The organism is Ancylobacter sp. GW821-FHT10E12, assembly GCF_058809335.1.
This window is the reverse complement of the sequence record NZ_JBXASN010000024.1, coordinates 1-82,754: the sequence shown is the minus strand read 5'-3', so window position 1 is coordinate 82,754 and position 82,754 is coordinate 1. Positions and strand designations below refer to the sequence as shown.

At 68.3% G+C, this 82,754-nt stretch carries 69 protein-coding genes and 1 tRNA gene; 32 read left to right on the top strand and 38 right to left on the bottom strand.

Going from position 1 to position 82,754, the window contains the following annotated elements; translation table 11 throughout:
- Window positions 1-128 precede the first annotated feature (128 nt).
- From AC1RU4_RS24460 to AC1RU4_RS24435, 6 genes are all read left to right on the top strand, one after another.
- Window positions 129-932: a transporter substrate-binding domain-containing protein gene (locus tag AC1RU4_RS24460; protein WP_492894160.1), complete on the top strand. Its 804-nt coding sequence runs from the start codon at window positions 129-131 to the stop codon at window positions 930-932.
- Between the two features lie 139 nt (window positions 933-1,071).
- On the top strand, window positions 1,072-2,082 hold the full coding sequence (locus AC1RU4_RS24455) for a zinc-binding alcohol dehydrogenase family protein (RefSeq protein ID WP_492894158.1): 1,011 nt from the start codon (window positions 1,072-1,074) through the stop codon (window positions 2,080-2,082).
- 4 nt (window positions 2,083-2,086) lie between these two features.
- Window positions 2,087-3,610: a UxaA family hydrolase gene (locus AC1RU4_RS24450; RefSeq protein WP_492894156.1), complete on the top strand. Its 1,524-nt coding sequence runs from the start codon at window positions 2,087-2,089 to the stop codon at window positions 3,608-3,610.
- A gap of 83 nt (window positions 3,611-3,693) precedes the next feature.
- On the top strand, window positions 3,694-3,915 hold the full coding sequence (locus tag AC1RU4_RS24445; RefSeq protein ID WP_492894154.1) for an alkylphosphonate utilization protein: 222 nt from the start codon (window positions 3,694-3,696) through the stop codon (window positions 3,913-3,915).
- A 92-nt stretch (window positions 3,916-4,007) separates the two neighbouring features.
- Window positions 4,008-4,709: a hypothetical protein gene (locus AC1RU4_RS24440; protein WP_492894152.1), complete on the top strand. Its 702-nt coding sequence runs from the start codon at window positions 4,008-4,010 to the stop codon at window positions 4,707-4,709.
- Window positions 4,710-4,944: 235 nt separating this feature from the next.
- Entirely contained in the window at window positions 4,945-6,603 is a 1,659-nt protein-coding gene (locus tag AC1RU4_RS24435; protein ID WP_492894150.1) for a Na/Pi cotransporter family protein, read from the top strand.
- On the opposite strand, the gene AC1RU4_RS24430 is transcribed toward AC1RU4_RS24435, so the two are convergent.
- The 4 genes from AC1RU4_RS24430 to AC1RU4_RS24415 all read right to left on the bottom strand — a co-directional run bounded on the left by AC1RU4_RS24430 (window position 6,587) and on the right by AC1RU4_RS24415 (window position 9,560).
- The gene (locus AC1RU4_RS24430; RefSeq protein ID WP_492894148.1) at window positions 6,587-6,736 is read right to left on the bottom strand and encodes a hypothetical protein; all 150 of its coding nucleotides are present in this window, start codon (window positions 6,734-6,736) and stop codon (window positions 6,587-6,589) included. The two genes, AC1RU4_RS24435 and AC1RU4_RS24430, sit on opposite strands and share 17 nt — an antisense overlap.
- An 89-nt stretch (window positions 6,737-6,825) precedes the next feature.
- Complete coding sequence (gene hydA, locus AC1RU4_RS24425; RefSeq protein ID WP_492894146.1) at window positions 6,826-8,247, bottom strand: dihydropyrimidinase; 1,422 nt, start codon at window positions 8,245-8,247, stop codon at window positions 6,826-6,828.
- 25 nt (window positions 8,248-8,272) lie between these two features.
- Window positions 8,273-8,689: a DUF3830 family protein gene (locus AC1RU4_RS24420; RefSeq protein ID WP_492894144.1), complete on the bottom strand. Its 417-nt coding sequence runs from the start codon at window positions 8,687-8,689 to the stop codon at window positions 8,273-8,275.
- A gap of 259 nt (window positions 8,690-8,948) precedes the next feature.
- The gene (locus tag AC1RU4_RS24415; RefSeq protein ID WP_492894142.1) at window positions 8,949-9,560 is read right to left on the bottom strand and encodes a phosphatase domain-containing protein; all 612 of its coding nucleotides are present in this window, start codon (window positions 9,558-9,560) and stop codon (window positions 8,949-8,951) included.
- 404 nt (window positions 9,561-9,964) lie between these two features.
- On the opposite strand from AC1RU4_RS24415, the gene AC1RU4_RS24410 reads away from it, so the two are divergent.
- Window positions 9,965-11,944 carry a hypothetical protein gene (locus AC1RU4_RS24410; RefSeq protein ID WP_492894140.1) on the top strand — a complete coding sequence of 660 codons (1,980 nt, stop codon included), beginning with the start codon at window positions 9,965-9,967 and terminating at the stop codon, window positions 11,942-11,944.
- Complete coding sequence (locus tag AC1RU4_RS24405; protein WP_492894138.1) at window positions 11,941-13,008, top strand: hypothetical protein; 1,068 nt, start codon at window positions 11,941-11,943, stop codon at window positions 13,006-13,008. Before AC1RU4_RS24410 ends, AC1RU4_RS24405 begins: the two co-directional genes overlap by 4 nt.
- A 71-nt stretch (window positions 13,009-13,079) precedes the next feature.
- On the opposite strand, the gene ilvD is transcribed toward AC1RU4_RS24405, so the two are convergent.
- Complete coding sequence (gene ilvD / locus AC1RU4_RS24400) at window positions 13,080-14,912, bottom strand: dihydroxy-acid dehydratase (protein ID WP_492894136.1); 1,833 nt, start codon at window positions 14,910-14,912, stop codon at window positions 13,080-13,082.
- A gap of 276 nt (window positions 14,913-15,188) precedes the next feature.
- On the opposite strand from ilvD, the gene AC1RU4_RS24395 reads away from it, so the two are divergent.
- The 5 genes from AC1RU4_RS24395 to AC1RU4_RS24375 all read left to right on the top strand — a co-directional run bounded on the left by AC1RU4_RS24395 (window position 15,189) and on the right by AC1RU4_RS24375 (window position 22,131).
- Window positions 15,189-16,592 carry an L-serine ammonia-lyase gene (locus AC1RU4_RS24395; protein WP_492894134.1) on the top strand — a complete coding sequence of 468 codons (1,404 nt, stop codon included), beginning with the start codon at window positions 15,189-15,191 and terminating at the stop codon, window positions 16,590-16,592.
- A gap of 730 nt (window positions 16,593-17,322) precedes the next feature.
- Window positions 17,323-18,063 carry a GntR family transcriptional regulator gene (locus tag AC1RU4_RS24390; protein ID WP_492894132.1) on the top strand — a complete coding sequence of 247 codons (741 nt, stop codon included), beginning with the start codon at window positions 17,323-17,325 and terminating at the stop codon, window positions 18,061-18,063.
- Between the two features lie 67 nt (window positions 18,064-18,130).
- Window positions 18,131-19,000, top strand: a complete 870-nt coding sequence (locus AC1RU4_RS24385) for an ABC transporter substrate-binding protein (protein WP_492894130.1) — start codon at window positions 18,131-18,133, stop codon at window positions 18,998-19,000.
- Between the two features lie 2 nt (window positions 19,001-19,002).
- Window positions 19,003-20,730, top strand: coding sequence for an amino acid ABC transporter permease/ATP-binding protein (locus AC1RU4_RS24380; RefSeq protein ID WP_492894128.1), 1,728 nt, complete (start codon window positions 19,003-19,005; stop codon window positions 20,728-20,730).
- 36 nt (window positions 20,731-20,766) lie between these two features.
- A complete protein-coding gene (locus AC1RU4_RS24375) occupies window positions 20,767-22,131 on the top strand; it encodes an aspartate aminotransferase family protein (RefSeq protein WP_492894126.1) in 1,365 nt (454 codons plus the stop codon).
- A gap of 182 nt (window positions 22,132-22,313) precedes the next feature.
- On the opposite strand, the gene AC1RU4_RS24370 is transcribed toward AC1RU4_RS24375, so the two are convergent.
- The 8 genes from AC1RU4_RS24370 to AC1RU4_RS24335 are packed head-to-tail and all read right to left on the bottom strand — an operon-like array spanning window position 22,314 to window position 33,106.
- Window positions 22,314-23,078: an SDR family NAD(P)-dependent oxidoreductase gene (locus AC1RU4_RS24370; RefSeq protein WP_492894124.1), complete on the bottom strand. Its 765-nt coding sequence runs from the start codon at window positions 23,076-23,078 to the stop codon at window positions 22,314-22,316.
- 21 nt (window positions 23,079-23,099) lie between these two features.
- Complete coding sequence (locus AC1RU4_RS24365) at window positions 23,100-24,695, bottom strand: rhodanese-like domain-containing protein (protein WP_492894122.1); 1,596 nt, start codon at window positions 24,693-24,695, stop codon at window positions 23,100-23,102.
- A 51-nt stretch (window positions 24,696-24,746) separates the two neighbouring features.
- Window positions 24,747-25,817: an ABC transporter substrate-binding protein gene (locus tag AC1RU4_RS24360; RefSeq protein ID WP_492894120.1), complete on the bottom strand. Its 1,071-nt coding sequence runs from the start codon at window positions 25,815-25,817 to the stop codon at window positions 24,747-24,749.
- Window positions 25,818-25,846: 29 nt separating this feature from the next.
- A complete protein-coding gene (locus tag AC1RU4_RS24355; protein ID WP_492894118.1) occupies window positions 25,847-27,235 on the bottom strand; it encodes an LLM class flavin-dependent oxidoreductase in 1,389 nt (462 codons plus the stop codon).
- A gap of 22 nt (window positions 27,236-27,257) precedes the next feature.
- Window positions 27,258-28,820: an FAD-dependent oxidoreductase gene (locus tag AC1RU4_RS24350; protein ID WP_492894116.1), complete on the bottom strand. Its 1,563-nt coding sequence runs from the start codon at window positions 28,818-28,820 to the stop codon at window positions 27,258-27,260.
- A gap of 13 nt (window positions 28,821-28,833) precedes the next feature.
- Entirely contained in the window at window positions 28,834-30,570 is a 1,737-nt protein-coding gene (locus AC1RU4_RS24345) for an ABC transporter permease (RefSeq protein WP_492894114.1), read from the bottom strand.
- The gene (locus AC1RU4_RS24340) at window positions 30,567-31,712 is read right to left on the bottom strand and encodes an ABC transporter ATP-binding protein (RefSeq protein WP_492894112.1); all 1,146 of its coding nucleotides are present in this window, start codon (window positions 31,710-31,712) and stop codon (window positions 30,567-30,569) included. The genes AC1RU4_RS24345 and AC1RU4_RS24340 overlap by 4 nt, the downstream gene beginning before the upstream one ends.
- A 56-nt stretch (window positions 31,713-31,768) precedes the next feature.
- A complete protein-coding gene (locus tag AC1RU4_RS24335; RefSeq protein ID WP_492894110.1) occupies window positions 31,769-33,106 on the bottom strand; it encodes an LLM class flavin-dependent oxidoreductase in 1,338 nt (445 codons plus the stop codon).
- A 262-nt stretch (window positions 33,107-33,368) separates the two neighbouring features.
- Between AC1RU4_RS24335 and AC1RU4_RS24330 the strand changes: the two genes are divergently transcribed.
- The gene (locus AC1RU4_RS24330) at window positions 33,369-33,527 is read left to right on the top strand and encodes a hypothetical protein (RefSeq protein WP_492894108.1); all 159 of its coding nucleotides are present in this window, start codon (window positions 33,369-33,371) and stop codon (window positions 33,525-33,527) included.
- 86 nt (window positions 33,528-33,613) lie between these two features.
- Here AC1RU4_RS24330 and AC1RU4_RS24325 read toward each other — a convergent pair.
- A tRNA-Lys gene (locus tag AC1RU4_RS24325) sits at window positions 33,614-33,689 on the bottom strand.
- Between the two features lie 224 nt (window positions 33,690-33,913).
- On the opposite strand from AC1RU4_RS24325, the gene wrbA reads away from it, so the two are divergent.
- Entirely contained in the window at window positions 33,914-34,513 is a 600-nt protein-coding gene (gene wrbA / locus AC1RU4_RS24320; protein ID WP_492894106.1) for an NAD(P)H:quinone oxidoreductase type IV, read from the top strand.
- 70 nt (window positions 34,514-34,583) lie between these two features.
- On the opposite strand, the gene tgt is transcribed toward wrbA, so the two are convergent.
- The 6 genes from tgt to gyrA form a co-directional block, all read right to left on the bottom strand.
- Complete coding sequence (gene tgt / locus AC1RU4_RS24315; RefSeq protein ID WP_492894104.1) at window positions 34,584-35,720, bottom strand: tRNA guanosine(34) transglycosylase Tgt; 1,137 nt, start codon at window positions 35,718-35,720, stop codon at window positions 34,584-34,586.
- On the bottom strand, window positions 35,717-36,793 hold the full coding sequence (gene queA / locus AC1RU4_RS24310) for a tRNA preQ1(34) S-adenosylmethionine ribosyltransferase-isomerase QueA (protein ID WP_492894102.1): 1,077 nt from the start codon (window positions 36,791-36,793) through the stop codon (window positions 35,717-35,719). Before queA ends, tgt begins: the two co-directional genes overlap by 4 nt.
- Before the next feature lie 122 nt (window positions 36,794-36,915).
- A complete protein-coding gene (locus AC1RU4_RS24305; RefSeq protein WP_492894100.1) occupies window positions 36,916-37,377 on the bottom strand; it encodes a peptidylprolyl isomerase in 462 nt (153 codons plus the stop codon).
- Between the two features lie 37 nt (window positions 37,378-37,414).
- Window positions 37,415-37,966: a peptidylprolyl isomerase gene (locus tag AC1RU4_RS24300; RefSeq protein ID WP_492894098.1), complete on the bottom strand. Its 552-nt coding sequence runs from the start codon at window positions 37,964-37,966 to the stop codon at window positions 37,415-37,417.
- Window positions 37,967-38,008: 42 nt separating this feature from the next.
- Window positions 38,009-38,518: a pantetheine-phosphate adenylyltransferase gene (gene coaD, locus AC1RU4_RS24295; protein WP_492894096.1), complete on the bottom strand. Its 510-nt coding sequence runs from the start codon at window positions 38,516-38,518 to the stop codon at window positions 38,009-38,011.
- 116 nt (window positions 38,519-38,634) lie between these two features.
- On the bottom strand, window positions 38,635-41,397 hold the full coding sequence (gene gyrA, locus AC1RU4_RS24290; RefSeq protein WP_492894094.1) for a DNA gyrase subunit A: 2,763 nt from the start codon (window positions 41,395-41,397) through the stop codon (window positions 38,635-38,637).
- A 267-nt stretch (window positions 41,398-41,664) separates the two neighbouring features.
- On the opposite strand from gyrA, the gene AC1RU4_RS24285 reads away from it, so the two are divergent.
- The gene (locus AC1RU4_RS24285; protein ID WP_492894092.1) at window positions 41,665-42,291 is read left to right on the top strand and encodes a MarC family protein; all 627 of its coding nucleotides are present in this window, start codon (window positions 41,665-41,667) and stop codon (window positions 42,289-42,291) included.
- Window positions 42,292-42,309: 18 nt separating this feature from the next.
- Here the strand turns inward: AC1RU4_RS24285 and ssb are convergent, their stop codons facing one another.
- Entirely contained in the window at window positions 42,310-42,882 is a 573-nt protein-coding gene (gene ssb, locus AC1RU4_RS24280) for a single-stranded DNA-binding protein (protein WP_492894090.1), read from the bottom strand.
- A gap of 321 nt (window positions 42,883-43,203) precedes the next feature.
- Here ssb and uvrA point away from each other — a divergent pair, with 321 nt between their 5' ends.
- A complete protein-coding gene (gene uvrA / locus AC1RU4_RS24275) occupies window positions 43,204-46,110 on the top strand; it encodes an excinuclease ABC subunit UvrA (protein WP_492894088.1) in 2,907 nt (968 codons plus the stop codon).
- A 74-nt stretch (window positions 46,111-46,184) separates the two neighbouring features.
- Window positions 46,185-46,883, top strand: coding sequence for a hypothetical protein (locus tag AC1RU4_RS24270; protein WP_492894086.1), 699 nt, complete (start codon window positions 46,185-46,187; stop codon window positions 46,881-46,883).
- 29 nt (window positions 46,884-46,912) lie between these two features.
- On the opposite strand, the gene AC1RU4_RS24265 is transcribed toward AC1RU4_RS24270, so the two are convergent.
- Window positions 46,913-48,004: a COX15/CtaA family protein gene (locus tag AC1RU4_RS24265; protein ID WP_492894084.1), complete on the bottom strand. Its 1,092-nt coding sequence runs from the start codon at window positions 48,002-48,004 to the stop codon at window positions 46,913-46,915.
- Between the two features lie 200 nt (window positions 48,005-48,204).
- Here AC1RU4_RS24265 and AC1RU4_RS24260 point away from each other — a divergent pair, with 200 nt between their 5' ends.
- Both AC1RU4_RS24260 and AC1RU4_RS24255 read left to right on the top strand, forming a co-directional pair.
- The gene (locus AC1RU4_RS24260) at window positions 48,205-48,504 is read left to right on the top strand and encodes a DUF2842 domain-containing protein (RefSeq protein ID WP_492894082.1); all 300 of its coding nucleotides are present in this window, start codon (window positions 48,205-48,207) and stop codon (window positions 48,502-48,504) included.
- 138 nt (window positions 48,505-48,642) lie between these two features.
- Window positions 48,643-49,719, top strand: coding sequence for a serine hydrolase domain-containing protein (locus tag AC1RU4_RS24255; RefSeq protein WP_492894080.1), 1,077 nt, complete (start codon window positions 48,643-48,645; stop codon window positions 49,717-49,719).
- Here AC1RU4_RS24255 and AC1RU4_RS24250 read toward each other — a convergent pair.
- The 5 genes from AC1RU4_RS24250 to tpiA form a co-directional block, all read right to left on the bottom strand.
- On the bottom strand, window positions 49,716-51,128 hold the full coding sequence (locus AC1RU4_RS24250) for a tyrosine-protein kinase family protein (protein ID WP_492894078.1): 1,413 nt from the start codon (window positions 51,126-51,128) through the stop codon (window positions 49,716-49,718). The two genes, AC1RU4_RS24255 and AC1RU4_RS24250, sit on opposite strands and share 4 nt — an antisense overlap.
- Before the next feature lie 89 nt (window positions 51,129-51,217).
- A complete protein-coding gene (locus tag AC1RU4_RS24245; protein ID WP_492894076.1) occupies window positions 51,218-52,087 on the bottom strand; it encodes a VOC family protein in 870 nt (289 codons plus the stop codon).
- Window positions 52,088-52,129: 42 nt separating this feature from the next.
- The gene (gene pyrG / locus AC1RU4_RS24240; protein ID WP_492894074.1) at window positions 52,130-53,758 is read right to left on the bottom strand and encodes a CTP synthase; all 1,629 of its coding nucleotides are present in this window, start codon (window positions 53,756-53,758) and stop codon (window positions 52,130-52,132) included.
- A gap of 121 nt (window positions 53,759-53,879) precedes the next feature.
- Complete coding sequence (gene secG, locus AC1RU4_RS24235; RefSeq protein ID WP_492894072.1) at window positions 53,880-54,281, bottom strand: preprotein translocase subunit SecG; 402 nt, start codon at window positions 54,279-54,281, stop codon at window positions 53,880-53,882.
- Window positions 54,282-54,482: 201 nt separating this feature from the next.
- Complete coding sequence (gene tpiA / locus AC1RU4_RS24230; RefSeq protein WP_492894070.1) at window positions 54,483-55,238, bottom strand: triose-phosphate isomerase; 756 nt, start codon at window positions 55,236-55,238, stop codon at window positions 54,483-54,485.
- A gap of 173 nt (window positions 55,239-55,411) precedes the next feature.
- Here tpiA and AC1RU4_RS24225 point away from each other — a divergent pair, with 173 nt between their 5' ends.
- Both AC1RU4_RS24225 and trpE read left to right on the top strand, forming a co-directional pair.
- The gene (locus tag AC1RU4_RS24225; protein ID WP_492894068.1) at window positions 55,412-57,307 is read left to right on the top strand and encodes a peptidylprolyl isomerase; all 1,896 of its coding nucleotides are present in this window, start codon (window positions 55,412-55,414) and stop codon (window positions 57,305-57,307) included.
- 11 nt (window positions 57,308-57,318) lie between these two features.
- Window positions 57,319-58,836 carry an anthranilate synthase component I gene (gene trpE / locus AC1RU4_RS24220; RefSeq protein WP_492894066.1) on the top strand — a complete coding sequence of 506 codons (1,518 nt, stop codon included), beginning with the start codon at window positions 57,319-57,321 and terminating at the stop codon, window positions 58,834-58,836.
- Window positions 58,837-59,061: 225 nt separating this feature from the next.
- On the opposite strand, the gene csgH is transcribed toward trpE, so the two are convergent.
- The 3 genes from csgH to AC1RU4_RS24205 form a co-directional block, all read right to left on the bottom strand.
- Window positions 59,062-59,361 carry a curli-like amyloid fiber formation chaperone CsgH gene (gene csgH, locus AC1RU4_RS24215; RefSeq protein ID WP_492894064.1) on the bottom strand — a complete coding sequence of 100 codons (300 nt, stop codon included), beginning with the start codon at window positions 59,359-59,361 and terminating at the stop codon, window positions 59,062-59,064.
- 73 nt (window positions 59,362-59,434) lie between these two features.
- Window positions 59,435-60,391, bottom strand: coding sequence for a hypothetical protein (locus AC1RU4_RS24210; protein WP_492894062.1), 957 nt, complete (start codon window positions 60,389-60,391; stop codon window positions 59,435-59,437).
- A gap of 188 nt (window positions 60,392-60,579) precedes the next feature.
- Window positions 60,580-61,701: a helix-turn-helix transcriptional regulator gene (locus AC1RU4_RS24205; protein WP_492894060.1), complete on the bottom strand. Its 1,122-nt coding sequence runs from the start codon at window positions 61,699-61,701 to the stop codon at window positions 60,580-60,582.
- 748 nt (window positions 61,702-62,449) lie between these two features.
- Between AC1RU4_RS24205 and AC1RU4_RS24200 the strand changes: the two genes are divergently transcribed.
- The 7 genes from AC1RU4_RS24200 to AC1RU4_RS24170 all read left to right on the top strand — a co-directional run bounded on the left by AC1RU4_RS24200 (window position 62,450) and on the right by AC1RU4_RS24170 (window position 67,940).
- A complete protein-coding gene (locus AC1RU4_RS24200) occupies window positions 62,450-63,058 on the top strand; it encodes an anthranilate synthase component II (protein ID WP_492894058.1) in 609 nt (202 codons plus the stop codon).
- 19 nt (window positions 63,059-63,077) lie between these two features.
- Window positions 63,078-64,100: an anthranilate phosphoribosyltransferase gene (trpD, locus tag AC1RU4_RS24195; RefSeq protein WP_492894056.1), complete on the top strand. Its 1,023-nt coding sequence runs from the start codon at window positions 63,078-63,080 to the stop codon at window positions 64,098-64,100.
- An 8-nt stretch (window positions 64,101-64,108) separates the two neighbouring features.
- Window positions 64,109-64,924, top strand: coding sequence for an indole-3-glycerol phosphate synthase TrpC (gene trpC / locus AC1RU4_RS24190; RefSeq protein ID WP_492894054.1), 816 nt, complete (start codon window positions 64,109-64,111; stop codon window positions 64,922-64,924).
- Window positions 64,925-64,929: 5 nt separating this feature from the next.
- Window positions 64,930-65,430 carry a cyclic pyranopterin monophosphate synthase MoaC gene (gene moaC, locus AC1RU4_RS24185; RefSeq protein WP_492894052.1) on the top strand — a complete coding sequence of 167 codons (501 nt, stop codon included), beginning with the start codon at window positions 64,930-64,932 and terminating at the stop codon, window positions 65,428-65,430.
- Window positions 65,427-66,665 carry a molybdopterin molybdotransferase MoeA gene (locus AC1RU4_RS24180; RefSeq protein WP_492894050.1) on the top strand — a complete coding sequence of 413 codons (1,239 nt, stop codon included), beginning with the start codon at window positions 65,427-65,429 and terminating at the stop codon, window positions 66,663-66,665. The genes moaC and AC1RU4_RS24180 overlap by 4 nt, the downstream gene beginning before the upstream one ends.
- 59 nt (window positions 66,666-66,724) lie before the next feature.
- Window positions 66,725-67,123: an oxalurate catabolism protein HpxZ gene (gene hpxZ, locus AC1RU4_RS24175; protein WP_492894048.1), complete on the top strand. Its 399-nt coding sequence runs from the start codon at window positions 66,725-66,727 to the stop codon at window positions 67,121-67,123.
- A 118-nt stretch (window positions 67,124-67,241) separates the two neighbouring features.
- The gene (locus AC1RU4_RS24170) at window positions 67,242-67,940 is read left to right on the top strand and encodes a GntR family transcriptional regulator (protein WP_492894046.1); all 699 of its coding nucleotides are present in this window, start codon (window positions 67,242-67,244) and stop codon (window positions 67,938-67,940) included.
- 280 nt (window positions 67,941-68,220) lie between these two features.
- Here AC1RU4_RS24170 and atzF read toward each other — a convergent pair whose 3' ends face one another.
- Window positions 68,221-70,050: an allophanate hydrolase gene (gene atzF / locus AC1RU4_RS24165; RefSeq protein ID WP_492894162.1), complete on the bottom strand. Its 1,830-nt coding sequence runs from the start codon at window positions 70,048-70,050 to the stop codon at window positions 68,221-68,223.
- Between the two features lie 203 nt (window positions 70,051-70,253).
- Here atzF and lexA point away from each other — a divergent pair, with 203 nt between their 5' ends.
- Window positions 70,254-70,973 carry a transcriptional repressor LexA gene (gene lexA, locus AC1RU4_RS24160; protein ID WP_492894044.1) on the top strand — a complete coding sequence of 240 codons (720 nt, stop codon included), beginning with the start codon at window positions 70,254-70,256 and terminating at the stop codon, window positions 70,971-70,973.
- 268 nt (window positions 70,974-71,241) lie between these two features.
- On the opposite strand, the gene AC1RU4_RS24155 is transcribed toward lexA, so the two are convergent.
- Complete coding sequence (locus AC1RU4_RS24155) at window positions 71,242-73,878, bottom strand: ComEC/Rec2 family competence protein (RefSeq protein ID WP_492894042.1); 2,637 nt, start codon at window positions 73,876-73,878, stop codon at window positions 71,242-71,244.
- 183 nt (window positions 73,879-74,061) lie between these two features.
- Between AC1RU4_RS24155 and gltX the strand changes: the two genes are divergently transcribed.
- Window positions 74,062-75,498, top strand: coding sequence for a glutamate--tRNA ligase (gltX, locus tag AC1RU4_RS24150; protein WP_492894040.1), 1,437 nt, complete (start codon window positions 74,062-74,064; stop codon window positions 75,496-75,498).
- 246 nt (window positions 75,499-75,744) lie between these two features.
- Entirely contained in the window at window positions 75,745-77,055 is a 1,311-nt protein-coding gene (gltA, locus tag AC1RU4_RS24145) for a citrate synthase (RefSeq protein WP_492894038.1), read from the top strand.
- Between the two features lie 332 nt (window positions 77,056-77,387).
- Here gltA and lpxB read toward each other — a convergent pair whose 3' ends face one another.
- From lpxB to AC1RU4_RS24115, 6 genes are all read right to left on the bottom strand, one after another.
- A complete protein-coding gene (gene lpxB, locus AC1RU4_RS24140; RefSeq protein WP_492894036.1) occupies window positions 77,388-78,566 on the bottom strand; it encodes a lipid-A-disaccharide synthase in 1,179 nt (392 codons plus the stop codon).
- On the bottom strand, window positions 78,563-79,447 hold the full coding sequence (locus tag AC1RU4_RS24135) for an LpxI family protein (RefSeq protein WP_492894034.1): 885 nt from the start codon (window positions 79,445-79,447) through the stop codon (window positions 78,563-78,565). The genes lpxB and AC1RU4_RS24135 overlap by 4 nt, the downstream gene beginning before the upstream one ends.
- On the bottom strand, window positions 79,422-80,249 hold the full coding sequence (gene lpxA / locus AC1RU4_RS24130; protein ID WP_492894032.1) for an acyl-ACP--UDP-N-acetylglucosamine O-acyltransferase: 828 nt from the start codon (window positions 80,247-80,249) through the stop codon (window positions 79,422-79,424). The genes AC1RU4_RS24135 and lpxA overlap by 26 nt, the downstream gene beginning before the upstream one ends.
- On the bottom strand, window positions 80,249-80,722 hold the full coding sequence (gene fabZ / locus AC1RU4_RS24125) for a 3-hydroxyacyl-ACP dehydratase FabZ (RefSeq protein ID WP_492894030.1): 474 nt from the start codon (window positions 80,720-80,722) through the stop codon (window positions 80,249-80,251). Before fabZ ends, lpxA begins: the two co-directional genes overlap by 1 nt.
- Entirely contained in the window at window positions 80,719-81,816 is a 1,098-nt protein-coding gene (lpxD, locus tag AC1RU4_RS24120) for a UDP-3-O-(3-hydroxymyristoyl)glucosamine N-acyltransferase (RefSeq protein ID WP_492894028.1), read from the bottom strand. The genes fabZ and lpxD overlap by 4 nt, the downstream gene beginning before the upstream one ends.
- Window positions 81,817-81,888: 72 nt before the next feature.
- The coding region (locus tag AC1RU4_RS24115; protein ID WP_492894026.1) for a BamA/TamA family outer membrane protein at window positions 81,889-82,754 on the bottom strand (866 nt) is incomplete at its 5' end.

Sequence of the window (82,754 nt, the reverse complement as noted above, 5' to 3'; positions counted from 1 at the left end):
CTGGGAGACCGGACCCGGCGCCATGCTCGACGCCCCCAACACCCGCGAGCTCGCCGAATTCGTCGGTAGCGGGCTGTGACCCACCACCAAAGCTTACGCCAAAGCCGAACAATCACAGGGAGAACACCATGGATCGCCGGACATTCCTGACCGCCACCGCCCTTGCCGGCCTCGCCGGCTCCTTCGCCGGGCTGGTGCGCCCCGCGAGCGCCGACACGCTCGACGAGATCAAGAAGCGCGGCAAGATCCTCGTGGCCATCGATCTCGGCTCGCCACCCTTCGGCATGGCCGACGCGCAGATGCAGCCGACCGGCTCCGACGTCGAGAGCGCCAGGCTGCTCGCCGCCGATCTCGGCGTGCCACTGGAGATCGTGCAGGTCACCAGCCCGAACCGCGTGCCCTTCCTGCTCACCGGCAAGGCCGACATCGTCATGGCCTCCTTCTCCGTCAACGAGGAGCGCAAGAAGGTCATCGACTTCTCCGACGCCTATGGCGTGATCCAGATCGTCGTCGCCGCCCCCAAGGGCGCCGCGATCAAGACCATCGACGACCTCACCGGCAAGCGCATCGGCACCACGCGCGGCTCGACCAATGACAAGGAAGCCACCAACCAGATCAAGAACGCCGAGATCGTCCGCTATGACGACGACGCGACGCTGATCACCGCGCTGGTCTCCGGTCAGGTCGACGTGATGGCCTCCTCGCCGCAGGTGATGGCCGCGGTCAATGCCCGCCGCCCGAACGACCCGTTCGAGACCAAGATCGTGCTGAAGACCAACCCCTACGCCATCGGCCTGCGCAAGGGCGACGACGCGCTGCGCGCCGCGCTCAATGCGTGGATCGCCAAGGACCTCGCCAGCGGCAAGCTGCGGGAGATCTACGCCAAATATAACGGCGTGCCGCTGCCGGTCGAACTGCCCAAGACCATGTGACGAACCGCCATGTGACGAACCGCCATGTGACGAACCACCGTGTGAACGAGCCTCCCGACTGCGGCCCGGCGACCCGGGCGACGAGCCCCCGAGCCGGGCCGCATCTTCTTCTCCAAACCTGCCCTGGAAAGCCCGCGCGATGAAAGCCCTGATCTGTGATGAACCCGGCCGCCTGTCGGTCATCAGCCGTCCCGAGCCGGTGCCGGGTCCGGGCGAGGCGTTGATCCGCATCCGCCGCGTCGGCATCTGCGGCACGGATTTCCACATCTACAAGGGCCAGCACCCGTTTCTCGAATATCCGCGCGTCATGGGCCACGAGCTCTCCGGCACGGTGGAAAGCGCCCCGGAAGGCAGCGGCCTCGCCAAGGGACAGAACGTCTATATCGTGCCGTACCTGTCCTGCGGCACCTGCCTCGCCTGCCGCAAGGGCGTGAACAATGCCTGCCAGAACATCGCCGTGCTCGGCGTGCACCGCGACGGCGGCATGGCCGAGTTCCTCTGCGTGCCGGTCGGCAATGTGGTGCCTGCCGGCTCGGCCTCGCTCGACGAGGCGGCTATGATCGAATTCCTCGCCATCGGCGCCCATGGCGTGAAGCGTGGCGGCATCACCGCGCAGGACCGCGTACTGGTGGTCGGCTCCGGACCCATCGGCATGTCGGCGATCATCTTCGCCAAGGCACGCGGCGCCCATGTCACGGTTATGGACCTGCGCGAGGACCGCATCGCCTTCACTATCAACGAGCTCGGCGCCGACCAGATGCTGATCGCCGACGCGCAGGCGGAAGAGACCGCCAGGCGCCTCACCGGCGGCGACTTCTTCGACGTCGTCATCGACGCCACCGGCAATGCGGCGGCGATGCAGCGCGGCTTCGGCTTCCTCGCCCATGCCGGCCGCTATGTGCTGGTGAGCGTGGTGCGCACCGACATCACCTTCTCCGACCCGGAATTCCACAAGCGCGAGGCGACGCTGTTCGCCAGCCGCAACGCCCAGGCCGACGATTTCGCCGAGGTGGTACGGCAGATGGAGGCCGGCAAGGTGCCGACCCGCGCGCTCAACACTCATCGCGGCCCGCTATCCGACGGCCCGGCGCTGTTCGATGCCTGGCTGAAGCCGGAAGCCGGCGTCATCAAGGCAATCCTGGAAGTCTGAGCCGATGGCCGCTGCGCGAATCCTGCGTCTGCACGACGCCGACAACGTCATCATCGCGGTCGACAGGCTCGTCGCGGGCGCCGAACTGCCCGACGGCGTGACGGCCGGCCGGCAGGTCCCCAAAGGGCACAAGGTGGCGGCGCGAGCGATCTCCAAGGGAGAGGCGATCCGCAAGTTCGGGCAGATCATCGGCTTTGCCGGCACCGACATCCCCGCCGGCGAATGGGTGCACGAACATAACGTCGTGCTGCACGACTTCGCCCGCGACTACGCCTTTGCTACCGAAGCGACGCCCGATTCCGGCCTGCTGCCCGGCGAGGCGCCCGCAACCTTCGAGGGCTTCCGCCGCGCCGACGGGCGGGTCGGCACCCGCAACTATATCGGCATACTCTCCTCGGTGAATTGCTCGGCGACGGTGGCGGACTTCATCGCCGACGCCGTGACCCGCTCCGGCATCCTTGCCGACTATCCCAATATCGACGGCGTGGTCGCCTTCACCCACGGTACCGGCTGCGGCATGGCGTCGAAGGGCGAGGAGTTCGACATTCTCGCCCGCACCCAGTGGGGCTATGCCAGCCACCCGAACTTCGCTTCGGTGCTGGTGGTCGGGCTGGGTTGCGAGGTGTTCCAGATCCCACGGATGATGAAGGAATACGGCATCGTCGAGGGACCGCATTTCCAGAGCTTGACCATCCAGGAGAGCGGCGGCACCCGCAAGTCGATCGAGGCCGGCGTCGCCAAGGTCAGGGACATGCTCGACCATGCCAACGCGGCCAGCCGAGAGACGGTGCCGGCGTCCGAGCTGACGCTGGCGCTGCAATGCGGTGGCTCGGACGGTTATTCCGGCCTCACCGCCAATCCGGCGCTGGGGGCGGCGGTGGACCTTCTGGTGCGCCATGGCGGCACGGCCATCCTCTCCGAGACGCCGGAGATCTTCGGCGCCGAGCACCTGCTCACCCGCCGCGCCGAAAGCGAGGAGGTCGGGCGCAAGATCGTCGACCTCATCGACTGGTGGACGGAATATGCCGCCCGCACCGGCGGCGAGCTCAACAACAACCCCTCCCCCGGCAACAAGGCCGGCGGGTTGACCACCATCCTGGAGAAGTCGCTCGGCGCCGTCGCCAAGGGCGGCACCTCGACGCTGCGCGGCGTCTACCGCTATGCCGAGCGGATCGACCGCAAGGGCTTCGTCTATATGGACACGCCCGGCTACGACCCGGTGGCGGCGACCGGTCAGGTAGCCGGTGGAGCCAACATGCTGTGCTTCACCACCGGGCGCGGCTCGGCCTATGGCTGCAAGCCCACCCCCTCGGTGAAGCTCGCCACCAATTCCGACCTCTTCGCCCGGATGGAAGAGGACATGGACATCAATTGCGGCGACATCATCGACGGCGTCTCCATCGAGGAGAAGGGCCGCGAGATCTTCCAGGTGGTGCTCGACATCGCCTCCGGCCGACGTTCCAAGTCCGAGCTGCTCGGCTATGGCCGCAACGAATTCGTCCCCTGGCAGCTCGGCGCGGTGATGTAGCGTCCTGCCGCCGGCCTCATCATACAGTCACACCATTCGCCGCTGGGACATCCCGGCGGTTTTTGCATCGAAGGGAGAGCGTCGTGAGCGACGGCGTCGTGAAGGACAGCAACGGCACCGTGTTGAGCGACGGCGATTCGGTGACGCGGATCAAGGACCTGAAGGTCAAGGGCACCTCCGAGACCATCAAGCGCGGCACGCTGGTGAAGAATATCCGGCTCACCGGCAAGGCCGACGAGATCAAATGCAACACCAGGCAGGTAAAGGGTCTGGTGCTGAGGACCGAGTTCCTCAAGAAGGCCTGACCGGACCCTCTGGAAACGCCCACGCCGACAGCGTTTACCGGACCGTGCGGCACCGTTAGGCTTGACTGCCGACCCCACCGAGCCCGTTCCATATGCGCCGCCTCCCGTCGATGACCCGCCTCGCCCTCGCCTGTTGCCTTGCCGTGTCGACCCTAGGCAGCGCGTGGGCGTTGGAAGCTGACCGCACCGTCTGGCCGGACAGCTATGTTTCGCGGCTGCAGGCACTGGCGCTGATCCAGTCGCTCAATGCCGAATTGCTGGCCAATCCGAGCGCCACGCTGACGCTCGACCGCTGGTGCGCCGCCCATGATTTGGCCCCGGCCGGCAGCAAGATCGTCGCCGACCGGGTGCGCGGCGCCGACAAGCCGGCGGATGCGGACATACGCACCCTGCTCGGCGTCGGACTGGACGAACCGGTCGCCTATCGCCGGGTGCGGCTGCGCTGCGGGGAACGCGTGCTGTCGGAGGCGGACAACTGGTATGTCCCGGCGCTGCTCACCGCTGAGATGAACCGCGAGTTGGAAACCGCCGACACCTCCTTCGGCCGCGTGGTGCGTCCGCTCGGCTTCACGCGCACCACCCTTGCCGCGCGCACCCTCTGGCAGCCTCTGCCGGAGGGCTGGGAGATGCAGAACCCGCCGGCCACCTCGCCAGCGGCCGCACCGCTGGCTATCCCGCCCTTCGTGCTGGAGCATCGGGCGGTACTGAAGCGGGCGGACGGCAAGCCGTTCAGCGCCCTCGTCGAAACCTATGCCGGCGACGTGCTGGCTTTCCCGCCGCCACCCGCCCCCTGAGGAACTGGCCTTTCGTTCCCGGACCACAGGCGGAGCCTGGCCGCGCCGCGCGAAGGATCATTGAACGGCGCCCCGTCGCGATTGGCAGGCTGGTTGCAGGCGATCAGGAAGGTGGGCCGCCGCACGTCGCCTCGCAGCTTGCGAAGGTCGGCAAACGGGTATCACCTCGTGGCCTATCTCTCGTGCCGCGCCTTCCTCCGTGCTGCCGTCGTCATGTGCCGAAAGTCGCCCGCTCATGAGCTTTCCCGTCACCCTCGTCGACCTTGCCGGCTTCATTGCGCTGCTGCTCTGGGGCACGCATATGGTGCAGACCGGCGTGCAGCGCGCCTTCGGCTCGCGGCTGAAGTCGATCCTCAATCGTGCGCTCAGCGACCGGTTCCGTGCCTTCATCGCCGGGCTCGGCGTCACCACCCTGCTGCAGAGCAGCACCGCGACCGGCCTGATGGTGACCGGCTTCGCGGCCGGGGGCCTCGTTGACCTCGTGCCGGCGCTGGCGGTGATGCTCGGCGCCAATGTCGGCACCACCCTCATCGTCCAGCTTCTGTCGTTCGACATCGCCGTGGTCGCGCCGGCGTTCATCCTTGTCGGCGTGCTGATGTTCCGACGCGAAACCAGCTCGCCCGGGCATGATTTCGGTCGGGTGCTCATCGGCCTCGGCCTGATGCTGCTGGCCCTGCACGAATTGCTCGACCTCCTGACCGATTTCGAGGACGCGCCGAGCCTGCGCATCCTGCTCGGCGCCATCGCCACCACGCCGATCCTGGACGTCATTGTCGCGGCCGGCCTGACCTGGGCGGTGCATTCCAGCGTCGCGGTGGTGCTGCTCATCATGTCGCTCGCCGCCCACGGCATCGTACCGCCGGTCGCCGCCTTCGCGCTGGTCCTCGGCGCCAATCTCGGCACCGCGATCAACCCGCTGCTGGAAGGCCCGGTCGGCAACAACCCCGCCGCCAAGCGAGTTCCGTTCGGCAATCTCCTCACCCGCATCGCCGGCATCGCGCTTGTGCTCGCCGCCCTTCAGCCGATCAGCCGATTCATGGTGACCCTGCAGCCGGACGAAACCCGTCTGGTCGCGGATTTCCACACCCTGTTCAACATCGTGCTCGCCGTGCTTTTCCTGCCGCTGCTCAGCCCGATGTCGCGCCTGCTTACCTGGTTGTTCCCGGACAAGCAGGCCGCCGCCGATCCCTCCCAACCGATCTATCTCGACCCCTCGGCCAGGGAGACGCCCATCGTGGCGCTGGGCGGGGCCGCGCGTGAGACGCTCCGTCTCGCCGACGTGCTGGAAGCGATGCTGGCGGGTGCCCGCGACGGGTTGGCGAAGCAGGACCGCCGCCTGATCGTCGAGACCCGCCGCCGCGACGACGTGCTCGACCGGCTGAACATCGCCATCAAGTCCTATCTCACCTCGATCGACCCGGACGAACTCGGCGAGCACGACCATCGCCGGCTGAGCGAAATCCTTGCCTTCTCGATGAACCTCGAACAGGCCGGCGACGTGGTCGATCGCTATCTCCTGCCGCATGTCTCCAAGGGCCTGAAGCGCGGCCTCGTCTTTGCCGAGGGCGGCGGCGAGGAGCTGACCACGCTGATGAACCGCCTGATCGTCAATCTGCGCACCGCCGCCTCCCTGTTCATGACCGACGACCCGCGCGCCGCCCGTCTGCTGGCGGACGAGAAGGTGGCGTTCCGCGAAGCGGAGGCCGAGGCGACCAAGCGGCATTTCGAGCGGCTGCGCAGCGGCGTGCTCGCCACCGCACAGGCGAGTGCGCTGCATCTCGACCTTCTGCGCGACATGAAGCTGATCAACAGCCACATCGTCGCCGCAGCCGCCTATCCTGTGCTGGAGCGCAGCGGCGAATTGCTGCCGAGCCGCCTTACCGCCGCCGATTGATGCGCACGATCTCAGCTCGCCGGCGCTCCGGCAGCGCCAACGAGTCCCGAACCGATCCGCTGGGCACGGCGCGGGCGAGAACGGCATCGATCACCTTCGCCGCCGTCTCGTCGAGCGCCCAGCCGTCGATCATAGGCGCCGCCCGTAGCCCGCCAGACGGCCGCAAGCAGCCGGCCGGGGATCGTCACTTTCCTGGCCCCGCTCGATTTGGGGCGCCGCTCATCAGGCTCCGGCGGGTCGGGCATAGGGCGATCGCTCGCGCGGCAGGAAGGTGCCATCACCCATGGCACCGAGCACGACACCCTCCTTCATCGCGACGCGGCCGCGCAGCAGCGTCATCACCGGCCAGCCGGCGACCTCCAGCCCTTCATAGGGCGTATAGTCGGCACCGTGATGCAGGATTTCCTGTCGGATCGTCTCGCGGCGCGACGGGTCCCACAGCACGATATCGGCGTCGAAACCGGGCGCGATCGACCCCTTCTTCGGATAGAGCCCATACATCTTCGCATGGTTGGTCGACGTGAGCGCCACGAACTCGTTGAGGCTGATGCGTCCCTCCACCACGCCCTTCTGGAACAGGATCGGCAGCCGGGTCTCGATGCCGGGAATGCCGTTCGGCACCCAGCGGAACGAGGTGCGCCCCTTGGGCGACAGCTTGCCGCGCGGGTCGTCATAGCGGAACGGGCAATGGTCGGAGGAGAAGGTCTGGAACACCCCGGTGCGGATGCCCTCCCAGATCGCCTCCCAGTTCGCTTCGTCACGGGGCGGCGGCGAGCAGACATATTTGCCGCCGGTCTCGTCCATGTTGAGGCCCTTCATGTCCTCGGCGGTCAGCGCGACATATTGCGGGCAGGTCTCGGCATAGACCTTGAGCCCCTTCTGCTGCGCCCAGCGGATCTGCTCCATCGGCTCGCGGCCGGAGACATGCACGATCATGATCGGCACGTCGGTCAGCTCGGCATGGCTGATCGCGCGGTGCGTCGCCTCGCGCTCCACGACCTGCGGGCGCGAGACGGCGTGATAATAGGGCGCCGTCCGTCCGGCCCGCTCCAGCCGCTCGGTCATGAAGCGGATGGCATCGTAGCCCTCGCAATGCACCATCACCAAGGCGCCGCAGCCGCGCGCGCAGTCGAACACGTCCAGCAGCTGGCGATCGTTCAGCACCAGATCGTCATAGGTCATGAACACCTTGAACGACGTGTAGCCGTCATCCACCAGCGCCGGCAGTTCCTGCCCCAGCACCGATGGCGACGGGTCGGAGACGATGAGGTGGAACCCATAGTCGCAATAGGCACGACCTTCGGCGAGCGTGTGGTAGTCCTGCACGCTCTGCCGCAGGCTGGCTCCGCGCGGCTGCAATGCGAAGGGCAGTACCGTGGTGTTGCCGCCGGCGATCGCCGAGCGCGTGCCGGTCTCGAAATCGTCGGCCATCACCGCCTCGCCGGAGGGCTGGGCGAGATGGACATGGCTGTCGATGCCGCCCGGCATCACCAGGAGGCCCGCGGCGTCGATGCTCGCGGCACCGCCCGTCAGGGCTTCGGCCACCGCGACGATCCGGCCGCCCCGTATCCCGACATCGGCGCGCACGGTGTCGGATGCCGTGACGACAATGCCGCCGCGAATGACGAGGTCGAAAGGATCCATTGTGCTGCTTTCCGGGCGGATGCGATCAGGCGAGGGCGAATTCGATCGGCTGGGCCCCGTCCCACAGCGTGCGCTTGCCGAGCCGCTCGAGCTCGTCGAGCCCCGAGGTGATGGTGATGAAATGATTGCCGGCGAGTTGCCCGACCTTGGAGGCGAAGCGCACGCCGCCATAGGCGACGAGGATCTCGGTTTCGCTGATGCCGCCGGGATAGAGGATGATTTGGCCCGGCGCCGGATAGCTGGTGTGATTCTCGTAGCCGAGGCCGAAATCGAAATCGCCGAGCGGGATCCACATGCCCTCTCCGCTCCAGCGCACATGCACGACCCGCTCGCGATAAGGCAGCAACGAACGGAACGCCGCCACGGTCTTCGGGGCCTTCTCCGTCTCGAAGATCGCGTCGAAGACGACGCCGCCGGCGGTGATCTTAAGGCGTTCAGTCATGGCAACTCCAATGGCGTATCAACGCCGCGCACCGGGCGCGCGGCGACGCGCGAACATGGCCTCCAACATCGGCAAGGCGCAATGCATTCCCTCGAGAATGGGTAAATTCAATTGTGGTTGCAGACAGGGAGGCGCTCCCGGACCTCGTAGAGCGAGGGCGATGACGGCCCCGACGGCGGCGGGGGGCGGGATCGGGCACGCGCACCGCGAGAATGGTCGGCGTCAGCGACCGACTGAACCACAACGCTTCAGCCCTGCCTCACGAATCGGGGAAACCGAGCCAGGGCTCAATGCGCTCCCACGTCTCGTCCATCGCCCATGCCGGCATGAAGGGGAATGGCAAGTGTCCGTAATAGGGTGAAAGCTGCCACTCCGCCGCGTATTCATCCGCCTTGGCGATCGCGCCGAGGTAAAGCGCCGAAGCGATTCCCGAGCGATCGGCGCCGCCGCGGCAATGAACCAGGATCGGCTTGGGAGCATCGCGCATGATGGCAATAAGATCCTCGACCTGCTGCTGCGTCAGCTCCTGTGTCGCCGACAGTCGAAAATCGATATGGCGGATTCCGTGCGCTTCGCTTTGTGCGACTTCCTGCTTGTGCCATTCGGCTTCGCTGCTGCCCATCAGATTGATGATCGTGCGGATGCCGTATGCCTTCTGGTATCCCGCAATCTCGGACGCATCGAACTTTGCCGCGCGATAAAGTTCCCCTGCCACGACGGTGTGGAAATTCCCGATGAGCTGCTGGACGCCCATCCAGATTCCGCACAGCAGCAGCAGCACCGCGAAGACGCCGAGGCCCCGCTTGAGCAGCCAACGAAATCCACGCGCCTTTGGGCGCCGATCGGCTTCGTGGGCCGTCACATTTTTCACGTCGTCTCCAGACACCGGAAGACCTTCCATCAGCAAGATGCTTCCAGCTCCGAACTAAATCGAGGCGTCAGCGCTATTGAAATCGCTCCCCATCATATCGCCCGTGATCACGCCAAAGCAAACGTGGTCGCATCTCCAAGAACTTGGATGCTGCGGACTTGGATGCTGCGGATCCTCGGCGGTGCCGACAGCAGCGACCGAACGACCGCCCACCCCTCGCCCGGCGGATCGCTCGGACAGGGCTTAGCCCGGCAACCGCAAGCCGATAGCGCGCCCGAATTGCCGCGTCGTCATCGCGTCGCTTGAACCCGTGCTGCCGAGCAGGCGGGCTTGCGACTACGTATTGCTGAACTTGACGGAAGGAGACAATATGTCGCATCGTCATGTGATTTATGGAGGTCAGGGTGCCCGGCACGGCCTTCCATCTGCAAGCTCTCGATCTTGTTGTTGACGCCTTGGCCGTCGGCTCGCCGGACGACATGGCGCTGGCCAACCTGATGAAGACCCATGCCGCCCATGCGCGTCTCGGTGCGCTCGGGCCGGACCTCCTCCGCTACCGGCCGGTGCCGGCGGCGGCGCTCGACACGATCATAAATACCGACGACATCACCACGCTGCCGCCGGATGAGCAGGCGGCGCTTGCGCAGCAGGTCGTGCCGAATCCGGAAATGGCCGTGTACGGCCTCCTCTATCGGTTGCTCGTGCCGAAGCTGGACGACATCCGGGACATCTTCGATCTTTTCGAACGGCTTCAAGCGATCGTGGACGTGCAGGACCTCGACGCGTTGAAGGCGGCCAAGAACGAGCTCGACCAGCTGGAGCCAAAGATCGCGGCGCTGAAGGAACTGGTCGAACTGGCAAAGCCGCTGCAGACGGGTGGCGCATTGGCCATCATAGGCGGCATGCCCTCCATCCAGGGCGACAATCCCGGCGTCGCGCGTCTTTGGCGCGGGTTCGAATATCTCCGCTGGACCGAGACCGGAGCCTTCGCCCGCGCGCTCCTGGCCGAGGCGAATGCGCGGAACGACGATGCGCTGCGCGCCTATGCCTATGGCTGGATGATCCATATTGCCAGCGCGGTCATTGGCGAGCCCTTCGTCAATTCCATCGTCTTCGGCCCATACCGGACGCATTGGTGGCGCAACAAATTCGTGCGCAACTATGTCGATGCCTGGGTCTTTGGACGATACCGCACGCCGGCGGCGATGAACGGTGACACTCCGACCCCAGACTATGACGCCTGGGCCAATCTCTGCGGCGCGAATTTGCAGAATACCGTCCGGCTCGACCCGATCGAGGGGCCGGACGCGGCGAGCGCAGCCGCGAGCGGCGCGATGCCCGCCACGCCCGGTTTCGACACGATCGCCGCGGTGATCGCCGCTGCCGCTACCGCGACCTATGGCGGTCGGGCCGCACCGCTGCAGCCGGCGGCCTCGGTTACCGACCCGGTCGCGTTGAGGGAGGCCTATGTCGGCGCGCTGTCGGTGCTTTGGTTCATGACGGGTGACAGCCCGCTATGCCCAAAGCATCCCGGACCGCCGCCCGCCGGCCACGAAACGCCGCCCACCTGGTATACGGACGCCGGCACGACGCCGCCGCCCGCGCCGTCGCCCGGCGGTGGCGGCGGCGGCTCGGCCACGGACGCAACCGTCTCGGGTGTGCTCGCCATCATTCTCGCCGTCATCGCCATTCTGACGGGCAACATCATTGTCGGAGTCGGCGCCTTGGTCGCGGGGATCGCCGCGCTGATCAACGCTGCCGAGGCCGGCGATCCGGTCGACTGGTCGGAGCTCGCCGGCCATATCTACTGGCTGCGGATGCTGCTTTTCGACACCGTCACCGCCCTGCGCAAGAGCCTCGTGACTTCCGGCGTCTTCTATCCGCTTGGTGGCGAACTGGGCAGCCCTCCGGTCGACGACAACCAACCCTGGATGCCCGCGACAGATCAGACGATGCCCACCGGCGTTCCGCTCACCCGCAACGGTCGCAACGAGAGCTACCCGCTTCGTGTCGACGCGCAAGTCGATGCGCAGACCGGCACGCCAATCCGGCCCGATCTCGGCTACCTGCGGCACCCACAGGCCATGACCGAGATGCCGTCGACGCTCGTGGCCTTCGACTTCGGCATCTATGCCGACCGCATCGTTGACGGGCTCGGTCTCCTCGGTGGCGGCATGCTGAATCCGGGCGTCTTTCCCACGAGAGGCGCAAATTTCGGCGGTGTCGTCGCCAATGCGTTGGAGATCCTGCGTACCGGAGCGGCGGGGCTACCCGAATTCAATCTCGACGGCGATCGCGGCTATGGCTGGAAATGCTGGCGCCCGCGGCGCGGTACCAAGCTCAACGACCCGGCGCAGCCGGTCGACGTGGTGGAGGATCCATGATGAAGGGGGGCCAGGAAGACGAGGCCGCCGTCGACTTTGTGCTGCCTCTTCGCAATCATCCCCGACGCTATGACCCGCGGTTGCAGAACCGCGACGGCAAACCCGTATATACGCCGTACATCCTGCTCAACCATGACGATCCGATCGCGCCGACCGGGGTGTTCTGGCTGTCGCCGGATATCTGGGTGATGAGTTCGCTGGGCAAGAACCTGCCGGTCGAGGGCGAGGCCAACCAGATCTTTGCGCGGGTGCACAATCGCGGGCTGATGGACGCAGCGAATGTCAACGTCACCTTCTACTGGGCCGATCCGAGCGCGGCGATTACCGACAACACGGTCTATCCGGTCGGCGGGTCGAAGGCCGCGGCGACGGCGCAGGGCGTCTTCATCCGCGGCGCGCTGCAGCCGGGGGGCGACAGCGTGACGACCGTGGCCTGTCCGTCGCCCTGGTTCCCCGCGCACCTCGCTCATGAATGCCTGGTGGTGAAGGCCTGGTGCCCGGGACGCGATCCCAATGCGCCGCCCTGGGAGCCGGTGCTCGATCCAGCCTATGACCGGCATTCGGCGCAGCACAATGTCACCGTGAAGCTGCTGCCGCCCGGGCAGAGCTTCATGATTCCGGTTTCCGTCGCCAATGTCAGCGGCTTCACCCAGCTCGTGCGCGTGGAGGTGACGCTTTGGTCCTTCGAGCAGGTCGCGGAACGGTTGAAGCGGCTGGGGGTGCCGCTGAAGGACGGACTGATCAAGAGCGAACGACGGCTGCCGATGGAGGCCGCCTTCAGCGAGAAGCGTAGCCTCGTGCACGAGGGTGATGCGGGCTTCGCGCGGAGGCTGTTGGCGGAAGACGCCGCGCCGCGGGCCGCATCTCGCAAGGCCGGTCGCGCGGTGCTGCTGATCGAGCTGCGCCGCGAGTTCGGGCCGTGGGAGCGGCGGGTCGTGGATCTCAGCGGCCTGATTCCCCGCGACGCCCGTCCAGGCGAAGCCTACGGCTTCTCGCTCACCCAGTTTCTTGGCGAGATCGAAACCGGAGGCTATTCCGGCCTGATCGTTGTCACGAACCGGTAAAGGTCCGGTCCGCCTCCTGCTGTCGGGCCCGCCCCCGCCGGGAACACCAAGCGGGAATACGTGCCCTTCCATCACGGCAACTGTCGAACCGCGCCCTTGGCGGCGCTGGTGGCCAGTGCGGCATAGGCCTTGAGAGCGGTCGAGACATTGCGTTTGCGCGGCGCGGCGGGTTTCCATCCCTTCGCATCCTGTTCCTCGCGGCGGGCCGCGAGCTCGGCGTCATGGACGGCGAGGTGGATTCGCCGGTTCGGAATGTCGATCTCGATGGTGTCGCCCTCCCGCACCAGCCCGATCGTGCCACCCTCGGCCGCCTCCGGCGAGACATGTCCGATGGACAGGCCCGAAGAACCTCCCGAAAAGCGACCGTCGGTGACAAGGGCGCATAGCTTTCCGAGCCCCTTCGACTTGAGGTAGCTGGTTGGGTAGAGCATCTCCTGCATGCCCGGTCCACCACGCGGACCCTCGTAGCGAATGAGCACGATCTGTCCCGCCGTCACCCGATTGCCAAGGATGGCGGAGACGGCATCGTCCTGGCTTTCAAACACGGCGGCGGTGCCGGTGAATTTAAGGATGCTGTCGTCAACGCCAGCCGTCTTCACGATGCAGCCGTCCTCGGCAAGGTTGCCATAGAGCACGGCGAGGCCGCCATCCCTGGAGAAGGCATGCGCGGCTGCGCGGATCACCCCGTTCTCACGATCTGTATCGACGTCATCGTAGCGCGCCGACTGGCTGAAGGCGACCTGAGTGGGAATGCCACCAGGCCCGGCGCGGAAAAACGCGTGCACCGCCTCGCTGGAGGTGCGCTTTACGTCCCAATGATCGAGCGCGGCCTTGAGGCTCGGCGCATGTACCGAGCCGACGGAGGTATCGAGGAGCCCGGCGCGATCGAGCTCGCCGAGGATGCCCATGATGCCGCCAGCGCGGTGGACGTCTTCCATGTGCACGTCCGAGATGGCTGGAGCAACCTTGCACAGGACTGGCACGCGGCGCGAGAGACGGTCGATATCGGCCATGGTAAAGGGCACGTCGCCCTCATGCGCGGCGGCCAACAGATGCAGCACCGTGTTGGTCGAGCCGCCCATGGCGATGTCGAGCGTCATCGCGTTCTCGAAAGCCGAGAAGGTGGCGATGGAGCGCGGCAGCACGCCGGCATCCTCTTCCTCGTAATAGCGGCGGGCGAGATCGACAATGAGATGTCCTGCCTCGACGAAGAGTCGCTTGCGATCGGCATGGGTCGCCAGCGTCGAGCCGTTGCCGGGCAAGGAAAGGCCGAGTGCCTCGGTGAGACAGTTCATCGAGTTGGCGGTGAACATGCCCGAGCACGAGCCGCAGGTCGGACAGGCCGAGCGCTCTATCGCCCTGACGTCCTCGTCCGCCACGCGATCGTCGGCCGCGGCAACCATCGCGTCGACGAGGTCGAGAGCCTTGGTCTTGCCGCCGAGCACCACCTTGCCGGCCTCCATCGGGCCGCCCGAAACGAACACGGTCGGGATGTTGAGGCGGAGCGACGCCATCAACATGCCGGGCGTGATCTTGTCGCAGTTGGAGATGCACACCATGGCGTCGGCGCAATGTGCGTTGACCATGTACTCCACGCTGTCGGCGATGAGCTCGCGCGAGGGCAGCGAATAGAGCATGCCGTCATGACCCATGGCGATGCCGTCATCCACCGCGATGGTGTTGAATTCCTTGGCTACACCGCCTGCCGCCTCGATCTCGCGCGCCACCAGCTGACCGAGGTCCTTCAGGTGCACATGGCCTGGGACGAACTGGGTGAAGGAGTTCACCACCGCGATGATCGGCTTGCCGAAATCATCGTCCTTCATTCCGGTGGCGCGCCAAAGGCCGCGCGCACCAGCCATGTTGCGGCCATGGGTCGTGGTCCGAGAGCGATAAGCCGGCATGGAACTCCTCCATAAATGCGTGCCGCGCTTATGCGCTTCGCGCCAATTCGGTGCAACAATTTCGCTCCTGAGAGACCAAGGTCAGCCGCATCGGGAAAGGTTGGGGGAGCGGCTGCCGGCCGACTTGCGCAGATCGTGCGGGCAGGCCAGTTCCTGCCTCAGGACAAGGCCTGTCGGTGACATGCTGGAGCTCACCAAGCTGTTCGTTCAATTCTGTGTATGAAGTACTCTCCCATGGCCGCCGCAGCTGGCCGCCAGGTAGTGGCGAGAAACATCATGTTCCTGTCCGTCTTCGAGCTCTTCAAGATCGGCATCGGACCGTCCAGCTCCCATACGATGGGGCCGATGACCGCCGCGGCGCGCTTTCTGGAAGATGTGAAGGGGGGAGCATGGCGACGGACGGCGGACGACAGCGTCACCCGCATCGGCGCCCGCCTGTACGGGTCGCTGGCCCATACCGGCATCGGGCATGGATCCGATCGCGCGGTGATCCTCGGCTTCGCCGGAGAGACGCCAGAGACCGTGAACCCCGATGAAGTCGACGCCATCGTCCGTGCCGTCTCGACGTTGCACACCGTGCGGCCACCCGGCCATCCGGCGTATTCTTTCGACCCGGTGACGGATCTCGTCCTGGACAAGACGACGCCGCTGCCCGGCCATGCGAACGGCATGAGCTTCCAAGGCTATGACGACGCGGGACGCCTGCTGGTCGAGCGCGTTTATTATTCGGTCGGTGGCGGGTTTGTTGTCTCCGCGGAGGAGTTGCAATTCGCCAGGTCGAACCGGGCTCCCGCCGTGGACCAGCGAACGGTGCCTTATCCCTTCCGGACGGCCGTCGAAATGCTGTCCATGGCGTCGGAAAGCGGGCTGTCGATTGCCCAGCTCAAACGGGCAAATGAAGAGGCGTGGATGTCACGCGCCGAGCTCGACGAAGGGCTGGATGCCATCTGGAATGCCATGAGAGGCTGCATCGAGCGTGGCCTCGCGCAGGACGGCATCATGCCGGGCGGCCTGAAGGTCAAGCGCCGCGCTCGTACCTTGCATGACAGACTGGTCGATGACTGGCGGAACAACCGATCCAATCCGTTGCTGGCCAACGACTGGCTGTCGATCTACGCCATGGCGGTGAACGAGGAGAATGCCGCCGGTGGCCGCGTCGTCACGGCCCCGACGAACGGCGCGGCCGGCGTGGTGCCCGCCGTCCTACGGTACTGGCTGCATTTCCATGCCGAAGCCGATCAAAGAAGCATCCGGGATTTTCTCATGACGGCAGCCGCGATCGGCGGAATCATCAAAGCCAACGCTTCGATCTCGGGCGCGGAAGTCGGATGCCAGGGCGAGGTGGGGGCCGCATCCGCGATGGCCGCTGCGGGGCTGGCGGCCGTATTGGGGGGCTCTCCCGAGCAGGTTGAGAACGCAGCCGAGATCGCGCTCGAGCATCATCTTGGAATGACCTGCGACCCGATCGGCGGCCTCGTGCAGGTACCTTGCATCGAGCGCAACGCGCTCGGCGCGGTGAAGGCCGTCACGGCCGCCTCGCTGGCGATCAAGGGCGACGGCACGCATTTCGTTCCGCTCGACGTCGCCATCGAGACGATGCGGCAAACCGGCATGGACATGAGCGAGAAGTACAAGGAGACCAGTCTCGGCGGCCTCGCCGTCAACGTCGTCGAATGTTGATACGGCCGCGATTTACGGCCCGACGCGGATCGAGGGTTGCTTCTGCTTCCAGGCTCGAAGGTCGGAAAACGATCTGTCGCCCTGAATGCCCCTGCCCTCACCTGTCTCGGCGAGCTTCCCCGACTCGGCCGGTTCGTGATTGCTGGCGCATCCGCAGGTACAGTCGGCGAGAAAACACGGCCGGATCTCAAGAAGGCGTGGGCGAGCGTATCGAAGCACGCAGGTCTCGAAGGCGTCCGGCTTCAGGACCTCCGACACACTCACGCAAGCGTTGGGGCTGGCGCGGGTAGCAGCCCGTCCGGGAGCGCGAGCATCTCGTCGCGGCCGCGGATCACATGCCAGCCAACCACCGCAGCGCGAATCGTGGCGCACAGCGCGGACACCTCCCGGGTGTCGGCGTCAGCGATGCCATGCCGCGCGGTCCCTCGATGCGGTCGAAAAGGGGCGTGCAGGCCCGCGGACATAGGAGCGAGGCGCGCTTCTGTTGCTTTCACCGGGGCCGCGCCCCTCCGAGACCTCCAACTGGGACCGGACAATTCCCAGCCATCGCCTCATTTTTGTTCAACGAAAATACCTGCCGACATTCACTCATCATCAAAAGCTAAAGCTCGTCACGATTTTTTCACCACAAATCGAACACCACCCGCGCATTTTCCTGGTGAAGATTTGAGCTTTCCAATCAGGATTGTTCAACAATAATGTCGAACCGTTGATAACGACGGACGCCAGCGTGACATTCGACCCCAGCGAAACCGAGCCGAAACTGGATATCCGGGACCTCGACGGTGCCGAGGCCGCCGCCCTGCGGGTGGCCGATGCACTTCGCGAGCGCATCCTCACCGGGCAGATGCCCTCGGGAACAGCGTTGCGAGAAGCCGCCCTGTCCGGCGCCCTCGAGGTTTCGCGCAACACACTGAGGGAGGCGCTCCGGCAGCTCGCGTCCGAAGGCCTCATCGAGCAGCAGCTCTACAAGGGCGCCCGGGTCCGGGCGATGACCGCCGACGATGTCCGCGACATCTTCGTGGTGCGCCGCGCGCTGCAGTTCCGCGCGGTCGAGCAGAGCGCCTACGCCCCCCAGGAGCGGCTCGACGCCCTGGTCGAACTGCTGGACACCGCCAACAGGGCGGCGGACGCCAACAACTGGCTGCTCGTCGGCACCGCCAGCCTGCGCTTTCATCACGGCATCGTCGCCCTGATCGGCAGCCGGCGGCTGGATCGCTTCTTCGAAGTGATCATGGCCCAGCTCAGCCTTGCGCTGGCCGATGCGCGAAGCGACCGGAACTTCCAGTCGCACTGGATCCCGGCCAATCGCGAGATCGCCGAGCACCTACTCGCCGGCCGCCGAAAAGAGGCGGCGCTGGTCCTCAGCGACTTCATCGACGAATCCGAGCGCCTCGTCCTCGACATTGTCCGCAACAGCTGGGCGCGCCGCTCTATCGATCCGCGCAACTGGCGCATCGCACGCCAATGAACAACGGCCGACGACAACGGCCGGCAGGGACAACGACACCAAACCAGATTGGGAACGGAGCTATAGAATGAAGCGCATTCATATTCCGGTGGCCGCTGCACTTTTGTCCACCATCGGCCTGTTTTGCCTGACCGGCCTCGCCGAAGCGGCCCCCGCCTGCGAGCCCGCCAAGCTGGCGGAGAAATATCCGGGGCTGGTCGGCCGCACCGTCAAGATCGGCGCCGATCCGCAGACCCCGCCCTATGTCATGCGGGCGCCCGACAATTTCGACAAGCTGGTCGGCATCGACGCGGATGTCGCACGCGCGGTGTTCGACTGCGCCGGCGTCAAATACGAGTTCGTCGCCGGCGCCTGGTCGGGCCTGCTGCCCGCCGTGCAGGCCGGGCAGCTCGATGTCCTGTGGGACAACCTCTATTACAAGCCCGAGCGCGGCAAGATCCTCGACTTCGTGATCTACATGGAGGCCGGCACCGGGGCGATGACCCAGGCCGGCAACCCGAAGAAGATCGCCAGCAAGGACCAGATGTGCGGTGCGGTCGCCGGCGTTACCCTCGGCGGCTTCGAGGAAAGCATCGTCAAGGAGGCCGACGCGGCCTGCAAGGCGGCGGGCAAGCCCGGCGTCGAGATGATGTCCTTCCAGGACGTCGCGGCCGGCATCCGGCTGATCGACAGCCAGCGCGCCGACATCATGATGTGGGACGCCGGCCTCATCGACACGCTGGTCGCTGAAAACCCGACCAAGTATTCGCGCGCCTTCATGACGCTCAGCGGCATCAAGATCGGCCCGGCGGTGCGCAAGGACGACCCGGACCTTCTCAAGGCCATCTATGACGGCATGACCATGCTGCAGGCCACCGGCCAGCAGGCGGCCATCTTCAAGAAATACAACGTCGATCCCGCCTCCCAGATCACCGCCGTCGTCAAGAACGAGAAGTGACCGTGTCGCAGCTTCTGCAGCGGAGATTCCTCGGGCTCTCTGTCACCCTGCCGGCGGCGTTGCTGCCGGCAGGATCCGCTCTCGCTCAAAGCCCGGAAACCACCGGCGGCCCACTCGCGGGCTTCGTCGAACTATGGGGCTATGCGACGTCGGGCTTCCTGTGGACCGGTGCGCTGATCGCCATCGAGATCACCGCCCTCGCCATGATACTGGGCCTGGCGTTCGGCCTCGGGCTCGCCCTGATGCGACTGTCCAACATCGCGGCCTTCCGCGGCGCGTCGGCCTTCTACATCTGGGTGATGCGAGGAACACCGCTGCTGCTGCAGCTTGTCTTCATCTATGATGCCCTGCCGCTGGTCGGCATCCGCTTCAACAGCTTCACCACTGCTGTCATCGGCTTTGCGCTGAACGAGGCGGCCTTCTGCGCCGAGATCATTCGCGGCGGCATCCTCTCGGTGAACCGGAACCAGACGGTGGCTGCGAGCTCGCTGGGCATGGGGAATTTCCTCACCCTGCGGCGCATCGTGCTGCCGCAGGCGATGCGCGCCATCCTGCCCGGTGTCGGCAATGACGTCATCAACATGCTCAAGATGACGTCGCTGGCTTCCGTCATCTTCGTCTCCGAGCTCACCTATCGCTCGCAGCAGATCGTCGGCCAGAATTTCAAGTTCTTTACGGTCTTTGGCGCCACCGGCCTGATCTATCTGCTGATCACCACGCTCATCGCCCTTGTGCAGGAGCGGATGGAGCGCCGGTTCAATTATGAACTGCCGAAGGACGCGGGGGGCGGCGTGGTTGCCCGCATGCTCGGCTTCACGCGGCGGACCTCGGCGCCCATGCAGGAGGAACCGTCCCGGCCGGCGGCGCCGGAGGCCGAGGGCCGGGAGGAGAGACGCGACTGGCTGCGTACCCTCGTCGACGCAGCCCCGGACGCAACCGACGAACCCTTCGTCACCTGCGCCAATGTGCAGAAGGCGTATGACGAGCGCACGGTGCTGGCCGGCATCGACCTGACGGTTAAGTCGGGCGAGGTGGTCGCCATCCTCGGCCCCAGCGGCTCGGGAAAGTCGACGCTGCTGCGCACCATCAACCATCTGGAGGCGATCGACTGGGGCGAGATTCTGGTCGGCGGCGATCTCGTGGGCTATCGCCGCCTGCCGGGCGGCGGCCTCGCTCCCCAGCGCAACCTCGCCCAGGCGCGGGCAAAAGCGCGCATTGCCATGGTTTTCCAGCATTTCAACCTGTTCAACCACATGACCGCGCTTCAGAACGTCATGGAAGCGCCGATCCGTGTGCTTGGCGTCGACCCGGCCGCGGCAGAGGAAACCGGCCTTCGGTTGCTCGCTGCGGTCGGGCTCGCCGGCCACGCCGACCACTTGCCGCATCGGCTATCCGGTGGCCAGCAGCAACGGGTGGCCATCGCCCGTGCGCTCGCCATGAAGCCGAAGCTGATGCTGTTCGACGAGCCGACCTCGGCGCTCGACCCCGAACTGGTCGGCGAGGTGCTGCTGGTCATGCGCAAGCTGGCCGAAACCGGCATGACGATGATGGTGGTCACCCATGAGATCCGTTTCGCCCGCGAGGTCGCCGACCGCGTCATCTTCATGGATGAAGGCCGCGTCATCGAGGACGGCACGCCGGCACAGGTGATCGACAATCCAAGCCATGAACGGACAAGGCGCTTCCTGCGTCTCGTCGAGAATGCACCGTCCGGGACGACGTCCCATTGAGACGCACGCCGGTGACGCGATAGGAAAGGAAGTCAGATGCAGCCGCTCACCTCTTCATCCACCCAGGCAGCAACCCGCACGCTCGGGCGGCACGGCCATTTGTCGGCAAAGGAGCAGCAGGAATTCACCGACGCCACCCGCCTCATTCCCGGCGGCGTACTCGGCGGCAACAGCTTCCCGGCGGGCACGGAATTCGTGTTCAGCCACGGTGCCGGGCCTCGCTTCTGGGACACCTCGGGCAACGAGTACATCGACTATGTACTCGGCTCCGGCGCCATCTTCACCGGTCACGCCCATCCCGTGCTCCAGAAGGCGATCACCGAGCAGATCACCCGCGGCGCCCACTTCTTTTCCTATCTCAACGAGGGTGCGGTCGAACTGACCCGCCGGCTGAACGCGATCGTCCCCTGCGCCGAACGCATTCGCCTTACCACTTCGGGTTCGGAATCCACCTTCCACGCCATGCGGCTCGCCCGCGCCTTCACCGGGCGCGACAAGATCCTGAAATTCGAGGGCGCCTATCACGGCAACCACGACTACACGCAGCTCTCGACCACGCCGAAGAAGCTGGCCAATTTTCCCACCCCGGTGCCGGACACCGACGGAATTCCGGAAGTGGTGCGCGACCTGATGCTGGTCGCTCCCTATAATGATCCCGATATGCTGGCCTCGATCCTTGCGGAGCATGGCAAGGACATCGCCGCCGTGATCGTTGAGCCGATCCAGCGGATACTCTCGCCCAAGCCCGGCTTCCTGCAGGCGATACGCGAACTGACCGCCAAGCACGGCATCGTCATGATCATGGACGAGGTCGTCACCGGGTTCCGCTACGGGCTTACCGGCGCCCAGGGCTATTTCGGCGTGACGCCGGACATGGCCACCTTCGGCAAGATCATCGGTGGCGGACTGCCGGTCGGTGCGGTGATGGGGCGTGCCGAGATCATGGACCAGGCAGACCCGACCCGTAAGGGCCACGCGACCTATGTTTACCAGAACGGCACGCTACAGGGTCATCCGCTCGGCTGCGCTGCGGCACTGGCGACGCTGGACATCCTTGAGGAGCCGGGCGTCTATGAGCGCACCTTTGCCATGGCCGACAAGCTGCGCGCCGGCCTGCAGGAGGTGATGGACCGCCACCAGATGGGGCTGCTGGTCTTCGGCGACGGGCCCATGTGGCACATGCTGCTCACCGACAAGGCCCTCACCAACTGGCGCGAGGTGATCGCCACCGATCTCGGCAAGCTTGCCACCCTCGAGATCGAGCTGATCAACGAGGGCATCTTCATCCTGCCGGGCAATCGCCGCTTCATCTCGATCACCCACACCGACATCGATCTGGAAGCAACCTTCGAAGCCGCCGATCGTGCCTGCGTCGCCTGGACAAAGAAGTACCGCGCCTGACAATGGCGGCCGACGATCCATCGGGCTTGGGTGCAGGACCGGCCAAAGCCGTCGTCGGCCACGGCACGGCTGCTCTCTCGCCCCCAGCAGCGGCGATTGAGCAGCCGGCCCGACATCCCGCTCATCCCAAACGGCAAAGCAGGATGCCGATTTGCGCGGCGAGCCGCTCTCTCCGATGATCCTTACGGCAGATACATGCCGCCATTCACATGAATGGTCTGGCCAGTGATGAAATCACCGCTGGGGACCGCGAGCGTTCGTACGATCTCGGCGACATTGCGCGGGGCGCCTTCATGGCCGACCGGCAGGTATCCGCCACCGGGAAAAGCTCCCCCGGCGCCGGAGGTCTTCGACCGCGCGCCACCGATTCGGCCCGGCACCACAATATTGGCGGTGATGCCCTGCTCGCCGAACTCGATCGCCAGTGCTTTGGTAAAGCCGACCAGGGCCGCCTTCGCCGTCGCGACATGCACGCGATGGGCGACGCCCGAATGGGCGCTCACCCCGCCGATGGAGATGATGCGGCCGAAGCCGTTGCGCAGCATCGCCGGTACCGCGGCGCGGGTGACGAGGAAGGCGCCTTCGACGATCACGGAATAGACGGAGCGGAACGTCGCAAGGTCCAGCTCGGTGAAGGGCTTCTCGCCGCGCACTGCCGCGTTGTTCACCAGGATGTCGAGCCGGCCGGTCTCGCCGAGAATGGTGTCGACGAGATGCTGCGCCTCGGCCTCGAGGGTGATGTCGGCGAGCAGCGCCGTGGCGCGGCCGCCCTCGGCGTGGATCTCGGCGGCGACCGCCTCGATCTCCTCGCGCGAGGATTTCGCATGCACCACCACATGCGCGCCTTCGCGCGCCAACAGCAGAGCGCTCTCGCGGCCGATGCGGCGGGCGGAGCCGGTGACGAGGGCGGTCTTGCCCGCGAGCGGGCGGGCGTCGGGGGAGCTCATGATGTGATCCTTGCAGGGGCGTCAGAGGCGGAAGGTGATGGTGCCGTCGCGGCGCACCTGCTCGACGAGATCGAGCTCCCATTGCAGATAGTCGCGCATGGCATCCTCCCGCTTGTCGCGACGCTCGAAGGCCTTCAGCAGCACGTCCTCCGGCGCGGAAGCGAGGCGCTCGGGCTGGGTTTCCAGCGCCAGCCCCGCCGCCCGCCATGCCTGCGTGCCGCCGGCCAGCACCTTCACCGACGCGCCGGTCGCCGCGGCGAGCTCGGCGGCGGCGAGACGGGCGACGATGCCGTCGGGCGACGTCAGCACATAGAGCGGTGCGGCGGGAAGCTTCGCCGCGTCCTCGGCGAGCCGGCTGCGGATGGCGAACCACGCGCCGGGGATATGGCCGGCCCGGTAGTGCCGCGTCGAGCCGAGGTCGACCACCAGGGCGTCGTCCTTTTCGAGCCGTCCGGCGAGGGCGGCCGGATCGATCTCCTCGGCGGCGACCGCGTCGAGGCCGATCACCGCCTCCGGCGCTTCGCCGACCTCCGGCGTGCCGGTGTCCGCTGTCTCGTCGAGGACGAAGACGTGATCGAATCCCATGCGGGCGAGCCACGCCGCCGTGGTGCGGGCGCGCACGCCGTCATCGTCGGCGAGCACGATGCGGGCGCGGCGCACGGCGATGAAGGTATCGGTCGCCTGCACCAGCTGGCCGCCGGGCACCGAGAGGAAGCCGGGACGATGGCCGGCGCGATATTCGCCGGGATCGCGCATATCGAAACGATAGAGCGTCGCCTCCGCCTGCGCGGCCTCGAACTGCGCGAGGGTGGCGGCATCGATGGTCGGCACGCCGTAGCGCCCGGCAAGGCGCGCCGCCGCCTCGCGCGCCCACGCATGCGCCGGAGCCGAGGGCAGCGGCGCGACGTTCGAGGCGCCGCGCTCGACGTCGAGGCCGGAGAGGTGCCAGCCCTGGGTGCCGTTCTTCAGCGACACCACCCGGTTCGGCAGCCCGGCATCGATGAGCACCTGCGCGCCGATGATGGAACGGGTGCGGCCGCCGCAATTCACCACCACCAGCGTGTCGTCCTTGGGCACGCTCTCGCGCACGCGCAGGACGAGCTCGCCGCCGGGGCAGTCGATGGCGCCGGGAATGGTGATCCAGCTATATTCGTCGAAGGGGCGGCTATCGAGCAGCACGATGTCCTCGCCGGCCTTGCGGCGGGCCTCGAACTCGTCCGCGTCGATATGCGGCGTGCCGTAGGTCACCTCGACGAACTCGCCGAACGCCTTGCTCGGCACATAGACGCCGGCGAACAGCTCGAAGCCGGCCGCCGCCCAGGCCGGCACGCCGCCGGCGAGAATGGAGACGTCATCGTAGCCCGCCTGCGCGAGCACCTGCGCGGCGCGCTCGGCGAGCGTCTCGTCCTCGTCGACCAGCACGATCGGCGTGGCGCGCCGCGGCACCAGCGGCGGCACGATGCGCTCCAGCCGGGATAGCGGTGCGTTGGAGGCGGCCAGGATGTGCCGTTCGCCGAAGACGCCTTCTTCGCGCAGATCAAGGAGGGCGATTTCCCCCTGCCCCCTCAGGCGGGCATGGAGGGTCGTGGCGTCGAGGCGCAGGAAGGTGATCGTCATGTCGGGAACCTCGGGTGAGGACCGGCCCCCTTGCCGGGGGCCGGACGTCGGTTACTGGCGGTTGAAGGCCGCGTCGAACTGGTCGAGGAACTTCTGCGAGGCGTCGCCACCGATGTCCTGGTCCGCGACGATCACCTTGATGTCGGAGAGCTTGGGCAGGCCGGTCGGCGTCTTGGCGTCGGGATGGGTCGGGATGTAGGAGCCGGCTTGCGCCACGATCTCCTGGCCCTCGGCACTGGTCAGCACCTCGATCAGCAGCTTGGCGGCGTTGGGGTTCGGCCCGCCCTTGAAGATCGAGAGGTAGTTCTCGTTGGTGACCACGCCTTCGTCGAGGATATAGGCCTCGATGCTCTGGCCGCGCTCCTTGGCGGTGATGACGTTCTGCGAGGAGATCAGCGGCGAGAGGTCGCGCTCGCCGGCCACCAGCAGGCGCACGGATTCGGCGTTGCCGCGGGTGAACAGGAAGTCCTGCGCAGCGAAGCCCTTGATGGTGTCCCAGGTGATGATGTTGTGGGCGAGCAGCGTCTGGAACCAGGTCAGCTGCGAGGCGGCCGAGCGCGGATCGGAGAACACGATCTTGCCCTTCCATTTCGGGTCGAGGAAGTCGGTGATCTTCCTCGGCAGCACCGACGGATCGGGGAAGACCTTCGGGTTGTAGGCGGCGGAGAGCAGCGTCGAGGCGGTGGCGAGATAGGCGCCGTCGGCATCCTTGTAGTTGCCGCCGATCTTGTCGAAGTCGCGCACCTTGTAGTCGGTCAGATAGCCGCGCTTCTTCCAGTCGTCGAGAATGAAGCGCTGGCTGATGAACACCACGTCCGGGTTGGTGCGGCCGGCCGCCTTCTCCGCCTCGATGGTCGGGATGAGGTCGAGCGTCTGCTTCTGGACGATGTTGAGCTTCACATCCGGGAAGGTCTTGCGCCAGAACTCCAGCACCGCCGTGCTCGTTTCCTGGCGGTAGGAGGTGTAGAAGACGACCTGGCCGTCCTTCTTGGCCGCCTCGTAAAGCGCGGCGAAGCGCTCGGGCAGGGTGTCGGCGCGGGCGGGCGCGAAGGGCGCGGCGAGACCGGCGGCGAGGGCGAGGGCGGCGGCGCCCTTGATGAGGCTGCGCTTGTCGATGAGCATCTGAGGGTCTCCGAAACGAGGAATGGCGGTCAGGCGGCGGCCGAGGCGGTGGCGTCGTGCGCCGCGCCCTCGATCGCCTTGTGGTGCTTGTGGCGGCGCCCGGGGCGCTTGAGGCCGAGATGCTCGCGCAGGGTGCGGCCTTCATATTCGGTGCGGAACAGGTCGCGCCGGCGTAGCTCCGGGATGACCAGCTCAATGAAATCGGTGAGCCCGCCCGGCAGGTAGGGCGGCATCACGTTGAAGCCATCGGCGCCCTCGTTGAGGAAGCGCTCCTCCATCACGTCGACGATCTGTTCCGGCGTGCCGACCACCTGCCAGTGGCCGCGCGCACCGGCGACCCGCAGCCCGAGCTGGAGGATCGACAGGCCCTCGCGCTCGGCGAGCTCGACCAGCAGCGCCTGCCGGCTCTGGGCGGCGTTGGTGAGCGGGATGTCCTTCGGCAGCGGCCCGTCGAGCGGCAGGTGCCGCAGCGGGATGCCGAGCCGGTGCTCGAGGATCGATAGCGCCACATCCGGGTGGATGAGGTTCTGCAGCTCCTCGAACTTCGTCTTGGCTTCCGCCTCGGTGCGCCCGACCACCGGGAAGATGCCGGGCATGATCTTCACATCGTCCGGCGCGCGGCCATGGGCGACGGCGCGCGCCTTCACGTCGCGATAGAAGGCCTGCGCGCTGGCGAGCGTCTGCTGGGCGGTGAACACCACCTCCGCCGAGGCGCCGGCGAGCTCCTTGCCGGCCTCCGACGAGCCGGCCTGCACCAGCACCGGCCAGCCCTGCGGCGAACGCGGGATGTTGAGCGGGCCGCGCACGGCGAAGAACTCGCCGCGATGGTCGAGGCTGTAGACCTTGTCCGGATCGAAGAAGACGCCGCTCGCCTTGTCGCGGAGGAAGGCGTCGTCCTCCCACGAATCCCACAACCCCTCGGCGACGGCGAGGAACTCGGTGGCGCGGCGGTAGCGCTCGTCATGGTCGAGCAGGCGATCGCGGCCGAAATTCATCGCCTCGGCCTCGTTGGCGGAGGTGACGAGGTTCCAGGCGGCGCGCCCGCCGCTGATATGGTCGATGGAGGCGAATTTGCGCGCCAGGATGTAGGGCTCGTTATAGGTGGTCGAGGCGGTGGCGACGAGGCCGATGCGCTCGGTCACCGCCGCCAGCGCGCCGAGCAGCGTCAGCGGCTCGAACTGCGCGACATAATGGGTGGAGAAGCGCGCCAGCGCCCCCCAGTCCTCGCCACGGGCGCCGGCGCTGTCGGCGAGGAACAGCATGTCGAACTTCGCCGCCTCCGCCGCCTGGGCGATCGCGGCATAATGCTTGAAGTTGATGCCGGCATCGGCCTGCGCCTGCGGATGGCGCCAGGCGGCGGCATGGTGGCCGGTGGGATAGAGAAAGGCGCCGAGCGCCATATGCTTGCGGGCGGTCATTGGCAAAGTCCTTGAATTCGTGTCAGGCGGTGGCCAGCTCGGGAGAGCTGGCCCAGGGGCGCTCGCTTGCCGCCTCGCGGCCGGCGATCTGGCCGGTGACGAAACACTCGGCGAGGTTGCCGGCGCCGAGATAGAGGAAGCCCCAGATCGAGCCGATCTCGCCGGCCTCGTAGAGGCGCGGGATCGGCGCACCGTGCGGGGTGACGATGCGCTGGCGGGCGTCGTGCGCAGGGCCCCCTTGCGTGTTGTTCACCACCGGCCACAGCGTGCCGACATAGAAGGGCGGGGTCTCGACCTTGAAGAGCGAGCCGGCCGGGCGGCCCTGCTCGTCGTCCCTGCCGGCTTCCACGGCGGCGTTCCAGCGGTCGAGGCTCTGCGCGACCACCGTTGGATCGGCGCCGATGATGCGCGCCAGCTCCTCGATGCTGTCGGCGCGCTGGAGCAGGCCGTTGCCGACCTCCTTGAGGTTGTCGCCGCTCCATTCATAGGGCTCGACCGAGCGGTCGTTCACCACCGCCTGGCCGAGCGGGTAGAGCTGGCGGCCTTCCTCGTCGATGACGATATGGGCCGGGATTTTGGGGAAACGCTGCGTCGCCGGGTCGAACTGGTCGAGCGGACGATGGCCGGTGTCCTGCAGATAGGGGTGGTACTCGTTCATGAAGCGCCGCCCCTCGCCGTCGAGGATGATCCAGGACATGCGTATGTCCGGCTCCTTCACGGTCGGGTTCCAGTCCGGCAGACGCTTGACGCGCAGCGCATAGGGATAGGCCGGGTCCGGATGGCGGAAGCCGTAGGAGCCGTGGAAGTGCCACATGTGCCAGAGGTCGGCGCCGGCCGCTTGCGCCATGCGCAGGCCGTCGCCGGTGTTGCCGCGGGTGGCGACCGGCAGAACCGGGCGGATCTGCCAGTATTTGCGCTGGATCTCGGGGGCGGATTCGAAGCCGCCGGAGGCGAGGATGACGCCGCGCCGGGCGGCGACGCGCGTGACCTTGTCGCCCGAGCGGATCTCGGCGCCGAGCACCGCGCCGTCCGGCCCGAGGATGAGCTTTTCAGCCGCCGTGTTCAGCCGCACCTCGATGCCGCGCGAGCGGACATTGTCATGCACCAGCTTGAACACGTTCGGGCCGAGCAGGCGGCCGCGTGCGTGCGGATATTCGGCGCGGGCGTCGAAGCCGGGAATGGAGGCCACCTCGACGATGCCGAGCGCGTCATGGCCGGGGAAAGGATAGTTGCCGCCGCGGTCGCGCAGCACGATCTCGGCGCCGTCCACCTTGGCGAGGTTGCGGAAATAACCTTCGAGATTGGCCATGCCGAAGGCGATGGCATCGAGCACGTCGTCCGGCACGTCCGGGCCGACGGCGTGGCGCAGGTACTCCCGGCCGCGCGGCAGGTCGGTGATCGAGCGGATGCCGCCGCCGGCGCAGATCGAGATACCGCCCGGATCGGGCATCTTCTCGATCAGCAGCACGCGGGCACCGGCGTCATGCGCGGCGATGGCGGAGGCGCCGCCGGCGAAGCCGAAGCCGACGACCAGGACGTCGAACGCTTCATCGAAGCGTTCCGGCGCAGGGTTGTGCAGGGTCATGGAGGTTCCTCCGCTAGTGGACGGCGGCCGTCTTCTTGCGGGTGAAGAGGCGGATGAGGCCGAGCATGGACAGGCTGACGACGACGATGATGACGGCGAGCGCGGCAGCCAGTTCGACCGCCCCGTCCTCGATGAATTGCAGCACCACGGTCGGCATCACCTGGGTGTCCGACTGGGCCAGGATCGCCGACATGGAGAGCTCGCGCAGGCTGAGCGAGAAGACGAGCACCCAGGCGATGCCCACCGCGCCGCGCACCAGCGGGAAGGTCACGTCCTTGATGGAGCGCAGCCAGCCGGCGCCGGAAATGCGCGCCGCCTCCTCGAGGTCGGTGGAGAGCTGCTGGATGCCGTTCCGCACCAGCACGAAGGCGATGGGCAACAGCTTGCCGGCATAGGCGATAAGGATCAGCGTCAGCGTGCCGTAGAACAGGTCGACATAGCCCATCAGGATTCCCACCGCATAGGCGATGGAGGGAAAACCGTAGGCGATCATCACCAGGAAGCTGATCAGCTCGCGGCCGAAGAAGCGGAACCGCTCCACCACCCAGCCGAGCACCAGGCCGAGCATGGCGCAGACGGTGGCGGTGGCGAGCGCCAGCAGCATCGAATGGATGATCGAGGCGCGGGCGACGAAATCCTGGTCGAAGATCAGCGCGTAGTGCTTGGTGACGAGGTTGTCGAGGGTGATCGGCGCGCCGAAGGAGGACAGCAGCGAGAGCAGCAGCAGCGCGCCGACCGGCAGGACGGCGGTGCCGAAGGCGACGACGAGGCAGTAGCCACCCGCCACCCAGCGCCAGCGGCCGAGCTGGGTGATCTGGTCTGCGCTCGCCTTGCCGGTCAGTGTGCGGAAATTCTCGCTGCGGATGGCGTATTTCTGGATCAGCAGGCTCAACGCGGTGACGATCAGGATCGGCATCGCCACCGCCGCCGCATAGTTGAACTGCGGCGGAAACTTCAGCAAATCGTAGATCTTGGTGGTGATGACCGAGAAATTCGCCATGGTGCCGATGGCCGCCGGCGCGCCGAAGGAGGACAGTGCGTCGAGCATGACCAGGATCACCGCCGACAGGATCGCCGGGCGCACCAGCGGCAGGGTGATGGTGAGCGTGGTGCGCAGCCGGCCGGCGCCGAGGACGCGCGCCGCCTGCTCGTGGCTGGCGTCGATATTGTTCAGGGCGGCGCTGACCGCGAAGAACACCAGCGGATAGACGCCGATGATCTCGATGAAGACCAGGCCGCCGAAGCTCATGATGTTGAACGGTGCCTGGGCGAAGCCGAGATATTCCACCGCCAACCTGTTGAGATAGCCGGAATTCGGCGCGGCGAGAAAGATCCAGGAGATCACCGAGATAAAGGTCGGGATCACGAAGGAGATGCCGGCCGACAGCGTCACCAGCGCCTTGCCGGGTGCATCGGTTCGGGCGACGATCCAGGCCAGCGGCACGCCCAGCAGGCAGGCGCCGACGGTCACGAAGGCGACCAGCCATGCGGAATTGACCGTCGCCTGCCACATGCCGCGGCGGGCGAAGGCCTTCTCGAACGTGTCGAAGGTCAAGTGGCCATGGGCGTCGACGAAGCTGTAGCCGGCGAGCAGCACCAGCGGATAAGCGATCAGCGCCAACAGGATAGCAATCGAGCCGCCGATGACGAGGAAGCGGACCGGCTGCAAGGTGGAGAGCCGCCGCAGCGCCGGCACGGCGGCCGCAGGCTCGCCCTCGGCGAGATGATGGGAGGCGGCGATCTCGCTCATGCCACCACCCATGCGCTGCCCGGCCGCACCCAGAGCCGCGTGCGCCCGTCGACGAAGGTGCCGCGGCGGCGCGACTGCACGCGCAGATGCGTCGCGCCGGCCTGGAGCTTCAGCTCGTAATGGCTGCCGAGGAAGGATTCGGAGCGGAAGGCCACCTCGATTCCGGCTTCCTGATCAGCCACTTGCGGCTGTTCGAGGCGAAAATCCTCCGGCCTCAGCAGCACAGTGGCGCGGCTGCCCGGCGCGGCGTCGGCGAGCCAGCGCGCCGGGGCGCGGCTCCACAGCCGGTCGCCGGCATCGAGGGCGATCTGCACCTTGCCGGCGCTGCGGTCGACGGCTTCGACCTCGCCTTCGAGCAGGTTGGCGATGCCGACGAAGCTGCCGACGAAACGGCTCGCCGGGGTGCGGTAGACCTCTTCCGGCGTGCCGAGCTGCTCGATGCGGCCCTTGTTCATCACCACGATCCGGTCGGCCAGCACGAGGGCCTCGTCCTGGTCGTGGGTGACGTAAAGCGTTGTCAGGCCGATGTTTTTCTGGAGAGCGCGCAGTTCGAAGCGCATCTCCTCGCGCAGGGAGGCGTCGAGATTGGAGAGCGGCTCGTCGAGCAGCAGCAGCGAGGGCTGGGTCGCCAGCGCGCGGGCCAGCGCCACGCGCTGCTGCTGGCCGCCGGACAGCTCCGCCGGATAGCGCTTCGCTAGCGGGCCGAGCTGCACGAGGTCCAGCACCGCGGCGACGCCGGCCTCGATCTCGGTGCGATTTTTTCCTGCAACTTCAAGACCGTAGCCGACATTCTCGGCCACGGTCCTGTGCGGCCACACCGCATAGGACTGGAACACCATGCCCAGCTGGCGCTTCTCCGGCGGAAAGGCGAAGCCGGCATTCGAGGCGAGCACGCCGTCGAGATGGATCTCGCCGCCATCCGGCTGGAGGAAGCCGGCGACCATGCGCAGGGTCGTGGTCTTGCCGCAGCCGCTAGGCCCTAGAAGAACCACGCTTTCTCCCGGCGCGATCCTGAGATCGATGCCGTTGACGGCGGCGGTGTCGCCGAGCCGCTTGCGGAGGGCCCGCAGCTCCAGCCGGGGCCGGTCGGCCGCCTGCGGCGGCGGGGGTGCGAAGCGGAGGGCGGGGGACGACAAGCTCACGTGAGGCTCCGTCGGTCAGTACAGTGAGGTGTACGATCAGTACAAATGCAGGCCGGTCAGGCCGATTTCGCGTAGCGGCTGGCCGGGCGGGCGAGGCCGTAATGGTCGCGCAGCGTCCGACCTTCATATTCGGTGCGGAACAGCCCGCGCCGGCGCAGGATCGGCACCACCTCGTCGACGAAATCGGCGAGACCCGTCGGGATGGTGGCCGGCATGATGTTGAAGCCGTCCGCGGCGCGGTTCTCGACCCAGAGCTGGATGTGGTCGGCGACGGCGGCCGGGGTGCCGGCCAGCACCTTGTGGCCGCGCCCGCCGGCGAGGCGGCGCAGCAGCTGGCGCAGGGTCGGGCGCTCGCGGTCGACGATGTCGAGGATCACCTGCGAGCGGCTCTGCGCTCCCTGCACCGTTGCCGAGCGGGGGAAGGCCTCCGCCGGGATCACCTCGTCGAGCGGGAAGCCGGTGAAGTCGAAGCCGTCGAAACGCTGGGACAGGTGCTTGAGCCCCACCGCCGGGATGGTGAGGTCGTTGAGCTCCTCCTCGCGCCGGCGCGCTTCCGCCTCGGTCGAGCCGAGGATGGGGGAGAGGCCGGGCAGGATCTTGATGCCGTCCGGGTCGCGGCCATAGGAGACGGCGCGGCCCTTCACGTCGGCATAGAAGGCCTGCGCGTCGGCGAGCTCCTGCTGGGCGGTGAAGATCGCCTCGGCATAGCGGGCGGCGAAGGCGCGACCCTCGTCGGAGGAGCCGGCCTGCACATAGACCGGCCGGCCCTGCGGCGAGCGCGGCAGGTCGAGCGGGCCGCGCACCCGGAAGTCCTCGCCGACATGGTCGATGGCGTGGATGCGGTCGGTATCGGCATAGATGCCGCGGGTGCGGTCATAGAGGCGGGCGTCGTCCTCCCAGCTGTCCCACAGCTTGCCGACCACATCGACATATTCGGTGGCGCGGCGGTAGCGGTCGGAATGCGAGTTGCGCTGGGCGAGGCCGAAATTGCCCGCCGCCTCCGCCGACCAGGAGGTGACGATGTTCCAGCCGGCGCGCCCGCCGCTGATATGGTCGAGCGAGGCGAACTGGCGGGCGAGGTTGTAGGGCTCGGAATAGGTGGTGGAGGCGGTGCCGATAAGCCCGATCCGCTCGGTGGAGCCGGCCAGCGCCGAGAGCAAGGTGAGCGGCTCCAGCTTGCCCTGCGCCACATGCCGCACGCTGCGGCCGAGAGCGAGCTGGTCGGCGAGGAACAGCGAGTCGAAGCGGCCGCGCTCCGCGATGGCGGCGACCTCGCGGTAATAGCCGATGTCGGTGGTGCGCTCCGGCTGGGTGGCAGGGTGCAGCCAGGAGGCCTCGTGATGCCCGGTGGTGGGCAGGAACACGTTGAGGTGGATAAGGGAACTGTTGGTCATGGCGCATGATCAGCGTCCGTAGCGACGGCTCTGGTCATCCGGACCAGCGGCGTGAGCTGCCAAGATGCCGATGAGCTCCTTCGTTAAGGGTGGCAACTGGTGCGGAGCGATCCCGCGCCTTGATCCGCGCCAACATAGTTCGATGAGAATTTTTGTCTATGGATTATATATACTATTTTGCCGACGATATGTGCCGCGCGTGGATCCTGTCGGAAGGACCGGCGAACATCCGTGCCTTAACTTGGAGGCTCGGGCCGGCGCGGTGACGGACGCTGTGGAGGCGGGGGCGCAGGACGCCGATGTCGTGAACGCGGTCGGCCACAGCCGGATCACGACGGTTCATCGCGACAACCGCGGCACCCTGAACAAGACGGCGCGGGGCACCGGGCTGCGCGTCGCGAGCCGGAAGAACGAGGCGTGAACCGAGCGCTGGAACGCCTGCCGGACCGGCAGGAACGCGCTCATCGGGCGGACGTCCCAGAAATATAGCGCGGTCAAGGTTTTACGTGGTGAGCCCGTCGGGATTCGAACCCGAGACCCCATGATTAAAAGTCACGTGCTCTACCGGCTGAGCTACGGGCTCCCACGGGAGGGGGCTTAAGGGTTTCGGCGACGGAAGGCAAGAAGCTGCCGCGACTCGCGCCCAGCCATCGACAATGCCGATCCCACTACCGCCAGATCATTGCAATCCCGCAAATTCGATCTGTCACGCATCGAGCTTCCCGTGCACGGCCGAAGCAACTAGCTTCCTGCCAACACCCCCGGTCGGCTGCGGCCGGCCTCGCCAGGATGCATGGAGCTACCGACATGGCAAAGGTTCTCGTTCTCTACTATTCTACCTATGGTCACATCGAGACGATGGCCGAAGCCGTCGCCGAAGGCGCCCGCGAGGCCGGTGCCGACGTGGTGGTGAAGCGCGTTCCCGAGACCGTGCCGGTCGAGATCGCCAAGCAGAACCATTTCAAGCTGGACCAGAAGGCGCCGGTGGCGACCGTCGACGAGCTGAAGGACTACGACGCGATCATCTTCGGTGCCGGCACCCGCTTCGGCACCGTCGCCTCGCAGATGCGCAGCTTCATCGACCAGACCGGCGGCCTGTGGTTCTCCGGCGGGCTGGTCGGCAAGGTGGGTTCGGTATTCACGTCCTCCGCCACCCAGCATGGCGGCCAGGAATCGACCATCCTCGGCTTCGTGCCGACGCTGATGCATCACGGCATGGTGGTGGTCGGCCTGCCCTACGCCTTCCAGGGCCAGATGGGCCTCGATGAGATCAAGGGCGGCTCGCCCTATGGCGCCTCCACCATCACCGATGGCGACGGCTCGCGCCAGCCCTCCAAGATCGAGCTCGATGCCGCCCGCTTCCAGGGCAAGCACGTCGCCACCATCGCCGGCAAGCTGCACGGCTGAACGGCACGCTGCGGCACGGCGCATCGCGAATGGCCGGACTTTGCGTCCGGCCATTTCCATTCGAGGTCGTCTATCCGCGCGGCGGGATATCGCCTTTCGCCCAACCCTCCTTCACCGCGGCCTTGAACGCCTCGAACCGCCCCTCGGCGATCGACGTGCGAATGCCCTGCATCAGGCTCTGGTAATAGGCGAGGTTGACCCAGGTCAGCAGCATCGAGCCCAGCATCTCGTCGCAGCGGATGAGATGGTGGAGATAGGCGCGGCTATAGTCCCGCGCCGCCGGGCAGTCGCTTTCCTCGTCCAGCGGGCGCGGATCCTCGGCGTGTCGGGCATTCTTCAGGTTGATGCGGCCGAAGCGGGTGAAGGCCAGCGCATGGCGGCCGGCCCGCGTCGGCATCACGCAGTCGAACATGTCGACGCCGCGCGCCACCGCCTCGATGATATCGTCCGGCGTGCCGACGCCCATCAGGTAGCGGGGCCGGTCCGAGGGCAGGATATCGGCGACCGTATCGATCATCGCCAGCATCACCTCCTGCGGCTCGCCGACGGCGAGGCCGCCGATCGAATAGCCCTGGAAGCCGATATCGACGAGCCCGCGCGCCGATTCGACGCGCAGTTCCGGCACGTCGCCGCCCTGCACGATGCCGAACAGCGCCCGGCCCGGCGGCTGTGCCTCGAAGGCCCGCTTGGAACGCTCCGCCCAGCGCAGCGACAGCCGCAGCGCCCGCGCCACATCGTCCGGTGCCGCCGGAAGCCGCACGCACTCGTCCAGCTGCATCTGGATATCCGACCCGAGCAGCCCCTGAATCTCGATGGAGCGCTCCGGCGACATTTCGTGATAGCTGCCGTCGATATGCGAGCGGAAGGTGACGCCCTTCTCGGTCAGCTTCCGCAGCGAGGCCAGCGACATCACCTGGAAGCCGCCGGAATCGGTGAGGATCGGATGCGGCCAGCGCATGAAGCTGTGCAGCCCGCCGAGGCCGGCGATGCGCTCCGCGGTCGGGCGCAGCATCAGATGATAGGTGTTGCCGAGCACGATATCGGCGCCGAGCTCGCGCACCTGCGCGGGATACATGCCCTTCACCGTGGCGGCGGTGCCGACCGGCATGAAGGCCGGCGTGCGCACCACGCCGCGCGGGGTGACCACCTCGCCGAGGCGGGCGGCCCCGTCGGTGGCGAGCGGGCGGTAGTGGAACGGGTCGGTCATCTCGCGCCTTCGGGAAACAGCAGGCAGGCATCGCCATAGGAATAGAAGCGATAGCCGGCCGCGACGGCATGGGCATAGGCACGCTTCTGCGTTTCGTGGCCGACCAGGGCGGCGACCAGCATCACCAGCGTCGAGCGTGGCAGGTGGAAATTGGTCATCATCGCGTCGATGAAGCGGAAGCGGTAACCGGGCGTGATGAAGATGTCGGTCTCGCCCTGCCAGGCCTCCAGGCGGCCGGAGGCGGCGGCGCTCTCGATCAGCCGCGTGGCGGTGGAGCCGACGGTGACCACCCGCCCTCCCCGCGCCTTCACCGCGTTGAGCGCGGCGGCGGTCGCCTCCGACACCTCGCCCCATTCGGCGTGCATCCTGTGGCCGGACGTGTCGTCCGCCTTCACCGGCAGGAACGTGCCGGCGCCGACATGCAGGGTCACCCGGTGCAGCTCGACGCCGCGCGCGGCGAGGCGGTCGACCAGCGCCGGCGTGAAATGCAGCCCCGCGGTCGGCGCGGCGACCGAGCCCTCCTCATGGGCGAACATGGTCTGGTAATCGGCGCGGTCGCGCGCGTCCTCCGCCCGGCGGGCGGCGATATAGGGCGGCAGCGGCATGTGGCCGACCCGCGCCACCGCTTCATCGAGGGCCGCGCCGGCGAATTCGAAACGCAGGGCGATCTCCCCGCCCTCGCCCTTCGCGGCAATCCCGGCGGCCAGCGTCGCCTCGCCGTCGGGAGACTGGAAGATGATGGCATCTCCGGCCGCCAGGCGCTTGCCGGGACGTGCAAGGGCGAGCCAGCTGTCAGGCGCCAGGCGCTTGTGCAGCATCGCCTCGACGCGAACGTCCGAACCGCCGGGCCGGCGGCGCAGGCCGTCGAGGCGGGCGGGCAGGACGCGGGTGTCGTTGACGACGAGGGCGTCGCCGGGTGCCAGAAACGCCGGCAGGTCGCCGACATGCCGATCCTCCAGCTCCGGCACGCCACCGGGCCGGATCACCAGCAGACGTGCGGCCTCGCGCGGCTCGATGGGGCGCAAGGCGATCCGTTCGGGCGGCAGATCGAAATCGAAGAGGTCGACGCGCATGGAATCTGACGGCTCAGCCGGGCGTCGCGCAGCAACGCACCGGTACACGGGAGGTCTTATAAAAGCATCCCGGCGCGCGCTCGCGCGCGGCCGGGATGACGAATCGCGAAACGGTCGGCCGATCAGGCAGCGACGGACGCTTTGACGATCTTGTCCGGGTTCTGCACCGGCTCGCCGCGCTTGATCTTGTCGACATTCTCCATGCCTTCGACCACCTCGCCCCAGACGGTGTACTGGCCGTCGAGGAAGGAGGCATCGCCGAAGCAGATGAAGAACTGGCTGTCGCCGGAATCCGGGTTCTGGGCGCGGGCCATGGAGGCGGTGCCCCGCACGTGCCGGCCCTTGTTGAACTCGGCCTTGAGCTTCTTGCCCGAACCGCCGGTGCCGTTGCCGAACTGGCCGTCGCCGGTCTGGGCCATGAAGCCCTCGATCACGCGATGGAACGGCACGTTGTCGTAGAAGCCCTGCGTGGCCAGCTCGGAAATGCGCGCGACATGGCCGGGGGCGAGGTCGGGGCGAAAGCGGATCTTGACCGGACCCTGGGTGGTCTCGAGCAGCAGGAAGGTCTCAGTGGTAGCGCTCATGTCTTGTACTCCTTGAGATATCTGTCCCTTTCGGGATTCACTTCACGTCGGCGGCGACCTTCATCGAGACGATCTTGTCCGGGTTTTGCACCGGCTCGCCGCGCTTGAGCTTGTCGACATTCTCCATGCCCGAGACGACCTGCCCGATCACGGTGTACTGGCCATTGAGGAAAGAGGCGTCGCCGAAGGTGATGAAGAACTGGGAATTGGCGCTGTTCGGACTGGAGGCCCGGGCCATGCCGACGGTGCCGCGCTTGAACGGCACGCTGGAGAATTCGGCCGGCAGGTCGGGATAGCGCGAGCCGCCGGTGCCGTTGCCATACTGGCCGTCGCCGGTCTGGGCCATGAAGCCTTCGATGACGCGGTGGAACGGCACGTTGTCATAGAAGCCCTCGCGCGCCAGCTGCTTGATGCGCGCGGCGTGCTGCGGGGCGATGTCGGGACGCAGCGCGAACACCACCGGCCCCTTGGTGGTCTGCATGACGATCGTGTTCTGCGGGTCGGTCTTGGGGGCCGCCGCGGTCTGGGCGGAGGCCGGCAGCGCCAGCGCGAAGGTGAGGGCGAAGGCGGCGATCAGGCTGCGGATCATCTAGGAAACTCCAATGCGGGCGCGGCGTCGGCCGCGTGGCAATCAAAGGGGGCGGCCGAGCCGCGCGGCCAGCCGGCCGAGCACGGGAGCCGGCACAAAGGACGCGACGTCGCCTCCCATGGCGGCGATCTGCCGGACAAGGGTGGCGGTGATAGGGCGGGAAACCGACGAGGCCGGCAGGAACACGGTCTGCACCTCCGGCCGCAGCACGGCGTTCATGCCCGCCATCTGCATCTCGTAATCGAGATCGGTGCCGTCACGAAGGCCGCGGACCAGGATCCGCGCCCCGTGGCGATGCGCCGCCTCGACCACCAGGTCGGCGAAGGTGATGCATTCGAAGGCCGCGCCCTCGTTGCGGGCGATCGGCTCGAAGATCTCGGTCAGCATCTCCAGCCGCTCTTCCGCCGGGAACAGCGGTGTCTTGCCGGGATGCATGCCGACGCCGACCACCAGCCGGTCGACCATGCGGGCGGCGGCGCGCGCCACCTCGACATGGCCGTTGGTCGGCGGATCGAACGAGCCCGGATAGAAGGCGGTGCGCAGGGCGCTCATGAGCAGTCTCTCATCGGCGCGCCGAGGGTCGGCAACGTTGGCGCGCGGAGCGCGAAAGGGTTAGCCGGGCCGAGCCGCCAGCGCAAGCGCCGGCGGCCCGGGACACCGACCGTGCCTCACGCGATGTCGTCCGGGCCGGCGTCGTCCCCAGCCTCCGCGTCCTCTTCGTTGACGCGCTCGACCGAGACCACCTTCTCGTCCTCGGCGGTGTCGAACACGATGACGCCCTGGCTGCCGCGCCCGACAATGCGGATGCCGTTCACCGGGCAGCGGATCAGCTGGCCGCCATCGGTCACCAGCATGATCTGGTCGGACTCCTCCACCGGGAAGGAGGCGACCAGCGGCCCGTTGCGCCCGTTCACTGCCATGGCGACGATGCCCTTGCCGCCCCGCCGCGTGGTCCGATACTCGAAGGACGAGGTGCGCTTGCCGTAGCCGTTTTCCGACACGGTGAGGATGAACTGCTCGGCGGCGCCCATCTCGGCATAGCGCGCCTGCCCGAGCTCGCCGCCGGCGGAAGCGACGTCCTCGGCATCCACTTCCGCGATCTCGAACTCGGCGTCGGCAATCTCATCCACTTCATTAAGGCTGCGACGTACCGCATTGGCGCGCTTGATATACTCGCCGCGTTCCTCGGAGGTCGCCTCGACATGGCGGATGATCGCCATCGAGATGAGCCTGTCGCCATCCTCGAGCTGGACGCCGCGCACGCCCATGGAATCGCGCCCCTTGAAGACGCGCACCTCGGTCGCCGGGAAGCGGATGCACTGGCCGCGCGCGCTGGTGAGCAGCACGTCGTCGTCCTCGGTGCAGAGCTGGACGTCGGCGATCGCCTCGCCCTCCTCCAGCTTCATGGCGATCTTGCCGTTGCGGTTCACATTGGTGAAGTCCGACAGCTCGTTGCGCCGCACCGTGCCGCCGGTGGTGGCGAACATGATCTGCAGGCGGCCCCAGGCTTCCTCCTCCGGCAGCGCCATGATCGAGGTGATGCGCTCGTCGCCATCCAGCGGCAGGATGTTGACCAGCGCCTTGCCGCGCCCTTGCGGGGTGGCGATCGGCAGGCGCCAGACCTTGAGCTTGTAGACCTGCCCCTTGGAGGAGAAGAACAGCACCGGCGCATGGGTGGAGGCGACGAACAGCCGGGTGACGAAATCCTCGTCGCGCGTCTGCATGCCGGAGCGGCCCTTGCCGCCGCGGCGCTGCGCCCGGTAGGTGGAAAGCGGCACGCGCTTCACATAGCCGGCATGCGACACGGTCACCACCATGTCCTCGCGGGCGATGAGGTCCTCATCCTCGAAATCGCCCTCCGCCTCGGCGATCTCGGTACGGCGCGGCGTGCCGAACAGCGCCTTCACCTCCAGCAATTCGTCCTTGACGATCTGGCGGATGCGCTCGCGGCTCGCCAGGATGTCGAGATACTCGCGGATCTCGACGGCGATCTTGTCCAATTCGTCGGCGATCTCGTCGCGGCCCAGCGCGGTGAGGCGCTGCAGGCGCAGGTCGAGAATGGCGCGCGCCTGCTCGGCCGAGAGCCGATAGGTGCCGTCCTCGGCGAGGCGGTGACGCGGATCGTCGATCAGCGCGATCAGCGGCGCCACGTCGAGCGCCGGCCAGTGGCGCGTCATCAGCAGCTCACGCGCCGTCGCCGGATCCGGCGAGGTGCGGATGGTGCGGATCACCTCGTCGATATTGGCGACGGCGATCGCCAGACCCACCAGCACATGGGCGCGATCGCGCGCCTTGCGCAGGAGGAACTTCGTACGCCGGCTCACCACATCTTCGCGGAAGGCAACGAAGGCGGTGAGCAGGTCGAGCAGCGTCATCACCGCCGGCCGGCCGCCGTTCAGCGCCACCATGTTGGCGCCGAAGGAGGTCTGCAGCGCGGTCATCCGGTAGAGATTGTTGAGGACGACGTCGCCTTGCGCGTCGCGCTTGATCTCGATGACCACGCGCAGCCCCTCGCGGGAGGATTCGTCGCGGATCTCGGAGATGCCTTCCAGCCGCTTGTCGCGCACCAGCTCGGCCATGCGCTCGATCATCGTCGCCTTGTTCACCTGATACGGGATCTCGGTGATGATGATCGCCTCGCGATCCTTGCGGATCGTCTCGACGGTGGCGCGGGCGCGCATGACGATGGAGCCGCGGCCGGTCAGATAGGCTTGGCGGATGCCGCTGCGCCCGAGGATGAGCGCGCCGGTGGGGAAGTCCGGCCCCGGCAGAATGTCGATCAGCTTCTCGACGTCGATATCCGGCTCGTCGATCAGCGCGGTGCAGGCGTCGACGACCTCGCCGAGATTGTGCGGCGGGATGTTGGTCGCCATGCCGACGGCGATGCCGCCGGCGCCGTTGACCAGGAGATTGGGAAAGCGCGACGGCAGCACCGTCGGCTCCTGCTCGCGCCCGTCGTAATTGTCCTGGAAGTCGACCGTGTCCTTGTCGAGATCGTCGAGCAGGGACATGGCGGGGCGGGCGAGCCGCACCTCGGTGTAGCGCTCCGCCGCCGGCGGATCGCCGTCGATCGAGCCGAAATTACCCTGCCCGTCGATCAGCGGCAGGCGCATGGAGAAGTCCTGCGCCAGGCGGACCAGCGCGTCGTAGATCGCCTGGTTGCCGTGCGGATGGTACCTGCCCATCGTGTCGCCGGTGACGCGGGCGGATTTATTGTAGGGACGCTCCGGCGTGTAGTTGTTCTCGCGCATCGAGAACAGGATGCGGCGATGCACCGGCTTGAGACCGTCGCGTATGTCCGGCAGCGCACGTGAAACGATCACGCTCATCGCATAGTCGAGATAGCTGCGCGACAGCTCCTCGGTGATGGAGACGGGCCGGATATCCGAGGGACCGTCGTCCTCCGGCTTCAGCGTATCGGAATCGGACAAGGAATCGACTTTCCGTAGATTGCATAACGGGTTGTTTTATCTAGCCGATTCCACTCCGCAACGCCAGCGCGGCGACGCGCGGAAGGCCCCGAATTCCTCATTGTTATCAAGGGATTGCACGGAGCAATTCCGAGCGGCCTCGAAAGGTGGCGGAACCATGGCCGAAACGCCCCGAATTACCTTCCCTTTCCTGCCCTGCGCGTAGGATGATGCCCTGGGTCAGCGGTAGCCGCGGGACGCGTGGCGCGTCGGCAGAGGGGGTCGGGGATGCTCGAATTTGTCACCTCGGCGGCGGTGACGATGCTGGTGGTCATCGACCCGATCGGCCTGGCGCCGCTGTTCCTGGCGGTGACCAGCGGCCTGTCGCCCGAGGAGCGCAGCCACGTCGCCTGGCGGGCCTCGGCGATTGCGCTGGCGATCATGGTGCTGTTCGGCCTCGTCGGCGCGCCGCTGCTGCATGCGCTCGGGATCACCTTGCCGGCGTTCCGCATCGCCGGCGGGCTGCTGCTCTTCGCCATCTCGTTCGAGATGGTGTTCGGCCGGCGCAGCGAGCGCAAGACCGACGCCACCGAGGCCGCCATGCGCGAGCACCTGCTGCACAATCTCGCGGTGTTCCCGCTCGCCATTCCGCTGATGGCCGGGCCCGGCGCCATCACCGCGATGATGCTGCTCGCCGGCGAGGCAAGCGGCGATCCGGCCCGGCTCGGCGCCCTGTTCACGATCACCCTGCTGGTGATCGCCTCCTGCCTCGCGGTCTATCTTGCCGCCGAGCGGGTGAACCGCCTGCTCGGCATTACCGGCAACGCCATTCTCACCCGGCTGCTCGGCGTCATTCTCGCCGCCCTCGCCGTCCAATTCGTCATCGATGGGGTGAAGACGTCGTTCGGCCTCTGACGGGCGCAGCGCCCGTCCTCAGAACGGAATCTCGTCGTCGATATCGTTGCTGCTGCTCCCGCCGCCGAAGCGGCCGCCGCCAGCGCCGCCAGCACCGCCGCCCGCTGCCGCCGCCGGCTTGCGTTCGCCGCCGCCGAACGAGCCCCGTGCCGACGAACCGCCGCCGAAGCCGCCACCCGAACCGAAATCGCTGCCTGCGCCGTAATCGTCGCCGCCGCCGGCTCCCTCGCCGCCACCGCTGCGGCCGTCGAGCAGGGTGAGTTCACCACGGAACTGCCGCAGCACGACTTCGGTGAAATAGCGCTCGCCGCCGGACTGGTCGGTCGCCTTGCGGGTTTCCAGCTGGCCTTCGATATAGACCTTGGAACCCTTGCGCAGATATTGCTCGGCAATACGCAGCAGGTTCTCGTTGAAGATCACCACGCTATGCCATTCGGTGCGCTCGCGGCGCTCGCCCGAGGCCTTGTCGCGCCATGTCTCCGAGGTGGCGATGCGCAGGTTGCACACCCGCCCGCCATTCTGGAAGGTCCGCACTTCCGGATCGCGACCCAGATTGCCGACCAGGATCACCTTGTTGACGCTGCCCGCCATTCCGTCCTCCAAAATCCGCCGTACCGTTTTGAGCGGCGCATCATAAACCAATGCGCAGCCGCCCGCCGGACAGGCAGCACGCTCGTCCACACTTTTGGCAGGCAATCGCCAGCGCTCAAAATGTTCTTGTTATGTTCGTATCATCGTGCATAGTGCGGCGCAAGCCCCATGACGTTTCGACCCAGCGACACTATGTTTGACGCCATGCAGCCACCCAGGGTGCCCTCCCCATCGCGGCGATGCCGTTGCCGGGGAACGGGCGCCATTGTGTTGCGAACCGTCATGAGTCGGGCCGTTATGGGTCGGGATTGAGAGACAGGAATGCAGGATCTTCCGAAGCCGTCGCGCCGCGATGCCCGCTCGATCACCATCCGCGGCGCGCGCGAGCACAATCTGAAGAATGTCGATCTCGAGATTCCGCGCGACAGCCTCGTCGTGTTCACCGGCCTTTCAGGTTCCGGCAAGTCGTCGCTCGCCTTCGACACCATCTATGCCGAGGGCCAGCGGCGCTATGTGGAGAGCCTCTCCGCCTATGCGCGGCAGTTCCTGGAGATGATGCAGAAGCCGGACGTCGACCAGATCGACGGCCTCTCGCCGGCCATCTCCATCGAGCAGAAGACCACCTCGAAGAACCCGCGCTCGACGGTGGGCACCGTTACCGAGATCTACGACTATATGCGCCTGCTGTGGGCGCGCGTCGGCGTGCCCTATTCGCCCGCCACCGGCCTGCCCATCGAAAGCCAGACGGTCAGCCAGATGGTCGACCGGGTGCTGGCGCTGCCGGAGAAGACCCGGCTCTACCTGCTCGCCCCGGTGGTGCGCGGGCGCAAGGGCGAATACCGCAAGGAACTGGCGGAATTCCAGAAGAAGGGCTTCCAGCGCGTCAAGATCGACGGCGCGTTCCACGAGATCGCCGAGGCGCCGGCGCTCGACAAGAAGTTTAAGCACGACATCGACGTCGTGGTGGACCGCCTGGTGGTGCGCGCCGACCTCGCCGGCCGCCTCGCCGACAGTTTCGAGACCGCCCTCGGCCTCGCCGACGGCATCGCGGTGATGGAGTTTGCCGACGAGACGGAGGAGGACGGCACGCCGCGGCGGATCGTCTTCTCGGAGAAATTCGCCTGCCCGGTCTCCGGCTTCACGATTCCCGAGATCGAGCCGCGGCTGTTTTCCTTCAACAATCCGTTCGGCGCCTGCCCGACCTGCGACGGCCTCGGCCACGAGAGCAAGATCGACCCCAACCTCATCGTGCCGGACGGCACGCGGTCGCTGAAACAGGGCGCCATCGCTCCCTGGGCGAAGTCGAGCTCGCCCTATTACGGCCAGACGCTGGATGCGATCGCCCGCCATTACGGCGTCAAGCTCACCGTGCCCTGGGGCGATCTGCCGGAGACGGTGCGCAATGTCATCCTGCACGGCTCGGGCGGCGAGGTCATCCGCTTCGTCTATGACGACGGCGTGCGCGCCTACGAAACATCGAAGACCTTCGAGGGCATCGTCACCAATCTGGAGCGCCGCTGGCGGGAAACCGAGAGCGAATGGGCGCGCGAGGAGATCGGCAAATATTTCTCCGCCGTGCCCTGCGCCGCCTGCAACGGCTACCGGCTGAAGCCGGAAGCGCTGGCGGTGAAGATCGCCGGCAGCCATATCGGCCACGCGGCCCAGCTTTCGGTGCGTCATGCCCTCGGCTGGTTCGCCGAGCTGCCGGGCCAACTCACCGACAAGCAGAACGAGATCGCGGTGCGCATCCTCAAGGAGATTCGCGAGCGCCTCGCCTTCCTGCTCGATGTCGGCCTCGACTATCTCACCCTGGCGCGCGCCTCCGGCACGCTGTCCGGCGGCGAGAGCCAGCGCATTCGCCTCGCCTCGCAGATCGGCTCGGGCCTGACCGGCGTGCTCTATGTGCTGGACGAGCCGTCGATCGGCCTGCACCAGCGCGACAATGAGCGGCTGCTCGGCACGCTGCGCCGGCTCCGCGACCTCGGCAACACCGTCATCGTGGTCGAGCACGACGAGGACGCCATCATCGCTGCCGATTATGTCGTCGATGTCGGCCCGGGCGCGGGCGTGCATGGCGGGCGCATCGTCGCTCAGGGCACGCCGCCGGAAATCCTCGCCAATCCCGCCTCGCTGACCGGCAAATACCTCACCGGCGCGCTTTCCGTGCCGGTGCCGAAGCGCCGCAAGCCGGACCCGAAGCGCATGCTGCGGGTGGTCGGCGCGCGCGGCAACAATCTCAAGGACGTGACCGCCGAAGTGCCGCTCGGCCTGTTCACCGCCGTCACCGGCGTCTCCGGCGGCGGCAAGTCGACGCTGCTGATCGACACCGTCTACAAGGCGGTGGCGCGCCGGCTGAACGGCGCCTCGGATCCGCCGGCGCCGCATGACCGGCTCGAGGGGCTGGAGCAGCTCGACAAGGTGATCGACATCGACCAGTCGCCGATCGGCCGCACCCCGCGCTCCAATCCGGCGACCTATACCGGCGCCTTCACCCCGATCCGCGAATGGTTCTCCGGCCTGCCGGAGGCCAAGGCACGCGGCTACGGGCCGGGGCGCTTCTCCTTCAACGTGAAGGGCGGGCGCTGCGAGGCCTGCCAGGGCGACGGCGTCATCAAGATAGAAATGCATTTCCTGCCGGATGTTTACGTCACCTGCGACGTCTGCAAGGGCAAGCGCTACAATCGCGAGACGCTGGAGGTCACCTTCAAGGGCAAGTCGATCGCCGACGTTCTCGACATGACGGTCGACGAGGGCGCCGAGTTCTTCAAGGCGGTTCCGGCGGTGCGCGAGAAGCTGGAGACGCTGTCGCGCGTCGGGCTCGGCTACATCCATGTCGGCCAGCAGGCCAACACCCTGTCCGGCGGCGAGGCGCAGCGGGTGAAGCTCTCCAAGGAACTGTCGCGCCGGGCGACCGGGCGCACGCTCTACATCCTCGACGAGCCGACCACCGGGCTGCATTTCCACGATGTCGCCAAGCTGCTGGAAGTGCTGCACGAACTGGTCGAGCAGGGCAACTCGGTGGTGGTGATCGAGCACAATCTCGAGGTGATCAAGACCGCCGACTGGGTGATCGACCTCGGCCCCGAGGGCGGCGACGGCGGCGGCGAGATCGTCGCCGAGGGCACGCCGGAGCAAATCGCCAAGGCGCCGCGCAGCCATACCGGCCGCTTCCTCGCCGAGGTGCTGGCGCGCCGCCCGCTGAAGAAGCGCCCCGACGCGGCGGAGTAGCAGGCATCGAGCCTTGACAGCGCTTGCCTCCTATGATTGCGTCATATTTAAATACAATCTATGAGGGTATTCGCATGTCCCTCCCTATCGTGTTCTTCGGAGCGTTCGGCGGGGTCTCCCCGACTTTGATGAAGCTTGCGTCGATTTTCGTCACGAACCCGCAGACGGAACTGCCGCTGCTCGGATTCTTCATCGGGCTGGGGCTGTATGCGGTCATTGGCGGCGGAATTGCGCTGGCCTTGGGCGAACAGAACCTCCGAGGCGCACTTTTCGCCGGCATAGCCGCTCCGGCGTTGATATCCAATGCCATAACCGGCGCGCAGGATGCCCGCTTCCAGCCCGAGGCGCGCCGCTCGTCGAGCCTGTTGTCGTGGTCCGCCCATGCACAGGAGAACCCCGTTCCCGCGCGGATCCTGCTGGGCAGCGAGGCAGGCCAGCCGGTTTCCGCGAGCATATCGATCGTCAATGCCAGCCCGGCCGCCGGCAATGTCGTCGTGCCGGTCTGCTTCCTCGAACGGCAGGCACAGGGCGCGCCCGTCTGCTCCGACGAGCAGACGGTGACGACGCCCGTCAGAGGCGCGAAGGAAATCCCGGTGCCCGAGAACGCCGTCGGCGTAAAGGTCGCCGGCGAAACCATACCGCTCAACAGCTCGTCCACGACCATCGCGGTCTCCGCCGATCGCAGCGCCACCTCCGCGAGGGACTTCCTGTGGGCGCTGGGCGGGCGGCGCACGAGCCGCATCACCGGCGTGCAGGCGCAGGTGGTGCCGTAGGCGATGCCCGCCGAGGTCAGGCAGTCCGGTCAGGCAGGCGGGCGAGGCGTATGGCGAGCGCGGTTGAGGTGCAGCGTGACGCCGATCAGCACGATCGTCGCGCCGAACTGGTGGGCGAGCGCGATGTCGATCGGCACCTGGTGAATCAGCGTCAGGATCCCGAGCATCGCCTGCGCGCCGACCAGCCCGACGAGAAGCGCCGCCCGGCCCGCGGCCGGCCCACCGGCCCGCCGTAGCGCCAGCCAGTTGACCACCGCCAGCGCCAGCACCGCATAGGCGGTCATGCGATGGTTGAACTGCACCGTCAGCACGTTCTCGAACAGGTTCCGCCACGGCGGCTGCTGGACGAACAGGCTGTCCGCCGGCGGAATGAAATGGCCATCCATCAGCGGCCAGGTCGTATAGGTGAGGCCGGCATCCAGCCCGGCGACGAGGCCGCCGAGGAAGATCTGCAACACCACCGCCGCGAACAGCGCCCAGGCGAGCGCCCGCCCGCCCGCGGGCGGCGGGACCGCCGCGGTGCCCGGCCGGACGGGACGCAATCCGTCGGCTACCGCGACCGTCGCGGCGAGGATGAGGCAGGCGAGGGTCAGATGCGTCGCCAGCCGGTACTGGCTGACATCGACCCGGCCGACGAGGCCCGAGGCCACCATCCACCAGCCGACCGCCCCCTGCAGCCCGCCGAGCAGGAACAGGCCGCCGAGCTTCCAGCGCAGCGGCCCCTTGATCAGCCCGCGCCACAGGAAGAACAGGAAGGGCAGCAGGAACGCGAAGCCGATCAGCCGGCCGAGCAGCCGATGCGCCCATTCCCACCAGAAGATGGTGCGGAATTCGGCGAGGCTCATGCCACGGTTGAGCTGCTGGTATTGCGGGATCTGCTTGTAGCTGTCGAACTCGGCCTGCCACGCCGCCTCGCTCAGCGGCGGAACCATGCCGGTGACCGGCTTCCATTCGGTGATCGACAGGCCGGATTCGGTGAGCCGGGTGGCGCCGCCCACGATCACCATCAGCACGATCAGCGCCGCCACCGTATGGAGCCACAGCCGCACCGGCCGCAGGCGGTCGCCCGCCGGCGCGGCGGCGGGATCGGCGGCGCTCGAAACGGCCGTGTTCGCGCTCATGTGCACGCTCCTGTCCACGCTCCTGCCGCGCAAGCCCGTTGCCCGGCGCGCAAACCCGTCGCCGGCACGCAGGCCCGCTGCCCGGCGGCCGTTCCGCGCCGGGCGGGTTTCACCCCGGCGAGGGAGCGGATATAGCTCTAGCAGCGCCCGCACAACCGGGCGAATTGTCCCTGACTTCACATATCGGACAGACGAGCACGATGGCCGAGCCCGCCCCAAGCCGGAAGACGCACCGCGAACAGGCGACCACCGTCGCGACGGGCGAGGCCGCGCCCGCCGGCTCGCCGCGGCTGCGCAAGCTCGTCGGCACCTGCCTGATGATCGTGCTGGTCATCGTCTGGGCGCTCGGCGCCATGGCGCTGGCGCAGGGGCGGGTCACCACCCTGCCCGGCTTCTGGCAGTTCCTCGCCTATCTGGTGCTGGGGGTCGGCTGGGTATTGCCGGCCGCGAAGCTGATCCGTTGGATGCAGAAATACGACCGCAAGCCGGAAACGCTCTGACCGGCGCGCAGGACCGGCCGCGAGACCTGTTGCCGCGCGGCGATTGCCGAGGGTTGCCAGGCAGGCCGCGATCGGGACAGGCTGGCGGCGGGCGCAGGACCGCAGGGTGCTGCCACCTGTGGGGAACGGATCGCCGCGATGACAACACTGATCGACCAGGCCGGCCCGGATGAGGACGGGCCCGCCGGTCCGCCCGAGGCCGCGGACATGGATGGCGCCCGCCTCAAGGGGCTGGCGCCGCATTTCGAGGACTGGGACGCGGCCAACCTGCATGCCGTCGTCATGCTGCGCCGCGGCCGGCTGGCCTATGAACGCTATTTCACCGGCGAGGATCGCGCCTTCGCGACCCCGCTCGGGCGGGTCGCCTATCATGCCGGCCTGCGGCACGACCTGCGCTCGATCAGCAAGAGCGTCACCTCGCTGCTGTTCGGCATCGGCGTCGATCGCGGCTGGATCGACGACCTCGACCGGCCGGCGCTGTCGTTCTTTCCCGAGCATGCCGATCTCGCCACGCCGGAAAAATCGCGGATCAGCCTGCGCCACCTGCTCACCATGTCGGCCGGCTTCGCCTGGAACGAACAGATTCCCTATGGCGATCCCGCCAATAGCGAGCGGCGGATGATGGACGCCGCCGACCGCTGCCGCTACGTGCTGGAACAGCCGATGGTCCGGCCGCCGGGCGCCGCCTACAGCTATAATGGCGGCCTCACCTGCCTGCTGGCGGCAATCCTGCACCGGGCGTCCGGCCGGCCGGTCGATGCGCTCGCCGACGACTGTCTGTTCGGGCCGCTCGGCATAAGCGACGTCGAATGGATGCGCTACGAGGACGGCACGGCGAATGCGGCGTCCGGCCTGCGGCTGCGCCCGCGCGATGTCGCCCGGATCGGCCAGCTGGTGCTCGACCGCGGCCGATGGCGGGGCCGGCCGATCGTCGCCGAGCGATGGATCGACGAGGCGACCCAGCCGCAGATCCAGGGCGCGGAGCTTTATTTCTACGGCTTCCAGTGGTGGCTCGGGCGGTCGCTGGTCGAGCGCCGGGAATTTCGCTGGATCGCCGGCGTCGGCTATGGCGGCCAGCGCCTGTACATCGTGCCCGAGCTGGAGCTGGTGGTCGTCGTCATGGCCGGGCTTTACGACGATCCGGTGCTGCAGGACATGGTCGGGGATATCGTGCTGCGCCGCTATGCGCTTCCCGCCGCGCTCGCGGTGCCTTAGGCGGCGTGCGGTAGGCGGCCCGGCATCGGGTCGGCGAAGGTCACCATGGCGATGTCGCCGAAGCCCCGCGCCGCCAGCGCGTCGAAGGCCTGCACCGCGTCGGTCGCCAGCCCGCCGGGCTGCGTCACCAGGATCAGCGTCGGGCCGAGCGCGGCGATGCGGCCGGCCTCCTCGAAGCCGCCGAGCGGCGGCGCCGCGACCACGACGTGGTCGTAGGTCTGTTCCAGCGCCCGCAGGATCAAGACCAGCCGGTCGGCGCAGACGAGGCCGTCGGCCTCCCGCGCGCCGCGTCCCGGCGGAATGACGTGGCAGCGCGACAGCGTCTCGCGGTGGATGGCGTCGGAGAAGCTCGCCACGCCGAACAGGAGGTCGGTGAGGCCCGGCGCCCGCGGATCGGCGGTGAGCTCGGACAGCGCCTCGGCGGCGATGTCGAGGCAGACGATCACCACCCGCTTCTCGCAGGCGGCGAGCGAGCGGCCGAGCGCCAGCGCGCAATGCGCGGCGCCGGCGTCGTGCGACGGCCCGGTCACCAGCACCAGCCGCGCCGCCGCACCGCGCAGGCGCACCAGACGCGACAGGTCGGCGAGCTCGCCCTCGCGGCCGAGCCGGGAGCGGGCATGCAGCGGCAGGGTCTCGCATTCGTCCTCGACCTGCGAGCCGATCCACGGCAGATGCTGGAGCGGCGCCTGCGGCACCTGGTCCGGCGCCGCGTCCGGCGCGGCGGCGGCCGGCTCCGGCCGTGGGCGGCGGCGCCAGGACCACTGCACCAGCAGCGTCAGCGCGAAGCCGAACAGGCCGGCGCCCAGCCCCCATTGCAGCGGCGACAGCCCGAGCGCCTGGCGCGGCGGCAGCGCGCGCGACAGGCTGACCGCCGGCGCCTGCGCATCGCCGAACACCCGGCGCAGCTCGACATAGGATTCGCCGAAGGCATTGGCGACATCGGCGGCGAGACGCCCGTCCGGCGCGGTGAAGCCGATGGTGGCGCGCCCGTCCGGCGCGGTCGACAGCGTCAACTCGTCCTCGATGACGCGCAGCGCCCTCTCCTCATCCGACGAGGTGGCGGCGAAGGCGGGTGAAAACGGCAGCAGCGAGGAAAGCCCGCGAGGGGCGTTCAGCCGCTCGACCAGCCCGGCCCTGAGCACCACCTGGCGGGCGAATTCGCGCGAGGTGATGACCTGGAACTGGCTGCGCCGCGCCTCGGTGGCGAAACGCTCGGCGGCTTTCCCCTCGATGCGCAGCCGCGCCTCAGCGAAATAGCGCGGCTCCACGCCCTGGTGGACGAGGCCGGCGGCAAGGAGGCCGAGCAGCAGCGGGGCGGCGAGATGACGGCGGGCAAAACACAGCGCACGCGACAGCACCGGCGCCGGCCGGGCCGATGCCGTCTCCTCGCGCCGGTCGGACGCGAGCATGTCCGCTGCCTGAATGGCGTCATCCATCATCCGGCCATTAGACCGGAGGCGAGGTTTCCACCGCGTTAAGGCTTTGGCGAACGGGCGGCTCAGGCCGCCGGTTCGAACACCAGCATGGCGCCGAGCGCCGAAGCGGGGCCGACGACGATGACGCCCTCGATCTCCTCGGCGGTCATGCGGCTGGCGGCGAGGCGCTTGCGGGTGCGGGCGATGTCCTCCACCGCGAAGCGAATCGTCGCCAGCCGCAGCCCCGGCCCGGCCGGCGCGGCGATGCCGAAGCGCTCGGCGAAGATGGCGGGGCTCATCAGCTCCACCCGCCCGCGCGGGGTCTCCGCGAGATGCCAGCCTTCCACCGCCCGGCGAAAGTCGGTGCCGGTGAAGGTCGACAGGAAGTCGAGATGGGCGGCGGGGTCCTCGGCGGTCAGCACCACGCCGTCGACGCCGCGGGTGCCGTTCATGTGGCGCTGCAGGTCCGGCGCCCAGAAATTCTCCGGCCGGCGCTGCGTACAGGTGAAGAAGCCGGCATGCGGCGAGGCGGGATCGCGGGCGAAGGCAAGGGTGAACGCCACCTCGACATCGCTGCCGTCCGGCCGCTTGGCCTCGCGCGAAAAGTGGAACAGCTCGAAGCCGCCATAGCCGGCGGCGTCGAAATCGGCCTTGTCGCGCGCCGGATCGCGGCCTTCCAGCACCAGGAAGGGCAGGCCCGGCCCCTTCGCGGCGAGAAAGTCGCGGGCGAAGGCGCCGAAGGAGAAGCTGTGCTCGCCCGGCGGTGGGATCTGTTCCGGCTCGACGATCTCCAGGAGCTCGACGAAGAAGCCGGGCATCTGGATGATGCGGTTATGCGTGCCCCAGGGATGGCGGTTGCGGGCGCCGACGGTGAAGCCGAGCATGTCGTAGAGCTCGCCGGCCGCTTCGAGGTCGCGGACGACATGCACGACGTGATCGAGGCCGCGGGCCATGGGCATCTCCTCGCGCTTGTGCTGGCGGCCGCGGCCGCGCGATCAGACCAGCCGACTCTGCACCATCGCCGCCCCGATGAACGAGGCGAAGAGCGGGTGCGGCTGGAACGGGCGCGACTTCAGCTCCGGGTGGAACTGCACGCCGATGAACCAGGGATGGTCCGGGTATTCGATGATCTCCGGCAGCAGCCCGTCCGGCGAGGTGCCGGAGAACAGCATGCCGCAGGCCTCCAGCCGCTCACGATAGCCGAGATTGACCTCGTAGCGATGACGGTGGCGCTCGGAAATCTCGCCGGCGCCGTAGATCTGCGCCACGCGGCTGCCCTCGGCCAGCGCGGCGGGATAGGCGCCGAGCCGCATCGTGCCGCCGAGATCGGTGTCGAGGCCGCGGCGTTCCAGCTCGTTGCCGCGCAGCCATTCGGTGAGCAGGCCCACCACCGGCTCCGGCGTCGAGCCGAACTCGGTGGAATTGGCCGCCTGAATGCCGACGAGGTTCCGGGTCGCCTCGATCACCGCCATCTGCATGCCGAAGCAGATGCCGAGATAGGGCACCCGCCGCTCGCGGGCGAACTGCGCCGCGCGGATCTTGCCCTCGGCGCCGCGCTGGCCGAAGCCGCCGGGCACCAGGATGCCGTGGACATGCTCGAGGAACGGCGCGGGGTCCTCGCGCTCGAAGATCTCGCTCTCGATCCAGTCGAGGTTGACGCGGACATTGTTGGCGATGCCGCCATGGGCCAGCGCCTCGATCAGCGACTTATAGGCGTCCTTCAGGCCGGTATACTTGCCGACGATGGCGATCGTCACCGCGCCTTCCGGGTTGCGGATGCCGGATTCGATCTTGTGCCAGCGGGTCAGGTCCGGCTCGGGCGCCGGCTCGATGCCGAAGGCGGCCAGCACCTCGGTGTCGAGCCCGGCCTCGTGATAGGTCGAGGGCACCGCATAGATGTTGTCGGCGTCGCGCGCCTCGATCACCGCGCTCTCGCGCACATTGCAGAACAGGCCGAGCTTGCGGCGCTCCTCGCGCGGGATCTCGCGGTCGGTGCGGCAGAGCAGGATGTCCGGCGCGATGCCGAGCGAGCGCAGCTCCTTCACCGAATGCTGGGTGGGCTTGGTCTTCAATTCGCCGGCGGAGGGGATGTAGGGCAGCAGCGTCAGATGCACATAGATGCAGTGCTTGCGCGGCAGCTCCTGCCCGACCTGGCGGATGGTCTCCAGGAACGGCATCGCCTCGATGTCGCCGACCGTGCCGCCGATCTCGACGAGGACGAAGTCGTAGCCCTCGTTGCCGGACAGGATGAAGTCCTTGATGGCGTTGGTGACGTGCGGGATCACCTGCACGGTGGCGCCGAGATAGTCGCCGCGCCGCTCCTTGTTCAGGATTTCCTGATAGATGCGGCCGGTGGTGATGTTGTCCTGCTTCGTGGCCGGGCGGCCGGTGAAGCGCTCGTAATGGCCGAGGTCGAGGTCGGTCTCGGCCCCGTCGTCGGTGACGAACACCTCGCCGTGCTGATACGGGCTCATGGTGCCCGGATCGACGTTGAGATAGGGGTCCAGCTTGCGCAGGCGGGTCTTGTAGCCGCGGGCCTGCAGCAACGCACCGAGGGCGGCGGAAGCCAGCCCCTTGCCGAGCGAGGACACAACGCCGCCGGTGATGAAAATGTAGCGCGCCATGGAGTCGGGTTTCTAGCTGCAAAAACGCGATTCGACGAGGGCCGTCTTCGTACGGACGACCCCCGCCTGTGGGTAAGTGCGGAATGCGACGGCGGGAAGCCGCCGCCTCACGGCTACGCGGTCACTGCGACTGCGGAACCTGCGGCGCGCCGGGAACGGCCGGAGCGGCCGGCGCCGACGGGGCGCCCGGGGCCGGCTGGGCACCCCTGAGCTGGTCGAGCACGTTGCCGCCGGGCGCGGCGGGCGCGCCGGAGGGAAGCGTGGTCGGGGTGGTGAAGATCGAGGCCGGGCCACGGCCCCATCCCGCCAGCACGGTCAGCGACAGGCTGGTGAGGAAGAACAGCCCCGCCAGGATCGCCGTCGCGCGGGTCAGCACATTGGCGGTGCCGCGGGCGCTGAAGAAGCCGCCGCCGCCTCCACCGCCGCCGATCCCGAGCCCGCCACCTTCGGAGCGCTGGATCAGCACCACGCCGATAAGGGCCAGCACCACCATGAGGTGGATGATGATGATTACGGTCTGCATCTGACGCCTTCAAATCAGCAACGGCCGCGGACGAGACGCCGCCGCCGGTAAAAGTTGGTCGGGTTCCTACACGAACATGCACCGCATTTCCAGCATGCCGGCCGCAAGGCTCGATGACGTGTCCGACAGGCGGTGCCGGACGAGGGCGAAGACGAACGCCAACCCGATGGTGCGCGCCCGCCCTGCACCCTTCGGCGCGCCCTACATATAGGCAGAGGCGATCGTCATGAAATCCCCCGCCTTCAGGCTGGCACCGCCGACCAGCGCGCCGTCGACATCGGCGACCGACAGGATCTCGCGGGCATTGGCCGGCTTCACCGAGCCGCCATAGAGGATGCGGATGCCCTCGCCAGCTTCACCGAAGCGCGCGACCAGCACGGCGCGGATCGCCGCGTGCATCTCGGCGATGTCGTCGATGCTCGGGGTGAGGCCGGTGCCGATGGCCCAGACCGGCTCATAGGCGATGACGAGATTGCCGGGCGTCGCGCCGTCGGGAATCGAGCCGGCGAGCTGCACGCGCACCAGGTCGAGCGCCACGCCCTGCTCGCGCTGCTGGCGGTGCTCGCCGACGCAGACCACCGCCGTGAGCCCCGCACGCCATGCGCCATTCACCTTGCCATGGACGATGGCGTCGGTCTCTCCATGATCGGCGCGCCGCTCGGAATGGCCGAGGATGACGCCGCTGCCACCGGCGTCGGCGATCATCTCGGCGGCGATGTCTCCGGTATGGGCACCGCCGACATAGGCATGGCAGTCCTGCGCACCGACCAGCACGCCGGAGGTTCCGGCGGCGGCGGCCAGCGCGGCGAGCAGCGTCGCCGGCGGGCAGATCATCAGGTCGGTGCGGGTGGCGAGCCCCTCGCCATAGGCGGCGACCATCTTCTCGAACTCGGCGAGCGAGGCCTGCACCCCGTTCATTTTCCAGTTACCGGCGATCAACGGACGTCGCGTCGTCATGAATTCCCTCCCCTCGGACCCTGTCATTCCCCGCGTAACAGACGCCGCCGACGCGCGCAAATGAACGCATGTGCGGCGTTGCGGCTCCCCCACGCCGTCCCTATGATGCGCGCTTTTCGCGACCCGGGCCGTAATCCGGGATCTTCGCCGGCACACGCCTAACGAGAACAACGATGCTGCAGACCCTGCGCAAGAGCGCTTCCGGAATCATCGCCAAGGTCCTGATGGGACTTCTCATCGTCAGCTTCGGCATCTGGGGCATCGCGGACGTGTTCCGCGGCTTCGGCAGCCAGACGCTGGCGACCATCGGCTCGACCGAGATCACGGTGCCGGAATTCCAGCAGATCTACCAGCAGCGCCTGCAGCAGGTGTCCCAGCAGCTGCGCCAGGGCCTGACGCCCGACCAGGCGCGCGCGTTCGGCATTCCCGACCAGGTGCTGAACGAGCGCCTCGGCGAGGCGGCGCTGGACGAGGCGACCCGGAAGCTCGGCCTTGCGGTCTCCGATGCGCAGATCGTCGAGCGGGTGCAGCAGAACCCGGCCTTCTTCGGCCCCTCCGGCGCCTTCGACCACAATTACTTCGTGCAGCTGCTGCGCGCCAACGGCTTCACCGAGGCCCGATTCGTCAATGCCGAGCGCCGGCTCGCCCAGCGCCAGCAGCTGATCCAGTCGCTCGCCGGCGGCATCGAGGTGCCGGCGGTGCTGAAGGACGCGGTGAAGCGCTACGAGACCGAGCAGCGCTCGGTGAGCTACGCCGTCCTCGGCCCGGCAAATGTCGGCCCGTTCGCCGAGCCGACCGAGGAGCAGCTGCGCGGCTTCTTCGACGCCCGCAAGCTGGCGTTCCGCGCCCCGGAATATCGCACGCTCAACCTGCTGGTGCTCACCCCGGACGCGCTCGCCGCCAAGGAGAGCGTCACCGACGACGAGGTGAAGGCCTATTACGACGCCAACCAGGCGCAGTTCGGCACCCCGGAGAGCCGGGTGATCGACCAGATCGTCTTCCCCAATGCCGAGGAGGCCCAGGCCGCCGCCGACCGCATCGTCGCCGGCACGGCCTTCGCCGACATCGCCGCCGAGCGCAAGCTGGAGGCGAAGGACACCACGCTCGGCACGGTGACCAAGGCCGACATCATCGATTCCGCCATCGCCGACGCCGCCTTCGCGCTGGCGGCGGAAAGCACCAGCGGCGTGGTCAATGGCCGCTTCGGCCCGGTGGTCGTGCATGTCGGCGCGGTGACGCCCGGCGCCACCAAGCCGCTCGCCGAGGTCGCCGACCAGATCCGCCGGGATCTCCAGCTCGACGCCGCCCGCAAGGCGCTGATGGCCGCCTATGACAAGGTGGAGGATGACCGCGCCGCCGGCGCCACCCTCGCCGAGGCCGCCGCCAAGGCCGGCCTCGCCGTGCAGAGCTTCGATGTCGACGCGCAGGGCAATGCCGCGAACGGCGCCGCCCTTCCGGCGATCCCGGCCCGCAGCGACGTGCTGCGCCTCGCCTTCGCCACCGAGGCCGGCGCCGAGAACGACCCGGTGACGCTGCCGCAGAATGCCGGCTATGTCTGGTACGAGGTCGCTGGCGTCACCGCCCCGCGCGACCGCACCTTCGAGGAAGCCCGCGCCCAGGTGCTCGCGCGCTGGAAGGAGGACGAGACCGCCCAGGCGCTCGACGCCCGGCTGGCCGAGCTGAAGAAGAAGGTCGAGGACGGCGCCGCCTTCGACCTCACCGTCTCCGATGCCGGGCTCGAACTGCGCACCGCCAACGGCCTGCGCCGCGGCCGCGCCAACGAGGGCGTGCCGCAGGAGGCCATCGCCGCCGTCTTCGACACGCGCGACGGCGCGGTGGGCAGCACCACGCTCGGGCCCAGCGACAGCCGGCTGCTGTTCAAGGTGACCGGCGTCACCGTGCCGGAGGGCGCGCCGCAGAACGACAAGATCATCGCCGATATCGGCCAGAGCCTGCAGAACGACCTGATGACCGAATATCTGGTGCAGCTGCAGAGCGATCTCGGCGCCCGCATCAACCGCGCCGCGCTCGACCAGATCGTCGGCGCGCGCGACGAAGCGGTGAACTGAGGACGCCCGTCATGTCTCCGCATCCCGACGCAGAAAGCTTCGCCAGCGCCTATGCGCGCGGCGAGGCGCAGGTGGTCAGCGAGACGCTGGTCTCCGACCTGGAGACGCCGGTCTCGGCCTATCTCAAGATCGCCGTCGACCGCGCCAACTCGTTCCTGCTCGAATCGGTCGAGGGCGGCGCCACGCGCGGGCGCTACTCGATGATCGGGCTGGAGCCGGACCTGATCTGGCGCTGCCGCGACGGCCGGGCGGAGATCAACCGCCGGGCCGCGCAGTTCCCCGACGATTCCTTCGAACCCTGCGCCGAGCCGCCGCTGGTCTCGCTGCGGGCGCTGGTGCAGGAATCGCGCATCAGCCTGCCGGATGGCGCCCCGCCGATGGCGGCCGGCATTTTCGGCTATCTCGGCTACGACATGGTGCGGCAGATGGAGCGCCTGCCGGCGGCCAAGCCGGATATTTTCGGCGTGCCGGATTCGGTGTTCATCCGCCCGACGGTGATGGTGGTGTTCGACGCGGTGCGCGACGAGGTGACGGTGGTCACCCCGGTGCGCCCCGCTGCCGGCGTCCCCGCCGCCGCCGCCTATGAGGCCGCGCGCGAGCGGATCGACCGCGTGGTCGAGGCGCTCGACAGCGCCCTGCCGGCCCAGGCCGCCGAGGACATGCTGCACCAGCTGGTGGTGCCGACCTCCAACACGCCGCCGGACCAGTATCTGGCGATGGTGGAGCGGGCGAAGGAATATATCCGCGCCGGCGACATCTTCCAGGTGGTGCTGTCCCAGCGCTTCGACGCGCCGTTCACGCTGCCGCCCTTCTCGCTCTACCGGGCGCTCAGGCGCATCAACCCGGCGCCGTTCCTGGTCTATTTCAACTTCGGCGGCTTCTCGCTGGTGTGCTCCTCGCCGGAAATCCTGGTGCGGCTGCGCGACAACACCGTCACCATCCGCCCGATCGCCGGCACCCGCCGTCGCGGCGCCACGCCGCAGGAGGACAAGGCGCTGGAGGAGGAGCTGCTCGCCGACCCCAAGGAGCGCGCCGAGCACCTCATGCTGCTCGACCTCGGCCGCAACGATGTCGGCCGCGTCGCCGCCATCGGCACGGTGGAGGTGACGGAGAGCTTCTTCATCGAGCGCTACAGCCAGGTGATGCACATCGTCTCCAATGTCGAGGGCGACCTCGACCCGCGCCGCGACGCGCTCGACGCGCTGGCCGCCGGCTTCCCGGCCGGGACGGTGTCGGGCGCGCCGAAAGTGCGGGCGATGGAGATCATCGACGAGCTGGAGCGCGACAAGCGCGGCATCTATGCCGGCGCCATCGGCTATTTCGGCGCCGACGGCGAGATGGACACCTGCATCGTGCTGCGCACCGCGGTGGTGAAGGACGGCCAGATGCATGTGCAGGCCGGCGCCGGCATCGTCTACGACTCGCTGCCCGAGAACGAGCACCAGGAATGCGTCAACAAGGCCAAGGCGCTGTTCCGTGCCGGGGAAGAGGCGGTGCGCTTCGCCGCCCGCGCCGGCCGGGGGCAGTGATCGGGAGCGTTGACCGGGAGCGTTGACCGGGAGGCCGTGACGAGGGCGGGCTCGGCCTCGTCACCGCGCCGGAGCGCCGCATTCCGGCGGTTCCGAGCCGGCCGGCCCGCTCCCCGGCGGTTCCGAGCCGGTCGTCGATGCTCGCCGTCGCCGGTCCGTCATGAAGGCATTTCCGGGAGGCGATCCCCGGTCCGCGTCGCGCGCGCCGCCGGCCGCCGCGCGGGGCTACGATCTGGAGGCCGTGCACAGCAGCTTGCCGTCTTTTGAAAAGACTTTCAGCTGCGCGCTCCAGCCTGCCTCGCCCGAGCTGACATAGACCGTCGCCAGACGCCCGTTCTCCAGGTCGCCCGCCGCAAACTCACCGGCCTGCTGCGTGGCCGCCACGTTGCCGGATCCGCCCGCACGGACAGCCAGCACATATTGCCCTCCCGCGATGGCGCGGGCGTCGAGGATCGCTTCCAGCCTGACGACGCCGTTTCCTTCGGCCGCCTCGATGTGGCACGGCGGCACGGTAGCGGGCTGCATTGTCATTTTCCGCACTCTCCGTAAGACGGCGTGGCGGCCGACGGATGGCATGGCCGTCGGCCGCATACCCCGCTCAACGCTGGATCGTCACGACGGTGTTGCCCGTGCCGACCTGGGTCGATGTCACCGTGTTGCCCTCGCCGAACTGGACGACAGCGGTCACGTTACGCCGACCGATCTGGGTGACATTCGTGGTGTTGTCCGTGCCGAACTGCGCGACGACGTCGACGTTGCGCCTGCCGACCTGAACCGACGCGACGTCGTTGTTCTTGCCGACCTGGCCGACGAGGGAGAAGTTGCGGCTGCCGACCTGCACCGACGCGGCATCGTTTTCTTCACCAAGCTGCCCGACGGCGGAGAAATTGCGCCGGCCGACCTGCACCGACGCGACGTCGTTGTTCTTGCCGACCTGACCGACGAGGGAGAAGTTGCGGCTGCCGACCTGAACCGACGCGGCGTCGTTATATTCCCCCAGCTGCCCGACGGCGGAGAAATTGCGCCGGCCAAGCTGTGTCGTCAAAGCGTTGTTGTATTGACCGACCTGGCCGATGGCGGAGAAATTGCGCCGGCCAACCTGTGCGGTCAAAGCGTTGTTGTATTGGCCGATCTGACCGATGGCAGCGAAATTGCGCCGCCCGGCCTGCAGCGCCGCGGCGTTGTTGTATTGGCCGATCTGACCGATGGCGGCGAAATTGCGCCGGCCGATCTGTGCCGCCAGGGCGTTGTTATATTCACCGAACTGCCCGATGCCGGCCAAATTGCGCCGGCCGACCTGCAGCGCCGCCGCGTCGTTATAGGCACCGAACTGTCCGATGCCGGCGAAATTGCGCCTGCCGACCTGTGCGGCCAAGGCGGCGTTGTCATGCCCCAGCTGCCCGATGCCGGCGAAATTGCGGCCGCCCAACTGACCGACCGCAGCGGCGTTGTCGTCACCAACCTGCGAGACCGAGGCCCGATTCTCACCGGCATAAGCGGTGGATACCGTGACCAGAACAATCGCGGTTGCATAAAGTACAGACTTGAACATCATGGCGTGCCTCCTCGGTCTTTGTCATCGAGATTGATGGCGCGAGGAAAATAGCTATAGCTATACGAATGCACCCGTCCGCAATCAAACCAGATATGTAGTATATTTTTACAGAAATCAGGCACAAACTAATGTGAAAACATCTAACAATACTCAAAAAATAGGATGAATGTACTATGTGTGTGGCACGGTCATACGAAAAAGGAAAGTAGCGAGAGCAGATGCTGCAACTCCGCCTGCCGATGCAGGCCAAGCCTGTTCATCGCCGAGGCGAGCTGGTTGTGAACGGTATTCTTCGAGACATGCCGCGCCTGGGCGATCTCGGTGCTCGATTCACCGTTGGCCAGCGCGCATGCAAGACTGGCCTCGGTCGCGCTCAGGCCGAGCACGGCGCGGACGACGTCGGGCTTGAGGGAATCGTTGCGGCCCAATTCGCGCAGGCACAGCAGCGCGACGCGCTCCGGCGAGGCGACGAACGCCCTGAACGGGACCGAGTTGTGGCCGTTGCGGGTTGCGGTCGTGAGGCTGACGAGCCAGCCGTGCGAATCGGAGCCGTGCCGGACCCAGACCACCTTCTGATCCAGCCGACCGGCCATGATGGCGTCGATGGATCCGTGCACTTCATTGCACAGAGAGGGGTTGTATATTTCGAGCTCGCCGTCGGAGATGCAGATGTCGGGGTTTTCGTTGGCAAGGCTGATAAAGGCCCGACTGGCCAGCACGATCTTCAGGTCGGCCCTGACGAGCGCCCATGGCGCCGGAGCGTTGGAGAAGATGAATTCCATCCGCTCCGCCAGCTCGCGCTGCCGGACCAGCTCCCGGTGCGTCCTGAAGGAGACCTGCAGGTACGGAAGGAGCGACATGACCTCGTCCTTCTGCTTCAGCCAGGTCCGGTAGGCATTGTTCGGATAGACCAGGAACAACGCGAAGCGCCGCTGCCCCTCCCGTGCGATCAGGACGCCCCATATCAGTGCGTGGTCACCGAAGGCATCGCGCAGATTCCGCGCTTCGGGGCGAGCCGCAACGTCGCGCAGTTCCACCTCGAAGGTCGCGCCCTGCCCCAGTGACAGGGTGCTCGCATCGAAGAAGGCCATTATTTCATGGTCCAGCAGGGTCGCCTTGGGGGCGCCGCGCGCGACGATGGCGACCTTTTCGCGATCCCCGTTGCACAAGCCCAGAAAAAAGCCGACCTGCGCGCCCGTTCGCGCCAGTATGCTGACGAGCACCCCGTCCCATTGTTCGGGCGAGATCGGTGCCTCCTGGATGCACGTGACGACCGAGCTCAGCCACGCGCTGGCATCACCATCGGACATCATCGTTCTCCGCCCGCGACAACCGCTGAGGCAGGGCGGTCGAAGCGGCCCGGCTCCGGCAGGCTAAATTCGAACTAAATTGCGATGATTCCGAGGCTTCGACCGTAAAACCGGCCGCGCCGCTGCGGAAAGCGGGCTCCCCGGCACGGGCAATGCTCCTCGTGCGATCTGACACCAAATCGGCCAATGCCTGACGTGGTTCGACGCCGAGACAGGGCGGGTTCATGACTTCTCTCTGGATACGGACAAGCTTCCGACGTCCCGGTTGGGGCGCCCTCCCGTCGACTTCACTTCCCTTGCGGTATTCTTCTATTTTTCGATAAATAATATGTTCAAAGTTTCTTCAATTGGACGCTAGAACTCTACGGCACCGAATGCAAGTCGCCGAGCGCGCCGAAGAAAAAATGTCTCGGATGATCTCCGTTTGCACGAACAGTTGAAGTTGCAGCGCACCTCAATATTGTGCGGTCGCGAGACAAACAATGCGGAGCGGTGACGATGTCGTGGCCATCGCCAGCATGGCTTGACCCGGCACGGGGACGCATCCTAAGTGGATACCGGAAAGTCGGAGACTGCCCCCTTATCGGGATCTCCTTCGGGATGGCGCCGTGGACATGAATCGGCAACGAAACGAGCGATGGCGCGGCTGGCGATGATCCCGCCCGCCGCCGGCGCGGCTTGACCCGGCGCCGGTTCACACCCTAGAGCTTTCCCGGAGGCGGAAGCTCGCCGCTCGAACGGTCCCCCGATGATCCTTCTCGTCGATAATTACGACAGCTTCACCTGGAACCTCGTCCATTACCTCGGTGGTCTGGGGGTCGAGGTCGACGTGCGCCGCAACGATGCCCTCACCGTCGACGAGGCGCTGGCCCTGCGGCCGGAAGCCATCGTCATCTCGCCCGGCCCGGCGACCCCGAACGAGGCGGGCATCTGCCTCGACCTCATCAGCCGCGCGGCGAGCGAGGGCGTGCCGGTATTCGGCGTCTGCCTCGGCCACCAGGCGATCGGCCAGGTGTTCGGCGGCGAGGTGGTGCGCGCACCGCTGCCGATGCATGGCAAGCTATGCGAGGTGCAGCACCGGGGCGAGAGCGTGTTCCGCGGCATCAACGGGCCGTTCAGGGCGACGCGCTACCATTCGCTGATCGTCGACCGGGGCACCCTGCCCGGCCCGCTCGCCGTCACCGCCGAGACCGATGACGGCATCATCATGGGCCTGTCGCATCGCGAGCTGCCGGTGCACGGCGTGCAGTTCCACCCCGAGAGCATCGCCTCCGAGCACGGACGGACGATCCTGAAGAATTTCCTCGACCTCGCGCGCGCCTGGAACGCCGGCCCCCGCCGTTCGCACGCGGCCTGAGGCGGGAGCGGAGCGACGAATGGAGAATCTCAAGGCCGTCATCGGCAAGATCGCCACCGGCACCACGCTGACCCGCGCGGAAGCGGCCGGCGCCTTCGACATCATGATGTCGGGCGAGGCGACGCCCTCGCAGATCGGCGCGGTGCTGATGGGCCTGCGCGTGCGCGGCGAGGATGTCGAGGAAATCGCCGGCGCCGTCTCCACCATGCGCGCCAAGATGCTGCGGGTGGTCGCCCCGGCCGGCGCGGTCGACGTGGTCGGCACCGGCGGCGATGCGTCGGGCTCCTACAACATCTCCACCTGCGCCGCCTTCATCGTCGCCGGCGCCGGCGTGCCGGTGGCCAAGCACGGCAACCGCGCGCTGTCCTCCCGGTCCGGCGCCGCCGACGTGCTGATGGCGCTGGGGGTGAAGATCGACCTGACGCCGGCGGGGATCTCCCGCTGCATCGCGCAGGCCGGCATCGGCTTCATGTTCGCCCCGGCGCATCATCCGGCGATGAAGCATGTCGGGCCGACGCGGGTCGAGCTCGGCACCCGCACCATCTTCAACCTGATCGGCCCGCTGTCGAACCCCGCCGGCGTCACCCGCCAGATGGTCGGCGTGTTCGCCCGCTTCTGGGTGGAGCCGCTGGCTGAGGTGCTGCGTACGCTCGGCTCCGAGCGCGCCTGGGTGGTGCACGGCTCCGACGGGCTCGACGAGATCACCACCACCGGCCCCACCTCGGTCGCCGAGCTCAAGGGCGGCAAGGTCAGCAGCTTCGAGATCGAGCCGGAGCGCTTCGGCATCGCCAAGGCGAGCCCCGAGGCGCTGAAGGGCGGCGACGGCACCGCCAATGCGCTGGCGCTGCGCGGCGTGCTCGCCGGCGAGAAGAGCGCCTATGCCGACATCTCGCTGCTGAATGCCGCGGCGGCGCTCGTGGTGGCCGGCAAGGCGGACGAGCTCGGCGCCGGGCTGGAGATCGCCCGCGCCAGCCTCAGGGGCGGCCATGCGGAAGCGGCGCTGGAGCGGCTGGTGGCCGTCTCCAATGTCGTGGAGGAGTGAGAAGAGCCATGGCGGATATCCTGGAGAAGATCGGCGCCTACAAGCACGTGGAGATCGCGGCCGCCAAGAAGGCCGTGCCCCCCGGCGAGATCGCCGCCCGCGCCGCCGCCGCCCCGCCGCCGCGCGGCTTCCTGAAGGCGATCGAGGCGAAGATCGCCGCCGGCGGGACGGCGCTGATCGCCGAGATCAAGAAGGCGAGCCCGTCCAAGGGCCTGATCCGGCCGGACTTCGACCCGCCGGCATTGGCGAAGGCTTATGAAGCAGGTGGCGCCGCCTGCCTCTCGGTGCTCACCGACACCCCCTCCTTCCAGGGCGCGCCGGAATTCCTCACCGCCGCACGGGCCGCCTGCTCGCTGCCCGTGCTGCGCAAGGATTTCCTCTACGACACCTACCAGGTGATGGAGGCGCGCGCCTGGAGCGCCGACTGCATCCTCGTGATCATGGCCTCGGTGGACGATGCCTGCGCCCGCGACCTCGTCGACGCCGCGCACGGCCTCGGCATGGACGCGCTGGTGGAGGTGCATGACGAGGCCGAGCTCGACCGCGCGCTCGCGCTGCCGGCGCGGCTCATCGGCATCAACAACCGCAACCTGCGCACGTTCGAGGTCACGCTCGCCACGTCCGAGCGGCTGGCGCCGCGCGTGCCGGCCGACCGCATCATCGTCGGCGAGAGCGGCATCTTCGCGCCGACGGACATCGCCCGGCTGGCGGCGGCCGATGTCCGCGCCATCCTCGTCGGCGAGAGCCTGATGCGGCAGGCGGACGTGACGGCGGCGACGCGCGCGCTGCTCGCCGGCCCCGTGCTCGCCCGCGCGGCGGGATGAGCCGCATGGGCGCCCCCCACGACCCGCCCGCGCTCTCCCATCTCGACGCCAGCGGCGCCGCCAACATGGTCGACGTCGCCGACAAGGCGGTGACCGACCGCATCGCGGTGGCCGAGGGCAGCGTGGTGATGCTCCCCGAGACGCTGGCGCTGATCGAGGCCGGCAATGCCAGGAAGGGCGACGTGATCGGCACCGCCCGCCTCGCCGGCATCATGGCCGCCAAGCGCACCCATGAGCTGATCCCGCTCTGCCACGCGCTGCTGCTGTCCAAGGTGGCGGTCGAGATCGAGGCGGACGCGGCGCTGCCGGGCCTCCGGGTGCGGGCGAGCGTGCGCACCGCCGGACAGACCGGGGTGGAAATGGAAGCGCTGACAGCGGTTTCCGTCGCTTGCCTCACCATCTACGACATGGCCAAGGCGGTCGACCGCGGCATGCGGATCGAAGGAATCCGGCTGCTGGAGAAGGCCGGCGGCCGCTCCGGCCGCTGGCAGGCGGACGCCTCGTGAGCCCGCTGCTGCCGGTCGAGGCGGCGCTGGAGCGCCTGCTGGCGCAGGGTGCGCCGCTGCCGAGCGAGACGGTGGCGCTCGAGGCCGCGCTCGGCCGCGTGCTCGCCGCGCCGGTGGTGGCGCGACGCACCACGCCGGCGCGCGACGTCTCGGCGATGGACGGCTACGCGGTGCGGGCCGCCGACGCGACGATCGGCGCGGTGCTGGCGGTGATCGGCGAATCGGCGGCCGGCCGGCCTTATCCCGGCACGGTGCGGCCCGGCGAGGCGGTGCGGCTGTTCACCGGCGCGGTGGTGCCGGAGGGCGCCGATGCCGTGGTGATCCAGGAGGACACCGCGCGCGCGGGCGACCGCGTCGAGATCCGCGAGGCGGCGAGCGTCGGCCGCCACATCCGCAAGGCGGGCGGGGATTTCCGCGCCGGCGAGACGGTGCTGGAAGCCGGACATCGGCTGCGCGCGCGCGACCTCGCCTTTGTCGCCGCCTGCGACTGCGCGAGCGTGAGCGTGCATCGCCGGCCGCGCGTGGGGCTGCTGTCGACCGGCGACGAGCTGGTGCGCCCCGGCCAATGGGCCCAGGGCCTGGGCGCGCAGGACCATCAGGTGATCCTGTCGAACATCTACGCCGTCGGCGGCCTCGCCCGCCTGGCCGGCGCCGAGGTGGTCGATCTCGGCATATTGCCGGACCGGATGGACGAGACCCGCGCGGGCATCCGCGCCGCGCTCGATTCCGGCCTCGACGTGCTGGTGACCACGGGGGGCGCCTCGGTGGGCGACCACGACCTCGTCGCGCCGGCGCTGACCGCCGAAGGCGCGAGCCTCGCCGTGCACAAGATCGCGCTGCGTCCCGGCAAGCCGCTGATGTTCGGCCGCTTCCCCGAGCCGCGCGCGACCCACGTGCTGGGCCTGCCGGGCAACCCGGTCTCGGCCTATGTCTGCGGCCTCATCTTTCTGCGCCCGTTGCTGCGGCTTCTGCAGGGCGAGGCCGGAATCGGCGGGCTTGGTCTCGTGCCGGCCGAGCTCGGCGCCGACGTGAAGGCCAACGACCACCGCATGGATTTCATGCGGGCGCAGATCGTCGGGCGCGGGCCGCGCGGGCCGGTCGTGCGGCCGATGCCGGTGCAGGATTCCTCGATGCTCGGCCTGTTGTCCCGCGCGGACGCGCTGCTGGTGCGCCGGCCGAACGCCCCGGCCGCAAAGTCCGGCGCGGATTGCGAAATTCTGCCGCTGGAGGATTGACCCCGCGCCCGGCAGCCTATGTGCTGGCGTCCGGGCGAGGTGCGGGAGTTTTCGCGGCGATGGACATCAATATCCCGGAGGTTCTGGCCGAGGTCGAGGCGGCGTTCGCCCGCTATGAGCACGCGCTGGTGACCAACGACGTCGCCGCGCTGGACGACCTGTTCTGGGACGATGCGCGCACCATCCGCTATGGCGGCGGCGAGAATCTCTACGGCATCGACGCCATCCGCGCCTTCCGGGCCGCCCGCTCGGCCGTGGGGCTGGAGCGCACGCTCGACCGCACCGTCATCACCACCTATGGAAGCGACATGGCGACCGCGGCGACGCTGTTCCGCCGCGCCGCCGTCCCCGGCAAGGTCGGCCGGCAGATGCAGACCTGGATGCGCACCGACGGGGGGTGGAAAGTCGTCGCCGCCCATGTCAGCCTGATCGCCGATTCCGAGCCGAGCCCGCGCTGAACCCATGATGCCCGCGCAGAACCCATGACCCCCCGCGCAGAACCCATGACCCGACCCCTCGCCGATCCCGCCGCGCTTCTGTCCGCCTCCCTGCCGGCCGCCGGCCGGCAGGACTGACATGTCGCTCCCCGACAGCCCCGCCGCCCTCGCCGGCCCTGCCGGCATGCCCCGGCTCGGGCGCAAGACCCGCGCCGAGGACATACGCGAGCAGGTCGCCGACGAGATCACCCGCGGCCTGCTGCCGCCGGGCACCATGCTCGACGAATCGGCGCTCGCCGCGCGGTTCCGCGTTTCCCGCACCCCGGTGCGCGAGGCGATCCGCGAGCTGGCCGCCTCCGGCCTCATCGACACCCGCCCGCATCGTGGCGCCGTGGTGGCCCGCCCCAGCTTCGAGCGGCTGCAGAACATGTTCGAGGTGATGGCCGAGCTGGAGGCGCTATGCGCCGGCCTGTGCGCGCAGAACATCACCCCGGCCGAGCGGCGCTCGCTGGAGGCCCTGCATGCCGACATGGGCGAGATGATGCGCGCCGGCGACTTTTCCGCCTATCGCGAGGCCAACGAGCTGTTCCACACCTCGATCTATGCCGGCGGGCACAACGACTATCTGGTGGAGCTGACGCTGGCGACGCGGCGGCGGCTGTCGCCGTTCCGCCGCGCGCAGTTCCGCGCGCTCGGGCGCCTCGCGCTGTCGCACCACGAGCATGACCGCGTCACCACCGCCATCCTGCGCGGCGACCGCGACGGCGCGGCGAGCGCCATGCGCGACCATATCGAGATCGTTCACAACGCATATGAGAAATATGCGCAAATGATCTGAAATATAACGGCTTTTATATTTTGAACCACCGGTGAGCCGCGGCCTGGCTTCGTCATCCCGGACGGTCCGCAGGACCGATCCGGGATCGCGCGGCAATCGGTGAGCGATCCCGGCTCTCCGCTGCGCTGCGGCCGGAATGACGGAACGAACGGCGCGCGGCATGTGGTGAACGGCGCGCGGCATGCGATGTCGGGGCGGCCGATATGCCGATGTCGCGCTACCCTTCACCCCGTCCCCCGGCGCGGAGGGAAGGCGTCGGCCCGCTCGGTCTGGCGAACGCCTACTCCGCCGCCGGAATGCCCGCCGCCTGCCGCTGGCGCTGCTCGTCGGCGAGGAAGGCCCGCCAGCCGCCGAAGCCGGTAATGTCGCGGGCGCCGCGCGCGGCGATGCCTTCCAGGACGAACCCCTTCACCCGGCTGCCATCCTCCAGCCCCACCGTGGCGATGCCGAGCGGGGCGGGAATGGCGTCGACGAAGCGAGCGAAGGCCTCGGCCGGCAGCGCCCAGATCTCGCATTCCACCGGCCCGCCGCTGCCCGGCTCGACGCGCAGGAGGCCCGGCCGGCGCACCCGCCCCTCCGGCAGCGCGTAGAGGCGGTAATCGGCACTGGTGCGCGCGCGGCGCAGGAACACCCCGCCGGCTTCCAGCAACTCGCCGTTGAGCGGCAGGCCGGAGAGATGCGCGCCGAACAGCGCGATCTCGTGGAAGCCCGCCCCGGCGCGCGGCGCGGCGGGCGGCATCTGCGGCAGCGGCCGGCCGGTGGCGCCCATCGGCAGGTCGGTGGCGGCATGGAAGGCGGCGGCGATGGCGGCGAGATGCGCGTCGCGCCCGGCGGCTCCGAGCAGCGTCACGCCCACCGGCGCGCCGTCCGGCCGCATGCCGGAAGGGACCGAGATGCCGCACATGTCGAGCAGGTTGACGAAATTGGTGTAGACGCCGAGATGGCTGTTGAGCCGCACCGGATCGGCCAGCATTTCCGCCACCGTATAGACGGTCGGCATGGTCGGCACCATCAGCGCGTCGCAGCCCTTGAGGCTCGCCTTCGCCTTCACCGCCAGCTCGACGCGGCGATAATGGGCGCGGAAGGCGTCGACGGCGGTGCGGCGCCGACCCTCCTCGATGATGGAGCGCACCACCTCGTTGAAGCTGTCCGGCCGGGCTTCGAGGAACGGCCCGACGGCGGCGTAGCGCTCGGCGACCCAGGGGCCGTCATAGAGCAGCTTCGCCGTCTCGTAGAACGGCTCCATGGCGATCTCGACGATCTGCGCCCCGAGCGAGGCCAGGCGGGCGATGGCCTGGGTGAAGGCGGCATCCGCCTGCCGGTCGCCGAAGAACACCCGGTCGTCCGGCCGCGGCACGGCGATGCGCGGCGCGGCGGGAATGGCGCCGGGCGTGCCGAGCGGCAGCGGGCGGGAGAACGGATCAGCCTCGTCCTCGCCGGCCATGACGCGCAGCGCCGCGAAGGCGTCGTCGACGGTGAGCGCGAACACCGAGATGCAGTCGAGCGTGCGGCACGCCGGCACCAGCCCGGCGGTGGAGACCAGGCCGAGGCTGGGCTTGATGCCGACGATGTTGTTCAGCCCGGCCGGGATGCGGCCCGAGCCGGCGGTGTCGGTGCCGAGCGCGAAGGGCACCAGCCCCGCCGCCACCGCGACGCCGGAGCCCGAGCTCGACCCGCCCGGCACCAGGTCCGGCCGCACCGCGTTGCGCGGCGTGCCATAGGGCGAGCGGGTGCCGTTCAGCCCGGTGGCGAACTGGTCGAGATTGGTCTTGCCGATGACGACGGCTCCGGCACGGCGCAGCCGGGCGACGGCGGTGGCGTCGCGGGCGGCGACATAGGCGAAGTCCGGGCAGGCGCAGCTGGTCGGCAGGCCGGCGACGTCGATATTGTCCTTCACCGCGAAGGGAATGCCGTAGAGCGGCAGGCTCGCCGGGTCGCGCCCCTCCAGCGCCGCCACCTGCTCGGCAAGCTGGTCGGCGCTCATCAGGGCGGTGAAGATGGAGGGGTCGGCATGCCGTTCGATCCGCTCCAGGCAGGCCGCGACCGTGCGGGAAGGGGTCGAGCGGCCGGATCGATGCGCGTGGAGGATTTCGGCAAGGCTGACGGTCAACACGACGACTCCCGGCTGAGCGAAGGGAAGAAAATGCATGTCACTTAGGCAAGATGGATGCCATTGCATACACTAGCCAGAAGCCGCTTTGGCGTCGACCGCTTAGCGGTTTATTTACGCATTGTGGAACACAAAAAGAACGGATAGTGTTTGTTCGTGATTTGTTTCATTTTCGACCCGCACCGGGGGACGGACTTCCGCCAATGCTCACCCGCAAGCAACACGAACTGCTCCGCTTCATCCATGAACGCCTGAAGGAGACCGGCGTCCCGCCCTCCTTCGAGGAAATGAAGGATGCGCTGGACCTGAGGTCGAAATCCGGCATCCACCGGCTGATCACCGCGCTGGAGGAGCGCGGCTTCATCCGCCGCCTGCCGAACCGGGCGCGGGCGCTGGAAGTGATCCGCCTGCCCGAATCCGTGCAGAGCCCCGCCGCCGCCGCCAAGCCGGCGCGGAACTTCGCGCCCAGCGTGATCGAGGGCAGCCTCGGGCGCTCCCGCCCCGCCCCGCCGCCGGCCGAGGACGATGACGACGTGAGGCGCCCGGTCGCGGTGCCGCTCATGGGCCGCATCGCCGCCGGCTCGCCGATCTCCGCCATCCAGTCGCGCAGCCAGACCATTTCCATGCCGGCGGAAATGCTGGGCGGCGGCGAGCATTTCGCGCTCGAGGTCCGCGGCGATTCGATGATCGAGGCCGGCATTCTCGACGGCGACCTGGCGCTGATCCGCCGCGCCGACAGTGCCGAGACCGGCGACATCGTCGTAGCGCTGATCGACGACGAGGAGGCGACGCTGAAGCGCCTGCGCCGCAAGGGCGCCTCCATCGCGCTGGAAGCCGCCAACCCCGCCTATGAGACCCGCATCTTCGGACCGGACCGCGTGCGCATCCAGGGACGTCTCGTCGGCCTGTTCCGGCGGTATTGAGCGGGACGATGATTCGGCGCGCCGTTCGGGGCGGCAGATTGCCGTTCAGGGCCGGGGTTTCCCGAGCCAGGGCTTTTCGAGACGCGTGCCCCCGTAGGGGCGTATGCGGCGTCGACGGCCGCCGGGATGGTCGCGCGGGGTTCGTCGCGGAAGGTATGGCGTCTGCCGGCCGGCAGACGCGCCGACCCGCTATTCTCAAGGCTGGCCGGCGTGCCGCCGCTATCCGCTGCGGTCCGGCCGATGGGACCGGATCACGGACCGGGGAGCATCACGGCACGTCGTCTGCCTCCGGCGCGGTTCCCGCGGCCGTGCCGCCGCCCTCTTCCGCCACTGTGCCGGCGAAGGGCGTGACAGAGGATTGGGCGGAGGCGGCGGACGCAGGCATGCGGCCGGGGAGCCGCGAGGTGCCGGCCGCTTCACCCGATGCTGTCGCCGATGGCGCAGCCAGTGCCTTCGCCGCTCGCTTGTCCGCGACGGCGGCGGGTAGCCAGGGTCGCGTTCCCGCTGCCGGGCGGGCCTCGATCCGGCGCCAGGACCCGTCCGGCTCGGCGATGAAGGCCGATCCCGCGCCCTCCCCCGTCGGTCCGATTTGCACCACCTGCGCCGCGCAATCGGCCGGGGCGGTGAAGCGGGTGACGATCAGCGCCGCCCGCCGGCAATCGTCGGTCAATGCGGCGCGGTCGAGCGGATAGGCGACCAGCCGGCCATCGCGGGCCGGCAGCGTGCAGCCGACCGGATCGCAACGCGCCGCCGCCGGCAATGTCGCGCGAGGTTCGGCTGCCGTAACCGCAGTCGGCCCCTCCGTTGCCACAACAACGCCACCGTCCGCAGACGACATCGATGCTCCGGGCACCGGACCGGCACCGGCGATCCGATCGCCCGCCAAGGCACCCGGCACCGCCGTTGGAGGTGCGCCCATCGCCACCTTGCCGGTCATCGCCGATTTCGGTGCCCCGGCTCCGGAAGTGGCGTCGACGGCTCGATTTCCCGGTGCGACCGTCGCGGCCGGCCGGCCCGTCCCTGCGGACGTGTCGCCGGGTGCCGCCGCATCCTCGGCGCCGCGCAGGCCCTCCGCCGACAGCCATTGCTGCACGGCGAAGCGATCGGTGAGGCCGCGCGGCCGGTCGCCCATGAACGCCAGTCGCCCGTCCGGCCCGCGCACCGCCACCGTCCTTGCCTGCGCGTCCACCAGCACGTCGGCGGGCCGCGCCGTCAGCATCGGCACGGCCGCCGCCGCGGCAAGCACCACCGCGGCAAGGGCGAGGCGCGTGCGCAGCAGGCAGGCAGCGACGAGCGCGAGGCTGATCAGGACGAGGCTGGCGAGCGGCATGGCCCGCACGCCGCCATCGGCGCCCGGCAGCGCCGCCACCGCGCGGGCGACGGCGTCCATCGCCTCGATGCCCCATCCCATCAGCCGCCAGGCCGGCCCGTCCCAGCCGAACGGCATCAGCAGCGTGCCGATCAGCCCGGCGGGCATGATGGCGAAGCTGACCAGCGGCGTCGCCGCCATGTTGGCGATGAGGCTTAGCGGCGCCAGGCGCTGGAAATGGAAGGCGGCGAACGGCGCCGTCGCCAGCCCGGCGGCCAGCGAAGTGAGCGCGAGGGCCAATGCCCAGCGCACCGGCGTGGCGGCGTACCACGGCGCGCGGCTGACGGCGGCGCCGACGAGAAAGCGTCCGCCGCGCTCATAGGCGACCACCAGCGCCAGCGTGGCGGCGAAGGACATCTGCGCGCCGGGATCGAGGATCGCCCAGGGCGTCAAGGCGAGCACGAGCAGCGCCGCCAGCGCCAGCGTGTGCAGGGTGAGCGCCGGGCGGCCGACCATCACGCCGGCGAGCACCAAGAGCGTCATCACATAGGAGCGCTGCGTCGCCACCTCGGCGCCGGAGAGCAGCAGGTAATAGCTGGCCGCCGCCAGCGCCGGCACCGCCGCCCAGGCCTTGATCGGCCGGTGCAGGGCGAGGCCCGGCCACAGCGCCAGCAGCGCGCGGGCGAGAAAGAACACCGTCGTCGCCACCAGTGCCATGTGCAGGCCGGAAATCGACAGGATGTGCGACAGGCCGGAGACGCGCATCGCCTCCTCCAGCGGCTCCGGCACCTCGCCGCGCAGGCCGGTGACCAGCGCGATCGCCACGCCGCCCGCCTCGCCCGGCAGCACCGCGCGGATGCGCGCCGCCATCGCCTGCCGGCTCGCCTCCAGCGCCGCGGCAAAGCGCAGGCCGAGACCCGGCGGTTCGGGCGACGGGGTATCCCTCACCTTGCCGACCGCATAGCCGGTGGCGCCGATGCCCTCGAACCAGGCGGCGCGGCCGAAATCGAAGCCGCCGGGATAGGCCGGGCCGGGCGGCGGCGCCAGGTCGGCGCGCACCGCGACATGGGCGCCGACCGGCGGCGGGCGCGCCGAGGACAGCGCGATGCGCACCCGCTCGGGTGGCATGGCCGGCGGCCGGTCGAAGGAGGTCACCTTCAGCACGATGCGGCTGCCGCGCGGGCGCAATTCGGCCTGCTCGACCGTGCCGCTCACCGTCACCCCGGAGAGCGGGGCGGCCAGCACCGGATGGGAAATGCGCTGCACCTGCAGGCTGGCGGCGCTGAAGCCGCCGGCCACCGTCGCGGCGAGCGCGAAGGCGTGGAAGGCGACCGGCCGCGCCCGCGCCGCCACGGCGAGGCCGAGCAGCAGCACCAGCGCTACCGGGCCGGCCGTGACGGAAGGCTCGAACGCCGCGCCGAGATAGAGCGCGATGCCGACGGCAAAGCCGACGGGCAGGAACAGCGGGCCGCGCCGGTCATCCACCTCGCGGGCCAGCAGAGCGCCGAGCGTGGCGACGAGGCCCGGCCATGCCCGCGGCGGCGCGCCGCCGGCGAGCGCGCGCGGGCCGGCGGCGGCGCCGGGTGATCCCAGCACCCGCGCTTGCGCTCCCGCCCCTCGCCGGCGCCCCGCTGCCACCCCTCGCCCCTCATCCGCCGGCGGACCATGCCGCGCGGCGTCTTTTCCCCACTCGCGCTCCTATGGTACACGCACGCATCCCGACCGCTACCGCCCGCGGCCTTCCGCCGGTCTCTCCCCGGCCGCCGACACGGAAACCCGATGTCCGATCCCGTCATTACCCGCTTCGCCCCCTCGCCGACCGGCTTCCTCCATATCGGCGGCGCCCGCACGGCGCTGTTCAACTGGCTCTATGCCCATGCCAAGGGCGGCAAGATGCTGCTGCGCATCGAGGACACCGACCGCCAGCGCTCCACCCCGGAAGCCATCGACGCCATCATCGACGGGCTGAGCTGGCTCGGCATCGACTGGTCCGGCGACACCATCTACCAGTTCGCCCGCGCCGCGCGGCACCGCGAGGCGGTGGAGCAGATGCTCGCGGCCGGCCACGCCTATCCCTGCTACGCCTCCGCGCAGGAGTTGGAGGAGATGCGCGAGAGCGCCCGCCGCGAGGGCCGTGCGCCGCGCTATGACGGGCGCTGGCGCGACCGCGACCCCTCCGAGGCTCCCGCGGACCGCAAGCCCGCCATCCGCCTCAAGGCGCCGACCGAGGGCGAGACGGTGATCGACGACCTGGTGCAGGGCCGCGTGGTGTTCCAGAACAAGGAGCTCGACGACCTGGTGCTGCTGCGCTCCGACGGCACGCCGACCTACATGCTGTCGGTGGTGGTCGACGACCACGACATGGGCGTCACCCACATCATCCGCGGCGACGACCACCTGACCAATGCCGCGCGCCAGACCCAGATCTACAACGCCATGGGCTGGTCGGTGCCGAAGATGTCGCATATCCCGCTGATCCACGGGCCGGACGGCGCCAAGCTCTCCAAGCGCCACGGCGCGCTCGGCGTCGACGCCTACCGGGCGATGGGCTACCTGCCGGCGGCGCTGCGCAACTACCTCGTCCGCCTCGGCTGGAGCCATGGCGACCAGGAGATCTTCTCGACGCAGGAGATGATCGAGCATTTCGATCTCGACCGCGTCGGCCGCTCGCCGGCCCGCTTCGACTTCGCCAAGCTGGAGAACATCAACGGCCACTATATGCGCGCCACCCCGGATGCCGAGCTGATGGCCGCCATCGACGCGCTGCTGCCCCATCTGCCGGACGGCGCCGCCGTCGCCGCGGCGCTGACCGAGGAGAGGCGGGCGCAGATGCTCGCCGCCATGCCCGGCCTGAAGGAGCGCGCTAAGACGCTGATCGAGCTCATCGACAGCGCCGGCTATATCCTGAAGCAGCGGCCGCTCGACATGGAGGACAAGGCGCGCGCGCTGCTGACCGACGACGCGAGGACGCTGCTCGCCGCCGCCCATGCGGTGCTCGCCGAGACGCCGGAATGGACGGCCGGCGCCACCGAGGCGGCGGTGCGCACCGTCGCCGAGGCCAAGGGCGTGAAGCTCGGCGCCATCGCCCAGCCGCTGCGCGCCGCCATGACCGGGCGGACCACCTCGCCAGGTATCTTCGACGTGCTGGCGGTGCTGGGGCGCGAGGAATCGCTCGCCCGCATCGCCGACCAGGCACCTGCCGCAAGGGCTGCCTGAACGGTGTACGACGAAGTGTTGATGCAGCTGCGAACGCCGCCCAACACCCCGTCGTCATTGGATTTTGATGTTATTTTACTACCGTGGACGCTGCGCTTGCGAGCACGGATCGAAACCGCTACGACTTTACGTGTCAGGCCGCAGGAAGGCATATCTCGCCTTGGCAACCGGCTGCCGCCCGGCACGGCGAGACCACGCCGACGCGCTCCGTTTCATTCGGTCAATTGACTCCTAGGGAGACCCTGCATGGACGCCATCAACGGCACTTCCGCGAAAACTGCGACACTGACCATCGGCGACAAAAGCTGGGAACTCCCGATCCTGAACGGCACGATCGGCCCGGATGTGGTCGACATCGGCAAGCTCTACGGCCAGACCGGGCTGTTCACCTACGATCCCGGCTTCACCTCCACCGCCAGCTGCGAAAGCCAGATCACCTATATCGACGGCGACGAGGGCGTGCTGCTCTATCGCGGCTACCCGATCGAGCAGCTGGCCGAGAACGGCGACTTCCTCGAGACCTGCTACCTGCTGCTGTACGGGGAGCTGCCGACCGCGGCGCAGAAGGCCGATTTCGACTACCGCGTCACGCGCCATACCATGGTGCACGAGCAGATGAGCCGCTTCTTCCACGGCTTCCGTCGCGACGCGCACCCGATGGCGGTGATGGTGGCCTCGGTAGGCGCGCTGTCGGCCTTCTATCACGACTCGACCGACATCTCCGACCCGCAGCAGCGCATGATCGCCTCGGTGCGGATGATCGCGAAGATGCCGACGCTGGCGGCCATGGCCTACAAGTACACGATCGGCCAGCCCTTCGTGTATCCGCAGAACGAGCTCGACTACGCCTCGAACTTCCTGCGCATGTGCTTCTCGGTGCCGTGCGAGGAATACAAGGTCAACCCGGTGCTCTCGCGCGCCATCGACCGCATCTTCACCCTGCACGCCGATCACGAGCAGAACGCCTCCACCTCGACCGTGCGCCTCGCCGGCTCCTCCGGCGCCAACCCCTTCGCCTGTATCGCCGCCGGCATCGCCTGCCTGTGGGGGCCGGCGCATGGCGGCGCCAACGAGGCGGCGCTGAAGATGCTCGGCGAGATCGGCTCGGTGGAGCGCATCCCGGAATTCATCAAGCGCGCCAAGGACAAGAACGACCCGTTCCGCCTGATGGGCTTCGGCCACCGCGTCTACAAGAACTACGACCCGCGCGCCAAGATCATGCAGAAGACCTGCCATGAGGTGCTCGGCGAGCTCGGCATCAAGGACGACCCGCTGCTCGACATCGCGGTGGAGCTGGAGCGCATCGCGCTGCAGGACGAGTATTTCGTCGAACGCAAGCTCTACCCGAACATCGACTTCTATTCCGGCATCACCCTGCGGGCGCTGGGCTTCCCGACCTCGATGTTCACCGTGCTGTTCGCGCTCGCCCGCACGGTCGGCTGGATCGGCCAGTGGAAGGAAATGATCGAGGATCCCGGCCAGCGCATCGGCCGCCCGCGCCAGCTCTATACCGGCGCCGCGCCGCGCGACTACATCCCGATCGCCCGCCGCAAGTAGGCTCGGCGGGAGAGCTGCCGCCTCGCGGCCATCGCCTGTGGCGGCGCTTCGACGATGACGAAATGAAAACCCCGCCTCCATGGAGGACGGGGTTTTTTCTTGGATGGGGACCGCCGGCTTAGCCGCCTCGGCCGATCCCGCGCGACAATGTCGGACAGGCGGCGGAACCGGCGGCGGTCATGGAAGCGGCGCAGGCTCCAAGGCTCGCCGGCCGGCCATGGCATCTCCGGCCGTAAGCGAGACACGCCTTGCCGGCTGGGCCGAGCGGCGGCTTGGGACATTCGCGGGGGCCGGGCAGCCAATGCCGGCCGCGCGGCACCCGGGCGCGCGCCTCAGCCGCGCCCCGTGCGCATCGTCTCCAGCACCGCGGCGGCGGCGCGGCGGCCGGGCGGATCGCCCTCCACCCCCATCACCGCGTCGAGGCGGGCGAAGGCGTCGAGCTGCGCCTGCCGCTCCGGCCCGCCCTCGATCAGCCGGGCGAGCTGGGCCGCCATGGCGGGCGGGTCGATATACCATTGCAGATATTCCGGCATCGCCTTCTCGGACAGGATCAGGTTGGGCAGGATCGCGGTGGTGATCTTCAGGATATAGGGCGCGATCCGCCCCTCCAGCCAGGCGACCTTATAGGCCGCCACGGTGGGGATGCCGGCCAGCGCCAGTTCCAGCGTCACCGTGCCGGAAGCGGCGAGCGCCACGCGGGCGGTGCGGAACGCCGCAAGCTTGGCCTCCTCGTCGACGACGATGCGCGGCTTGACCGGCCAGCCCGCCACCATCGCTTCCACCTGGGCGAGGCGGCGCGGCAGCGTCGGCAGCACCAATTCGACGCCGGGAATCCTGGCCTGCAGCAGGCCGAGCACCTCTCCGAACGTGGCGCCGAGCCGGGAAAGCTCCGAACCCCGGCTGCCCGGCAGCACCAGCACCAGCGGCGGCGCGGCTTCGCGGCGGGCGGCCTCCTGCGGGCTCGGCCGCAGCCGGTCGAGCTCGCCCAGCAGCGGATGGCCGACATAGGTGGTCGGCGGCCCGCCGAGCTCGGCCATCGCCTGCGGCTCGAAAGGCAGCACCGCCAGCACGCGGTCGATATCCGGCGTCATCGCCCTGGCGCGGCCGGGACGCCAGACCCAGACGGTCGGCGCGACATATTTGACGATCGGCAGCCGCGGCCGCCGGGCGCGCACCTTGTGGGCGACGCGATGGGTGAAGTCCGGCGAATCGATCAGCACCAGCACGTCGGGATCGGCCGCCACCACCGCATCGGCGGCGTCGCGCATGCGCCTGAGGATGCGCGGCAGCGCCGCGATCACCTGCCCGAAGCCCATGGCGGTGATATCGTCCATCGGGAAGATCGAGGTGAGCCCCTCCGCCTCCATGCCCTCTCCGCCGATGCCGACGAAATCGACGCCGCCGCCGGTGAGCGCGCGCAGCTCGCGCATCAGCCCGGCCCCCAGCACGTCGCCGGATTGCTCGCCGGCGATGAGGAAGATGCGGGGCCGGCGGGACGAGGCATCGGTCATCCGGCACTCTCCGGTTCGAAACCGTGCAGGAACAGGCCGGCCCGGTCGGCAGCGTCGACAATGCCCTGCAGGTCGGCGGCGATCACCCCGCCCGCTTCAACTGCGATGCCGGCGAGCCCGGCGGCGGCGGCCCTCTGCACGGTGACCACGCCGAGCGAGGGCAGGTCGAAGCGGCGGTCCTGGCCGATCTTCGGCACCTTCACCAGCACGCCGCAGCGGCTCGGCGTCTTGATGCGGCCATTGGCCCGCAGCTCGGCGATGCGGCGCAGCATCAGATCGGTGCCCTCCGCCGCCTCCACCGCCGCCACATGGCCGTTGATCACCACCACCCCCTGGCCGATATCGAGCGGACCCATCACCTCCAGCGCCCGGCGTCCGGTGGCGATGTCGTCCATCATCTCGCGGCTCGGCGCCAATCCACCCAGCCGGCCGCTCGGCACCAGGATATCGGGCGCCACCTCATGGGCGCCAAGCAGGCGGAAGCCATCCTCTTCGAACAGGCGCCCGAGACTGGAGAGCAGGTGGTTGTCGCCGCCGCGCAGCATGCGCAGCACCCGCGGCAGCTGCCGGACGGTCTCCCAGTCGAATTTGAGGTCGCGCACGCGCGGGCGCAGCACATTGCCGATGAACACGACGTCGCGGCAGCCGCGGCGCCGCAGCTCGGCCTTCAGCATTCCATACTGGCCGAGGGCGATCCACATGTGCGGAAAGGCCTCGACGCCGGGATCGGCAAGGCCGCGCAGCGCGAAGAGATGCACGGCGCGCCCCGCCCGGCGCGCGGCCTTCGCCACCGCCAGCGGGAAGGCCCCGCCGCCGCAGAGAATGGCGAGGGGGGTGCCGCCGGCCGCGGCGGGATCAGGCGGCGTCGGGCTCTTCGCCATATTCCGCATCGATCGGTACCGTGAGCCCCCGCTTGCCGGCGCTGCGGACGAAGTCGACGATCCGCATGACGTTCTCGTCGTCGGCGTGGTGGCCGGCGACGCGCTCGACGCGGTCGGACAGCGTGCCGCCGCCATAGAACAGCTCGCGATAGGCGGCGCGCAGCGCATGGATCTGCGGGCGCGACAGGCCGCGGCGCTTCATGCCGATGATGTTGAGGCCGCCGAGGCCGGGGCGCCCTTCGATCATCGCGCCGAAGGGAATGAGGTCGTGGCGCAGGCCGCACATGCCACCGACGATGCACTGCTCGCCGATGCGCACGAACTGGTGCGCCGCCGACATGCCGCCGAGGAACACATTGTCGCCGACCGTGACATGGCCGGCCAGCGTCGCGCCATTGGCAAATACCACCTTGTCGCCGACGATGCAATCATGCGCGACATGGCAGCCGACCATGAACATGCAGCCGTCGCCGACGCGGGTCTCCATGTGGCCGCCGGCGGTGCCGACATTCATGGTGACATGCTCGCGGATGAGGCAATCCTTGCCGATGATCAGCCGGCTGGGCTCGCCCTTGTAGTGATAGGACTGAGGCGGGGTGCCCAGCGAGGCGAAGGGATAGACCACCGTCCGCGCGCCGATGCGGGTATGACCCGCCAGCACGACATGCGAGATGAGCCGCACGCCGGCTTCCAACTCGACATGGGGACCGACGGTGCAGAAGGGGCCGATTTCAACGCCATCGCCGAGCACGGCGCCGTCTTCGACAATCGAGGTCGGGTGAATACGCACGGAAGAATCCATCACTTGCGCCCGTCCTGGGCGATCATTGCACCGACTTCGGCCTCGGCCACCAGGTGGCCGTCGACCTTGGCCTCGCCACGGAACCACCACATGTTCCGGCGCTTCGACATTTGCGTCATGTGGTATTCCAGCACGTCGCCGGGCACCACCGGCTTGCGGAACTTCGCCTTGTCGATGGTCATGAAATAGACCACGGTCGGCGTGCCGTCAGTGGGGCGCCCCAGCAGGCAGATGGTGCCGGCGGTCTGTGCCATGCCTTCCAGGATCAGCACGCCCGGCATGACCGGGTTATCCGGGAAATGACCCTGGAAATGCGGCTCGTTGGCCGAGACATTCTTGATGCCGATGGCGCGCTTGTCGCCCTCGATGCCGACGATCTTGTCGATCATCAGGAACGGATAGCGGTGCGGCAGCGACGCCAGGATCCTGTGGATGTCCGCCGTGCCGAGTGAGGTATCGGCCTGTTCGCTCATTTGTCCTTCTGCCCTTCCCCGTCGGCGGTCCGCGCGCTGCCGCGCTCGGCGCGGGCGAGGCGCTGGATCGCCATCACTTCACGGAACCAGTCCCGCATCGGCTTCGCCGGCGATCCGCCCCATTCGACGCCCGGCGGGACGTCGTCCTTCACATTGCTCGTCGCGGCGATCTTCGCCCCGTCGCCGATGCGCACATGGCCGATGACGCCGACCTGCCCGCCCAGCATGACGAAATCGCCCAAGGTCGCGCTGCCGGCGATGCCGGTCTGCGAGACGATGACGCAATGGCGCCCGATCACCACGTTGTGGGCGATCTGCACCAGATTGTCGATCTTGGTGCCCTCGCCGATCACCGTGTCGCGCAGGCCGCCGCGGTCGATGGTGGTGCCGGCGCCGATCTCCACGTCGTTCTGCACGATCACCCGGCCGATCTGCGGCACCTTGGCATGGCCGGAGGCGCCGCCGACATAGCCGAAGCCGTCCTGGCCGATGCGCACGCCGGGGTGCAGGATCACCCGATCGCCCAGCAGGGCGTGCAGCAGGCTCACCCCCGCCCCGAGGGTGCAATCGCGGCCGATGCGCACGCCCGGCCCGATCACCGCGCCGGCGGCGACGATGCTGCCGCTGCCGATCTCCGCGCCGGGCCCGACCACCGCGCCGGGATCGATGGTGACGCCGTCCTCGATCCGCGCCTGCGGATGCACCATGGCGCCGGCGGCGACCCCCGCCTGGCCGAACACCGATCCGGGCCGCAGCGAGGACGGATAGAGCGCGCGAGCCACCGCGACGAAGGCGGCATGCGGCCGCGGAACGATGACGGCGACGAGGCCGGCCGGCGCCGCGGCGGCAAAGCGCTCGGCGAGCAGGCAGAAACCGGCGCGGGAAGCGGCGAGCGCCGGCACATGCCGCGCGCCGTCCATGAAGCTGATATCGCCCGGCCCGGCATCCTCCAGCGCGGCGACGCCGGCGACCACGCGCTCGCCCTGCGATGGGTCGACAAGGCGGCCGCCGACCAGCGCGCAGAGTTCGGCGAGCGTGAAGCTCCGCGCCGGACGGTGAAAGATGGGATCAGCCGATTGCATCGCGCCGGACATGCCTGTCGCCCAATGAACCGACGGCCCGGGGGAACCGGGCCGTCGCATTCCGCCAATGATGGAGCGCGAGCCTCAGAAACGGGTGCCGCCACTGAAGCGGAACGCCTGCTCCTGATCGTAGGACTCCTTGGTCAGCACCCAGGCATAGTCGAAGCGCAGCGGACCGAAGGGCGACTTCCAGATCAGGCTGGCGCCAACCGAGGAGCGGACCGAGTCGCTGTCGGCGACGCAGACATTGTTGTAGCCCTTCGTCGTCGAACCCTCGATGGCGCTGCAGTCGACGAGGTTGTTCTCCCAGCCGGCAATGTTCTCGAAAGTGGTGCCGCCCTGATAATCCCAGAGCGAACCGGCATCGGCGAACAGCGCCGCCTTCAGGCCGACTTCCTTCGGCAGGAAGGAGAGCGGGAACTGCAGCTCCGCCGTGGTGCCCCAGTAGAGCGTGCCGCCGAGCGCGTCGGGATCCGACCCGTCGAGCCCGGAGGCAAGGTCGCGCGGGCCGATGCCGTTCGATTCGAAGCCGCGCACCAAGTCCGGACCCTTGAAGAAATTGTCCAGGATGCGCAGGTCCTCGCCACCCCAGGAGGTGACGTTGCCGGCCTGACCGCGCAGCATCAGCACCACGTCGCCGAACACCGGCATGTACCAGCGCGCGTCGAAGGTGGAGCGGATGTAGTTCACGTCGCCGCCGAGCCCGGCGAAGTCCTGCTTCAGTTCGAGCAGGTAGCCGTTGGTCGGATCGATGTTGTTGTCCAGCATGTTGTAGCTGAGCGTGTAACCGATCGCCGAGGTGATGTAGGCCTGATTGTTGACCTCGAGCAGCGCCCAGGACGGCTGGCCGTAGGTGGCGATGTCGTCGTCGGAGATCGAGATCTCCTTCTGCGACAGCGTATAGCGCAGGCCGAGCGTCAGCTCGTCGGTGAGCGGCAGGCCGACGCGCA

Bases quoted from the DNA above. Each gene is read 5' to 3' on its own strand.
- AC1RU4_RS24355 (WP_492894118.1), bottom strand. From the start codon at position 27,235: ATGACCGCCCGCAAGCATATGGCGCTCGGCGCCTTTCTCTATCCCACC.
- AC1RU4_RS24305 (WP_492894100.1), bottom strand. From the start codon at position 37,377: ATGAGCGCTACCACTGAGACCTTCCTGCTGCTCGAGACCACCCAGGGT.
- ssb (WP_492894090.1), bottom strand. From the start codon at position 42,882: ATGGCGGGCAGCGTCAACAAGGTGATCCTGGTCGGCAATCTGGGTCGC.
- AC1RU4_RS24360 (WP_492894120.1), bottom strand. From the start codon at position 25,817: ATGCTCATCGACAAGCGCAGCCTCATCAAGGGCGCCGCCGCCCTCGCC.
- AC1RU4_RS24395 (WP_492894134.1), top strand. From the start codon at position 15,189: ATGTTCCTGTCCGTCTTCGAGCTCTTCAAGATCGGCATCGGACCGTCC.
- AC1RU4_RS24460 (WP_492894160.1), top strand. From the start codon at position 129: ATGGATCGCCGGACATTCCTGACCGCCACCGCCCTTGCCGGCCTCGCC.
- csgH (WP_492894064.1), bottom strand. From the start codon at position 59,361: ATGCAGCCCGCTACCGTGCCGCCGTGCCACATCGAGGCGGCCGAAGGA.
- AC1RU4_RS24435 (WP_492894150.1), top strand. From the start codon at position 4,945: ATGAGCTTTCCCGTCACCCTCGTCGACCTTGCCGGCTTCATTGCGCTG.
- wrbA (WP_492894106.1), top strand. From the start codon at position 33,914: ATGGCAAAGGTTCTCGTTCTCTACTATTCTACCTATGGTCACATCGAG.
- AC1RU4_RS24260 (WP_492894082.1), top strand. From the start codon at position 48,205: ATGGCCGAGCCCGCCCCAAGCCGGAAGACGCACCGCGAACAGGCGACC.
- AC1RU4_RS24450 (WP_492894156.1), top strand. From the start codon at position 2,087: ATGGCCGCTGCGCGAATCCTGCGTCTGCACGACGCCGACAACGTCATC.
- AC1RU4_RS24170 (WP_492894046.1), top strand. From the start codon at position 67,242: ATGTCGCTCCCCGACAGCCCCGCCGCCCTCGCCGGCCCTGCCGGCATG.
- AC1RU4_RS24385 (WP_492894130.1), top strand. From the start codon at position 18,131: ATGAAGCGCATTCATATTCCGGTGGCCGCTGCACTTTTGTCCACCATC.
- AC1RU4_RS24210 (WP_492894062.1), bottom strand. From the start codon at position 60,391: ATGATGTTCAAGTCTGTACTTTATGCAACCGCGATTGTTCTGGTCACG.
- AC1RU4_RS24345 (WP_492894114.1), bottom strand. From the start codon at position 30,570: ATGAGCGAGATCGCCGCCTCCCATCATCTCGCCGAGGGCGAGCCTGCG.
- AC1RU4_RS24265 (WP_492894084.1), bottom strand. From the start codon at position 48,004: ATGAGCGCGAACACGGCCGTTTCGAGCGCCGCCGATCCCGCCGCCGCG.
- AC1RU4_RS24440 (WP_492894152.1), top strand. From the start codon at position 4,008: ATGCGCCGCCTCCCGTCGATGACCCGCCTCGCCCTCGCCTGTTGCCTT.
- AC1RU4_RS24370 (WP_492894124.1), bottom strand. From the start codon at position 23,078: ATGAGCTCCCCCGACGCCCGCCCGCTCGCGGGCAAGACCGCCCTCGTC.
- AC1RU4_RS24335 (WP_492894110.1), bottom strand. From the start codon at position 33,106: ATGACCAACAGTTCCCTTATCCACCTCAACGTGTTCCTGCCCACCACC.
- AC1RU4_RS24430 (WP_492894148.1), bottom strand. From the start codon at position 6,736: ATGATCGACGGCTGGGCGCTCGACGAGACGGCGGCGAAGGTGATCGAT.
- trpC (WP_492894054.1), top strand. From the start codon at position 64,109: ATGGCGGATATCCTGGAGAAGATCGGCGCCTACAAGCACGTGGAGATC.
- tpiA (WP_492894070.1), bottom strand. From the start codon at position 55,238: ATGACGACGCGACGTCCGTTGATCGCCGGTAACTGGAAAATGAACGGG.
- AC1RU4_RS24255 (WP_492894080.1), top strand. From the start codon at position 48,643: ATGACAACACTGATCGACCAGGCCGGCCCGGATGAGGACGGGCCCGCC.
- AC1RU4_RS24405 (WP_492894138.1), top strand. From the start codon at position 11,941: ATGATGAAGGGGGGCCAGGAAGACGAGGCCGCCGTCGACTTTGTGCTG.
- lexA (WP_492894044.1), top strand. From the start codon at position 70,254: ATGCTCACCCGCAAGCAACACGAACTGCTCCGCTTCATCCATGAACGC.
- AC1RU4_RS24205 (WP_492894060.1), bottom strand. From the start codon at position 61,701: ATGTCCGATGGTGATGCCAGCGCGTGGCTGAGCTCGGTCGTCACGTGC.
- AC1RU4_RS24225 (WP_492894068.1), top strand. From the start codon at position 55,412: ATGCTGCAGACCCTGCGCAAGAGCGCTTCCGGAATCATCGCCAAGGTC.
- AC1RU4_RS24270 (WP_492894086.1), top strand. From the start codon at position 46,185: ATGTCCCTCCCTATCGTGTTCTTCGGAGCGTTCGGCGGGGTCTCCCCG.
- gltA (WP_492894038.1), top strand. From the start codon at position 75,745: ATGGACGCCATCAACGGCACTTCCGCGAAAACTGCGACACTGACCATC.
- queA (WP_492894102.1), bottom strand. From the start codon at position 36,793: ATGCGCGTCGACCTCTTCGATTTCGATCTGCCGCCCGAACGGATCGCC.
- tgt (WP_492894104.1), bottom strand. From the start codon at position 35,720: ATGACCGACCCGTTCCACTACCGCCCGCTCGCCACCGACGGGGCCGCC.
- AC1RU4_RS24420 (WP_492894144.1), bottom strand. From the start codon at position 8,689: ATGACTGAACGCCTTAAGATCACCGCCGGCGGCGTCGTCTTCGACGCG.
- fabZ (WP_492894030.1), bottom strand. From the start codon at position 80,722: ATGAGCGAACAGGCCGATACCTCACTCGGCACGGCGGACATCCACAGG.
- lpxD (WP_492894028.1), bottom strand. From the start codon at position 81,816: ATGTCCGGCGCGATGCAATCGGCTGATCCCATCTTTCACCGTCCGGCG.
- AC1RU4_RS24455 (WP_492894158.1), top strand. From the start codon at position 1,072: ATGAAAGCCCTGATCTGTGATGAACCCGGCCGCCTGTCGGTCATCAGC.
- hpxZ (WP_492894048.1), top strand. From the start codon at position 66,725: ATGGACATCAATATCCCGGAGGTTCTGGCCGAGGTCGAGGCGGCGTTC.
- lpxB (WP_492894036.1), bottom strand. From the start codon at position 78,566: ATGACCGATGCCTCGTCCCGCCGGCCCCGCATCTTCCTCATCGCCGGC.
- hydA (WP_492894146.1), bottom strand. From the start codon at position 8,247: ATGGATCCTTTCGACCTCGTCATTCGCGGCGGCATTGTCGTCACGGCA.
- gltX (WP_492894040.1), top strand. From the start codon at position 74,062: ATGTCCGATCCCGTCATTACCCGCTTCGCCCCCTCGCCGACCGGCTTC.
- secG (WP_492894072.1), bottom strand. From the start codon at position 54,281: ATGCAGACCGTAATCATCATCATCCACCTCATGGTGGTGCTGGCCCTT.
- moaC (WP_492894052.1), top strand. From the start codon at position 64,930: ATGGGCGCCCCCCACGACCCGCCCGCGCTCTCCCATCTCGACGCCAGC.
- pyrG (WP_492894074.1), bottom strand. From the start codon at position 53,758: ATGGCGCGCTACATTTTCATCACCGGCGGCGTTGTGTCCTCGCTCGGC.
- AC1RU4_RS24365 (WP_492894122.1), bottom strand. From the start codon at position 24,695: ATGACGATCACCTTCCTGCGCCTCGACGCCACGACCCTCCATGCCCGC.
- AC1RU4_RS24250 (WP_492894078.1), bottom strand. From the start codon at position 51,128: ATGCTCGCGTCCGACCGGCGCGAGGAGACGGCATCGGCCCGGCCGGCG.
- trpE (WP_492894066.1), top strand. From the start codon at position 57,319: ATGTCTCCGCATCCCGACGCAGAAAGCTTCGCCAGCGCCTATGCGCGC.
- AC1RU4_RS24245 (WP_492894076.1), bottom strand. From the start codon at position 52,087: ATGGCCCGCGGCCTCGATCACGTCGTGCATGTCGTCCGCGACCTCGAA.
- AC1RU4_RS24375 (WP_492894126.1), top strand. From the start codon at position 20,767: ATGCAGCCGCTCACCTCTTCATCCACCCAGGCAGCAACCCGCACGCTC.
- AC1RU4_RS24350 (WP_492894116.1), bottom strand. From the start codon at position 28,820: ATGACCCTGCACAACCCTGCGCCGGAACGCTTCGATGAAGCGTTCGAC.
- ilvD (WP_492894136.1), bottom strand. From the start codon at position 14,912: ATGCCGGCTTATCGCTCTCGGACCACGACCCATGGCCGCAACATGGCT.
- lpxA (WP_492894032.1), bottom strand. From the start codon at position 80,249: ATGGATTCTTCCGTGCGTATTCACCCGACCTCGATTGTCGAAGACGGC.
- uvrA (WP_492894088.1), top strand. From the start codon at position 43,204: ATGCAGGATCTTCCGAAGCCGTCGCGCCGCGATGCCCGCTCGATCACC.
- trpD (WP_492894056.1), top strand. From the start codon at position 63,078: ATGGAGAATCTCAAGGCCGTCATCGGCAAGATCGCCACCGGCACCACG.
- coaD (WP_492894096.1), bottom strand. From the start codon at position 38,518: ATGAGCGCCCTGCGCACCGCCTTCTATCCGGGCTCGTTCGATCCGCCG.
- AC1RU4_RS24200 (WP_492894058.1), top strand. From the start codon at position 62,450: ATGATCCTTCTCGTCGATAATTACGACAGCTTCACCTGGAACCTCGTC.
- AC1RU4_RS24135 (WP_492894034.1), bottom strand. From the start codon at position 79,447: ATGGCGAAGAGCCCGACGCCGCCTGATCCCGCCGCGGCCGGCGGCACC.
- AC1RU4_RS24300 (WP_492894098.1), bottom strand. From the start codon at position 37,966: ATGATCCGCAGCCTGATCGCCGCCTTCGCCCTCACCTTCGCGCTGGCG.
- AC1RU4_RS24285 (WP_492894092.1), top strand. From the start codon at position 41,665: ATGCTCGAATTTGTCACCTCGGCGGCGGTGACGATGCTGGTGGTCATC.